Genomic DNA, 114,655 nt, shown 5'->3' on the forward strand with positions numbered 1-114,655 from the left:
GACGTCGGTCGTGGAGCGGTTCATGATCCGCTGGCGGGGTGAGCCGGATCCCCGGCATGTCGCCGCCGTGGACGCCTACTGGACGTCCGCGGCCGAGCACGGGATGAATGCCTCGACCTTCACCGCGCGGGTCATCGCCTCGACCGGGGCCGATGTCGCCGCGGCGCTGTCGGGGGCGGTCGGGGCGATGTCGGGGCCGCTGCACGGGGGTGCGCCCTCGCGTGTGCTCGGGATGATCGAGGAGATCGAGCGGACGGGGGATGCGGAGGCGTACGTCCGGCAGACCCTGGACCGGGGTGAGCGGCTGATGGGGTTCGGGCACCGGGTGTACCGGGCCGAGGATCCGCGGGCGCGGGTGCTGCGGCGTACGGCGCGGGAACTGGGTGCTCCGCGGTTCGAGGTCGCCGAGGCCCTGGAGAAGGCGGCGCTGGAGGAGTTGCACAACCGTCGGCCGGATCGGGTGCTGGCCACCAACGTGGAGTTCTGGGCCGCGATCATGCTGGACTTCGCCGAGGTGCCGGCGCACATGTTCACGTCGATGTTCACGTGCGCCCGCACCGCCGGGTGGTCGGCGCACATCCTGGAGCAGAAGCGGACGGGGAGGCTGGTGCGGCCCTCGGCCCGGTATGTGGGCCCCGGGCCGCGTCGGCCGGAGGACATCGAGGGGTACGGGGAGATCGCCCACTGAGGGGGAGACAGCCCCGCGCCCCTGAAAATCGGGCCCTCCGGGCCCTGGTTTTCATGCGGCCGCAAGCAGACCCGCATGGTGCCGTTCCGCGACCAGCGGATGCGCCCTCAGCTTGCCCTTGAGTTCGTTGTAGCCGTACTCGGCGTACAGGGGGTTGGCCGGGTCGGTGGTGATGCCCGGGGCCTTCGACGCGTGCGGGAACGGCAGGGGTTCGACCCTGGCGTCCAGGCGGGGGTTGTAGAAGAACGGGACGGAGAAGCGTTCCGTGGCTCCGGGCGGGCTGACCACGCGGTGGTTGGTGGCGAGGAGGTAGCCGTTGGTGGCGACTTCCAGGAGTTCGCCGAGGTTGACGACGAAGGCGCCGTCGAGGGGCGGGACTTCGTGGAAGAGGCCGTCCTCGCGCTGGACCTGGAGGCCGCCGACGGTGTCCTGCAGGAGCAGGGTCAGGAAGCCGTAGTCCTTGTGGGCGCCCACGCCCTGGTCGGTGCCGTCGCCCGCGCTGCCGGGGTAGCGGACGAGCTTGAGGTGCGGGTGGGCACGGTCGCCGAAGATCGGGTCGTAGAAACCGGCGGGGGCGCCGATGGCGGCGAGGAGTTCGTGCAGGAGGCGGTCCGCGACCGAGCTGAGCCTGTCGATCCAGGCCAGGACCGCGGTGCGCAGCTCGGGGAGGGCGGTGGGCCACTGGTTGGGGCCCTGGAGCCACCAGTACGGGGGTTCGCCGGGGGCGGGGACGCGGGCGGGGCGTTCGGCGCCTATGTCGAGCTGGTCGCGCCAGTCGCGGGCGCCGGCGGTGCGTTCGTCGCCGGTGCGGGTGTAGCCGCGGAAGTGCGGGGAGTTCACGTTGTCCAGGGCGAGCCGGTCGGCCTCGGGGAGGGCGAAGAAGGCGCGCATGGCGGTGAGCAGCGCGTCGGTCTCGGCCCGGGTCACGCCGTGTCCGACGAGCTGGAAGAAGCCCACGTCGTGGGCGGCGCTGTGCAGCTGGGCGTGGAGCAGGGCGCGGGCCTGGGGGCCGCGGCCGGCGGCCGACAGGTCGATGATGGGGAGCTGGTCGTACGACGGGGTCGTCGTGGAGTACGTCGAAGCGGTGTGCGTCGTCATGGGTGCGTCCACGGGGTGTGTGGGCCATGGGCAGGCCGCCGCGGGTGTGGGCGGCGTCGCCCCGGATGCCGTAAGAAGATGCCGTAAGAAGGCGGGAGAAAAGAGGCTGAATCAGGCCGAAGGCCGACAGCCCATGCTCGTGACGCGCACGTAGTCCACGTGGCGGCGGCGGACGAGCATCGGAAGCATGGGGCAAGGGTACTGCTCCGTGCCGGATGCGGGTGTGGCCCGTTTCACTCTCCGTCGGCTCAGCCGAGGGCCTGTTCGAGCAGGTCGGCCCACTGGGCGACGACGCGGGCGCGGCGGGCGGTGTCGTCGGTGAGGAGGTTGGCGAGGCCGAGGCCGCGGGCCATGTCGAGGAGGCCCTGGACGGTTTCGCGGACTCCGGGGCGGGTCTCGTCGGCGCCGAGGAGGTCGACGGCGATGCGGTGGGTCTCGCGGCCGACGCGGGCCTCCAGTTCGGTCACCCGGGTGCGCAGCTGGTCCTCGTTGGAGGCGGCGACCCACAGGTGCAGGGCGGCGCGGAAGAGGGGGCCGGTGTAGAGGTCGACGAGGGCGGCGACGACGGCGCGGCGGTCGGCGGGGCCGGCCGGGAAGAGCTCCCGGAGGGCGGTGGAGCGCTCTTCGGCGACGTATTCGACGGCGGCCGTGAACAGGTCCTCGCGGGTGGGGAAGTGGTGCTGGGCGGCGCCGCGGGAGACTCCGGCGCGTTCGGCGACGACGGCGACGGTGGAGCCTGCCCAGCCGTGTTCGGCCAGGCAGGCCACGGCGGCCTCGAGGAGCCGCTGCCGGGTGGCCCGGCTGCGGTCCTGCTTGGGGGCGCGGTCGCGCTCCCTGGGCAGGCCGTCGCGTTGCGCCGTCGTGCTCATCCGGTCACACCACCCATGCCGCGTCCCGTCTTTCCAGGAAGGCCGTCATCCCCTCCCGGGCCTGGGCGGAGGAGAACAGCCGGGCCGAGAGCGCGGTCAGATCCGCCGCGTCCCGGTCGAATGTTTCCAGCACCCTAGCCGTGAGCAGCTGTTTCGTCTCGGCCAGGCCCTGGGGTGAGGAGCGGCGCAGGCCGTCGAGGATGGGGGCGAGGGCCTCGTCCACGTCGTCGCCGGTGACGGTGAGGAGTCCGACGTGCACGGCCTCGCGGGCGTCGAAGCGTTCTCCGGTGAGGAAGTATCGGGCGAGGGCGCGGGGGTCGGCGCGCGGGACCACGGGGAGGGAGATCACCGCGGGGGCGACGCCGATGCGGACCTCGGTGAAGGCGAAGGTGGCCTCGGCGGAGGCGGCGGCGATGTCGCAGGCGGCGAGGAGGCCGAGGCCGCCCGCGCGGACGTGGCCGGTGACCCGGGCGACGACGGGTTTGCGCAGTTCGAGGATCTGCCGGAGCAGGCCGGTGAGCGCGTCCGGGTACGGCGGGTCGCGCAGGTCGGCGCCGGCGCAGAAGGTGGAGCCGGTGTGGGTGAGGACGACGGCGCGGACGTCCGGGTCCTTGCCGCAGTCGGTGAGGGCGTCGGCGAGGTCGGAGACGAGGGCCACCGAGAGGGCGTTGCGGGTGTCGGTGGCGTCGAGGCTGAGGGTCTCGACGGCACGCGCGCGTGTGCGGCTGATCATTGTCACGGCAGCTCCCTCAGTTCCCGGCGCAGGATCTTGCCGGAGGCGGCGCGGGGGACGGTGTCGATGAAGGTGATCCGGCGGACCCGTTTGTAGGGTGCCACCCGTTCGGCGACGTACAACATGATCTCGTGTTCCGTCAGCTCCTCGGCGGCGTCGGGCCGGCGGACGACGAAGGCGTGCGGGACTTCGTTGCCGTCGTCGTCGTAGGAGCCGATGACGGCGGCGTCGGTTATGCCGGGGTGGGCGAGCAGCAGGGCCTCCAGTTCGGCGGGGGCCACCTGGAAGCCCTTGTACTTGATGAGTTCCTTCACCCGGTCCACGACGAACAGCCAGCCGTCCTCGTCGACGTGTCCGACGTCCCCGGTGTGCAGCCAGCCGTCGGTGTCGATCAGCGCGGCGGTGGCGTCGGGGCGGCCGAGGTAGCCCTTCATCACCTGGGGGCCGCGGATCAGGATCTCGCCGCGCTCGCCGGTGCCGAGGTCCTTGTCGGGGTCGTCCAGGGAGACGATGCGCATCTCGGTGCCGGCGATGAGCCTGCCGACGGTGCCGGCGGGGGCGTCGTGGAGCCGGTCGAGGGGGACGACGTGGGTGCCGGGGGACAGTTCGGTCATGCCGTAGGCCTGGCCGATCGGGGGCAGGCCGAGCCGCTGTGAGCAGGCGCGGGCGAGTGCGGCGTCCAGCGGGGCGGCGGCGCTGATGACGTACTTCAGGGAGGAGAGGTCGTAGCGGGCGACGGCCGGGTGCTTGGCGAGGGCGAGGACGATGGGCGGGGCGACGTACAGGCCGGTGATGCGGTGGGTCTCGATGGCCGCGAGGAAGGTCTCCAGGTCGAAGCGGGGCAGGACGACGACCGTGGCGCCCTTGCGCAGGGGCGCGTTCATCAGGGCGGTGAGCCCGTAGATGTGGAAGAAGGGCAGGACGGCCAGGATGCGGTCGCCGGGGGCGGTCGGTACGGCGGGCTCCAGCTGGGCGAGGTTGGTGGCGATCTGCCGGTGGGTGAGCATCACGCCTTTCGGCACGCCGGTGGTACCGGAGGAGTACGGCAGCGCGGCGATGTCCTCGGCCGGGTCGAAGGCGAGCTGCGGCTCGGGGGCGGCGGTGGCCTGCATGTCGATCAGGGAGCGGTGCCCGGACGCGCTGTCGCACACGAAGATCTCCCGTACGCCGCCCGCGAGTTCGGCGGCGCGGCGCGCGGTCCCCAGCAGCGGTGAGACGGTGACGATCCAGCGCGCGCCGCTGTCGCCGAGCTGTTTGGCGAACTCCTCGGGCGTGGCGAGCGGGTGCACGGTGGTGACGGAGGCACCCGCGCGCGTGGCGGCGTAGAAGGCGGTCGGGAAGGCGATGGTGTTGGGGCTGTGCAGGGCGAGGACGTCGCCCTTGCGGACGCCCGCGTCGGCGAGACCGGCGGCGACGCGCCGGTGGAACCGGTCCACCTGCTGGTACGTGAGCGTGGTGCCGTCCGTGCCGTCGATCAGGGCGGGGCGCTCGCCGAACTCGGCGGCGCGGCCCAGGACGGCCTCGTGGATGGGGAGTGCTACGGGCGGAACGTCTGCGTACTCGCTGCGGAACACGGTTCCTCCAGGCGGATGCGGCGGCCTAGTACGACTTGGGCAGACCGAGGCTCTGATGGGAGACGTAGTTGAGAATCATCTCCCGGCTCACCGGAGCAATACGAGCCACGCGTGCGGCCGTTATCAGCGAGGCGAGCCCGAACTCGCGGGTGAGCCCGTTGCCGCCGAGGGTGTGCACGGCCTGGTCGACGGCCTTCACGCAGGCCTCACCGGCGGCGTACTTGGCCATGTTGGCGGCCTCGCCCGCGCCGATGTCGTCACCGGCGTCGTAGAGGTGGGCCGCCTTCTGCATCATCAGCCGGGCCAGTTCCAGGTCGATGTGCGCCTGTGCCAGGGGGTGGGCGATGGCCTGGTGGGCGCCGATCGGGGACTTCCAGACGGTACGGTCGCGGGCGTACTCGATGGCCTTGGACAGGGCGTACCGGCCCATCCCGATGGCGAACGCGGCGGTCATGATCCGCTCGGGGTTCAGCCCGGCGAACAGTTGCAGCAGACCGGCGTCCTCGTCGCCGACGAGCGCGTCGGCGGGCAGCCGTACGTCGTCCAGGACCAGCTCGAACTGTTTCTCGGCGGCGGCCAGTTCCATGTCGATCGGCCGCTTCTGGAAGCCCTCTGCGTCCGTCGGGACGATGAACAGGCAGGGCTTGAGGCGTCCGGTGCGGGCGTCCTCGGTACGGCCGACGATCAGGACGGCGTCGGCCATGTCGACACCGGAGATGAAGACCTTGCGGCCGGTGAGGAGCCAGTCGGCGCCGTCGCGGCGGGCGGTGGTGGTGATGCGGTGGCTGTTGGAGCCGGCGTCGGGTTCGGTGATGCCGAAGGCCATGAGGCGGGTGCCGTCGGCGATGCCGGGGAGCCAGGTCTGTTTCTGGGCCTCTGTACCGAAGCGGGAGATGACCGTTCCGCAGATGGCCGGGGACACGACGAGCATGAGCAGGGGTGAGCCTGCGGCACCCAGTTCCTCGAGCACTATGGAGAGTTCGGTGATGCCGCCGCCTCCGCCGCCGTATCCCTCCGGCAGGTTGACGCCGAGGTAGCCGAGTTTTCCGGCCTCGGACCAGAGTTCGGTGGGGGGCTTTCCGGCGGCGACCGTCTGCACGAGGTAGTCGCGTCCGTAGCGTTTGCCGAGGGCGGCCACCGCCGAGCGGAGGGCTTTGTGCTCTTCGGTTTCGATGACGGGAGACATGAGGCTCCTAAGAAGAGGTTTCCTGCACTACGGCGAGCAACATTCCTGGTTCCACCTGCTGGCCGGTCCTGGCATGCAGCGCGGTCAGCGTTCCGGTGACCGGCGCCGAGATCCGGTGCTGCATCTTCATCGCCTCCAGCCATATGAGGCCCTGACCGGCCTGAACCGCTGCCCCCTCCGCCAGGCCCTCGGCGACGCGGACGACCGTGCCCGGCATCGGTGCGAGCAGGGAACCGGGGGCGAGCTGGGCGGCGGGGTCGGGGAAGCGGGGCAGGGCGGTGAGGCGGGTGGAGTCGACGTGCGCCTCGTCGCCGTACGCCGCCACCGTGAACCGGCGCTCCACGCCGTCCACCTCGAGTACGACCAGACGCGCGTCGGCGTGCACGACCCGCACCCCGTCGGCGGCCAGGCCCTGTCGGGTGTGCCGGTAGCGGACCTCGTGCTCCTCCCCCGCCACCGCGTACCGCTTCACCTGCGGCTGCGAGGGCAGGTTGCGCCAGCCGCCGAAGCGGGAGCGGCCGTGGGCGTCGGCGAGGGCGGCGGCGAGCACAACCAGAGGTGGTCGCGTAGCGACTCGCTTGAGGGTGGTGGTGGGAGACGGGCGGGCGTACGGGTCGGGGGCGGGCTCGGTCAGTGCGGGGAGGTGGCGGTCGTAGAAGCCGGTGTCCATGCGCCCGCTGGTGAACTCCTCGTGGCGCAGGGAGCGGACCAGCAGGTCGCGGTTGGTGACCGGGCCGTGGATCTCCGCGCCCTCCAGTGCTCCGGCGAGCCTGCGGATCGCCTCCGCGCGGGTGGGCGCGTGCGCGACGGCCTTGGCGAGCATCGGGTCGTAGTGGACGCCGATGGAGTCGCCGTCGGTGTAGCCGGTGTCCAGGCGGACGCCGGCCGGTACGGCGAGGTGGTGCAGGGTGCCGGTCTGCGGGGCCCAGTCGTGGGCGGGGTCCTCGGCGTACAGGCGGGCCTCGATCGCGTGGCCACGCGCGCGTGGCGGGTCCTTTTGGAGGGCGTGGCCCTCCGCGACGCGGATCTGTTCCGCGACCAGGTCGATGCCGAACACCTCCTCGGTGACGGGGTGTTCGACCTGGAGGCGGGTGTTCATCTCCAGGAAGTGCGCGCGGCCGCCGGCGACCAGGAACTCGACGGTGCCGGCGCCCTCGTAGGCGACAGCGCACACGGCCTGTACGGCCAGCGCGTACAGGTCCTGCGTGAGCTGCTCGGTGAGGCCGGGCGCCGGGGCCTCCTCGATGACCTTCTGGTGGCGGCGCTGGAGGGAGCAGTCGCGGGTGCCGAGGGTCCAGACGGTGCCGTGGCTGTCGGCGAGGATCTGCACCTCGACGTGGCGGCCGTGCTCCAGGTAGGGCTCGATGAAGACCTCGCCGTCGCCGAAGGCGCTCGCCGCCTCGGCGCGTGCGGCCTGCAGTGCGGCGCTCAGCTCCTCCAGGCGGCGCACGATCCGCATTCCCCGCCCCCCGCCGCCGGCGGCCGCTTTCACCAGCACCGGCAGGTCGGCCTCCGTGATCTGCGCCGCGTCGAGGGGCGCGAGACCCATCAGCTCCTTCGCGCGGGTCTTGGACGCCATCGCCTCGATGGCCTCCGGCGGCGGGCCGATCCAGGTCAGGCCGGCATCGAGGACGGCGCGGGCGAAGTCGGGGTTCTCGGAGAGGAAGCCGTAGCCGGGGTGCACCGCGTCCGCGCCGGCGGCCAGGGCCGCCTTCACGATCAGGTCGCCGCGCAGATACGTCTCGGCGGGCGCCGCGCCCGGCAGCCGTACCGCCGTGTCGGCCACGCGCGTGTGGAGCGCGTTGTCGTCGGCGTCCGAGTGCACGGCGACCGTCCGGATTCCCAACTCACGGCAGGTGCGGAAGATCCGGCAGGCGATCTCGCCCCGGTTGGCGACGAGCAGTGTCGTGATCACGTGATGCCTCACATCCGGAAGACGCCGAAGCCGCCGCGCGCGCCCTCGTAGGGCGCGGTGTGGAGGGCGGACAGGCACAGGCCGAGGACGGTACGGGTGTCGCGCGGGTCGATGACGCCGTCGTCGTACAGCCGCCCGGACAGGAACATCGGCAGCGACTCGGACTCGATCTGCTGCTCCACCATGGCGCGCAGCGCGGCGTCCGCGTCCTCGTCGTACGGCTGTCCCTTCGCCGCCGCCGACTGCCGGGCGACGATCGACAGCACGCCGGCGAGCTGCTGCGGACCCATGACGGCGGACTTGGCGCTCGGCCAGGCGAACAGGAACCGGGGGTCGTAGGCGCGCCCGCACATCCCGTAGTGCCCGGCGCCGTACGACGCCCCCATGAGCACGGACAGGTGCGGGACCCTGCTGTTGCTGACCGCGTTGATCATCATCGAGCCGTGCTTGATGATCCCGCCCTGCTCGTACTCCTTGCCGACCATGTAGCCGGTGGTGTTGTGCAGGAAGAGCAGCGGGATGTCGCGCTGGTTGGCGAGCTGGATGAACTGGGCGGCCTTCTGCGACTCCGCGCTGAACAACACCCCCTGCGCGTTGGCCAGGATGCCGACCGGGTAGCCGTGCAGGGCCGCCCAGCCGGTCACCAGACTGGTCCCGTACAGCGGCTTGAACTCGTCGAAGTCGGAGGCGTCGACGATCCGGGCGATGACCTCGCGCGGGTCGAAGGGGATCTTCAGATCGCCGGGGACGATGCCCAGCAGTTCCTCCGGGTCGTACGTGGGCGGCTCGGCGGGGCCGGGATCCGGGTACGCCTTGCGGTGGCCCAGCCGGGCCACCACGCGGCGGGCCTGGCGCAGGGCATCCGGCTCGTCGACGGCGAAGTAGTCGGCGAGGCCCGACACGCGCGCGTGCATCTCGGCGCCGCCCAGGGACTCGTCGTCGCTCTCCTCGCCGGTGGCCATCTTCACCAGCGGGGGTCCGCCGAGGAAGACCTTGGCCCGCTCCTTGACCATGATCACGTGGTCGGACATGCCGGGGATGTAGGCGCCGCCGGCGGTGGAGTTGCCGAAGACGACCGCGATGGTCGGGATCCCGGCGGCGGAGAGGCGGGTGAGGTCGCGGAAGATGGCGCCGCCCGGGATGAAGATCTCCTTCTGGGACGGCAGATCGGCCCCTCCCGACTCCACCAGGCTGATGCAGGGCAGCCGGTTGACGAGCGCGATGTCATTCGCCCGCAGCGCCTTCTTCAGGCTCCACGGGTTGCTCGCGCCGCCGCGCACGGTCGGGTCGTTGGCGGTGATCAGGCACTCCACGCCCTCGACCACGCCGATGCCGGTGACGAGCGAGGCGCCGACCGTGTAGTCACTCCCCCAGGCGGCCAGCGGGGACAGCTCCAGGAAGGGCGTGTCGGGGTCGAGGAGCAGCTCGATCCGCTCCCGCGCCAGCAACTTGCCGCGTTCACGGTGCCTTTGGACGTACTTCTCACCGCCGCCCGCGAGCGCCTTGGCGTGCTCGGCGTCCAGCTCGGCGAGCTTGGCGAGCATGGCCTCGCGGTGCGCGCGGTAGTCGGAACCAGCGGTGTCGAGGCTGGAGTTGATGACCGTCACAGCAGGGCCTCCGGGATGTCCAGGTGGCGGGAGCGCAGCCATTCACCGAGGGCCTTGGCCTGCGGGTCGAACCGGGCCTGCGCGGCGACGCCCGCGCCGAGGATGCCCTCGACGACGAAGTTGACCGCGCGGAGGTTCGGCAGCAGATGCCGGGTGACGGGCAGGTCCCGGCTCTCGGGGATCAGCTGCCGGAACCTTTCGGCGGTCAGCTCGTGCGCGAGCCACCGCCAGGCGTCGTCACTGCGGGCCCACACGCCGACGTTGGCGTTCCCGCCCTTGTCTCCGCTGCGGGCCCCGGCGACCAGGCCGAGGGGTGCGCGGCGGGTCGGCCCGGGCGGAAGGGGGCCGGGGAGCGGCGGGGCCGGTAGGTCGTCCAGGGGCTGAGTGTCCGGGGGGACCGGCACGGGGATACGGCGTCCGTCGTGGAGGACGGCCCTATGGTCGACGGCACCATGGGGGACGTACACATCCTCGAAGACCCCATAAGGCGAGCCCTTCCCCGGTGGGGAGAGCACATGGAAGCCCGGGTAGCTGGCCAGTGCCAGCTCCACGGCGGCCCCGCTCAGCGCCCGTCCGACGACCCGCTCGTCCGGGTCCCGGACGACGAGCCGCAGCAGGGCGCTCGCGGTCTCCTCGGTCTCGGCGTCGGCCCGGTCGGTACGCACGAGTTCCCAGCGGACCTCGGCGGGCGGCGACTTGGCGAGCGCGTCGGAGAGCTGCGCCCGCACCAGCTCGGCCTTGGCCTCGATGTCGAGTCCGGTGAGGACGAAGACGACCTCGTTGCGGAAACCGCCGAGCCGGTTGAGCCCGACTTTCAGGGCCGGCGGTGGTGCCTCGCCGCGCACGCCCTCGATCCGCACCCGGTCCGGCCCGTCCTGGCTCAGCCGTACGGTGTCCAGCCGGGCGGTGACATCGGGCCCGGCGTACCGGCCGCCACCGGTCTCGTACAGCAGCTGCGCGGTGACCGTGCCGACGTCGACCAGGCCGCCGGTGCCGGGGTGCTTGGTGATGACGCTGCTGCCGTCGGCGTGGATCTCGGCGAGCGGGAAGCCGGGCCGGCGTATGTCCCCCTCCCGGAAGAACGCGTAGTTCCCGCCGGTGGCCTGCGTCCCGCACTCCAGCACGTGTCCGGCGACGACGGCGCCCGCGAGCCGGTCGTGGTCCGTGGGGCCCCAGCCGAAGTGGGCGGCGGCGGGCCCGGTGACAAGTGCCGCGTCGGTCACCCGCCCGGTGACGACGACGTCCGCGCCGGCCCGCAGACACTCGGCGATGCCGAAGCCGCCGAGGTAGGCGTGGGCGGCGAGGGCGCCGGGGTGGGAGGCGGTGAGGTCGTCGCCCTCGACGTGGGCGACGCGGACCGGGATGCCGAGGCGGTCGGCCAACTCCCGTACGGCGTCGGCGAGTCCGGCAGGATTGAGCCCGCCCGCGTTGGTGACGATCTTCACCCCGCGCTCGTGGGCGAGGCCGAGGCAGTCCTCCAGCCGGCGCGGGAAGGTGCGGGCGTAACCGGCGCCGGGGTCCTTCAGCCGGTCGCGGGCGAGGATCAGCATGGTGAGCTCGGCGAGGTAGTCGCCGGTGAGGACGTCGACCTCGCCGCCGGTGAGCATCTCGCGCAGGGCGCCCGCGCGGTCGCCGTAGAAGCCGGAGAAGTTGCCGATGCGCAGGCTGGTCACGCCGGGTCCTCCTTCGGCGGGCGGCCGCCGCCGGGCGGGCCCGCGAAGGCCTGGGCGATGTCCAGCCAGCGGTCGGCGTCCGGGCCGACGGCGGTCAGGGCGAGGTCGGCGCGGTGGGCGCGCTGGGTGACGAGGAGGCAGAAGTCGAGGGCGGGGCCGGTGACGCGCTGCGGGGCGGTCTCGGGGCCGTATGCCCACACCTCGCCCGTGGGTGAGGTGAGTTCGACGCGGAACTCCTCGGCGGGAGGGGTGAGCTGGTGGACGGTGTGGGCGAAGTCGCGGGTGCGGACCCCGAGCCGGGCCACATGCCTGAGCCGGTCGGTGGGGGTTCGGACCACACCCAGGGCGTCGGCGATGTCCAGGCTGTGCGCCCAGGTCTCCATGAGTCGGGCGGTGGCCATGGAGGCGGCCGACATGGGCGGGCCGTACCAGGGGAAACGGGCGCCGGGCGGGGAGTCGCGCAGGGCCCGGTCGAGGGCGGTGCGCCCCTCGCGCCAGGTCGACAGCAGCTCGGCGGGCGCGAGCCGGGCGCCCTCCTCAGCGCCCTCGTCCACGAAGGAGCCGGGGGCGGCGAGCGCCTTTTCGACCAGTACGTGGAAGGCGTCCGCGTCGGTGACGGCGAGCAGCGCCGAGCGGTCGGTCCAGGCGAGGTGGGCGATCTGGTGGGCGACGGTCCAGCCGGGCGCGGGGGTGGGCAGCGCCCACTGCTCGGGACTCAACTCGGCCACGAGCAGGTCGAGTTCGTCGCTCTCGGCACGCAGGTCGTCGATGACGGGCGTCGGGTCGGCCATGGGGGGAGCATGGCAGCGGCCACAGAAACAATCAAGCGTGCTTGCATGAATTTGGGCGGATGGTTTCCGGAGGGGTCGGGGGCCGCCCCCTCACACCGCTTCCACCGGCGGATACACCGGCTCCCAGCGCGCCGCGCGCACCGCCGCCTCGATGCCGTCGTCGTCCAGGTCGGCCCGGGCGACGCCGTCCGCCCTCGCCGCGCGGACCACGGCCACGGCGACCGCCTCCGACGTGCCGCGCAGATCGCGGATGGGCGGGAGGACCGGCGCGTTCAGCCGGGCGGCGTCCGGGTCGGCGCCGGTCCGGCGGGCGACCGCGTCCGCCGCCGCGCGGAGCATGCGGTCGGTGACCCGGGAGGCGCGGGCGACGATCACGCCGAGGCCGAGACCGGGGAACACCAGGGCGTTGTTGGCCTGGCCGATCTCGTACGTCGTCCCGTCCCGCTCGACCGGCGCGAACGGGCTGCCCGTGGCCACCAGCGCCTTCCCGTCCGTCCAGTCGAGCAGGTCGGCGGGGGTGGCCTCGGCGAGGTCGGTGGGGTTGGACATGGGCAGGATGATGGGGCGTTCGGTGTGCCGGGCCATCTCGCGGACGAGCGCCTCGGTGAAGGCACCGCTCTGTCCGGAGGTGCCGATGAGGATGGTCGGCCGGACCCGCCGGACCACCTCGTCGAGGGGGATGCCGGGCAGGCTGTCGTCGCGCCGCCAGCCGTCGGCCTCGTCGGCCGGGCGGGCGTAGGGCTGCTGGAAGTCGCGCAGCTTGTCGCCCTGGTCGGCGGTGAGCAGCCCGTACCGGTCGACGCACCAGAAACGGGCGGTGGCCTCGGCCGGGGACAGCCCCTCGGCGATCAGGGCGTCGCGCAGCTGGTCGGCGACCCCGATACCGGCGGTGCCCGCGCCGAAGACGACGATCCGGTGCTGCGGCAGGGGCACACCGACGGCACGTACGCCGGACACGACGGCGGCGAGGTTGACGGCACCCGTGCCCTGGATGTCGTCGTTGAAGGTGCACACCTGATCGCGGTAGCGGTCGAGGATGCGACGGGCGTTGGCGGTGCCGAAGTCCTCCCAGTGCAGCAGGGCGTTCGGGAAGAGCTTGGTGGCGGTGGTGACGTAGGCGTCGATGAAGGCGTCGTACGTCTCACGGTCGGCGCGGGGGTGCCGGTTGCCGAGGTAGAGGGGGTTGTCGAGGAGTTCCTCGCGGTTGGTGCCGACGTCGAGCATGACCGGCAGGGTGCGGCGCGGGTCGATGCCGGCGGCGGCGGTGTAGACGGCGAGTTTGCCCACGGCGATGTCGATGCCGCCGACGCCCCAGTCGCCGATGCCGAGGATGCCCTCGCCGTCGGTGGCCACGATCAGGTCGACGTCGTCGGCGCCGCGGCCGCTCGCGCGCAGGGAGCGCTCGATGTCGCCGGGGGCGTCCACGGAGAGGTAGATGCCGCGCGGGCGGCGGTACTCGTTGCTGTAGCGGCGGATGGCCGTGCCCACGGTCGGCGTGTAGACGATGGGCAGCATCTCTTCGAGGTGGTCGCCGACGAGACGGTAGAACAGCGTCTCGTTACGGTCGTGCAGGGCGGTGAGATTGACGTTCTTCGCCAGGTCGGTGGGCTGTTCCCGGTACTGGGCGTAGGCGCGTTCGACCTGTTCGTCCTGGGTGAGCACATGGGGCGGTACCAGTCCGACGAGATCCAGGGCCCGCCGCTCGGCCTCGGTGAACGCCGTACCGCGGTTGATCCGGGGGTCGGCGAGTACGGCACGGCCACGGGCGGTGATCTTCAGCGGGCGGGGGCTGGTGTCGCTGTTGCCGGTCACACCGTCCACTTTTACACAAACCCCACTCCGGTGCGCGCATGGACGACTACTCCTCGTCACCGGACGACCGGGAGCCGGATGACGCCGGGAAGGCCCGTCAGGCCTCCGGGGCCGGTGCCACCTTGACCTTGCCCTGGCCCACCTGGGTGCGGACCGCGCCGATGCTCGCCGCGATGACCAGGGCGATCGCGGCGGCCTCCGTCAGGGACAGGGACTGGCCGAGGATCAGGAAGCCGGCCGTCGCGGCGATCGCCGGTTCGAGGCTCATCAGGATCGCGAAGGTGGAGGCGGGCAGGCGGCGCAGGGCCAGGAGTTCGAGGGTGTAGGGCAGGACGGAGGAGAGCAGGGCGATCGCCGAGCCGAGGGCCAGGATGGTGGGGTTCAGCAGGCGGGTGCCTGCCGAGGCGATGCCGATCGGGAGGAAGAGGAGGGCCGCCACCGCCATGGCCAGGGCGAGGCCGTCCGCCTGGGGGAAGCGGCGGCCCGTGCGGGCGCTGAAGAGTATGTAGACCGCCCACATGGCGCCGGCGCCCAGGGCGAAGGCGACACCTATGGGGTCGAGGTCGCTGAAGCCTCCGCCGCCCAGCAGGAAGACGCCGAGCAGGGCCAGGCCCGCCCACAGCGCGTTGACCGCGCGGCGGGAGGCCAGGACCGAGAGGGTCAGGGGGCCGAGGACCTCCAGGGTGACCGCCGGGCCCAGCGGGATACGGGCGACCGCCTCGTAGAAGAGGCCGTTCATCGCGCCCATGGCGATGCCGAACGCGATCACCGTGCCCCAGTCGGTGCGGGAGTGACCGCGCAGCCGGGGGCGGCAGACGAGGAGGAGGACCACGGCCGCCGCGAGGAGGCGGAGGGTGACGACGCCCGGCGCGCCGGCCCTCGGGATCAGGGTCACCGCCAGGGCGCCGCCGAACTGGACCGAGATGGCGCCGGCCAGCACCAGGCCCACCGGGCCGAGCGAACCGAGACGGCGCTGCCTTCCGGTGGGAGTGACCGGTGTCGGCGCTGCGGTGCTGGGGGTGACGGTCACGGGCGGTCCTGTGCTTGATCGGGTTCGTTCATCTGGATGCACCAATGAGTCCAGGGTAATGGACTTTGACAGGTGCGTGAACCCTTTAAGGAACTGTCCCGGATGCTGGAAGTCAGATGCCCGGCCACGCCTCCTCGTCACGGAAGAGGGGGCGGCCGTCAGGGAGGGTGGTGGGGAGGGGAGCGGGGAGGGCGGAGGGGGTGGGGGCGGCGGTGTAGGGGGTGTAGCCGTACTGCTGCTGGTACGCCGGCGCGTGCTCGTACGCCGGCGCCGGCGTCCGCTGTTCCTCCCACAGCGGCATGCGCAGCTCGCCGGTGTCCATCACCGCGTTGTTCTGCGAGCGGTGCAGCCGGGCGTACGCCCCGCCCCGGGCGAGGAGTTCGTCATGGCGACCGGTCTCCACGATATGGCCCCGGTCGACCACCAGGATGCGGTCGGCGTCGGGTGCGAGGTTGAGGTCGTGGGTGATCATGATGGTCGTACGGCCGGCCATCAGGCGGCGCAGGGGTTTGACGACGCGGCGGGCGGCCATCGCGTCCAGACCCGTCGTCGGCTCGTCCAGGACCAGGACGGGGGCGTCGCGCAGGATGGCGCGGGCGATGGCCAGGCGCTGGAGCTGGCCGCCGGACAGGCGGGCCGAGTTGGGGTCGACCCGGGTGTCGTACCCGTCGGGCAGCCGCGAGATGAACTCGTGCGCGTCGGCCGTCCTGGCCGCCTCCTCGATGGCCTGGTCGCTGGCGCCGGGCCGGCCGCAGGCTATGTTGGCGCGCACCGTGTCGTGCAGCACCAGGGTCTCCTGGGGCAGCAGTGTGACGTACGCACGCAGATGGGCCAGGGGGAAGTCCCGGAGCGGCGTGCCGTCCAGGAGGACGTCTCCGGAGTCCGGGTCGTAGAAGCGCAGCAGGAGCTTGGAGACCGTGGACTTGCCGGCGCCGCTCGGGCCCGTGACGATCACCAGCTCGCCGGGGCTGACCGTGAAGGAGAGGTCTTCGAGGGCGGGCTTCCCGGCACCGGGGTAGTGGAAGGTCACGTCCCTGACCTCGACCGTGCCGTCCGGGCGGCCGGCGTCCGCGGGGCGCCGCGGGTCGGTGACCGAGGGGCGGACGTCCAGGATCTCGATGAGCCGCTCGGCGCCGGCCGTGGCGGCGGTGACGGTGAGGCCCAGCTGGGCGAGGCCCCGCACCGGTGGATAGAGGTAGCCGAGGAAGGCGGCGAAGGCGAGGAGCCGGCCGAGGGTCATCCGGCCGGTGGAGATCTCCCAGGCGCCGATGCCGATCACCGCGAGCACACACACCGTCTCGATGACCTGGACGAGCTGCTCGTAGGCCTCGTTCAGGCGGGTGGAGCGGACCGAGGCACGGAACCAGGCGTTCGCCTCCTCGCGCAGCCGTCGGCGTTCGGCGTCCCGGCGGTCGTAGGCCTGGGTGAGCACGATGTTGCCGAGGGACTCCTCCACCACGGAGGTGATCGCGCCGTCGGCGACCCGGCCCGCGCGGGAGACGTCCTTGATGGAACCGGAGAAGCGGCGCGCGGCCAGCCAGAACAGGGGCGCGAGGACGAAGGCGGCGGCGGCCAGGTCCCAGCGCAGCCAGAACGCGGCGGCCGCGTAGAAGAGGGCGGAGAAGGCGGACGAGGCGGCGCCGACCAGCCCGGACACGACCAACGTCTCGATCGCCTCGACGTCGGCGGTCAGCCGGGAGAGCAGATCGCCCTGGCGGTGGCGCTGGAAGAAGTGCGGCGGCAGCTGCTGGACATGGTCGAAGACGTGCTCGCGCAGCCGCATCACGAAGCGTTCGGTCACCCAGGCGGCGAGGGAGTTGCCGGTGTAGGCGACGACGGCGCCGGCCACCGCGATGCCCAGCCACTTGCCCGCCGGGCTCCAGAACGCGGCCGGCGAGCCCTTCTGCAGGGCGTGGTCGGTGAGGTCGCTGAACAGCAGGATGGCCTCGGTCTCGGCGAGCGCGGCGAGGACCGTGCACAGCCAGACCAGCAGCAGCCACTTTCGAAGGCCCTTGGTCAACGGCCAGAAACGACGGAATGCGGTACGGGCCGGAATGGACGGGGTGTCGTACTCGAATTCTTCACCCTCTTCATCCACAACTTCTTCCCTTCTGAATCACCGTCCCGAATAAAACAGAAAAGGGGCCGACGGTGCACCATCGACCCCTTTCAATTCACCGCTCGCTCAGCCGGTTCAGCGGTCCTGGCCGGGCAGCGGCTTGGGCAGCGGCTTCGGGCCGTGCTTCTTCCTGTGCTTCGGCGGGGGCGGGGGCGGCAGCTGCTTCTTCGGCTTCGGGGGCAGCGGGGCGAGCTTCTTCAGGCTCATTCCGACTCCTCATGTCGCACTGTACTTGCGGGTGCTGAATTCCGCGTCCGGAACCCGGCACCGAAGAACTTACACGCCTGTCGTCTGCCCGAACGGCAAAAATTGCAAAGGGGCGCTGTGAATCCCCTTGGAAATGCTGGGTGTTGCTTTGCAAAGCTGAGAGCGCCCCCAGCGCCGGGCCGTGCGGAGGTCAACCCTGCGCAGCACTCCGCCCGTCCTTCGGCCCCCATGCCGTCAGCACGTCCGTGTCCGTCGCCCGGGCGTACAGGAAGTAGTCGGCCCACTCGGCGATCTCCGGGTAGGCGCACTCCGCCGTGAGCCGGGCGACGGCCGCCGGTATGTCGTACGGCGTCACGCGCAGGTCGGTGCCGGGGCCCAGCAGACACCAGTGGGCGCCGGAGCGGCCGTAGGGCATGCCGACGCTGCCGGGGTTGACGACCAGACGGCCGTGGGCCAGACGGACGTAGGGCATGTGGGTGTGGCCGCAGACGACGGTGCCGATGCCGGGGTCGAGGCCGGTGAAGACCTCCGCCCAGCGGGCGGGGCGGGAGTCCACCAGCACCAGCTCCTCGTCGTCGCGCGGAGTGGCATGGCAGAACAGGACGGTGCCGAGGCCGCGGACGCGCAGGGTGAGCGTCCGCGGCAGGGCGGCGAGGAAGCCGATCTGGTCCTCGCGCAGGGCCCGGGCCGCGTACGGCCCGATGGGGTCGGGGATGTCCGTGCGCTCGCCGCGCCGGTACTCCACCAGCTCCCGGTCGGCGTTCCCCGCGAGCCACAGCACCCTCTCGCCCTGGTCCCGCAGCAGGTCCAGCACCTCGGCCGGCTGCGGACCCGCCGTTGTGTCGCCGGTCAGGACGATCCGGTCGGCCGCCGCCACCTCCGGTTCCGCCAGGACCGCCTCCAGGGCGGGCAGCACGCCGTGGATGTCGGACAGAACCGCCACCCTGCCGTATTCCTCGGTCACTTCGAGCCCCCGTTTCCTCAGTCACCCCGCGCCCCCGGTCTCCTGTTCCAGCGCCTCCGCCAGCACCTCCGCCAGATGGCGGCCCCGTACCCCGGCCAGCTGGTCCAGCTGGGTGCGGCAGGAGAAGCCGTCGGCCAGGATCACCGTCCGCTCGGGGGCCGCACGGACCGACGGCAGGAGCTGTTCCTCCGCGCAGGCTCTCGACACCTCGAAGTGGCCTTTCTCGAAACCGAAGTTGCCCGCGAGGCCGCAGCAGCCGCCGCTGAGCTCGCCGGTGAGACCCGCGGCCTCGCGCAGCCGGCGGTCGGGGGTGTCGCCGAGCACCGCGTGCTGGTGGCAGTGGGTCTGGCCGGCGACCGGGCGGTCCACCGCGGGCGGGGTCCAGTGCGGGGCGTGCCGCTGAAGGGCCTCGGCGAAGGTGACGACGGCGGAGGCGAGCCGGGCCGCGCGCGGGTCGTCATGGAGCAGCTCGGGCAGGTCGGTGCGCAGGGCCGCGGCACAGCTCGGTTCCAGCACGACGACCGGCGCCCCGGCCCGCAGCACCGGCTCCATCAGGTCCAGCGTGCGCCGCAGGACCGTGCGGGCGCGGTCGAGCTGGCCCGTGGAGAGATAGGTGAGGCCACAGCAGACCCGGGCCCGGCGGGCGGTGAGCAGCGCGGCGGCCGACCTGGTCAGGCCGTCGCCGATCCGGCCCTCACCGATCCTCCCCCGGCGCGGCAGCAGCGTCGGCGGCAGGGCCACCCGCAGTCCGGCGGCCTCCAGCACCCGGACGGCGGCCCGGCCGACGTCCGGTGACAGATGCTCGGTGAAGGTGTCCGGCCAGAGCACGACCAGGTCTCCCGGACCGGAGCTCCCCGGCACCGGCTCCCCGGTGCCGCCGTGGGCGGGCTTCCTGCCGCGCCACCAGCCGCTGAACGTCCGCGTCGCCAGCCGGGGAATCTTCCGCTCGGCCGCGATCCCACCCAGACGCTTGCCCACCCGGGCCAACGGCCGCACCGAGGCGAGGGCGTTGAGCAGCGGGGCCGTGCGAGTGGCGGCGACCCAGCGCAGCCACTGCGGCAGCCGGCCCATGCTGAGGTGCGCGGCGGGGCGGCGGCGGCCGGCGTAGTGGTGGTGCAGGAACTCGGCCTTGTAGGTGGCCATGTCGACGCCGACCGGGCAGTCGGAGCGGCAGCCCTTGCAGGACAGGCACAGGTCGAGGGCGTCACGGACCTCCGTCGAACGCCAGCCGTCGGTGACCAGTTCGCCGGCCAGCATCTCGTGCAGCAGCCGGGCCCGGCCGCGTGTGGAGTGCTCCTCCTCACCGGTCGCCCGGAAGGACGGGCACATCACGGCGGGGCCGGACGCCGTGGTCGTACGGCACTTGGCGACGCCGACGCAGCGGCGGACGGCGGCGCGGAAGTCGCCTTCGTCGGCCGGGTAGCCGAAGGCCACGTCGACGGGCTTCGCCGGCAGGACGGAGAAGCGGAGGTTCTCGTCCAGCCGCGCCGGGCGGACCAGCATGCCGGGGTTGAGCAGGTCGTCGGGGTCCCAGACCGCCTTGGCCCGCTCGAAGAGCCGCACCGTCTCCGCGCCGTACATGCGCGGCAGCAGCTCCGCGCGGGCCTGGCCGTCGCCGTGCTCCCCGGACAGGGAGCCGCCGTGCCGCACCACCAGGTCGGCCAGTTCCTCGGAGAAGCGACGGAAGCGGCCGATGCCGGCCTCGGTGAGCAGGTCGAAGTCGATACGGACGTGGATGCAGCCGTCGCCGAAGTGGCCGTACGGTGTGCCGCGCAGGCCGTGTGCCGACAACAGGGCGCGGAAGTCCCGCAGATAGGCGCCGAGCCTGGCGGGCGGCACCGCGCAGTCCTCCCAGCCGGGCCAGGCCTCACTGCCGTCGGGCATACGGGTGGCCGTGCCGCTCGCGTCCTCGCGGATGCGCCACAGGGTGCGCTGGGCGGCCGGGTCGGTCACCACCAGGGAGTCGGTCACGTCGGCCGCGCGGACCATGTCCTCGGCACGCGCGCGTGCCTCGGCCGCCGACTCCCCGCCGGTCTCCACGAACAGCCAGGCACCTCCCTTGGGCAGCCCGGCCGGCGCGCGCACCAGGTCGGCCGCCATGCCCTCGACCGTCAGCGGGCCGAACGGAAGGAGTCCGGCGGCGGCCTCGGCGGCGGCGCTCTCGTCGCCGTACGCCAGCACCGCCAGGGCACGCGCGCGTGGGGCCTGAACCAGCTGGACGACGGCCTCGGTGAGGATGCCGAGGGTGCCCTCGGAACCGCAGAAGGAGCGGGCGACATCGGCGCCCTTCTCGGGCAGCAGCGCGTCCAGCGCGTACCCGGAGATGCGGCGGGGCAGCTCCGGGAAGCCGGTGCGCAGCCGCGCCGGTTCACCCTCCGCCAGCTCGCGCAGCCCTTCCGGCGCGCCGGCCCAGCCCTGCCCGAGCCGCAGCCGGCGCCCGCGCGCGGTGATGACGGACAGCTCCCGCACGCTGTCCGCGGTCGTGCCCCAGGCGACCGAGTGCGAGCCGCAGGAGTTGTTGCCGATCATCCCGCCGAGCGTGCACCGGCTGTGTGTGGACGGGTCGGGACCGAAGCGCAGGCCGTGCGCGGCGGCGGCCTCCTGGAGGCGGTCGAGGACGAGCCCCGGTTGGACGACGGCCGTACGGGTGCCGGGGTCCAGCTCCAGCAGGCCGTTCATGTGCCGGGTGAAGTCCAGCACCACGCCGGTGCCGGTCGCCTGCCCGGCGATCGACGTGCCCCCGCCGCGCGCCACCACCGGCACCCCGCGCGCCCGGCAGACCTCCAGCGCGGCGGCCACGTCGTCGGCGTCTTGGGGGGCGACGACGCCCGCCGGGACACGCCGGTAGTTGGACGCGTCCATGGTGACCAGCGCCCGGGAGGTGGTGTCGAAACCGACCTCTCCCCGGACGGCGCCGCGCAGCTCCGCTTCGAGACCCGAGTGATCCGTCATGCGTCCAGGATGCATCCGCTCACGGACAGTCACCGAAAGTTTTCCACAGCCCCACGCATATCGTCGTACTGGTTCACAAGTCCACGCTTCGACGATCTTGTCTCATCGGACGGACATGGCTCTGTCCTGGTTCGCCCACCGCGATACGCTCCGGCTCGTGGCCGACATCCAGATTCCCGCTGACATCAAGCCCGCCGACGGACGCTTCGGCGCGGGCCCCTCCAAGGTGCGCACCGAGGCGCTGGACGCCCTCGCCGCCACCGGAAACTCCCTGCTCGGCACCTCCCACCGCCAGGCCCCCGTCAAGAACCTGGTCGGCACGGTCCGCGAAGGCATCTCCGAACTGTTCTCCCTGCCCGAGGGCTACGAGGTCGTCCTCGGCAACGGGGGGTCCACCGCGTTCTGGGACATCGCGACCCACGGCCTAATCCTCACCCGCTCCCAGCACCTCAGCTTTGGCGAGTTCTCCTCCAAGTTCGCCAAGGCCGCCCGCCTCGCCCCCTGGCTGGCCGAGCCCACCGTCATCACCACCGACCCCGGCACCCACCCCCAGGCACAGGCCGAAACGGGCACCGACGTCTACGCCCTCACCCACAACGAGACCTCCACCGGCGTCGCCATGCCCATCACACGGGTCGAAGGCGCCGATGCCGGATCCCTCGTCCTCGTGGACGCCACCTCCGGCGCCGGCGGCCTCCCCGTCGACATCACCCAGACCGACGTCTACTACTTCGCCCCCCAGAAGTCCTTCGCCTCCGACGGCGGCCTGTGGATCGCCATCTTCTCCCCCGCCGCCATCGAACGCGCCGAACGCATCCACGCCAGCGGCCGCCACATCCCCGAGTTCTTCAGCCTGCCCACCGCGATCGACAACTCCCGCAAGAACCAGACCTACAACACCCCCGCCCTCGCCACCCTCTTCCTGCTCAACCAGCAACTGCAATGGCTCAACAGCCAGGGCGGCCTCGCCTTCTCCACCGCCCGCACCAAGGACTCCTCCACCCGCCTCTACACCTGGGCGGAAGAGTCCAAGTACGCCACCCCCTTCGTCACCGACCCCGCCAAGCGCTCCCAGGTCATCGGCACCATCGACTTCTCCGACGAGATCGACGCCGCCGCCGTCGCCAAGACCCTGCGCGCCAACGGCATCGTCGACACCGAGCCCTACCGCAAACTCGGCCGCAACCAGCTCCGCATCGCCATGTTCCCCGCCATCGACCCCGCCGACGTCGAAGCACTGACCCACTGCATCGACTACGTCATCGAGAAGCTCTGATCTCCTTCCCGTCTGCTTCTTTCATACGTCGACAAGGGGCGCCCGGTATCTGCCGGGGCGCCCCTCGGCGTACGAGGAGGCCCGGTCATCGGTTCGGACGCTCGATGGACAGATGGCCGGAGGTGCAGATGGTGAACAGGTGAGCCGCAGCCGTGGGCGTCTGCCGGGCGCCATGGGCGGGTCGGCCGGCGTCCGGCTGCTCGGGAACGCACTCGATGCCGTGCCGTGTCGTGTCGAGGGGCAGCAGGACCAGCGCGGTCGTACCACCGGTGTCGGACGGGCGCAGCTGGATGCGGATGCCGTGCCGCTGCGCCAGACGACCGGCCACGAAGAGGCCCATGCGGCGGGCGACCGACACATCCACGGTGGGCGGCGAGGCGAGCCGCTCGTTGACCGCCGCGAGGTCCTCGGGGGACAGGCCGATACCGGTGTCGTGGATCTCGATCAGCACACACCCGTCGAACAGCGCGTGACCGACCGCCCTGACCCTGGTCTGCGGCGAGGAGAACGAGGTGGCGTTCTCCAGCAGCTCGGCGAGCAGGTGCACGAGGTCGTTGACCACGCGGCCGGCGACCTCGATCTCCGGCACGGAGGCCAGCTCGATGCGCTCGTACTCCTCCACCTCGGACGCGGCGGCGCGGAGCACGTCGACCAGCGGGACCGGGCGGGTCCAGCGGCGGCCGGGCTCCTCACCCGCGAGGACGAGGAGGTTCTCGCCGTTACGGCGCATACGCGTGGCGAGGTGGTCGAGCTTGAACAGTGCCGACAGCTGGTCCGGGTCGGCCTCGCGGGACTCCAGTTCGGAGATGAGCGACAGCTGGCGCTGGATGAGGCCCTGGGAGCGGCGCGAGAGGTTGGTGAACATCGCGTTGACGTTGGCCCGGAGAAGGGCCTGCTCGGCGGCGAGGCGGACCGCCTGGCGGTGCACGTTGTCGAAGGCCGCGGCCACCTGGCCGATCTCGTCCCGGGAGTGCACACCGACCGGCTCCACGGAGATGTCGACGTCCTGCGGGTCGAACTCCGACAGCTGCCTGACCAGCTCGGGCAACCGGACGTCGGCCATGTACTGCGCGGCCTCCTTCAACTGGCGCAGCGCGGCTGATCTCCTGAGCACCGGAGGCCGGACCTTCGTGGCCCTGAGTGCCGCTTCCTGCAGCAGCTCGTCGGCCTTGGTCTGGGCCTCTTCCAACTGGGACGCAACCTCCCGGGCGGCTGCCAGGCGTACCTGTTCGGCTTCCTGATGAACGCGTTCCAGGTCCGCCAGACGGTGCTCGGCCACGCCGGCGGCCTTGGCCAGGCGCAGCCGTTCCTCCCTCGCCTGCCGCTCCAATTCCGCCCGCTCAGCGGCCTCCTGCGCCACGGCCAGTTCGGCTTCCAGCTCCCGGCAACGCGTCCGTGCGGCGTCCCGTTCCCGCTCCGCCTCCGCGAGCGCCTTCTCCAGACGAGCGACCTTGTCCCGCAGACGCGCGCACGCCTCCTCCAGCTCTTCCTTGCGCATCCGGTGCCGTTCCAGGTCCGCCCGTAACGAGCCCCGCTCCTGCTGCTCCGCCGCCTCGAGCTGACGAAGCTGTGACTCCAGTGCCCACAGCTGCCGCTTCTGCCCCTCTGCGGCCTTCCTCAGCTCCCGGATCTCCAGCTGCGCCTCCTCCTCGCGCAGAACGGCGTCCTCCAGCCGGTCGCTGGCCATCTGCTCCCGGTACCGAGCCGGGTCCTGGGCCAGCAACGCGTCTCGGTGCAGCCGGTACATCCGGCCCTGCAGCGCCGCACTGACCTCCCTGTCGTGCGCCTTGCAGGCCGACTTCATCAACCCGTCGAGAAAGTGCTTGTCCGGGATCCGTTCCCCACTCAGATAGCGCGAGACCGTGGAGACGCCGATGTGGTGATAGACCGCGAACTGCCGCTGCGACTTCCCCGAGCCCGTCAGCAGGCGGCGCAACGCCTCGGCCAGATCCCTCACTTCGGGAAGCAGCTCTCTCGACAGCGGCTTGAAGCCTTCCGCGTCACCGAAGGCCGCATCGTCGAAAGCCGCCTCCTCGCGGTCATCGTCCCCCACCACCCTCTCCTCTCCCCGGATACATCCGGGATGTATCTACAGGAAACCGGCAGGCCACATGGCCCTCACCGCCCTGTCAACGACGGCAACCGGTCTTGGTCAGTGCGCCTGGTCGATGATGGAGTCGAAGAACGCCACGGCGGCCGCGAAAGCGGACGCGCCCACCATGACCGGCTGCGCCACGCCGCCACCGCCGGAACAGGCGGTGAGCACTCCTGCTCCCGCGCCGACGAGAACACCCAGCAACAGGACCAGCGCCGAGCGCATGGTCAGCAGTGATCGATTCACTTGAGCCCCTCCTGGATACGGCGGCACTCCGTAGCGCGACGAACGAGAGCACCGGAGCCGGTGTACGGCCCTGTCAGTGTGCCGGGACGGAAGGGCGTTCCCGGCCGGGAACAGGGTGTTCCCGAGCAGGTGGGAACACATATGGAGGGGCGCCCGGTGCCGACACCGGGCGCCCCTCGCTCATGCGGCCGTCAGCCCGCCCCTCACCCCCGCCGCCGCAGCCACCGCAACCCGAACAGGGCCGCCAGCCCGACGGCGACGACGGCCGCACCGATCTTCGGCCCCCTGCCACCGATCCCGTCGCCGGCCGTGGCGGAACCGCCCTTCGCCGAAGGCGACTTGGATACCGGAAGGCCCGGTACGTCCTTCGCCACGACCTCGCTGTCCGCCCCCTCGCTGCTGTACAGCAGCTTGGTGCCGTCGACGGAGTAGGTGACTCCCTCTCCCTGGTCCTGCAGGGGTACGTCCAGTTGGCCCTGGCGTCTGATGCGGCCGCCGTTCCAGTCGTAGGAGATCCCCCCCAAGTACCCGCGTACGGCGAGTTGCCGCCCGTCGGGGGAGAAGGCCGCGTCCGTGGCCCAGAGGTCGACGGGCGCGATCGGCCGGAAGACGTTCGTGCCGGAGGTGGACAGGGTGGCCGGGCCCTCGTACAGGTGGCCGCCGTCCTCCTTCTTGTCGATGATGTAGACCCGCCCGGTCTTCGGGTGGACGATCAGCGACTCGGCGTCACGCGGCCCGTTCGCGTACTTCACGACGTACTGCGTGGCGGTGACCGTCTGGTCCCTCAGCTCCTTCGGCTCGGACAGCCGGTAGATCCACACGTACGGCCAGGTGCCGCCCAGGTTGTCGCCGATGTCACCCAGGTAGATCTCGTTGTGCGGGCCGATGGAGATGGCCTCGTCGTCGCGCGGGGCGCCGATGCCGCGCAGGGTGATCCGGGCGACGGTCTTCCCGGTCGCGCTGTCCACGGCGTAGATGTACGGCCCGTCGCCGCTGTCGTTGTGGGTCCAGTAGATGCCGGGGTGGAGGCGGGATGCGGCGAGCCCGCTGGACTCGGTGATCCGCGGGTCCTTGAGGGTGAAGCCGTGGTCACCGTCCCCGCCCGCGCTCCCGGCGGCGGAGGCGGGCAGTGCGCAGGCGCCGGCGAGCAGCAACCCGGCGAGGACGGCGGACGATCGACGCATGCCCCAAGACTGCCATTCGCCCCGGGGGTTCACCGGGCGGGCGGCCGGCGGGGCTCGCCGGACGTGGTGGGCCTCACATCCCATCGGTGCGCACGATCGTCCATCATGAGCGGATGCTCAGGTTCATGCCCGTAGGTGACTCCATGACGATCGGGAGCGCGGGCGAACACACGTGGCGCTACCGGCTGTGGCGGCATCTGCGCGACACGCACGGCGGCCCGTTCACCTTCGTCGGCCCCCGCGAGGAGCTGTACGACAAGGCGACCGACGCCCCCACCTCCCACGCCTACGCCGACCCCGGCTTCCCCCGCCGCCACCTGGCGGGCTGGGGCGAGGGCTGGCTGCACATGGCTCCGCTGATCGGCGAGGCGGTACGGAAGCACCGGGCCGACGTGCTGCTGGTCTCCCTCGGGCTGATCGACCTGGGCTTCTACACCAACGCCGAGCAGACCGCGGAGAACGTACGGGCCTTCATCGCGGGCGCCCGGGAGGCGAGCCCGCGCGTCCGCATGGTGCTGCTGCCGGTGATCCCGAACATCCGGGCCGAGGTCGACGCGCCCTTCGCCGCACAGGTGGACCTCTTCAACGTCCTGCTGGCGAAGACGGTCGCCGACCTGGACGAGCCCCGCTCGCCGGTCCTGCTGGCCTCGCGGCCGGAGTCGTACGACATCCACGCCGACACCTACGACGGCACGCATCCCAACGCGAGCGGGGAGCACCGGATCGCGGCGGCGTTCGCGGGGGCGATGTGGGAGGCGTGGGGGGTCGGACAGGCGTACGCGGCCTGAACAGGCTGACCGGATTACGGCGTCCCCTGGTCACGGTGCGTATCGTTGGACCGCGCGGCTGCACCGGTGCGTGGGGCAGCCGGGGAGGAGCGCCACGATGACCATCCTGGAAGACAGGATCGAGATCAAGATGGCCGACGAGAACGCCACCTACCTGGACCAGTGGTTCGAGCGGTTCGAGCGCATGCCCGTCCCCGAGGGATACAAGGTCGAGATCGTCGGGGGCAACATCTTCATGACGCCACAGCGGGACATCCACTGGGAGACCATTCGCCATATCATCTGGGCACTTGAGGACCGCTTCGGAAGGCGTGCGCGGATTTTCACGGACGTCCGTATCGACTTCCCCGGCCCCAAGAACGGCTTCTGCCCCGACGTGGCCAAAATGCGCGAGGGCGCCGCGAAGGACGACGAGGGCCGCTGGCGGTACGAAGACATCGAGTTCGTCGCTGAGGTCATCTCGAAGGGCACCGCCCACAACGATTACGGCCCCAAGAAGACCGCCTACGCGGTGGCCGAGATTCCCGTGTACCTCATCGCGGACCCTTACCAGGGCCGGTGCTACGTGTACACCGAACCCAAGAAGGGCGAGTACACCTGTGAACTGCGCGTCAGTTATGGAACGGACGTTGACATGACCACCACCCCCCTCCGTCTCACCTTCAAAACCGCCGAGTTGCCTCGCGACTGACACCCGGTCCTCCCGAAAGCCCTTGCATAGAGCGCACTTCAAGCCGTTGGCTGGGGAACCATGAAGTACACGCAGCTTGGACGCACGGGCCTCAAGGTCAGCCGACTCGTCCTCGGGACGATGAACTTCGGGCCGCAGACCGACGAGGCGGACAGCCACGCCATCATGGACGCGGCACTGGACGCGGGCATCAACTTCTTCGACACCGCCAACGTGTACGGCTGGGGGGACAACAAGGGGCGCACCGAGACCATCATCGGCAACTGGTTCGCCAAGGGCGGCGAGCGCCGCGACAAGGTCGTCCTCGCCACCAAGGTCTACGGCAACATGGACCCCGACGGCGCCACCGTCTGGCCCAACCACGACAAGCTCTCCGCGCTGAACATCCGCCGGGCCGTGGATGCCAGCCTGAAGCGGCTGCAGACCGACTACATCGACCTCTACCAGTTCCACCACATCGACCGCAGCACCCCGTTCGAGGAGATCTGGCAGGCGATCGACACCCTGGTCCAGCAGGGCAAGATCCTCTACGTCGGCTCCTCCAACTTCCCCGGCTACAAGATCGCCCAGGCCAACGAGATCGCCGCCCGCCGCGGCGGCACCATCGGCCTGGTCAGCGAGCAGTGCCTGTACAACCTGGCCGAGCGCCGCGCCGAGATGGAGGTCATCCCGGCCGCGCGGGACTACGGCCTCGGGGTCATCCCGTGGTCGCCGCTGCACGGCGGTCTGCTCGGCGGGGTCATCAGGAAGGAGGTCCAGGGCGGGCGCCGCGCCACCGGCCGGGCCGCCGACACCCTCAAGGACCCGGCCGCCCGCGCCCAGATCCAGGCGTACGAGGACCTGGTCGACAAGCACGGCCTGGAGCCCGGCGAGGTGGCCCTGGCCTGGCTGCTCACCCGGCCGGGTGTGACGGGTCCCATCGTCGGCCCGCGTACGGCGGAACAGCTGGCGTCGGCGATCAGGGCTTGCGAGCTGAAGCTGAGCGAGGAGCTGCTGGCCGGCCTGGACGAGGTCTTCCCGGGGCCGGGCCCGGCCCCGGAGGCCTTCGCCTGGTAGTACCCCGAAGGGGCGGCGGGGCCGCAGGCGACATGCGGTTCCGCCGCGCGGGCGCGACCGGCCACGGACGGCCCGCAGCCGGCCAGTACCTACCTGACGGCCGCCGCCAAGGCCACCACCACGAACATCAGAACGAGCGCACCGGCCATGATCCGGTTCCGGGTCTTCGGGTCCACGCCATCGAGCCTAACCGGACGCGCCCAGTGCCCAGCGGGCGACCGCCTCATAGCGCGGCTGCTCCCCCACCACCCCCGACCGCGGCAGATTGCTCCGCACCAGCACCAGCTCGTCCACCGTCCAGGTCCGGCTGGTGAACTCGCGGAGCAGATCGACGTACGGCCGTACGTCCACCGAGTCCCGGCTCCGCGCCACCGTCAGGTGGGCCTTGTACCGCCGGTGCTCCCCCATCGGCAGGCCCGCCTTCCGCGCCGCCGACTCCGCCCGGTCGGCCAGCAGCCGCATCGCCTCCACCTCGCCGTAGGCGCCGGTCCACAGGGCCTTGCCGTGCCCGAACTGGCCGCCGCCGTAGAGGGCCAGGTCGAAGGGCGCCGTACGGGCGGCCGCGCGGGCCAGGCGGTCCGACAGGTCCGGCACGAGGTCCTCGGCGACCTCGCCGTAGAAGGCGAGGGTGAAGTGCCAGCCCGGCCGGTTGGTCCAGCGCAGCCGCTCCGCGCCGGGCAGCCTCTTCAACTTGGCGACTTCGACGGCGAGTTCGTGGACGACAGGCTCCGGAGGGAGCACCGCGGCGAAGAGTCTCATGCCTTCACCTTCGCAGACGGCGCCGGGCATGATGGGGCAATGACGATCACCATCCGCGAAGGCGGCCGAGACGACATCCCCGTGATACTCGCCATGCTCGACAGCAGCGTGGAGTGGCTGGTCTCACAGGGCCGCACCGGTCAGTGGGGAAGCAAGCCGCTGTCGGAGAACCCGAGGGTGGCGGAATCGGTCGCCGGGTACATGGACAAGGGCAGCACCTACATCGCCGAGGTCGACGGCGTACCGGCCGCCACGCTCACCCTCAGCGACGCGCCCGGTGACTATCTGTCCCATCTTCCGCCGCCCGGCGAGCCCGAGCGGTACATCCACTGGCTCGCCTCCGACCGCCGCTTCAAGGGCCACGGCGCCGGAGCGGCCCTGCTCGCCCACGCGGCCGAGGTGACCCGGCGGGCCGGGGTCTCCCTGCTGCGGGTGGACTGCTACGCGGGTGACGACCGCGGGCTGGTCGCCTTCTACGAGGCCAACGGGTTCATCCCGACGGAGACGTACACCGCGGGCGAGCAGAACGACTGGCCGGGGCAGGTGCTCGCCCGGCGGGTGTGACCGCCCGGCGAGCACCCCGGGTGAGGGCCGGCGGATCAGCGTACGGCGCGCAGGGTGCCGAGCAGCCCGTGCTGCTCGCCACCGATTCCCGCCGCGAACCAGACGCTGTCCGTGCCGCCGGACTGGGCGGTGCCCCGCTGCAGCCCCCACAGGCCCTCGATCTTGATCGGCCGCCTGTGGCGGTCCCTCAGGGTCCCCTCGAACCGGCCGGTTCTGAGGTCGAAGGCGTTGATGCGGCCGTCGCCGAAGTTGCCGACGAGCAGGTCGCCGGCGAACTTCCCGAAGCCCTTGGGAGCCGTTTCCAGGCCCCAGGGCGAGTTGAGCACCCCGCGGCGGGCGAAACGCTTGAGCAGCTTGCCCTCGGTGCTGAACACGTCGATGAAGCCGTTGCCCGGGCCCGCGACGTCGTCGTGCCTGTCCGCGTCCTGCTTGGCGTAGGTGACGAAGATCCTGCCGCCGATGTCCTTCACGTCGAAGGGCGCGAAACCCTTGGGGATCCTCCGGTCCCGGAACGCTCCGGCGGGCTGCTTCACCTGCTTGAAGCGGGTGTCGAAGACGTCGATGCGCGCGTCACGGAAGTTCGCGACGAGGATGCGCGGCCGGTGCCGGCCCCCCTTCGCGGCCTTCCGCTCGCCGTCCACGAGGGTCAGGCCCTTGAAGACGGCGTCGTCCTCCTGGGCGACCTGGACGCCGGTCGTCGGGAGCACATTCGGGTTGAAGGCGAAGAGGCCGCCGTTCTCTCCGGCGAAGATGTACCGCGCCGGACCGGAGCGTCCGGAGGCGGTGAAGCGGAAGTCCCGGGTGTCGTTGCGCACGATCCCGGTCGGGTCGGCGGAACCGGGGAGGTGGATGACGGGGGAGAGGAAGGTGACCGGTCGATCGTCCCGGGCGCCCGAGTACACCGTGGAGGTGCTGGTGCCGTTGTTGGAGACCCTGATCGCCCCGCCCGGCGTGCGCACCAGTCCCCAGGGGTTGACCAGGTTCTGGTCCCGCCGCTCCGCTCTGCCCGCCTGGTCGGAGACGAGGTCGCGCTCCTGGAAGCCGTGGTCGGCCCTGTGCGGTCCGGCGACGGCCCCGGGCGGCGCGGCGGCGGCGAGCGCGCCGACCGTGCCCAGGGTCAGCGCGACCGCCGTCAGCTGTCGCATGCGGGAGCGGGGTCTCGGGGTCGATGCCTGTGATGCCATGCGGATGCTCCTGTACGGGTGCCAAAGGGGCGTGTTGGGACAAGTCATCTCACGTGACGATCCTCGCGCACGCGATCGACACGAGACACGCATCCGTACGGGGACACCCCCGCATTCGCACATCCCCTATGCAGCCGTGGCCAGTTGCTCCCGCTCGCGCGGGACGAAGCGGACCCGCGGGTGGCCGTGGTGCCAGCCCACCGCCAGGCGCAGACCGCCGATGCGGGCCAGGACCAGGCCGATGCCGGCGGCGGCCGCGGCCGAGACGACGCCGCCGAAGGCGAAGCCGACCCGGGCGCCGTAGGTGTCGGTGATCCAGCCGACGACCGGCGCGCCCAGCGGCGTACCGCCCATGAACACCATCATGAACAGGGACATCACCCGCCCCCGCATGGCCGGGTCGGTGGCCATCTGGACCGCCGTGTTGGCGGTGACGTTGACCGTCAGGCCGCAGACGCCGATCGGGACCATGAGCAGCGCGAACAGCCAGTACGACGGGGCCTGCGCGGCCACCACCTCCAGCGTGCCGAAGGCCAGCGCGGCGGCGATCAGGACGCGCAGCCGGGCCGTGCCGCGCCGGGCGGCCAGCAGGGCGCCGCACAGGGAGCCGACGGCCATCAGGGTGTTGAAGAGGCTGTAGGAGCCGGCGCCGGAGTGGAAGACGCCGTCCGCGTAGGCCGACAGCCACACCGGGAAGTTGAAGCCGAAGGTGCCGATGAAGCCGACGAGGACGATCGGCCAGATCAGCTCCGGGCGCCCCGCCACGTACTGCAGGCCCTCGCGCAGCTGGCCCTTGCCGCGCGGTGTGCGCTCGACGGCGTGCAGTTCACGGGCGCGCATCAGCAGCAGGCCGGTGATGGGCGCGACGAAGGACAGGCCGTTGGCGAGGAACGCCCAGCCGGTGCCCACGCCGGTGATCATCAGGCCGGCGACGGCGGGGCCGACGAGGCGGGCGGACTGGAAGTTCGCCGAGTTCAGGCTGACGGCGTTCTGCAGGTGCGCGGGGCCGACCATCTCGGAGACGAAGGACTGGCGGGCCGGGTTGTCGACGACCGTGGCGAGGCCGACGGCGAGCGCGGCGACGTAGACGTGCCAGACCTGGACGTGACCGGTGAGCGTGAGGAAGGCGAGCGCCAGGCCCGTCACGGCCATGGAGGCCTGGGTGACCAGCAGCGTGGGGCGCCTGGGGAGGCGGTCGACCAGGACTCCGCCGTAGAGGCCGAGCAGGAGCATCGGCAGGAACTGCAGGGCCGTCGTGATGCCCACGGCGGCGGAGGAGCCGGTGAGGCTGAGGACGAGCCAGTCCTGGGCGATGCGCTGCATCCAGGTGCCGGTGTTGGAGACGACCTGGCCGATGAAGAAGAGGCGGTAGTTCCTGATCCTCAGCGAGCTGAACATCGAGCCCTTGCGGGCGTTGGGGGTAGTCGTGGCGGTCGGTGCGGGGGCGGAAGGTGCTCCGGATCCCGTACTCAAAAGGGTTCGCCTCCTCGAATGGCTTGCTTACAGGTGTGCGAGCTTCTCCAGCACGGGGGCGGCGGCGCGCAGTCTGGCCCACTCGTCCTCGTCGAGGGCCTCGGCCAGGCCGGCCAGGAACGCGTTGCGCTTGCGGCGGCTCTCCTCGAGCATCGCCTCGGCCTGCTCGGTCTGGGTGACGACCTTCTGGCGCCGGTCCTCGGGGTGCGGCTCCAGCCGGACCAGCCCCTTGGCCTCGAGCAGCGCGACGATGCGGGTCATCGACGGCGGCTGGACGTGCTCCTTGCGTGCGAGCTCGCCCGGGGTGGCCGAGCCGCAGCGGAAGAGGGTGCCGAGCACCGACATCTCGGTGGGGCTCAGCGACTCGTCGACCCGCTGGTGCTTGAGCCGACGGGACAACCGCATCACGGCGGAGCGGAGGGAGTTCACGGCGGCAGCGTCGTCGCCATGGGTGAGGTCCGGCATGTTCTTTAGAGTAACTCATTACCCTCGCTAAGGAACACTGCGACACGCCCGAATGCCCGTGATACCCGCCACTGAACCATTCGATCACTCATATGAGTGAGTCGGTTCCTGAAAGTGACGCAGGGGGTGGCCGGATGTGGCGACCCTCGTACGCATGGGGACCAGTGTGCTCAGCCTGCGCATAGACGGAGAGCTGCTCGAAAGACTCCGGCACCATGCGGCGAAAAGAGGAATGAGCGTGCAGGACTATGTGGTCCGCACGCTCATCCGGGACGACTTCGACGAGCGGTTCCAGGCCGCCGTCGAGGAGACGGAGCGGTTCTACGGCGTCACCTGACGCCGTGGCCGCACCGGGCTCAGGTCAGGCCCAGGGCCGGCATCAGGTAGTAGAAGGCGAAGACCGCCGAGACGACGTACATCGCGGCCGGGATCTCCCGGAACCGGCCGGCGGCCAGGCGCAGCACCGTGAAGGTGATGAAGCCCATGCCGATGCCGTTGGTGATCGAGTAGGTGAACGGCATCATCAGCATCGTCACGAACGCCGGGATCGCGATGGTGTAGTCGGCCCAGTCGATCTCCTTGATGGAGTTCGACAGGATCAGGAAGCCGACCGCGATCAGCGCCGGGGTCGCCGCCTGGGACGGGACCATCGTGGCGACCGGGGTGAGGAACAGGGCGACGGCGAAGAGGCCGCCGGTGACGACGTTCGCGAGGCCCGTGCGGGCGCCCTCGCCGACACCGGCCGTGGACTCCACGAACGCGGTGGTGGCCGAGGAGGAGCTGGCGCCGCCCGCCGCGACCGCGAGGCCGTCGATGAACAGGACCCGGTTGATGCCCGGCATGTAGCCCTCGGCGTCGGTCAGCTTGGCCTCGTCGCTGACGCCCATGATCGTGCCCATCGCGTCGAAGAAGCACGACAGCAGGACCGTGAAGACGAAGAGGACGCCCGTCAGCACGCCGACCTTGGAGAAGCCGCCGAACAGGCTGACGTGGCCGACCAGGCCGAAGTCGGGGCTGGCGACCGGGTTGCCCGGCCACTTCGGCACGGTCAGGCCCCAGGACGGGATGGTGGTGACCGCGTTGAGGATCACGGCGAGGACGGTCATGCCGACGATCGAGATCAGGATCGCGCCCGGCACCTTGCGGACGATCAGCGCGAAGGTCAGCAGCGCGCCCAGGATGAACACCAGCACCGGCCAGCCGTGCAGATGGCCGCCGACGCCGAGCTGGACCGGGACGGTGGTCTGGGCGGCGTCCGGCATCCGGGTGACGAAGCCGGAGTCGACCAGGCCGATCAGCATGATGAACAGGCCGATACCGATCGAGATCGCCTTGCGCAGCCCGAACGGCACGGCGTTCATCACGCGCTCGCGCAGACCCGTCGCGACCAGCAGCATGACCACGAAGCCCGCGAGGACGACCATGCCCATCGCGTCCGGCCAAGACATCCGGGGCGCCAGCTGGAGCGCGACCACCGAGTTCACACCGAGGCCGGCGGCGAGCGCGATCGGGACGTTGCCGATGACACCCATCAGCAGCGTGGTGAACGCGGCCGTCAGCGCGGTCGCCGTCACCAGCTGGCCGCTGTCCAGGTGGTGCCCGTACATGTCCTTCGCGCTGCTCAGGATGATCGGGTTCAGCACGATGATGTACGCCATCGCGAAGAAGGTGGCGAAACCACCGCGGATCTCCCGGGCGACGGAGCTGCCGCGCTCGGAGATCCTGAAGTAGCGGTCGAGGGCGCCCTGAGCGGGCGCACCGCCGGGGATTTCGGGGGTGGGGGCCTTGGCGGGTGCCGAGGTGGACATGCGGGACCTCATCACCGACGGGGTTCCCCCGAGTCCCGTTGGAGTTTCATACGAACAGAAGCGGCCAAAGACAAACGGTTTCAGTATGAACGCATAAGCGATAGATCGCTATCTCCGCGCGTAGAACGATCGGGAAGCGGTAAGGAAGCGGTCGCCTCGTAAGCTGTGCCCCATGGCCAAGTGGACCCCCAAGCACGAGGCGCCGGAGCCCCTGGAGGGCCCCGTGGTCGCCACCATCACCGGCGGCACGATCCTCTGGTTCATCCTCTTCCTCGTCCAGCTCCCCTTCTACGGCTGGTTCGAGGACCACGGGCATCTGTGGTGGCTGTGGACCTGCCTGGCCGGGGGCGGGCTGGGACTGATCGGCATCTGGTACGTACGCAGGCGGGACGCCGCGATCAAGCGGGCGGCGGCGGTGAAGGAGACGTCGGCTCCATAGCCGCGGCCGGAAAGCGGGCGAGCGGACACATCCGCACGTACCGTCGGATGCATGACCCATATAGACGCGGGCGCGGAGCTCGACCCCGTGCATCCGGTGGCCCTACCGATGACCAGGTCGGCAGGGCTGACCGGCGCCGAAGTCGCCGAGCGCGTCACCCGCGGCGAGGTCAACGACGTACCGGTGCGCAGCAGCCGGTCGCTGGGCGAGATCGTCCGGGCGAACGTCTTCACCCGGTTCAACGCGATCATCGGCGTGCTCTGGCTGGTCATGCTGTGCGTCGCGCCGATCCAGGACAGCCTCTTCGGCTTCGTGATCCTCGCCAACACCGGCATCGGCATCGTCCAGGAGTGGCGGGCCAAGCAGACCCTCGACTCGCTCGCCGTGATCGGAGAGGCCCGGCCGACAGTCCGGAGAGACGGGACGGCCGTCGAAGTCGCCGTCCACGAGATCGTCCTCGACGACCTGATGGAGATCGGGCCCGGGGACAAGGCCGTGGTGGACGGCGTCTGCGTCGAGGCCGACGGGCTGGAGATCGACGAGTCGCTGCTCACCGGTGAGGCCGACCCCGTCGTCAAACGCCCCGGCGATCCGGTCATGTCCGGAAGCTTCGTCGTCGCGGGCGGCGGCGCCTTCCAGGCGACCAAGGTCGGCCGGGAGGCCTACGCCGCCCGGCTCTCCGCGGAGGCCTCCCGCTTCACCCTGGTCCACTCCGAGCTGCGCAGCGGCATCTCCACGATCCTCAAGTACGTCACCTGGATGATGGTCCCGGCGGCCGTCGGACTCGTCATCACCCAGCTCGTCGTCAAGAGCGACGACGTCAAGGACTCCATCGCCCGCACGGTCGGCGGCATCGTCCCGATGGTCCCCGAGGGACTGGTCCTGCTCACCTCGGTCGCCTTCGCCATCGGGGTGATCCGGCTCGGCCGGAAACAGTGCCTGGTGCAGGAGCTGCCGGCGATCGAGGGCCTGGCCCGCGTCGACACCGTCTGCCTGGACAAGACCGGCACGCTCACCGAGGGCGGCATGGACGTCACCGAGCTGCGGCCGCTGGACGGGGCCGACGAGGGCTACGTACGCAGGGTGCTCGGCGCCCTCGGCGAGTCCGACCCGCGTCCCAACGCCTCCCTCCAGGCGATCATCGACGCCTACCCGGACAGCGAGGAATGGCGCTGTGTGGAGTCGGTGCCCTTCTCCTCGGCCCGCAAGTACAGCGGGGCCGCGTTCAGCGAGGCCGACGGCGAGATCAGCACCTGGCTGCTGGGCGCCCCGGACGTCCTCCTCGCGGACGGCGACCCGGCCCTGGCCGAGACCGAGCGCCTCAACGAGCAGGGCCTGCGGGTGTTGCTGCTGACCCGGGCGAGCCGCGACCTGGACGACCCCGAGCCGGCCCACGGCGCCCGCCCCACGGCCCTCGTCGTCCTGGAACAGCGGCTGCGGCCGGACGCCGCCGACACCCTGCGCTACTTCGCGGACCAGAACGTCCGCGCCAAGGTCATCTCCGGCGACAACGCGGTGTCGGTCGGCGCGGTCGCCGCCAAGCTGGGCCTGGAGGGTACGACGGTGGACGCGCGGCACCTGCCCGCCGACCGGGCGGGGATGGCGGACGCGCTGGACCGGGGGACGGTCTTCGGGCGGGTCGCCCCGCGGCAGAAGCGGGACATGGTCGGGGCGCTGCAGTCGCACGGGCACACGGTCGCGATGACCGGCGACGGCGTGAACGACGTGCTCGCGCTGAAGGACGCCGACATCGGGGTCGCCATGGGCTCCGGCTCGGAGGCGACGCGGGCGGTCGCGCAGATCGTGCTGCTGAACAACAGCTTCGCGAGCCTGCCGTCGGTGGTGGGCGAGGGCCGCCGGGTGATCGGCAACATCACACGGGTCGCGACGCTGTTCCTGGTGAAGACCGTCTACTCGGTGCTGCTGGCCGTCCTGGTGGTGTGCTGGCAGGTGGAGTATCCGTTCCTGCCCCGGCATCTGACCCTGCTGTCCACGCTCACCATCGGCGTCCCGGCGTTCTTTCTGGCCCTGGCGCCCAACAAGGAGCGGGCGAGACCGCACTTCGTGCGCAGGGTCATGCGGTACTCGGTTCCGGGTGGCGTGGTGGCGGGGGTGGCGACCTTCGTGACGTATCTGATCGGCCGCGAGTACTACACCGGGCCCGGCCGGCTGGACGCCGAGACCAGCGCGGCCACCCTGACGCTCTTCCTGGTCTCCCTGTGGATCCTGGCGATCATCGCCCGTCCCTACACCTGGTGGCGGGTGACCCTGGTGGCCGCGATGGGAGTGGCGTTCCTGCTGGTCCTGGCCGTCCCGGCGCTGCAGGACTTCTTCGCCCTGAAACTGGTCGGGGTCACGATGCCGTGGACCGCCGTCGGCATCGCGGTGGTGGCGGCGGCCGCCCTGGAGTTCCTGTGGAAGTGGGTCGACCGCCGCTTTTCCGACCGGGGGGTGACTACTTCGCGGCCACGTAGACACCCGTGGCGCTGACCGCCGGGGTGGTGGAGATGCCGGCGTAGGAGTAACGCCAGTAGCCGCTGGAGTTCACCGTGGCGGTGGTCTTCGCGTTGCCGGACGAGTCGGTGGTCACCGTCTTGACCGTGGTGTACGTGCTCGTGCCGGACTTGCGGAACTGGAGCTTGACCGACTGGCCGCCGACCGCGTTGTACGTGTGCTTCTCCCAGTCGGCCCGGGTCAGCCTGCCCGACACCGTGACGCTCCTGCCCTTGTAGACGGACGTCGAGCTCACCGTGGTCGTCAGCTTCGAGTAGCGCTGGACGTAGGTGGTGCCCAGGCCGCCCTGCACGGAGCTGTCCCCGGTGCTGTACTGCAGCGCCAGCCCGCCGGCGTGCCAGGTGCCCGCCTGGGAGTTGAGCAGCTCGCCGTCGGCGGGGCGGATGTCGATGGCGCCCTTGCAGGCGGCGGTCGTCGCCGAGGTGGCGGTGCAGGTGGCCGGGTTGTCGCCGAACAGGACGTTGCTCGCGGTGCCGGGCGAGGACCCCTTGTAGAGGAACGGGCCGTTGGCGAAGTCGCTCGACGAGAGGGAGTAGTTGGCTCCGTGGGTCAGCGTGTAGGTGACCGTGGTGGAGACGTGGTTGGTCGTGCCGACCTTGACCGCCGAGGCGATCTTGAGGTTGGAGAAGGTCACGCCGAGATCCGCGCCTTCGGCGGTGCTGAACGCGGTCCTGCCGGAGGCGTGGAGCGCCTGCACGGCGTCCGCCCGGTACGACGGGGCGGAGCCGGCGGCCTGGGCGGCCGGCACGACGAAGGCGGAGAGAGCCAGGGCGCCGGAGACGGCGGCCACGGTGGCGCGTATACGCATGTGTTCCCCTGCGTGCAGAGTGATCGGGAGCCTGTTGGCTCCGGCAGGTCAGACCCGGCACACAGGGGAACGGTTGTACGTAAGTTGAATATTCATAGAGAGTTGTGGAGGCGGCTCTGCGGGTGCCGTCAGTCGAACCAGCGGTCCCTGGCCAGCTCCTCCGTGCGGGACGGGTCCTCCAGCAGGGCGGCCACCTCGAAGCGCCGCGGCCACTGACCGGCCGCCCAGGCCAGCCCCGCCGCGACGCCCTCCAGCGTGGCCGCGTGCAGCACCCCGTCGTCGGTGAGCCGCCAGTCGATCTCCACGCCGTCCACGACGAGTTCCTCGTGCTCGACGTACGTCTCCGGCGTCCGCGGTCCGAGCAGCACCCGTACCGGCTCCGGCACCTCGTGCTCGGTCCCCTCGGAGTGCACCTCGCCCGTGACGGACTCGCTCAGCCGCCGCACCTGGAACAGCTCCGCCAGCTCGGCGGCCCGGGCCGGACGGACGGGCAGCAGCGGCACCCCGGAGGTGAACGGCAGCAGGTCGGGCGAGTCGACCACGACCGCCTCACCCGCGTCCACGACCTCCACCCGGCCGTCGACCACGGCCCGCAGGTCGTCCGGCAGGGTCACCTGCTCCGGGTCGAGCTCGGCCACTGCCCCGTACAGCCCGTGCAGTTGGGCCGCGGCCACCGGCCGCTCGGGGTCGGCGAGCCGGTCCAGCAGCTCGGCGGCGCCGCCGGGCTCGTCCAGCAGGGCCGCGACGGAGGTCCGTACGCCGAGGGCCCGCAGCACCTGCTCGTCCTCGAACCCGGTCGCGTCGGCCTCGTCGTACAGGCCGCGCAGCAGCGGATCGCCGCCCGCCGCGAGGAGGCCGGCGGGCCGGCGCCCGTCGAGCACCGGGTGGCCGCGCAGCCACCACGCCGTGTACGGCCGCACGACGTCGTGCGTACCGTCGTGCAGCAGGACGCGGACCGGCTGGGTGAGGGCGTCCCGCAGCGGGGGCTGCGCGAGCAGCGCGAGGGCCTCCGGCCAGCGGTCGTCGTCCACCAGGTCCAGATCGCGTACGGCGACCAGTTCGGTGGCGACGGGAGGCACCGGGCTGTCCGGGAAGCGGTCGAGGATGTCCTCGCACCACACGTCGACCGCGTCCAGCAGTCCGGCGTCGTCGGGCTCGGCGAAGTCGCTCTCCCGCGGCTCGAGTTCGTCCGGGTCGAGGACGACGTCGGTGGCGCGGACCAGCGCGAAGTTCGCGAGCACTCCGCAGGCGGCCAGCGGCTGCTCGCCCCACTTGTCGGCCAGCTCGTGGTCCACGGCGGCCAGTTCGCCCTCGCGGATCACACGGGCGAACGGGCTGCCGGGAAGGACGAGTTCACCGGCGGGGGCCGGCTCCCCGTCCTCGTCGGTCAGTGCGAGGGCTCCCAGCCAGGGCTCGTCACCGGGCTCCAGCCCCGCGTCCCGGACCAACGACAGGACGGTGTCGGCCAGTTCCTCGGCGTCCGGCGCGTCCTCCTCCCAGCCGATGCCCTCGTCCTCCATCGAGGCGGCGACGGCGGCCCGCACCTGCGGGGTGGTGAGCACCGCGCGCGGGGTGGCGGGCAGCGCGCCCAGCTTCTCCAGCAGCGGGTGCGCGGCGTCCTCGTGGGCCACCTTCAGCCCGAGCCGGCCGAGGACGTCCGCGTCGATGCGGGCGGCGTCCGCGGTGGGGAGGAGGATCTGCCGGGGGCCGATGGTGGTCCGCCCGTCCGCGAGCGGCACCGGCAGCCCCGACAGCCGCTCCGGGTCCACCCCGGCGAGGCTGTCGTAGAGCCGCCACCACCAGTCGGGGTCCTTCTCCAGTCCGGCGAGCCGGTCGATGGCGTCGGTGAGCCGCAGCCGGGCGACGCCGAGGGTGCGCAGCTCCACGCGCCGTTCCAGACCGGCGGGCAGCAGCGTCGGCAGCACCTCGGCGAGCACCCGCACGGTGTCCGCCCCGGCGCCCTCCACGAGCTCGGCGTCCCGGGGCCGCAGGGCTTCGGGGAGGTCGGTGTCGTGACCCTCGGGCCCGCCGGCGGGTGGGAGAGATGCCGGGTGGGCGGGTGGGAGAGACGCAGGGTGGGCGGGTGGGAGGAACTCGGTGCGCGGCAGCCGCTCCAGCACGGCCTGCCGGAGCGCCCCGTCCAGCTCGCCCTTGCCGAGCGGTCCGGGTACGAGGTCGATGATGCCGTCCGTCACCGGCCGCCAGTCGGCGAGCAGTTCGGCGTAGGCGTCGGCGGCGCGCTGCACCAGGAAGTCGGTGAGCGGACCGGGAGCCGTGTGCCGGCGGGTGGTGTCGAGGGGGAAGGAGGCGATGAGCAGCGCGGGGACGCCGAGGGGTTCGTCGCTCGGGGTCGGCGCGTGCACGACGGGCGTGGTCCGGGGCCGCAGCGGGCGCCCGCCCTCGTCCTCGGGTACGGCCCAGGTCACCGACCAGTGGGGCCGCAGCCGCTCCTCCAGCGGCCGGTCGGCGAGCAGGTCGGGGGTGAGCGGCCCGTGGGCGGACGCGGTACGCCATCGCGTGGCGCCCTCCCGCGAGTCCTCCACGACGACGGCGGCGCCCTCGCTGCGGCGCCGCAGCGTGCGGGGCCGGTCGCCGCCCACCTCGATCACCACCTCCTCCAGGCCCGGCAGGGCGAGGAGCAGCGCGTCGTCGACGGCGTTCAGCAGCCGCTCGGCGAGATCGGCGGCGGCCGCGTCCCTGAGGGGCAGGATGACGGCGGTGTCGTACGGGTCCGGGGCGGTGCCCTCGGCGGCGAACGGCAGCCGGAGCAGCGGCACATGCCCGTCCCGGCGCCGGACCTCGTCCCCGAGTCCCGGGCTGTGCCGGGCGACCTCGCCGGCCAGCGCCCGCGCCTCGCCGAGCGACCAGCGCACACCCCCGTGCCGGCCCACGATCGCGGGTTCGTCGGTCACCGCGAGCACGGCGGCGAAGCCGACCCCGAACCGTCCGACGGCACCCTGGGTGACCTCGGTGTCCCGCTTGGCCGAGGCGCGCAGCGTGGACAGCGACTCGACTCCGGCCGCGTCCAGCGGGGCACCGGTGTTGGCGGCGACGAGGACGCCGTCCCGGAGGGTGAGCCTGAGCCGCCCCGGCACCCGCGCCCGGGCGGCGGCATCGGCGGCGTTCTGGGCCAGCTCCACGACGAGCCGGTCCCGGTAGCCGCCGAGGACCAGGTCCTCCTCGGCGTTGGCGTCCTCACGGAACCGGGCGGGGCTGGTGGCCCAGGTGTCGAGGACACCACGGCGCAGCCGGGCCGTTCCGAAGGGATCGGCGCCCTCGGCCGCCGGCCGCACGTACTTGCTGCTCACGTTCCCTCTCCTCGTCGTCGTGAGCACGAAGGTACAGCGCGAACGGGGCGGCCGGGGCGACGGACGGCGTTCAGCCGCCGAGCAGGGGCAGGGCGACGCCGCAGCGGACGGGCTCCGCGTGGGCGGGATCGAGGGCGTTGCGCACGAGTTGGGCGGCGTTGGAGTCGTAGGCGATCGACAGGTGTTCGGAGGCGTCGTCGCGGCAGATGTCCTGGATCGTGATGTTCCTGACGGTCGCGCCCGGTCCCGCGGTCAGGAACTGGTGCGTGTAGGGGGTGACGACCTCGTCGTACCTGGTGGCGATGACGGTGTAGCCGACCCCCGGCTGGGTGTCCCCGCCCCGGTCCAGCGTCGTGTTCACCTCGGAGCCGACGAGCTGGTCCTCGTACGCCTCGCCGAGGACACCCGACACGGGCTTGTCGAGCCCCAGCTTCGTGGTCAGGGTGCCGAGGCCGGAACCGGTCGTGCCGTGGTTGGACGGGGCCAGGCCGATGAGGCCGTGCACCTTGTTGCGTTCCGGATGCGCGGGATCCGTGCCGCCGTCGAACCGCAGATACCAGCGGGGCGTCAGACCGCCGCCCTGGGAGTGCCCGACGAGGTCGACCTGGTGGGCGCCGGTGGCCTGGAGCACACGGTCGACGTACCCGGCGATCTGCCGGGCGGAGTCCGGGACGTGCGCGGTGGCCTTGACCGGGTTGCCGGGCGCCCCGCCGTACTCGGCGGCGAACACGCAGTAGCCCAGCTGCTTCAGGTACGGGGCCATCAGGCCCCAGTCGTCGTACGCGTTCGCCCAGGTCCCGTGCAGCAGGACGACCGGGCGCGGATGCGCGGGCGTGGGCCTGCAGTGCCAGTCGTCGGCACCGGGCGGCGGCGCGTCCGGGTGGACGAGACCTCCGATCGCCGCCAGGGGGAAGTCGAGGATCTTCCCCCTCGGTGGCGGGGGCGCGGGATCGCCCGCCGCGGCCGCCGCGCCCTGCCCCACGCCCAGCGCCAGGGCGAGCCCCACACAGACGGCGGCCCACCTGCCGCGCCGCCGGTCCGACCGTCTTCCGGAGTCACACCGATCCATTCGGCGATGGTCGGGGAACGCGGCCTTTGCGGGGCTCTACGACGGGGCGCGGCACCCCTTATGGCGCAGCCGGTTTCATCCGGTCAGCGGGCGGGGGCGTACGACACGAATTCCGCCGGTCCGCAACTGCCCTGGTTCCCAGGTGTGTTCCGGCTGTCGGCGGCGTCCGACGATCACAGGGTCAGGAATGCCCCAGTTCCGCCGTCTCCTCGTCGCCCGTCTCCGGGACCGAGCCCGAGTCGCGGGCGGGGCGGAGGGGGAAGGGGTCCACGCGGGTCTCGTCGATGACCGGCGGGGCCGGCTGCGGGGGCTTGGGCATGACCGCCGCCTCGGAGTGGCCGCCGCAGCCGTAGGACAGGGAGACCACACGGCCGTCGGCCGGGGAGAACTCGTTGGCGCAGACGCCGAAGGCCTGGCCGAGGGAGCCGCCGATGGGGGTCAGGAAACCGCAGGTCATACACGTGGCGGGGGCCGCCTGGGCCATCGCGGTCTTCGGGCCGTACGACTCCTCCCAGCGGTCCGCCGCGACATGCAGGCCGTAGCGGGACAGGACGCGGGCCCGGCGCATGCCCAGTTCCTCCGCCACGGCCGCGATCGTGCCTCGGGTGGGGGTCGTGGGCTGGGTGGCCGGGGCGCCGGGGGTGACGTCGGCGTCCTCCGCCTCCGCCAGGTCCGCCATCTCCTGGGAGAGGAGCGAGTTCGGCGGCGGCGCCTCCTCGCCCGTGTAGCCGGGCTCCAGGCGCAGGTCGTCCTGGTCGGTGGGCAGTAGGTCGCCGGGGCCGAGGTCGCCCGGGCGCAGCCGCTCGCTCCACGGGACCCACTCGGGGGCGAGCAGCGCGTCGGGGCCGGGGAGGAGGACCACCTCGTCGAGCGTGACGATCCTGGCGCGGGAGGCGCGGGCCACGGTCGCCGCCCAGCGCCAGCCGCGGTAGCCCAGCTCCTTGCACTCGAAGAAGTGCGTGACAACGCGGTCGCCCTCGGAGACGAGCCCGACGTGCTCTCCGACCACACCTGGCGCGGCGGCCTCCTCGGCGGCGGCGCGGGCGAGATCGACCGCCTCGGCGCACAGGCGGTCGGGGGTGCGGCTTCGCGTGGTCGCTGCGCTCACAGGTATCGCTTCTCTCCTACGCCGTCTCGTCGAGTGCGGCTGCCTGGCGGCGGGCCTGCCGACGGAGCGGACCGGAGGACCGCATCGACGTCTGCATCCGCGCGCTGGGCGCACCTCTGCCATCCATTCTGCGTTATGGCTGAGACACGCACGCTACACCGAACGAGATTCTTCGCCGCCACTCGGCATTCTTTCCTGCCCGCCCACCCGCCTCTTCCGCGCCGTACCGCACTATCCGCCCGCTTCTCAGGGCACTATGAAGCACGTGGCGACCGCGGACAGGCGTGGTGTTCGGGGTGGCGGTGCGAGCCGGGTCGGTGGCGCCGTCCGTTCCGTCGGGCGTGCCCTGCACTTCCCGGTCACCGGGACCGCGCGCGGGATCCGGAAGGCCACGCATGCGCACGGGGCGGGCGAGTCGGGGCTCGGCAAGCTGATCGAGCTGCACGCCGTGAACGGCGCCGGTGACGTGATGATCACCGTGGCGCTCGCCTCCACGGTGTTCTTCTCGGTGCCGACCGACGAGGCCCGGGGGCGGGTCGCGCTCTACCTCGCCATCACGATGGCGCCCTTCACCGTCCTCGCCCCCGTCATCGGCCCCCTCCTCGACCGGCTGCCGCACGGCCGGCGCGCCGCGATGGCCGGGGCCATGCTGGCCCGTGCCCTGCTCGCGCTGGTCATCTCGGGCGCCGTGGCGAGCGGCAGCCTGGAGCTGTATCCCGCCGCGCTGGGGGTGCTGGTCGCGTCCAAGGCGTACGGGGTGGTCCGCAGTGCGGTCGTGCCCCGGCTGCTGCCGCCCCGGTTCTCGCTGGTGAAGGCCAACTCGCGGGTCACCCTGGCCGGTCTGCTGGCCACCGGGGTCGCCGCGCCGGTCGCGGCGGGGCTGCACAGGGCCGGCGATCCCTGGCCGCTGTACGGCGCCTTCGTGATCTTCGTCGCGGGCACGGTCCTGTCGTTCTCCCTGCCGCCCAAGGTGGACTCGGCCAAGGGCGAGGACGTGGCGCTGCTCGCGGCCGACGAGCAGCATCTGCACGGGCCGTACCGGAAGAAGGAGCAGGTCAAGCGGCCGGGGCTGCGGACCGTGGGGCCCGCCGTGACGCACGCGCTCGGCGCCAACGCCTCCCTGCGCTGCCTCTCCGGCTTCCTGATCTTCTTCCTCGCCTTCCTGCTGCGCGAGCACCCGCTGACCGGCGAGAGCGCGGCGGTCTCGCTCGGGATCGTCGGTGTCGCCGCCGGCGTGGGCAACGCGCTGGGTACGGCCGTCGGGGCCTGGCTGAGATCACGCGCCCCGGAGATCATCATCGTGACGGCCGTCGCGGTGGTGCTCGGCACGACGATCGTGGCCGCCCTGTTCTTCGGGGCGTTCCTGGTGGCCTGCCTCGCCGCCGTCGCCGGGTTCGGCCAGGCGCTGGCCAAGCTGGCCCTGGACGCGCTGATCCAGCGGGACGTGCCGGAACTGGTGCGCACCTCGGCGTTCGCCCGCTCGGAGACGCTGCTGCAGATGGCCTGGGTGTTCGGCGGCGCCGTCGGCATCGTGCTGCCGCTCAACGGCACCGTCGGCCTGCTGATCGGCGCGGCGTTCGTGGCGGCCGGCTGGCTGAGCACCGTCAAGGGCCTGCTCGCCTCGGCCCGCCACGGCGGCCGCGCCCGGCCCCGGGTGGCCTGACATGCCCGACGCCACCCTGACCTCGGCATAACGAAGCGGACACGGTTTCCCGAACCACAGGCACGGCTGGCGTAACGAACCGGGCACGCCGCACCCCACGTGGGCGGACGGCTCGGGGCGCCCGATAGCCTTCGGCCATGACCACGCTGCCCCGCGGCGAAGCCGCTGATGTACACCGGGCTGTGCGACGCCGCCGCGCCGTCGCCGCCGCCGGCGCCGTTTCCGCCGGACTGCTCCTGCTCACGGCCTGCGAGAAGCCGACGCCCGTCGCGACGGTCACCGTCGGCGACAGCTCGGTCAGCTCCGAGGCCGTCTGCTACAACGACGGCAAGGCGCTGGACGCCCAGTCGCTGACGAAGTGCGTCAAGAACATCGGCAACGCCAAGTCGATCACGGTGGACCAGGACCAGACGGTCCGCGTCGGTGTCGACCCGAAGATCGCAGACGCCGGCTGGGTCCTCCTCGTGAACGGCCAGCAGTTCACTGCCAGCAAGAAGACGTACCTCACCGTCCCGGGCAGCCTCTTCTTCAACCAGCAGTACGGCACCCAGGGCGCCTTCAACACGATCACGGTCCGCATGGGCGAGAAGTCCAACCAGGGCATGTGGTCGTTCAAGCTGAAGCAGGCCTCCTGACCACGGCCCCCGTGCCGGTCGTACGAGTCCTCGTGGCCACCGCGGTCCCGGCGGAGCGGGACGCGGTGGCACGGGCCTTCCCCGCGCCGGTGGAGCGGGTCAGCCTGCCCGGCGCGGGTCTGACGCGTACGGCCGGAGGCTGGGACCTGCTCGACGCGGGTGTCGGCCCGGCCCGCGCCGCGGCCTCCGTCTCGGCCGCGCTCACCGCGGCCCGTCTCACCGGCACCCCGTACGACCTGGTCGTCTCGGCCGGCATCGGCGGCGGCTTCCAGCCCGGGGCGCCCGTCGGCTCGCTGGTCGTCGCCGACCGGATCACCGTGGCCGACCTGGGCGCCGAGACCGCCGACGGCTTCCTCCCGGTCACCGAACTGGGTTTCGGCACCGTCACCCACCACCCGCCGGGATCGCTGGTGCGGGCCGCCTGCCAGGCCACCGGCGCCCCGGCCGGCACCGTCCTGACCGTCTCCACCGTCACCGGCACCGCCGCCCGCGCCGCCGAGCTGCGCGCCCGGCACCCGAGGGCGCTCGCCGAGGGCATGGAGGGGTTCGGGGTCGCGGAGGCGGCCGCCGCGCACGGCACGCCGGTGCTGGAGATCCGCGCGGTCTCCAACCCGGTCGGCCCGCGCGACCGTGCCGCCTGGCGCATCGGCGACGCCCTCACCGCCCTCACCGAGGGTTTCGGGAAGCTCGCGCCCGCACTGGAGAGTTGGAACCGTCATGACGACCAGTGAGCAGCGGTCCCTGCGGATCGCGTACTCCCCCTGCCCCAACGACACCTTCGTCTTCGACGCCCTCGCCCACGGCCGGATCCCCGGCGCCCCGGCGCTGGACGTGACCTTCGCCGACATCGACATCACCAACGGCATGGCCGAGCGCGGCGAGTTCGACGTACTGAAGGTGTCGTACGCCGTCCTGCCGTACGTCCTCGACGAGTACGCGCTGCTGCCCTGCGGCGGGGCGCTGGGGCGGGGCTGCGGGCCGCTGGTGCTCACGCGCGAGCCGGGCCTCGACCTGACGGGCCGTACGGTCGCGGTGCCCAGCGAGAAGTCGACCGCCTATCTCCTCTTCCGCCTGTGGGCGGCGGACACGCTGTCCGGCGGGGTCGGCGAGATCGTCGTCCTGCCGTTCCACGAGATCATGCCGGCCGTACGGGACGGCAAGGTGGACGCCGGACTGGTCATCCACGAGGCCCGGTTCACCTACCGGAACTACGGGCTGCACAAGCTCGCCGACATGGGCGAGCACTGGGAGAAGACCACCGGGCTGCCGATCCCGCTCGGCGCGATCATCGCCAAGCGCTCGCTGGGCGCCGCCGCCCTGACCCGGCTCGCCGACTCCGTCCGCGCCTCCGTACGGGCCGCCTGGGACGACCCCGAGGCCTCCCGGCCGTACGTCATGGCACACGCCCAGGAGATGGACCCGGCCGTGGCGGACCAGCACATCGGGCTGTACGTGAACGAGTTCACCGCAGGTCTCGGCGAGGACGGCTACGCCGCGATCCGCGGCCTGCTCACACGCGCGGCGGCCGAGGGGCTGGTGCCGCCCCTCGGCCCGGATGCGCTCGCGTTTCCCTGACGGGTGCTCAGACGTCCAGCTGGTCGGCGACCGCGCGCAGCAGGCCGGCGATCTTCTTGCCGGAGGCCTTGTCCGGGTAGCGCCCCTTCTCCAGCATCGGGGTGATGTTCTCGAGAAGGGTCGTCAGGTCCTGCACGATCGAGGCCAGCTCGTCCGGCTTCTTGCGCTGCGCGGCGGCCACGGACGGCGTCGGGTCGAGCACGATCACCGACAGCGCCTGGTCGCCGCGCTGACCGGCGACGACACCGAACTCCACGCGCTGTCCCGGCTTGAGCGAATCGACTCCGGCGGGGAGAACCGAGGAATGGACGAAGACGTCACCGCCGTCGTCGCGGGAGAGAAAGCCGAAGCCCTTCTCGCTGTTGAACCACTTGACCTTGCCGGTAGGCACGTCTGTCCTCGTCCTCGTACTCGTTGGGAAAACTACTTCGGAAACGGCTCTTGATAGCACTAGAGCGGGTCGACCGTGACCCGCCGCTACCAAGGCTAATGGTCTTGGGGCGGGTGACAAGACGTCCCCCGGTTGTTCTCTCGCGCAGGGAACTACCCTGGTCCGGTGCGTGACAAAACCCAAACGAATTCCGCCGCGCCCGGTGACCGGCTGATCCGCGCCGGTGCGATCGTCTTCTTCATCGGGGCCGCGGCCACCCTCGTCACCGTGGCCCCGCTGTTCCTCGGCGCCAGGCCTTTTCCGACGTACATGTTCGGATTGAGCATGCTCATGGCCGTCGGTTTCCTCGTGGCCGGCGCGGGCGTCCTGCGGTCGATCGCCGCCGGCCGGCGTCAGGCGCGGGGCGCCTCACGGTAGGCGGCCAGCCACGCCGGGAAGGCGGACAGGTCCGCCAGGACGACGTCCGCACCGGCGGCGCGCAGTTCGTCGGCGGGGCAGGGGCCGGTCGCCACGGCCACCGACAGCGCTCCCGCCGTACGGGCTCCGCGCACGTCCCCGACGTGATCGCCGACGTACACGCCGGCCCGGTACTCGCGCAGCGCCTCCGCCTTCCGCTCGGCCCACAGGTCGCCCACGACCACGTCGGGCTCGATGCCGAGGTGGCTGAGGTGCAGTTTGGCGTTGGGCTCGTACTTCGCCGTGACCACCATCGTCCGTCCGCCGGCCGCCCGTACCGCGGCTATCGCCTCCCGGGCGCCGTCCATGGCGGGGGTCGCGGCGATGGCGATCGCCGGGTACATCTCCCGGTACAGGGCGGCCATCGCGGGCACGTGCTCCTCGGGGAACCAGTTGACCAGTTCCTCGGCGAGCGGCGGTCCGAGCCGCGTCACCGCCAGATCGGCATCGATGTACGTCCCGGTCCGCTCGGACAGCGCCAGGTAGCAGGCGTGGATACCGGGCCGGGAGTCGATGAGGGTCATGTCGAGGTCGAAGCCGACGGTGAGTGTCATATGCGCATTGTGCCGGGTGCCTCCGGCGGTTCGGCCGGGCGGGACAGCGCCGTAGGGGTTGCTGCGCTTGTCCGACTGCGGGTGTGTCCTGGCCGGCCGCGCCCACGCGGCGGAGCCGCATACCGACACAGGCCCCCGCTCCCCCTTCGGGGCGCTCACCTGCGCCTCTGTGACCGCCACACCACATACAGCGCCGACGCCACCGCCGCCCCCCGGACCACCCACGGCCAGGTCCCGGCGATCGCGTCGTTCATGTGCCCCTGGGCGATCGGCCGGCCCCAGCGGCCGTTGAACCTCCCCCACAGCCAGACCAGTCCGGCCGCGGCCGCCGTACCCGGCAGGATCATCACGGCCGTCTTGGTCTCCGCGGGGGTCAGCCGCCGGGAGCCGTAGGCGATCACCCAGCCGAGGAGCAGGGCGAACCAGTTCCCGAGCACCGCGCCGGCGACCAGCGCGGCGGCGGCCAGCAGCAGGAGGGGATTGGTCCAGCCGGCGGCGGGGCGGAACAGGCGCCGGCGGGCGGCGGAGGGCTCGGCCTCGGCCTCGGTCGCCTCCGGCCCGGGCTCGGCCGTCTCCGGGGCCCGGTCCGCCGGCTTCCGCTCCTTCGGTGGCCGCCTGAGCAGCTCCGGGATCTCCACACCGCCCACGAACCCCGGCACCGAGTCCGTCTCGGCCGCGAGACCGAAGGAGTCGCCGCCCACCCGCCACCAGTCGGGCTGTACGGCGCTGTCCCCGAGTTCGTGCGCGGCCGCCAGGTGCGGCGGGGACGGGGCGTCGCGCGGGGCGGACGGCGCGGGGTCGGTCCCGGCGGGGCGGGGACGGGGAACGGCCCGGCGCAGGCCCCTCAAGCCCTTCAGCCCCTTCAGCCCCTCCTGCCGTTCCCCGTCCGCCGGATCCGGCTGAGCCTTCGGCCCTCGTTCGCGCGGCGCGGGCTGTGCGGGCACGGCGGCGGCGGGCGGCTGCGGCACCCGGCCGGGGCCGGAGGCGGCGGACGCGCCGGACGTGCCCGATGTGCCGCCCGCGGCCTCGACGACCTCGTCCGGGGTGCCCAGCCGGTCAAGGATGCGGCGGACCGCGGCGGGACTGTCGACCGTCGCCTTGGCCCGGTGCCGGTCGATCTCGTTGCGCAGCTCCGACACGAGCCGCATCCGCGTGGCCGACGGCAGCTGCCGTTGCTGAGCGATGTCTCCGACACGGCTCAGGTACTCGTAGACGACCTGGTCGCTCTCGATCCCCAACGGAACCCCTCCGGGGCGACGGTGATGAAACCCCGTGAGGACGGTAGCGCAGAGTCGCCTCCCCGAAACCCGTCCCCGGGCGGGGCCTCACGTGGGCGCCCCTCTCGGGGACGGCACCCGCTACCGTGGGTCAGATGAGCCAAGCGGCCCACCCAGCCCCCCGTTCCCTCGCGGAAGCGCTCCGCGCGCGGGACGACGTCTCCCTGGCCGCGCTGCTGCGCAGCCGCCCCGACCTCATCACGCCCGTCCCGACCGACCTCACCCAGCTGGCGACCCGCGCCGGCACCCGTGCCTCGGTGCTGCGGGCACTGGAGCGGCTGGACCGGTTCGCGCTGCAGACGGCGGAGGCGCTGGCCGTGGCCCCGGACCCGGCCTCGTACGACACGCTCCTCGCCCTGATGGCCGGGGACGCCGGGAACGAGACGGTCACCGCCGCGCTGCCGCATGCCCTCGCCGTCCTGCGCGAGCAGGCGCTGGTGTGGGGCGACGACGAGCGGCTGCGGCTGGTGCGCACGGCCCGCGAACTCCTCTCGCCGTCCCCGCAGCACCCCTCCCCGACGGGGCTCGGGCCCAGCGTGCAGGAGGCCACCTCGGGCATGTCGCCGGGCCGGATCCAGGACATCGTCGCGGCGGCCGGACTGCCCTCGACGCACGATTCGGTGTCCGCGGTGGCCGCGCTCACCGCGCTGTTCAACGACCGGAAGAAGATGGGCGACCTGCTGGCCGAGGCCCCGGAGGCCGCCCGCGAGGTGCTGGCGCGGCTGGTGTGGGGGCCGCCGTACGGGCAGGTCACCCCGGACCCGGCGGCGCACCTGCGCTGGCTGCTCGACCGCGGGCTGCTGCTGCCGACCGCGCCCGGCACGGTGGTGCTGCCGCGCGAGGTCGCCCTGCACCTGCGCGAGGGCCGGGCGCACCGCGTGACCGAGCCGCTGCCGCCCGCCGTGGAGCCGGCCGCGACGCACGGTGCGCAGGTGGTGGACGCGACGGCGGCCGGGCAGGCGTACACCGCGCTCGCCACGGTCGAGGAGCTGCTGAAGGACTGGGACGAGGGCGGCCCGGCCGTGCTGCGGGCCGGCGGGCTGAGCGTCCGTGACCTGAAGCGGACCGCCGTCGCCCTGGACGTGTCCGAGCCGGTCGCCGCGTTCTGGGTGGAGCTGGCGTACGCGGCCGGCCTGATCGCTTCCGACGGCGAGGCCGACGAGCGGTACGCGGCCACACCCGCCTACGACGAGTGGCTGGAGCGGCCCCCCGCCGAGCGCTGGTCCCAGCTGGCTCAGGCCTGGCTGGCGGCCACCCGGACGCCGGGGCTGATCGGCGGGCGGGACGCCAAGGACCGTACGCTCGCCGCGCTCGGCCCCGGCCTGGACCGCTCGGCCGCGCCCGAGGTACGGCACCGGGTGCTGACCCTGCTGGCCGGGCTGCCGGCGGGCGCGGCCCCGGACACCGAGTCGGTGCTGGCCCGGCTGCGCTGGGAACGGCCGTTGCGCGGACCCCGGCAGCAGGACGGCGAAGAGGACCTGCGCTCCCGGCTGGCCCGCTGGACCCTGTCCGAGGCGGAGATGCTGGGCCTCACGGGGCGGGGCGCGCTGTCGGCACACGGGCGGGCCCTGCTGGGCGCCCCGGCGGCGGGACCGGGCTCGCGCGCCGCGTCGGTCACCCCGGGCGCCTCCGCCTCGCCGGGCACCGGTCCCGGCGACAAGCTCCCCGTCCACCATCACCACCGTCCCGCCCCCGCCCCGGCCCCGCTCTCCCCCGCCGAGCAGGCCGTGGCGACGGCCGCCGCCGCCCGGCTCCTCGCGCCGCTCCTGCCCGAACCGCTGGACCACGTCCTGCTCCAGGCCGACCTGACGGCGGTGGCCCCCGGACCGCTGCGACGCCCCCTCGCCGATCTGCTGGACGTGCTCGCGGACGTCGAGTCCAAGGGCGGCGCGACCGTGTACCGCTTCACCCCGGCCTCGGTACGGCGTGCCCTGGACGCCGGCCGTGCCGCCGCCGACCTGCACGCCTTCCTCGCCGAGCACTCCCGCACCCCGGTGCCGCAGCCGCTCGCCTATCTGATCGACGACGTGGCCCGCAAGCACGGCCACCTCCGGGTCGGCGCGGCCTCGGCGTACGTACGCTGCGACGACGACACCCTGCTGAACGAGATCCTCGCCGACAAACGCGCCGCCGCCCTGCGGCTGCGCCGCCTCGCCCCGACCGTGCTGGCCGCCCAGTCCGACCCGGCGACACTGCTGGAGGGCCTGCGCGCGATGGGCTACGCGCCGGCCGCCGAGTCCGCCGAGGGGGACGTCCTGATCGCCCGCGCCCACGCCCACCGCACCCCGCCGCGCACGGCTCCCGAGCCGGTCCCGGACGGCCCGCCGTCGCCCGACGCCACGCTGCTCACGGCGGCGATCCGCGCGATCCGGGCCGGCGACCTGGCCGCCACCACCCCGCGCAGAACCGTCGGGGAGGGGGCTCCGCCGGCGGGCGGTGAACTGCCGCGCACCTCCCCCGCCGAGACCCTGGCCACCGTGCAGGCCGCCGTCCTGACCGGCGAGTCCCTGTGGATCGGCTACGTCAACGCCGAGGGCACCGCCAGCCAGCGCGTCATCGCCCCGGTCAAGGTGGAGGGCGGTTTCGTCACGGCGTACGACCACACCGCGGACGAGGTGCGCACGTATCCGCTGCACCGGATCACCGGGGTGGCGGAGCTCGCGGAAGACTGACGGTGATCCTCGGCGTTTAGGGCACACTGGACGTTTGGCCGTTGTGGAAAGGGTGTGTGCCGCACGTGAACGGACCGCTGATCGTCCAGTCCGACAAGACCCTGCTCCTGGAAGTCGACCACGAGCGGGCCGATGACTGCCGGCGTGCCATCGCGCCGTTCGCCGAGCTGGAGCGGGCGCCCGAGCACATCCACACCTACCGGGTCACCCCGCTCGGGCTGTGGAACGCGCGTGCCGCCGGGCACGACGCCGAGCAGGTCGTGGACGCGCTGGTGCAGTACAGCCGGTATCCGGTGCCGCACGCGCTGCTCGTGGACATCGCCGAGACGATGGACCGCTACGGCCGGCTCACGCTCACCAAGCACCCCGCGCACGGGCTGGTGCTGACCACCACCGACCGGCCGGTGCTGGAGGAGGTGCTGAAGTCCAAGCGGATCGCCCCGCTGGTCGGGGCGCGCATCGACAAGGACTCGGTCGTCGTGCACCCGTCGGAGCGCGGGCAGATCAAGCAGACGCTGCTGAAGCTGGGCTGGCCGGCCGAGGACCTCGCCGGGTACGTCGACGGTGAGGCGCACCCGATCGAGCTGCTGGAGGACGGCTGGGCCCTCAGGCCGTACCAGAAGCAGGCCGTGGAGAACTTCTGGCACGGCGGCAGCGGTGTGGTCGTACTCCCCTGCGGCGCCGGAAAGACGCTGGTCGGCGCGGGTTCGATGGCCCAGGCCAAGTCCACGACGCTCATCCTGGTCACCAACACCGTCTCGGCCCGGCAGTGGAAGCACGAGCTGGTGAAGCGGACCTCGCTGACCGAGGACGAGATCGGCGAGTACAGCGGCACGAGGAAGGAGATCCGCCCGGTCACCATCGCCACCTACCAGGTGCTGACCACCAAGCGGAAGGGGATCTACCCCCACCTCGAACTCTTCGACTCCCGGGACTGGGGTCTGATCGTCTACGACGAGGTGCATCTGCTGCCCGCTCCCGTCTTCAAGTTCACGGCGGATCTCCAGGCCCGGCGCCGGCTCGGCCTGACGGCCACCCTCGTCCGCGAGGACGGCCGCGAGTCGGACGTGTTCTCCCTCATCGGGCCGAAGCGGTTCGACGCGCCCTGGAAGGAAATCGAGGCGCAGGGGTACATCGCGCCGGCCGACTGCGTCGAGGTCCGGGTGAATCTGACGGACTCCGAGCGGCTGGCCTACGCCACCGCCGAGACCGAGGAGAAGTACCGCTTCTGTGCGACGACGGACACCAAGCGGAAGGTGACGGAGGCGATCGTCCGCCGTTTCGCCGGGCAGCAGATCCTCGTCATCGGCCAGTACATCGACCAACTCGACGAACTGGGCGAGCACTTGAACGCCCCGGTCATCAAGGGCGAGACCTCCAACGCCCAGCGCGAGAAGCTCTTCGGCGCCTTCCGGGAGGGCGAGATCAGCGTGCTGGTGGTGTCGAAGGTCGCGAACTTCTCCATCGACCTGCCGGAGGCGACGGTCGCCGTCCAGGTGTCCGGCACCTTCGGCTCCCGCCAGGAGGAGGCCCAGCGCCTCGGCCGCGTCCTGCGCCCCAAGGCCGACGGCCACCAGGCCCACTTCTACTCGGTCGTCGCCCGCGACACCATCGACCAGGACTTCGCCGCCCACCGCCAGCGCTTCCTGGCCGAACAGGGCTACTCCTACCGGATCGTGGACGCCGACGAGATCCTGGCGGAGGACAGCACCGGCTGAGCCGCCCGGAGCGCCGCCGCCGCGACCAGCGCCGGCCCCAGCGCGGGTACGGCGATGCCAGGGGCCGTTGCCACCAGGGCAGGTGCAGGTCGCGGTCGCCCTCGTGCGGGACGAGCCAGAGGGTGCGGGCCGTGAAGGCCGTGGCCGTGAAGGCCGTGGCCGTGAAGGCCGCGAGCCGGAGACGGCCCTCGGCCAGCAGCACCGCGAGGAGCGGGACGCACCACACCCAGTGGTGGGACCAGCTGATCGGTGAGACCAGCAGGGCCGTGAACGCGGTGAGCAGGACGCCGTGCCGTTCCTCGCGGACGCGGGCCGCCAGGTACAGGCCCGCCACCGCGGCCACCGCCGCCGGGACCGCCCAGGCCAGGCCCGGCGCCGGAGTGCCGAGCGCTCGCGCGGTCAGGCCCCGCAGGGACTGGTTGTCCACGATCCAGGCCTTGCCGACGCGACCGGTCTCGTACAGCCGCCGGGTCCAGAAGTCGGCGCTCGCGGACGGGAGCAGCAGGGCGCCGAGCAGGGCCGTACCGGCGAGGGCCGCCGTCGCGGTCGCCGCCTGCCGTCCGCGCCCCCGCAGGAACAGGTACGCCACGAACACCGCCGGGGTGAGCTTGATCCCGGCCGCGATGCCCAGGGCCACGTCCCTGCCCCGGGCTCCCGGGGGCCGGGTGAGGTCCCACAGGACCAGGCAGGCGACGGCCAGGTTGATCTGCCCGAACGGGACCGTCTGGAAGACCGGTTCGAGCCAGAGGGACAGGGCGGTGGCCGTGCAGAGCAGGGGCCGGGAGGGCGTGCTTCCCGCGAGGCGGGCGGAGAGGGCGATCAGGGCGGCGAGCAGGAGCGCGTTGCCCGCGAGGAAGGCCGCCTTCAGGGCCGGGACGGGAAGCCGCACAGCCGGGACGAACAGGATCGCGGCGAAGGGCGGGTAGGTCGCGGGGAGGCGTCACCGGGTGACGGTGAAGCCGTACAGATCGGTGCCGTGGGCCACGGCCGCGCCCTCGGCGCGGTAGACGAGCAGGTCGGCCATGGGTGCGTGCCGCAGGACGCACAGCGTGGCGAAGGCGGCGAGGGAGAGGGCGAGGAGGGGGAGGGCGAGGAGGGCTGACGTCCGTTTCCGCGCCGGTTGTTCTGGCACGGACGCGACCCTATGCGGTCACTTACGGCGTATGCCCGCTTCCTCGCCGTACTCGCCGAGGATCACGACGCCGAACGCCGCCTCCGCGAACACCTTGACGGCGCGCAGGGCGTTGCCGAGCCAGTGGTGATGCGGGCCGTCCACGGCAGTTGCGCCGGCCGGCGGTCGGACAGGACCTGGAGAGATGGTTGCTGCGCTCATGCCTTCATAGTCGCTCTCGCGCGGTGTGACCGGCATCGGTCTCCAGAGCCAATCTCTCCCTTCTTCGCCTACCTCTCAGGGCGGAGCACTTCCCCTACGCCGGGCGGCCTCGCCCCCTAGGGGTCCCCATCCGGATTCGCGGCCCGGACCGGAGTGCGCCCTCGCAATCCCTTCCCGCGCCCGTGCCGGCCCGGGCCCTGCCGCCGTGCCACGGTCCACGTGAAAACGTTCCTCCGGCACACGCCACCGGCACCTGCGGAGCACGAGCCTCCGCCGCACGGACGCCCGTTCAGCGCTCGAACACACCACCAACGGGCGGAATCTGAAGACAATCCGACTGTTCTCCCCCATCTTGTCGGGCCGGCCCGCTCCCCGGCTATCTGGTGGCAGGCCGCCCTCGGGGGGGCGGATGGACAACCCGCAAAGGAGAGCACCCATCATGAAGAAGGCCTACGAGGCACCGACCCTCGTCCGACTCGGTTCCTTCCGCAAGGAGACCGGGCTCCTGCAGCGGCACGGCAACGACCGGATCATCCTGAGCAAGAACTGAACGGCGGACGAGCGACGGCCTGTGCCTCGACGTCATGACTGATCTGCACGCAAGTGCGGGGACGGGCCACGGCGACGCGCACTTCGCGGTCTTCGCCGACCGCGCGGACGCAGCCGCCGTGGCCCGCTCCTTCGCCCGCCCCGGCACCCGCAGCCTCGATCACGCCTCGGGCCGGCCCTGGCTCGTGGGCCACTGGCACGACCAGGAGATCGTCAGCGCCCGTGTCGGCCCCGCCGCCCTCGCCCTCGTCGGCTGCGTCCCCGTCGACGCCACGGAGCTGGAACGGGTCGCCCGATCTCTGCGCGACCTCGCCGCACTGGACGCCTGGGCCCGTTCGCTGCCCGGCAGCTGCCACCTCGTCGCCGCCCTCGACGGGCGGATCCGGGTGCAGGGCACGGCCTCCGGTCTCCGGCTGGTCTTCCACGCACCGGTCGACGGCACCCGGGTGGCCGCGACCCGGGCGGACGTCCTGGCCGCCGCACTCGGCGTCGAACCGGTGCCGGAACGCCTGGCCGTACGGCTGCTCTGGCCCGTTCCGCACCCCCTGCTCGACGAACCGCTGTGGCCCGGCATCACCGCCGTCGCCCCGCACGAGGCGCTGATCCTCGCGCCGGACGGCCGAGGCGCACGCCACACCCGCTGGTGGACGCCCCCGGAACCGGTCGTTCCGCTGCGCACCGGCGCTCCCCGGGTCCGCGAGGCCCTCGCCGAGGCCGTCCACGCCCGCACCCGGCACGGCGGCACGGTCAGCTGCGACCTGTCCGGCGGCCTCGACTCCACCTCCGTCTGCTTCCTCGCCGACCGCTCACCGGCCCGCGTCGTCGCCTCCACCTGGCCCGGACGCGACCCCGCCGACACCGACCTGCACTGGGCGAAGCGGGCCGCCGCCGCCCTGCCGGACGTCGAGCACGTCATCTGGGACGCCGAGGCCTCACCCCTCGTCTACACCGGACTGCTCGCCATCGACGACGTACTGGACGAGCCCACCATCGGTGTCATGGACCGCGCGCGTGTCCTGCACCACCTGCCGGCCATGGCCGAACGGGGCAGCCGGGTGCATCTGACGGGCATCGGCGGCGACCACGTGGCCTGGTGCTCCGAGGCGTACTACCACCGGCTGGCGCGGCGCCGTCCGCTGTTCGCGCTGCGGCAGCTGCGCGGCTTCAGGGCGCTGTGGCAGTGGCCGCTCGGCCCCATGCTCGCCACGCTGGCCGACTCCCGCCCCTACGGCACCTGGCTGGCGGACGCGGAACACCGGCTGCGCGACCCGCTGGCCCCGACGGTCGCCACCAGCCTCGGCTGGGGCATGAGCCCCCGCCTGTTCGAGTGGGTGACACCGGAGGCGGAGCACCTGGCCCGTACGGCGCTGCGCACGGCCGCCCGGCGGACCCGGCCGCTGCACCCCGACCGGGGACTCCACGCCGACCTCGAACAGATCCGCAACTGCACCCGCATCATCCGGCAGTGGGACCACATGGCGGCCCGCTGCGGGCTGCCCATGGCCTCGCCGTTCCTCGACGACCGGGTCGTCGAGGCCGCCCTCGCCGTCCGCCCCGACGAACGCGTCTCGCCCTGGCGGTACAAGCCCCTCCTGACCGCGGCCATGCGCGGCATCGTGCCCGAGGAGTGCCTGCGCCGGACCGACAAGGCCACCGCCGCGAGGGACGCGGCCGACGGGCTGCGCGAGCACCGCGGCGACCTGAAGGCGCTGTGGGAGGACTCGCGGCTGGAACGGCTGGGCCTGGTGGACGGCGACGTGCTGCGCCGCCTCGCGGAGCGCCCCGCCACCCGGCACCTGCGGGAGGCCGTCCTGTACTCGACCATCTCGGTCGAGGTCTGGCTGCGCGCCCTCGGCCGTACGCGGCACGACGCACCGATGTGACCCCACTGACGAGACCGACGAAGGAGAGCCGTCATGGCATTGCGGTTCGGTGCCGAGATCTGCACCGCGAAGACCGACTACGGCACCGTCCTCCTCGACCAGCGCTCCGGCGAGTACTGGGAGCTGAACCCCACCGCGACCCTGGTGGTCGACACGCTCATGGCGGGCGGTGACGAGGCGGCCGCGACGGCGGCGGTCGCGGAGGCGTTCGACGTCGACCCCGACCGCGCACGGGCCGACGTCGACGCCCTGGTGGAGCAGCTGCGCGCCGGGGGGCTGGCCGAATGAGCACGCCCAGTGCCCTGGAGCGGCCGCACGGGGTCCCCCTCGGCCGCCGGCTCGCCGCCCGCACGGTCCTCCTGCCGGCCGTCGTCCTCTCCCTGCTGCCACCCCGTCACATCCGCGCGGCCCTCGGCCTGCTGCGCCGCGGCGCCGCCCCCGCCGGCGCGGCACAGGCCCAGCGCGCCCGCGACGCCGTGTGCGCGGTGAGCCTGCGCTGCGCCGGGCCCAAGGGCTGCCTGCCCCGCTCGCTCGGGGCCGCCCTCCTGTGCCGTCTCGGCGGCACCTGGCCGACCTGGTGCACGGGCGTCCGGGTCGTACCGCCGTTCACCGCGCACGCCTGGATCGAGGCGGAGGGCCGGCCGGTCGGCGAGGACGCGCCCGACGGCTACTTCGCCCGTCTGCTGGCCGTCGGGCCGGTACGGCGATGACGGCCGGTGAGCAGGAGACCCACGGCGACGACGACACCGACCGGTCCACGCGGGCCGCGATCCTCGCGGTCTACCGGCTCACCGCCCGCCACCGCGGTGCGATCGCCCTGGCCACCACGCTGACCCTGGTCGCGTCGGCGCTGGGGCTCGCCCAGCCGTTGCTGGCCAAGCGGGTGGTGGACGCCGGCAGCGGGCAGCAACCCCTCTGGCCGCCGCTGCTGCTGCTCACCGCCCTGTTCGCCGCCGAGGCCGGCACCGGCGCCACCGGCCGGTTCCTGCTGGAGCGGACCGGCGAAGGCGTCGTACGGCAGCTGCGCCACACGCTGGTGGGGCGGCTGCTGCGGCTGGAGATGCGGGAGTACGACCGGCAGCGCGGCGGCGACCTGATCGCGCGGGTGACCGCCGACACCACCCTGCTGCGCGAGGTGGTCGCCCAGGCGCTGGTGGACCTGGTCACCGGGTCGGTGGTCGCCGTCGGCGCGCTGGCCCTGATGGCGTGGCTCGACCCGCTGCTGCTGGTGCTCGTCACGGCGACCGTGGCGTCCGCGGCGGCCGTGGTCGCCCTGCTGCTCCGGGGAATCCGCACCGCCTCGGAGCGCCTGCAGTCGTCCGTCGGCGCCGTCGCCGCCGACCTCGAACGCGCCCTGGGCGCGCTCGCCATGGTCCGCGTGTACCGCGCCGAGCAGCGTGAGGCGGAGCGCATCGGCGCCCGCGTCGACGAGGCCTGCGCCGCCGGGGTGCGCACCGCGAAGTACGCCGCGGTCATGAGCTCGGCCGTCGAACTCGCCGTCCAGGGCTCCTTCCTGCTGGTCCTCGTCGTCGGAGGCCTGCGCGCCCACGGCCACGGTCACTCCCTGGGCGACCTGGTGGCGTTCCTGCTGTACGCCTCCTACCTCGTCGTCCCGCTGTCCTCGGTGTTCCGCGCGGCCGGGCTGATCCAGCGCGGCATGGGCGCCCACCTGCGGATCGAGCAGACCCTGAAGCTGCCCGTCGAGCCCACCGGCCCCGCGGAAGGGCCCGCCCGGCAGACACCCGCGCACGGACCGGCCCTCGGACCACCGGCTCTCGAACTGGAGGACGTCCACTTCGCCTACCGGCCGGGGCGGCCGGTGCTGCGGGGGGTCTCCTTCACCGTGCCGCAGCACCGGCAGGTCGCCCTGGTCGGACTGTCCGGGGCGGGCAAGAGCACCGTGTTCGCGCTGGTCGCCCGGTTCTACGAACCCGATGCCGGCCGGCTCCGCCTCCACGGGCGCCCCGCCGCGGCACTCTCCCGCGACGCCGGCCGGGCCGGGCTCGCGATCGTGGACCAGAACAGCCATGTCGTGCGCGGCACGCTCCGCGACAACATCGTCTACGGCCGCCCCGACGCGACCGAGGACGAGGTGCGCCGGGCCCTGAAGCTGGCCCGCCTCGAGGAGGTGGCCGAGCGGCTGCCCGGCGGCCTGCACGGCACCGTCGGGGAACACGGCGCCACCCTGTCGGGCGGCGAGCGCCAGCGCGTCGCCCTGGCCCGCGCCCTGCTCACCCGCCCGGCGCTGCTGCTCCTGGACGAACCCACCTCCCACCTCGACGCCCTCAACGAGGCCGCGCTCACCGCAGCGCTGAAGGACATCACCGAGGAGTGCGCGGTCCTCGTCGTGGCGCACCGGCTCTCCACCGTTCAGCACGCGGACCGGATCGTCGTCCTGGAGGAGGGCCGGGTCACCGCGTGCGGTCGTCATGAGGAACTGCTCACCGCCAGTCCGGTGTACCGGCGGCTGGCGGCGGCGCAGACGGTCCGGCCGGCCGGTGCGCCCGCCGATCACGCCCATAACGATCACATCAATAATTCACTGGCCCGCCCCTGAGTGCCTGCCCTAGAATCTCCGCTCTTGCCCGCCTCCCCCTCGTGGAGAGCCACCGCCCGGACGGAAACCGGGCGGCCCCCTGTCATGCCAAGAGCAGATCCGGAGGCACCCCCTTGTCCGCGCCCGCCCACGAACCGCTCGACGACCGCCTCGACGACCCGCTCGCCCGAGAGCGCTCCCACCTCGCCTCCTCCCGCGCCGCGCTGCGCGCCATGCGTGAGGACGTGGAGTCCCTGGACATCCGGGACGTCACCGCGAACTGGGTCAACGCCGAGGTGCTGTCCCGCCAGATCGACGAGCGGATCAGGGCGCTGGCCGACCTCAGCGACACCCCGCTGTTCTTCGGCCGGCTGGACTATCTGCACGCACCCGGCGCGGACCAGGCCGAGGGAGCCGAGGGCGAGCGCTTCTACATCGGGCGGCGGCACGTCCACGACGCCGACGGCGACCCCATGGTCATCGACTGGCGCGCCCCGGTCTCGCAGCCGTTCTACCGGGCGTCCAAGAAGGACCCGATGGACGTCGGGCTGCGCCGCCGCTTCGGCTACACCGGCGGCGACCTGACCGCGTACGAGGACGAGCACCTCTCCGACCCGGCCGAGGCGGCCGCGACCAGCAAGCTGCTCCAGCAGGAGATCGAGCGGCCGCGCGTCGGCCCCATGCGGGACATCGTCGCCACCATCCAGCCCGAGCAGGACGAGATCGTCCGCTCCGGTCTGTCCGGCACGGTCTGCGTCCAGGGCGGCCCCGGCACCGGAAAGACCGCCGTCGGCCTGCACCGGGTCGCCTACCTCCTCTACGCCCACCGGGAGCGGCTCGCCCGCACCGGCACCCTGGTGATCGGGCCGAACAAGTCCTTCCTGCACTACATCGAGCAGGTCCTGCCCGCGCTGGGTGAGCTGACCGTGCAGCAGGCCACCGTGGACGACCTGGTCGCGCATGTGGAGGTGCGCGGCACGGACGACGCGGCCGCCGCCGTGATCAAGGGCGACGCCCGGATGGCCGAGGTGCTGCGCCGGGCCCTGTACTCCCACGTGACCCTGCCGACGGAGGCGGTCGTGGTGGTGCGCGGCTCCCGGCGCTGGCGCGTGCCGTCGTACGAACTGGAGGACATCGTCCGGGAGTTGCTGGCGCGGGACATCCGTTACGGCGCCGCCCGCGAGGCCCTGCCGCAGCGGATCGCGCACGCGGTGCTGGTGCAGATGGAGCGCTCGGGCGAGGCGCCGGACGACCGGGTGCAGGACGCGGTCGCCCGCAACAGCGCGGTGAAGGCGGCCGTGAAGGAGATCTGGCCGGCCGTAGACCCGGCGAAACTCGTCCTGCGCCTGCTGACGGACGCGGACTTCCTCGCCGAGCACGCCGCCGGTGTCCTGGACGAGGACGAGCAGAAGACGATCCTGTGGGCCAAACCGGTGCGCAGTGTGAAGTCGGCCAAGTGGTCGGCGGCGGACGCGGTGCTGATCGACGAGGCGGCGGATCTGATCCGGCGCACGCACTCGCTGGGCCATGTCGTCCTGGACGAGGCCCAGGACCTGTCCCCCATGCAGTACCGGGCCGTGGGCCGCCGCTGCACCACGGGCAGCGCGACGGTGCTGGGTGACCTGGCGCAGGGCACGACTCCCTGGGCGACCCGCAGCTGGGACGAGGCGCTGGCCCATCTCGGCAAGCGGGAGGGGGTCGTCGAGGAGCTGACGGCCGGTTTCCGCGTCCCCACGGACGTCATCACCTACGCCTCCCGGCTCCTCCCGCACATCGCCCCCGGCCTCACCCCGGTGGCCTCCGTCCGTGAGAACCCCGGCTTCTTCGAGGTCCGTGCGGTCGCCGGGACGTCCGAAGTGATCGCCGCCTGCGAGGAGTTGCTGCGCAACGAGGGCTCGACCGGCCTGATCGCCGCCGACGCCCGCATCCCGGCGCTGGCCGAGGCCCTGACGGCGGCGGGGATCACCTGCCTGGCCCCCGGCGAGGAGACCACCCAGGAGACCCGTCTCACCCTGGTCCCGGCGTCCCTCGCCAAGGGTCTGGAGTACGACTACGTGGTCCTGGACGAGCCGCAGGCGGTGGTGGACGGCGAGCCGGACGAGCGCACGGGGCTGCGGCGGCTGTACGTGGCGCTCACGCGTGCGGTGTCCGGACTGATCGTGACCCACGCGGCACCGGTACCGGCTCAGTTGGCCTGAGGGCGCGCGGCTAGGGTGTCGTGCCGTCCCCGCATGTCCCCATGGAAAGGCCTCCGTTGAGCACACCGCCGTCCCCGTACCCCGGCTACCAGCAGGCTCCCGGGCCGTACCCGCAGCAGCCGGCCCCGTACCAGCAGGCACCCGGGCCGTACGCACAGGTGCCCGGGGCATACCAGCAGCCGGCGCCCGGGGCGTACCAGCAGGCACCCGGGCCGTACGCGCCCCAGCAGGCGCCCGGCGCCTACGGCCAGCCCCAGGCTCCCTACCAGCAGGCCCCCGGCGCCTACCCGTCCGCCGCCGCGCCCGCGCCCGGCGGTCCCGGGTGCGAGGTGTGCGGAGCCGCACCCGCCGCACGGATGACCATCCGCGGCCACCAGGGCATGCTGATCATCATGCGCAACCTGTGGCGCAAGGGCACCTTCTGCCACACCTGCGGGCTCGCCGTCTTCCGAAAGATGCAGTCGGACACCCTGGCGCAGGGCTGGTGGGGTCCGATGTCGATGCTGATCACGCCCATCACGCTGCTGATCAACCTCTTCACCCTGTCCAAGATCCGCAAGCTCCCCGCGCCGGTCGCCCCCCAGGGCCCCGGGCTGGACCCGGGCCGCCCGGTGTTCAGCCGCCCGACCGGAATCGTGGGTCTCTTCCCGCTCACCGCCTTCGCCGTGCTGGTGCTCCTCGTGCTCGTCGGGTTGGCGGCCGGCTGACGCGGCGGCGGTCTGTCGGCGCTACTCCCCGTCCAGCGCCCTCCGCCATCCGGCCACGGCTCCCTCGGAAACCGGCCCCTCCCACCCGGAGGGCCGGGCCGCCCCGCCGATGTGGAAGGCGTCGATGCCGGCGGCCCGCAGCCGTGGGACGTGGTCGAGGCGGAGCCCTCCGCCGACCAGGAGGGTCTGGCCGTACCCGGGCTCTCCCCGCCGGCCCGCCTCGGCCTCCAGCGTCGGCAGTCCCGCGTCGACCCCGTCGGCGGCCCCCGCGGTGAGGTAGGTGTCGAGGCCCGGCAGGTCGGCGAGCTGCTTGCGCACGGCGTCGCGGTCGGCGGCGCGGTCGATCGCCCGGTGGAACGTCCACGCGCAGCCGTCCAGCACGCCGGCCACCCGCTCGACGGCGGCCAGGTCGACCCCGCCGGCCGGGTCGAGGAAGCCGAGGACGAACTGGTCGGCGCCGGCCTCGCGCAGGTCGCCGGCCACCCGGACCAGACGGTCCACGTCTCCGGCCGCGAACCCGTCCGCGAGGCGGAGCATCACGCGCAGGTCGATGTCGACGGCGACCCGGATCCCGGCGACGGTGGCGGGCGCCGGGCTGAGCCCGTCGGCCGCCATGTCGGTGACCAGCTCCAGGCGGTCCGCGCCTCCGGCCTGGGCGGCGACCGCGTCCTGGACGTCGAGCGCGATCACCTCCAGGACTGCACGCTTGCTCATGGCACCCCATTCGTCCGTCGATGGCTACAGGTCTAGTCCAATTCCAAGACTACGCCTGTGCCGGGGGTGCCGACGGCGCGCGCCACGGAAGAATGGGTGCATGGCCGACCTCGACGCCCTGCGCCTCCGTTTCGTCCGCGCGCTGGAAGCAGCCCGTGGCCCGGGCGGCGGCCCCGACCCCGCGCCGTACGCCGACAACCTGCTCGCCCGCTGGCAGGAGCCGCAGCGCCGGTACCACACGGTGGCCCACCTCACCGCCGTCCTCGACCGCATCGACGTCCTGGAGCAGTACGCCGCCGACCCGGACGTCGTGCGCCTGGCCGCCTGGTTCCACGACGCGGTCTACCTCCCGGAGCGGTCCGAGAACGAGGAGCGCTCGGCCCGCCTGGCCGAGCGCGCGCTCCCCGAGGCCGGGGTCTCTCAGGAGACGACCGCCGCGGTCGCCCGGCTGGTCCGGCTCACCGTCACGCACGACCCGGCCGACGACGACCGCGACGGCCAGGTGCTGTGCGACGCGGACCTCGCGATCCTGGCCGCGCCCCCGTCGGCGTACGCCGTCTACACCGCCGAGGTGCGCGAGGAGTACCACTTCGTGCCGAACGACGCCTTCCGGGAGGGCCGTTCGGCGATTCTGCGCCAACTCCTCGCCCTGCCGAGGCTGTTCCACACCCCCTACGGGCAGGAGCACTGGGAGTCCACCGCCCGCTACAACCTCGCCTCCGAGCTGGAAATGCTGTCGACCTGAGGGACGCGGCCCCCTAGGGTTCGCCCCATGCGACCGATAAACGGGGACGATGTGACCGAGGCCGTGGCGGGCTGTACGGCGGCACTGCGCGCGGCGGTGGACCGGGACTGGCAGGCCGTACCGGCCGGGCGGCTGGAGTGGGACTGCCACACCACCGCCGTCCATGTCGCCGACGACCTGATCGCCTACGCCGCCAACCTGGCCGGACGCGCACAGGACGGCTATCTCCCCTTCGAGCTCACCCTCGACGAGGGCACGGACAACGCGGGCCTGCTGCACGTCCTCGAGACGACCGGCGCGCTGCTCGCCGCCGCCGTCCGCACCGCCGAGCCCGGCGTCCGCGGCTTCCACCCCTACCCCTTCCGCAGCGCCGACGCCGAGGGCTTCGCCGCGATGGGCATCGCCGAAGTGCTGCTGCACACCCATGACATGGCCGAGGGGCTCGGGATCGCCTACGAGCCGCCGGCCGAGCTCGTCGAGTCCCTCCTCGCCTGCCTCTTCCCGCACGTCCAGCCCGGCCCCGCCCCCTGGCCGACCCTGCTGTGGGCCACCGGCCGCGGTGAGCTGCCCGGCCGCGCCCCCGTCGGCGAGTGGCGCTGGCGGAACAACCTCGTCATCCCGGCCGAGCGCCTCACCCTGGTCGGCGTCCGCCCGGCCGCCGCCCGCGGTCTGTGCCTGGGCGGCGACGGCGGCTTCACCTGGCTCGACGGCGGTCCGTACGAGGGCACCCGGGAGGCCGCGTCCTTCCTGGTGAAGGCGTACGAAGCCGGTGTGCACCGGCCTGAGTTCGGGGTCTTCGCGCTCGTACGGCACGAGGACGGCCGCGCGATCGGCGGCATCGGCTTCCACGGCATGCCGGACGAGGACGGCCGGGTGGAGATCGGTTACGACCTGGTCGAGGGCGCCCGCGGTCATGGGTACGCCACCGAGGCTCTGCGCGCGCTCGCGGACTGGGCGCTGGCCCGCGACGACGTCAGCTCCCTCTTCGCGACCGTCGACCGGAGCAACTCCGCCTCGCAGGCGGTGGTCACCCGGGCCGGTTTCACGCAGGTCAGCGACGAGGGTGAGGAGTTCGCCTACGAACTGCGCGGCTGAGCAAGCCCCTTGCGCCTGCGCAGCCCCGACTCGCGCAGCAGCCGCACCACTTCGCGGCTGCTGACCTCCACCGCCCCGGCGGCCACAGCGTCCGCGTACCGGTGCGACGGAAGGTCGTAGTGGTCGCGCTCGAAGGCGCGCCTCGGGACGCCCAGCCGCTCGGCGAACGCGTGGAGTTCGTCGTACGACACGTCGCTGACCATGTGCGACCACATGCGGCCGTGTCCGGGCCAGGCGGGCGGGTCGATGTACAGCGTCACGACGAGGTCATTCCGCCCGTGGCCGAGCCCAGCGAGCCCACCGCCGCGACCTTCACGCCCGCCTTGTGGCACACCCAGTGCGGGTCGGGGCCCAGCTCGGGCTCCACGTCCAGCGCGTGCGGGTCGCCGGTGCCGCACACCGGACACAGCGGCCAGCGGCCGTACCGGTCCAGCAGCGCGTCCTGCACGTCCTGTGCGATCAGCCCGGCGACATAGGACGCGCCCTCCGGCCACTGCTCGACCCACCAGCGCCGCTCCACCACGGAGTCCTCGACCAGCGAGACCACGTCCGCCTCCGCGACCTGGCCCGCGACCAGATCGGCGAGCACGAGGGCTCGCGCGGCATGCAGGGCCTGCTCGAGGGGAGTGACGGGTTCCATGGAACCCATTGTGCGCACTCTTGACCCCGGCGCCGAACCGAAAATATCTTTCACTTGTGACCCAGGACGTGAAGGAAATTTTCGGCAGTCCGGGCGGTTCCCTCGCCGCCAAGGTGCGCACCCTCGCCCCGTCCATGACCCGCTCCATGCAGCGCGTCGCGGAGGCCGTGGCGAGCGACCCGGCCGGCTGCGCCGCCCTCACGGTCACCGGCCTCGCCGAGCTCACCGGCACCAGCGAGGCCACGGTCGTCCGCACCGCCCGCCTCCTCGGCTACCCGGGCTACCGGGACCTGCGCCTGGCCCTGGCGGGACTCGCCGCACAGCAGCAGTCGGGCCGGGCGCCCGCGATCACGACCGACATCGCGGTGGACGACCCCATCGCCGACGTCGTCACCAAGCTGGCCTACGAGGAGCAGCAGACCCTCGCCGACACGGCCGCCGGACTCGACACCGTCCAGCTCGGCGCCGCGGTGAACGCCCTGGCCGGCGCCCGCCGCACCGACGTGTACGGCATCGGGGCGTCCGGGCTGGTCGCCCAGGACCTCACCCAGAAGCTCCTGCGCATAGGCCTCATAGCCCACGCCCACAGCGATCCGCACCTCGCCGTGACCAACGCGGTGCAGCTCCGTTCGGGTGACGTGGCGATCGCCATCACCCACTCCGGCTCGACGGGGGACGTCATCGAGCCGCTGCGGGTCGCCTTCGAGCACGGGGCCACGACCGTGGCCATCACCGGCCGGCCGGACTCGCCGGTCACCCAGTACGCCGACCACGTACTGACCACGTCCACCTCACGGGAGAGCGAGCTGCGACCGGCCGCGATGTCCTCGCGGACCAGTCAACTGCTCGTGGTGGACTGCCTGTTCGTGGGAGTGGCCCAGCGTACCTACGAGACGGCGGCGCCCGCGCTGGCCGCGTCGTACGAGGCACTGGCGCACCGGCATCGCACCAGCCCCAGGTGACCGAGCCCAGGTCACCAGTCCCGGGTGGGCAACAGCACGCACAACGGCACCCAGACCTGAGAGAGCCGCCTCCCCATGACCTCCCCCGACCTGCGTCAGCAGTTGGCTTCCCTGACCACCGAGGCCTTCCGCCCCGAGCTCGCCGACATCGACCGTCTGTCCACCCTCGACATCGCCCGCCTGATGAACGGTGAGGACGCGGGCGTGCCCGGGGCCGTGGCGGCGCAGCTGCCCCGGATCGCCACCGCCGTCGACGCCGTCGCCGCACGCATGGCACGCGGCGGGCGGCTGGTCTACGCCGGTGCCGGCACCGCCGGCCGGCTCGGCGTGCTGGACGCCTCCGAGTGCCCGCCCACCTTCAACACCGACCCCGCGCGGGTCGTCGGCCTGATCGCGGGCGGCCCGGAGGCGATGGTGACCTCCGTCGAGGGCGCCGAGGACTCCGGGGAACTGGCCCACCGCGACCTGGACGCCCTGGGGCTCACCCCCGAGGACACGGTCGTCGGCATCTCCGCCTCCGGCCGCACCCCCTACGCGATCGGCGCCGTCGAACACGCCCGCGCCCTGGGCGCGCTGACCATCGGCCTGGCCTGCAACGAGCACAGCGCGCTCGCGGCCGCCGCCGAGCACGGCATCGAGGTGGTCGTGGGACCGGAGCTGATCACCGGCTCCACGCGCCTGAAGGCCGGCACGGCCCAGAAGCTGGTCCTGAACATGCTGTCGACCATCACGATGATCCGGCTCGGCAAGACGTACGGAAACCTGATGGTCGACGTCCGCGCGTCGAACGACAAACTCCGCGCCCGCTCCCGCCGGATCGTCTCCCTGGCCACGGGCGCCTCCGACGAGGAGATCGAGAGGGCCCTCACCGAGTCCGGCGGCGAGGTGAAGAACGCGATCCTCGCCCTCCTCGCCGATGTCGACGGCCCGACGGCCGCCCGCCTTCTGGAGGAGTCCGGGGGCCATCTGCGTGCCGCGCTGGCGCACGCGACCCGCTGACGCGCACGCTCGGGGCGTGCGCAACGACCCCGCCTCCACCGCGACCGCCCTCCTCGACCGGGTCGGCGGCCCGGCCAACGTCACCTCCGCGACCCACTGCATGACCCGCCTCCGGCTGGCCCTCGCCGACCCGGCGGCGGTGGACGAGGAGGGGCTGCGGGCCGTGCCCGGTGTGCTCGGGCTGGTGTCCGACGGGCCGGCCCTGCAGATCGTGCTCGGGCCCGGCGTGGTCGACGAGGTCACGGCGGAGGTGGAGGCGCGGGTCGCGGCCACCGGCCGGCCCGAGCCCGGCGGCACCCGGCCGAGGAGGCAGAGCGGGCCGGGAGAGCCGAGAGAGCCGAAGGAGCCGAAGGAGCGGGCGAAGGAGCCGAAGGAGCGGGCGAAGGAGCAGGCCGCCCCCCTCAAGACCGCCCTGCGCCGGGTAGCGAACGTCTTCGTCCCGCTGATCCCCGCCCTGATCGGCTGCGGCGTCCTGTCCGGCCTCAACGGCCTGCTGCTGAACACCGGTTGGCTGCCGTCCCTGACCCCGGCCCTCTCCTCCGTCGCCTCGGCCTTCCTGGCACTGATCGCGGTGTTCGTCGGCCACAACACGGCGAAGGAGTTCGGCGGCACGCCCGTGCTGGGCGGGGCGGTGGCGGCCGTGGTCGTGTACCCGGGCGTGGCGAGGGTGACGGCCTTCGGCACCCACCTCGCCCCCGGCCAGGGCGGGGTGCTCGGCGCCCTCGCGGCGGCCCTGCTGGCGACCCGCGTGGAGAAGTGGGTCCGGGGCCGGGTGCCGGGCGCGCTGGACGTCCTCCTCACCCCGACGGTCACCGTCCTCGTCCCGGGCCTGGTGACGCTGTACGGGCTGATGTACGCGGCCGGAGTGGTGGCCACGGTGATCGGCACGGCGGCGACCTGGCTGCTGGCCGGCGCCGGAGCGGTGGCCGGACTGCTCCTCGGGGGCCTCTTCCTCCCCCTGGTCATGCTGGGCCTGCACCAGGCCCTCATCCCCATCCACACCACCCTCATCGAGCAGCAGGGCTACACCGTCCTGCTCCCCCTGCTGGCCATGGCGGGAGCGGGCCAGGTCGGCGCGGCGCTGGCCGTGTACGTCCGCCTGCGCCACGACGTCTCCCATCTGCCCCTGCGTACGACGATCCGCTCGGCCCTCCCGGCGGGCCTGCTGGGCGTGGGCGAGCCGTTGATCTACGGGGTGTCCCTGCCGTTGGGCCGCCCCTTCCTGACCGCCTGCGCGGGCGGGGCGGCGGGCGGGGCGTTCGTCGGCTTCTTCGCGATGCTCGGCACCAGGGTGGGCGCGACGGCGATCGGCCCGTCCGGCTGGGCCCTGTTCCCGCTGCTGACGGGCAACCGGGGCATGGGGACGGCGGCGGCGATCTATGCCGGCGGCCTCCTCACCGGCTATCTGGTCGGCTTCCTGGCGACCTATGCCTTCGGCTTCCCCCGCCACCCCCGAGTGGGCGCACCCGCGTGACGTACCGTCCGGCCGGTCGTTCCCCGGGCATGATGAAGAAGCTCCTGGTCACCGCCGTCCTCACGGTCTCCGCCGCCGCCCTGGCGGCCCCCGCCCACGCCGACGTCCGCGGATCCGACGCTGACGCGCGGGCGTGTGTCGAGAACCTCGCCCTGTTCCCCGCGTTCAGTCCCGTCTCGCCGCTGTCGCTGGCGGCCGGGGCCCTCGCCGCCGCCCCCGCCTGCGGAGCACAGAGCGTCCTCGACCACATCGCCGGCTGACGACCGAGCGCCCGGCCCCTCAGCGGCCCGGCGGGCCCTCGGGGGCGCGCCAGACGAGGGTGTACCGCCAGAAGAGCCGCCGCCGGAGCCGGGCGCCGGGCAGCAGTCGGCGCGCCTCCCGGGCGATGCCGGCGAAGGACAGCTCGGGTTCACGGGTCGGCGCGGTCATCGAGACGGGCCGGCGGGTGGTGGGCCGCCCGCGGTTCTTCACCCACCCGGTCAGCAGGTTGAGCGGTATCGCGACCAGCCCGAGCGCATGATCGACGGGACTCGCGGCCCGGGCACAGCCGACGACCACCAGGGTGCCACCGGGCGCGAGCTCCCGGCGGAGCCGGGTGAGGGTCTCGGCGAAGGGGAGGTGGTGGAGCACGGCGACGCAGGTGACGACGTCGTACGGCCCCGGCGGGAGACCGTCCGGGGCGGAGGCGAGGGTGTAGCCGACGGGAGCGGCGGGGTCGGTCAGTTCCCGGGCCCGCCGAAGGATCTCCGGGTCCGCGTCGACCCCCAGCACCCGCTCCCCCCGCCCGGCCAGCAACCGGACCAGGTCCCCACTGCCGCACCCCACGTCCAGGGCGCTGCCGAACCGGCGGGGCAACTGCCGCAGCAGCCACCGGTGATAGTGGGCGTTGTGGTCCCAGGGGTGGGCGGCGTTGAAGCGGTGAAGGGCGTCGATCAGTCGGCTCGGCAGCACGGCTGACACCCTACGGCTCTCCCGGCTCCCCCGGTTCACGGCCGACGCCCCCGTTACCCTTGAGGATCCCCAGTGGAGCCGCCCGACCCCGCCCTGGTCGTCGGCCCCGGACTGGACACCGAGGAACCCAAGGACTGCGCAGGCCGACCATGAACCACGCCCAGCTCGCCGCCCTCGGAAGGGCGCTCCGGCTCCTCGGGGAGCACGGGGAAGCCCTGACCGCCGACACCCCGGACGCCCGGCTGCACGAGATCAAGGCGGATCTGCGCCGGGCACTCGACCTCGTGGACGAGAGCGCCGGGAACGGCGCGCCCAGCACCCGCTGCCCGGAGCATCCCCAGGGCCCCGTGGACGAGAGCGCGCCCGATCTGTGCCTGCTCTGCGAGACCCGGCGCCGGGCGGCCCGCCGCTCGGAGTTCCAGGGCCGGCCGGCCGCCGCCGAGCCCGTGGCCACCGCGCCCTCCCGGTACGGGGTGCGCGGTGACCGGCCCCAGCCCCAGCAGCGCTGGCTGCCGGAGGCCTGGAACGGGCAGGAGTGGCGGCTGTGCGGGACACCGCGGCGGGACCGGCGGGAGGCCGAGGCGTATCTCGCCGCCCAGCGGCGCGGGTCCCGGCCCGCCATGGCCTACCGGCTCGTGCACGAGTTCACCGACTACGAGGTGCTGCGGGTGTGGGGCACCCCCGTGCACGTCGACATCGAGCCGCTGAACGGCCCTCTGCAGGGCGGGTTCAGCTGAGCGTCTTCAGGGACGCGGCGTCGTACGGCTTCAGCTCGTCGAGGCGGTCGGAGAGCACCTTGGCCGCCCACTGAGGGTCCTGGAGCAGCGCGCGGCCGACGGCGACCATGTCGAACTCGTCGGCCTCCAGGCGGTCGAGGAGGTTGTCGATGCCCTTGACCTCGGAGCCCTGGCCCTGGAAGGCGCCCAGGAACTCACCGTCGAGGCCGACCGAGCCGACGGTGATGACCTGCTTGCCGGTGAGCTTCTTCGTCCAGCCGGCCAGGTTCAGGTCCGAGCCGTCGAACTCGGGCAGCCAGTAGCGGCGGGTGGAGGCGTGGAAGACGTCGACGCCGGCCGCGGCGAGCGGGGTGAGGATCGCCTCCAGCTCCTCGGGGGTCTCGGCGAGCCGGGCCGTGTAGTCCTGCTGCTTCCACTGCGAGTAGCGGAAGATGACCGGGAACTCGGCCGAGACCGCCTCACGGACCGCGGCGACGATCTCCGCGGCGAACTGGGTGCGGGCCACCGGGTCGCCGCCGTAGGCGTCGGTACGGCGGTTGGTGCCCTCCCACAGGAACTGGTCGACGAGGTAGCCGTGGGCGCCGTGGATCTCCACGCCGTCGAAGCCGATGCGCTCGGCATCCGCGGCAGCCTTGGCGAACGCGGCGACGACGTCGTCCAGGTCCGCCTGGGTCATCGCCCTGCCGGTGGGCTCGGCGTCCGCCGCGACCAGGCCGGACGGGCCCATCGCGGGGGCCTCCGGGAAGGGGGCCTCCCCGTCCTTGCGGACCATGCCGATGTGCCACAGCTGCGGGACGATGGTGCCGCCCGCCGCGTGCACGTCCTCGGCGACCTTCGCCCAGCCCGCCAGCTGCTCCTCACCGTGGAACCGGGGCACGCGCCCGCTGTTGCCGGCCGACTCGTGCCCCACGTAGGTGCCCTCGGTGACGATCAGACCGACCCCGGCGGCGGCCCGGCGGGAGTAGTACGAGCGCACGTCCTCGCCGGGGATGCCGCCCGGGGAGAACATGCGGGTCATCGGCGCCATCACGATCCGGTTGGGAACGGTGAGACCGTTGAGCGCGATCGGGCGGGACAGGATCTGGGCCGCGCGGGAGGCGGGCGTCGTGGCGGTCACGTGGGGGCTCCTCGTGAGTGCGGGGTTAACCGGTCGGTATGTGAGCACGCATTGTTGCAGCTTCTTAAGTAATCACCTATGCGCTGCCCCACATTCCGCCCCAGGGCAAGCCTTTACGTGACGCCCCTCACACCCTGCTCACCTCAAGCGCCCCCAGAGCTGCGTCGCCGTCTGTTCCGTGAACCCCGTCGGTGAGGGATCCGTCGGCAGCTGCGCCGGCACCGTCGTGTGGTTCCGGCCCGGCTTGTCGGCGAAGAGGGCGACGGTCAGGGTGAGCCGGGCGTCGTAGGCGACGGTCCACACCGTGCGGCGGGTGATGCCGCCGCCCGCTCCCGCCGTGAACAGGCTCGCCGGAGGCCCGGCGGCCGGGGTGGCCCGGAAGCCGCCCTGGACCGGCGCGGCCGCCGCGCGGGCCGCCTGCTCGGGCAGGACCCGGTGGCGGTCGGGGTGCGCGGAGTAGACGGTCCGGCCGTCGCGGGTGATGCGGGCGACGGTGTACGGCGCGGCGTACATGCCGTCGGCCGCGACCGCCGCGTACGCCGACGTGAGCCTCAGCGGTGTGGGCGCGGCCGTCCTCGGCAACCCGGTGAGCGGGGCGCCGAACCGCATCCCCGCCAGCGGCGTCATCGCCGTACCCGCCTCCACCGCCCCGCTCACGGCGTCGTTGAAGGGCTGCCGGGCGTAGTCCGACCCCCCGTACAGCACCCGCACCGCACCGTCGCCGGGCTCGATGCCCACGACGGCGGTGTGCAGCCGTACTCCCTTGCCGGCCTTCTGACCCTTGACCAGTTCCGCCGTCGAGTCCTGCAGGGGGAGGTCGAAGGTGGTGCGCACGGTGTAGCCGCCCTTCGCCAGCTGGTCCTCGGTGATGCCGAGCCGGTCGGCGGCCTCCTTCGCCGCGACGTCGATCAGGTACTGCCGCTGCCCGTCGGTCGCCCCGGGCGGATAGAACCGGAACGCCGGGAAGCGGGCCTCGGCCCGCTGTCTCGCCGTGATGTTCCCGCTCGCCGCCATCGCGTCCAGCACCCACTCCCAGCGGCGTTGGAGCGTCGCCGTGACCTTCGGGTCCGAGCCGGCCTTCTCGTAGTAGGAGGGGAGGTTGATGACGGCGGCCAGGGCCGCGCCCTGCGAGACCGTGAGGTCCTTGGTGTCGACGTCGAAGTAGTTGCGCGCGGCCGACTGGATGCCGGCGGCGCCCCGGCCGAAGTACACCGTGTTGAGATAGCCCTCCAGGATCTCGTCCTTGGAGCGCGTGCGGTCCAGCTTGACCGCGATCAGCGCCTCGCGCGCCTTGCGTGACAGCGTCTGCTCGGGGCTGAGCAGCGCGTTCTTGACGTACTGCTGGGTGATGGTGGAGCCGCCCTGCCGTTCGCCGCCGGTCAGCGCCGCCGCGACGGCACGGACGAGGGCCTTCGGGGAGACACCGGAGTCGGTCCGGAAGGAACGGTTCTCGGCGGCGATCACCGCGTCCTGCACATACCGCGGAACCTGCGACAGCGACACCTCCTGACGGTCCACCGGGCCGCGGCGGCCCAGGTAGGCGCCCTTCTCGTCGAGGAAGACGGTGCTCTGGACGACCGTGTCCGGGTGCGGGTCGGGAATGACGGTGAGCTTGTACGCGACGACGACCGCCCCGACCAGCAGGGTGAGCAGGACCAGGAAGGCGGCCAGCAGCCGGCGCGCGATACGGCCCCGGTTGCGGCGCAGACGGACGCGGAGCGGGATGCGCCGCGAACTCGGGCGCGCGGAGGCCTCCTTGGGCTCTTCCCCGAGCTCCAAGGTCATGCCCACCACCCCCCGCTCCGCAGCCGTGCCACGACGGCGCCCGCGGCGTCGTACACCCGGACGCCCTCACCGCCGTCGGTCTTCTCCATGCCCTGGACGATGAGCGTCTTGGTGTCCTGCGCGGACAGCGACGTGGTCGCGTACCAGACGCCCCAGCCGGGGCTGCCCGCCAGGGTGAGCACCTTGGCGGCGACCTGACCGTGACCGGTGCTCAGCTCGACACGTCCCGGGTCCCCGGAGACGCCGTAGTACAGGCCGGACAGGAAGTACCTGCCCCGCACCGGCTCCGCCTGCAGGGACACCCCCGGCTCGTGGCGCGGGTAGGCGTCCAACCCGCGGAACTGGTCGGCCTGTTCCGGCGTCGACCAGTGGCTGCCGTCCGCGGTCAGCCACATCTCCACGCCGGGCGCGGCCTGCACCCGCTCCCCGGGCGCCACGATCCGTACGGAGCCCACCGCCCGGACGGACGTCGTACCGGACGACTCACCGCGGCCGCTCCCGGCGACCCGGCCGACGGCGAGGGAGCCCCCGGCCACCAGCACCACCGCGGCGGCACCGGCGGCCACCGCGGCCCGGCGCCGCCGCCACGCCCGCCCCCGTACGGTCACCGCGTCCAGCGGAAGCGGGCCGGGAACCACCTCACCGGCCACGGCGGCGTAGGCCTCGCGCAGCCGCTGTTCATCACCCCCGGCCGCTTTCACCCCACGCCTGGCGAAGTGCCGTACCGCGCCCTTGGAGATGCCGAGCAACTGACCGATCTGCGCGTCGGGGAGCCCCTCCCCGTACCGCAGCACCAGCACGGCCCGCTGCCGTGCGGCACGCCCCACGAGCGGCCACGGCCGCCGCAGCCGGCTCCGCACCAGGTGACGCCGTACGTGGAAGTCGACGTCGTTGCGCGGAACGCGGCGCCAGCGCGCGTAGACCCGTATCAGCGTCCTTCTCGCCAGGTCGTCCGCCTCGGCCGGGTCCTCGGTGAGCAACCGCGCCGTGACGAGGAGCCGGGGCCAGCAGGTGCGCGCGCAGGCGGCGAAGTCGTCATGGATCCGGGCACCCGTCCGCATCGTCTTCTCCTTGGGTCACGTGTGTTTCGATGTACGCCGCACACGCGGCTCACGGGACCTGTACGCACGGGCGGGGCGGGCGGGTTGCACAGCGAACGCAAGACGCGGAAAGACTCAGCGAGACTCAGCAGGACTCCGGTGGAGGGCATGACCGAGGACGAGTTCGACGCTTTCTACGCGGCGGCCTTCCCCCGCCTGACCGGGCAGCTCTATGCCTTCACCGGCGATCACGGCGAGGCCCAGGACGTGGTGCAGGAGGCGTTCGTACGCGCCTGGGACCGGCGGAAGTCCTTCCTGGCCGACAGCGCCCCCGAGGCCTGGATCCGCACGGTCGCCGTACGGCTGGCGGTCAGCCGCTGGCGGCGCGCCAGGCGCTGGCTGGAGCTGATGCGACGGCACACACCCCCCGAGTCGACCCCCGGCCCCGGTCCCGAACACGCCGCGCTGGTGGCCGCGTTGCGCCAGTTGCCCCAGGCGCAGCGGCTGGCGATCGTCCTGCACCATCTGTGCGACCTGAGTGTCGAGCAGGTAGCCTCCGAGACCGGCGCCCCCGTGGGCACCGTCAAGGCCCGGCTGTCCCGGGGCCGGGCGGCACTGGCGAAGCAGCTGGGCGCGGACGAGGCCGATGAGCCGGTACGGAAGGAGGGCGGCCGTGTCGGATGACCTCACCACGAATGAACTGACCACCCGGCTCCGCGAGTTGGCGACGGCGAACGAGACCACGCCACCCGTCGCCGCCCCCGGGATCCGCCGCCGCGCCGTCCGCCGGGGCCGCCGTCGCCGCACGGCCCTCACCCTCGGCGCGGGCACCGCGGTCCTCGCCCTGGCGGCATTCGCGCTGACACTGCACTCGGGCGACACCCCCGCCCACCGCCAGTCCCCGGCCGCCACCGCTCCCCGCCTCCCGTCCCCCACCTTCACCGCCTCCCCCGCCGCGACCCCGGTCACCGGCAGGGTGGACTTCGAGAAGCAGACCCTGACCATCGGCGGCCGGGTCATGCACATCACCCCGGACTTCCCGGCCCTCGCCTCCGCCGGTCTGCTGACCGTCTCCGCGAAACTCGACCTCAAACGGGACACGGTCGACGAAATCACCAAGAACTCATGCAAGGTGGCGGAACCGTACGTGGTCGAACTCCGCGGCACCGGCCGGACCAGTGTCTACGCGGGCTCCCTCACCTGCGCCCCCCGGCCCGGCAGCTGGATCGGCCTCGGCATGAAGGACGCCATGTGGCTCTACAACAGGCTGGAACCGGGCGACACGCTGTCGGTGGTCACACCGAGGGGTTAGAACGAGGGTTCGGAGCGTGTCCGGGCGATCTGGAAGACTGGACGCCTGTGACACATGCCGATCTTGCTCATCGCATTCATGCCGCCGCCCACCTGACCGGTCGGTTCACCCTGCGGTCCGGTCGTACTGCCACGGAGTACTTCGACAAGTACCGGTTCGAGGCCGACCCTGTCCTGCTGGACGAGATCGCCCGGCGGATGGCACCGCTGGTGCCGTCCGGCACGGAGGTGCTGGCGGGACTGGAGATGGGCGGTATCCCGGTGGTGACCGCTCTCGGCCGGCACACGGGCCTGCCCTGCGCCTTCGTGCGCAAGCAGGCCAAGGCATACGGCACCTGCCGGCTCGCCGAGGGAGCCGGGGTCGCGGGGCGGCGGGTGCTGGTCGTGGAGGACGTGGTCACCAGCGGCGGACAGATCGTGCTGTCGAGCGCGGACCTGCGTGGCCTGGGTGCTCAGGTGCACGAGGCCCTGTGTGTGATCGACCGTGAGCAAGGCGGTGGTGACGCTCTCGCGGCCGAGGGCATCCGCCTGTTGTCGTTGCTGACAGCCGAGGATCTGCGGAACGCCGCCTGACCGAGGAAAACGCCCGAGGGCGGTACCCCCAGCCAGAAGCTGGGCGTACCGCCCTCGGTCCGAAGGACAGGTGATCAACCGTCAGGTCGATCAGAAGTCCATGTCACCGCCCGGCATGCCGCCGCCGGCCGGCGCGGCGGCCTTCTCCGGCTTGTCGGCGATGACGGCCTCGGTGGTGAGGAACAGCGCGGCGATGGAGGCGGCGTTCTGCAGCGCGGAACGGGTCACCTTCGCCGGGTCGATGATGCCCTCGGCGACCAGGTCGACGTACTCGCCGGTCGCGGCGTTCAGGCCGTGGCCCGGGGTCAGGTTGCGCACCTTCTCCACCACGACACCGCCCTCGAGGCCGGCGTTGACGGCGATCTGCTTCAGCGGGGCCTCGAGCGCGATGCGCACGGCGTTGGCGCCGGTCGCCTCGTCACCCTCGAGCTCCAGCTTCTCGAAGACCTGGGAGGCCTGCAGCAGGGCCACGCCACCACCGGCGACGATGCCCTCCTCGACGGCGGCCTTCGCGTTGCGGACGGCGTCCTCGATGCGGTGCTTGCGCTCCTTGAGCTCCACCTCGGTGGCGGCACCGGCCTTGATGACCGCGACACCGCCGGCGAGCTTCGCCAGGCGCTCCTGCAGCTTCTCGCGGTCGTAGTCCGAGTCGCTGTTCTCGATCTCGGCGCGGATCTGGTTCACGCGGCCGTTGACCTGCTCGGAGGAGCCGGCACCGTCGACGATGGTGGTCTCGTCCTTGGTGATGACGACCTTGCGGGCGCGGCCCAGGAGGTCCAGGGTCGCGTTCTCCAGCTTGAGGCCGACCTCCTCGGAGATGACCTCGCCGCCCGTGAGGATGGCGATGTCGCCGAGCATGGCCTTGCGGCGGTCGCCGAAGCCCGGGGCCTTGACGGCGACGGACTTGAAGGTGCCGCGGATCTTGTTGACGACCAGGGTCGACAGGGCCTCGCCCTCGACGTCCTCGGCGATGATCAGCAGCGGCTTGCCCGACTGCATGACCTTCTCCAGGAGCGGGAGCAGGTCCTTGACGGAGCTGATCTTGGAGTTGGCGATGAGGATGTACGGGTCCTCGAGCGACGCCTCCATGCGCTCCATGTCGGTCGCGAAGTAGGCGGAGATGTAGCCCTTGTCGAAGCGCATGCCCTCGGTGAGCTCGAGCTCCAGGCCGAAGGTGTTGCTCTCCTCGACGGTGATGACGCCTTCCTTGCCGACCTTGTCCATGGCCTCGGCGATCAGCTCGCCGATCTGGGTGTCGGCGGCGGAGATGGACGCGGTGGAGGCGATCTGCTCCTTGGTCTCGACGTCCTTCGCCTGCTCCAGCAGGGCGGCGGAGACGGCCTCGACGGCCTTCTCGATACCGCGCTTCAGGGCCATCGGGTTGGCACCGGCGGCGACGTTGCGCAGGCCTTCCTTGACCAGGGCCTGGGCGAGCACGGTCGCGGTGGTCGTACCGTCACCGGCGACGTCGTCCGTCTTCTTGGCGACTTCCTTGACCAGCTCGGCGCCGATCTTCTCGTACGGGTCCTCGAGCTCGATCTCCTTGGCGATGGAGACACCATCGTTGGTGATCGTGGGGGCACCCCACTTCTTCTCGAGGACGACGTTGCGGCCCTTGGGGCCGAGCGTCACCTTCACGGCGTCCGCGAGCTGGTTCATGCCGCGCTCGAGGCCGCGCCGCGCCTCCTCGTCGAACGCGATGATCTTGGCCATGTGAAGTGGTCCCTCCAGGACTGGGGGTGATTCCTTCGGACCGCGCCCGCGCCCGCGACGGACGGTTCGCCGGCCTGTGGTTCCTTGCCCCACGTGGCCCGCGCACCTCACCGACCCGGTCCTTCTTTGTCACTCTCACCTTCAGAGTGCTAACGCCAATGATTAGCACTCGGCATGCCCGAGTGCAAGCGCCCCGGGCCTGCCGGAGGGGCACTCGGCCGCGGGCGAACAGGCGGCCCCGGGCAGGCCGAAGGGCCCGCACCCCAGGAGGTACGGGCCCTTCGAAAGATGAACAGAAGAACGTCGCTGTCAGTCGACGCGTGCTTCAGCTGGTCGCCAGCCGGACCATGTCCGCCTGCGGGCCCTTCTGGCCCTGCGAGATCTCGAAGTCGACCCGCTGCCCCTCTTCCAGGGTGCGGTAACCGTCCATCTGGATCGCGCTGTAGTGGACGAAAACATCCGCACCACCGTCGACCGCGATGAAGCCGTACCCCTTCTCCGCGTTGAACCACTTGACGGTGCCCTGAGCCATGCCTAACTCCCCTATTACTGGCCCTTGCACAGATCCACACTTCGCGGACCCGGGTCAGACCTCACCCCCCATCGGTCGGGGGCGTGCGCCGGAACGCGTCGACCGCGGCTGAATGTATCTGTCCAACTGCCGTCTGCAACAGGTCAATCGGACGAGAATTCTGGACGGGAACGGTCCGGAATGTGGTGAGAATTCACCCGACTCCAGGGCAAGTCGGGCCCCTCAAATCACCACAAAAGCCGCATAAAACACGTCGACTTTGGCTACTTCTTGTCGGGTGTGCGGCATGAATACAAGGCCCCCGACCGGTTGGTCCCGGAGCGCGTTCCCCAACTCTACCGCGCTCAATCACACAGAATTGCCCCCTCCGCTTCTCTCACGGAGGAGGCAATTCGATGAACAATGCGTAACCGAAGTTACCCAAGGTAACGATCAGCCGCCGGCGACGGCCGGAATGATGGAGACACCCGCGCCGTCCGGGGTGGCGGTCTCCAGTCCCTGCTCGAAGCGGACGTCGTCGTCATTGACGTACACGTTGACGAACCGGCGCAGCTTGCCCTGGTCGTCCAGGACGCGCGCGGCGATCCCGGTGTGGTTCTTCTCCAGGTCGGCGATGACCTCGGCGAGGGTGCCGCCTTCGGCGGCCACTTCGGCCTGCCCGCCCGTGTAGGTGCGCAGGATCGTCGGGATGCGAACGGTCACGCTCATGCGAGGCCAGCCTCTCGGAAGGAGTCCAGGGTCGGTCGGATGGTGGCGGTGAGGCCGGTGCCGGCCACCGCGTCCAGCGTCTTGAGTCCATCACCGGTGTTCAGGACCACCGTGGTCTTCGTCGGGTCCAGGACGCCGTCCTTGACCAGCTTGCGGGTGACGCCGACGGTCACACCGCCCGCGGTCTCGGCGAAGATGCCCTCGGTGCGGGCCAGCAGTTTGATGGCGTCCACGACTTCCCCGTCCGTCACGTCCTCCACGGCACCGCCGGTGCGGCGCGTGATGTCCAGGACGTACGGCCCGTCGGCAGGGTTGCCGATGGCGAGGGACTTGGCGATGGTGTTCGGCTTCTGGGGCCGTACGACGTCGTGGCCCGCCTTGAAGGCGGTCGACACCGGCGAGCAGCCCTCGGCCTGCGCACCGAAGATCTTGTACGGCCTGTCCTCGACGAGGCCGAGCCCGACCAGCTCCTGCAGACCCTTGTCGATCTTCGTCAGCTGGGAGCCGGAGGCGATCGGGACCACGATCTGGTCGGGCAGCCGCCAGCCGAGCTGCTCGCAGATCTCGTACGCGAGCGTCTTGGAGCCCTCCGCGTAGTACGGCCGCAGGTTGACGTTGACGAAGCCCCAGCCCTCGCCGGCCGGGTCGCCGATCAGCTCGGAGCAGAAGCGGTTGACGTCGTCGTAGTTGCCCTCGATGCCGACGAGCTCGCCGCCGTAGACCGCGGCCATGACGACCTTGCCCTGCTCCAGGTCGTGCGGGATGAACACGCAGGACCGGAAACCGGCGCGGGCCGCGGCGGCGCCGACGGCACCGGCGAGGTTGCCGGTGGAGGAGCAGGACAGGGTGGTGAAGCCGAAGGCGCGGGCGGCCTCCAGGGCCTGGGCCACCACGCGGTCCTTGAAGGAGTGGGTCGGGTTGCCGGAGTCGTCCTTGACGAACAGGCCGCCGGTGACGCCGAGTTCGCGGGCGAGGTTGTCGGCCTTGACCAGCTTGGTCCAGCCCGGGTTCAGGTTCGGCTTGTCGGCCACGTCGGCCGGGACCGGCAGCAGCGGCGCGTACCGCCAGATGTTCGCGGGGCCGGACTCGATACGGCGGCGCAGCTCTTCGGTGTCGTAGGCGGAGAAGTCGTAGGCGATCTCCAGCGGACCGAAACACTCCTCGCAGGCGAACACCGGACCGAGGGGGACGCGGTGACCGCACTCGCGACAGCTCAGGGCCGCGGCGGGACCGAGGTCTACGGTGGAATCGGTGGAGCTTGCAACTGTCTGCACAGCCATGGAGGCGAGGCCCTTTCTCCTCATCTTCCTCACGACGCACCTCGCCGTGAGACGGATTTGGCACCTTCCCTAGCCGGGAGCCTCGCGGAGCGATCGAGCCTGATCAGGCCGATCTACGAGTACCGACTGGAGGGTTGCCGGGGCTTCATCGGGCCGTGTCCCTCTGCCCCTCTGGATGAGCGGTATGCGGTTGTGAACGCGCTCCGACCCCCGACATGCGATGGTCATCGGCGTTGTTCAAGACTGTAACCGAAGGCCAGGAGAGTTGAGATAGTCGTCCGAACCGCGAGATGGATCACACGGTGCAGCCCGTGCGATCACGAACAGTGAGGAGCCGCAGACCGTGCTGGAAGAAGTCGAGCGCTGGCTGGCCACCCGCTCCTGGTCCGTGGCCGATCGCCCGCTCCACCGGATCCTGTGCGCCAAGCAGCGCACCGGCCAGACGATCAGTGTCGTACTGCCCGCGCTCAACGAGGAGGAGACGGTCGGCGACATCGTCGCCGTCATCCGGCACGACCTCGTCGAGCAGGTCCCCCTCGTCGACGAGATCGTGGTGGTCGACTCCGGCTCCACCGACCGCACCTCCGAGGTCGCCGCCGCCGCGGGCGCGCGGGTGGTTCACCGGGACGAGATCCTGCCCCGCATTCCCGCCGTCCCCGGAAAGGGTGAGGTGCTGTGGCGCTCGCTCCTGGCCACCAGCGGGGACATCGTCTGTTTCATCGACGCGGACCTGCGGGAGTTCTCCTCCGACTTCGTCTCCGGGATCGTCGGCCCGCTGCTCACCGAGCCCGGGGTGGACCTGGTCAAGGGCATGTACGACCGCCCGCTGGGCGGCGCCACCGGTCAGGGCGGCCGGGTCACCGAGCTGATGGCCCGCCCCCTGCTGAACATGCACTGGCCGCAGCTGGCCGGCTTCGTCCAGCCGCTCGGCGGCGAGTACGCGGCCCGGCGCTCGCTGCTGGAACAGCTGCCGTTCCCGGTCGGGTACGGCGTGGAGCTGGGCATGCTGGTGGACGCCCTGCACCTGGTCGGTCTCGACGCGCTGGCACAGGTGGACGTGGGCGTGCGCAAGCACCGCCACCAGGACGGGCAGGCGCTGGGCCGGATGGCCGCGGCGATCTACCGCACGGCCCAGCTCCGGCTGGCCCGCGGCCATCTGATCCGCCCCTCCCTCACCCAGTTCGAGCGGGGCGAGGAGGGCTTCGAGCCGCGCACCTACTCGGTGGACACCGAGGAACGGCCGCCGATGGTGGAGATCGCGGAGTACGCCGAGCGCAGGGTGGCGTGAACCGGCCGCGGGGTCGTATACGTCGGCGTGCCGGACGTGGCCGTACGTTTGAGCGTTTCCGGGCCGGGCTAGGTTGAGGACCATGGCTTCCACGCACGGTGCTGCCGAGAGAGCTCAGGTGCTGGTCGCGTCCAACCGCGGCCCGGTTTCGTACACGGTGGACGACGAGGAGGGGGCCGGTTCGCTGCGCGCCAAGCGGGGCGGCGGCGGGCTGGTCTCGGGGCTGTCGGCCATCGGGCCGGACACGGACTCGCTGTGGGTGTGCGCGGCGCTCGGCGACGGGGACCGGGAGGCCGTACGGCGTGCGGGCGGCGGGCTGCTGCCGGGCGAGGACACCGCCGGGCAGCGGGTGCGGATGCTGGACATCGACGCGCAGGTGCACTCGGACGCCTACAACGGCATCGCCAACTCGGTGCTGTGGTTCGTGCACCACATGCTGTACCAGACCCCGCTGGAACCGGTCTTCGACGCGGAGTTCCGGCGGCAGTGGGCGTCGTACGAGGCCTACAACCGGGCCTTCGCCGAGGCACTGGCCGAGGCGGCGGGCGAGGGCGCGGCGGTGCTGGTGCAGGACTACCACCTGTGCCTGGTCCCCGGCATGCTCCGCGCACTCCGCCCCGACCTGCGGATCGGCCACTTCTCGCACACGCCGTGGGCGCCCCCGGAGTACTTCCGGCTGCTGCCCGACGACATCGCCGCCGAGTTGCTGAACGGCATCCTGGGCGCGGACCGGGCGGCGTTCCTGACCAGGCGCTGGGCGGACGCGTTCACGGAGTGCTGTCACGCGGTACTGGGACCCGGGGCCCCGGCCGTGCGGGTCGGCGTGCACGGGCTCGGCGCGGACGCCGACTTCCTGCGCAAGCGGGCCCATGAACCCGATGTGGACGAGCGGATGGCGGCCCTGCGCGAGGAGATCGGCGAAGGCCGCGGCACCATCGTGCGCGTCGACCGCACCGAGCTGTCCAAGAACATCGTGCGCGGCCTGCTGGCGTACCGGCAGCTGCTGGACGACCACCCCGAGTGGCGTGAACGGGTGGTGCATCTCGCGTTCGCCTACCCGTCGCGGCAGGACCTCGCCGTGTACCGCGACTACACCGCCGAGGTCCAGCGGGTGGCGGAGCAGATCAACTCGGCCTACGGCACGCCCGGTTGGACGCCGGTCGTCCTGCACGTCAAGGACGACTTCGCCCGCTCCCTGGCCGCCTACCGGCTCGCCGACGTGGCGCTGGTCAACCCCATCCGGGACGGCATGAACCTGGTCGCCAAGGAGGTGCCGGTCGTCTCCGACGAGGGCTGTGCGCTGGTGCTGTCGCGGGAGGCGGGGGCGTACGAGGAGCTGGGCACCGACGCGCTCGTGGTGAACCCGTACGACATCGGGGGCACGGCCGACGCGTTGCACTCCGCGCTGACCATGCCGGCGGGCGAGCGGGCGGAGCGGTCGAAGCGGCTGGCGGCGGCCGCCACCGCGTTGCCGCCCGCTCAGTGGTTCCTTCAGCAGCTTCAGGCGCTGGAGGAGCTTCGGTCCAGCTGAGCTGCCAGGGTCCGCAGCAGGTGTACGACGCCGGCCGGGCCGTCCACCACCACGTCCGCGCGGTCGGCCAGCTCCGTGACCTCCGTGCTGCCGCTGCAGACCAGCAGGCCGGGGAGGCCCTCGGCGCGGAGTTCCTCGACGGCGGCGAAGGCGGGGAGGTCGCCGAGGTCGTCGCCGGCGTAGAGGACGCACTCGGCGCCGGTCCTGCGGACGTGGTCGGCGAGCGCCACGCCCTTGTCCATGCCCGGCGGGCGCAGTTCCAGGACCAGCCGGCCGGGTTCGACCACCAGGCCGTGGCGGGCGGCGAGGTCGGTGAGGGGGCCGCGCAGGGCCTCGAACGCGGCTTGCGGGTCGTCGGCGCGGCGGGTGTGCACCGCGACCGCCCGGCCCTTCTCCTCGACCCAGGTGCCGTGCCAGGCGCCGGCGCGGTCCAGCACGCCCGGCAGCTCGGCGCGGGCCGCGGCGACGCCGGGGTGCGGGGGCGGGGCGGTGACGGTGGCGGTGACCGCGTCCCAGCGTTCGGCGCCGTAGTGGCCGAGGACGGTCAGGTGCTCCAGGCCGGGGACGCCGGCGAAGCCGCCGTAGCGGACCGCGACGCCGGCGGGGCGGCCGGTGATCACGGCGATGGACGCCACCTTGGGGGCCAGTGCGGCGAGGGCCGGTACGGCCTCGGGGTGGGCGCGGGCCCGCTCGGGGTCGGCGACGATGGGTGCCAGCGTGCCGTCGAAGTCCAGACCGACAGTCGCGGCGCTCGGCTTGGCGAGGAACGCGGCGAGTCCGTCCCGGCCGGGCCGAGTGGCTGGGGTCGGCAGAGGATGCATACAGCGACACTATCCAGGCTCGGCCGGACTCACTCCTGGGACTCCGTTCCCCACCCGCCCGTCTCGGCCGGCCGAACGGGCACCCACGCAGCTGGGCGGCCGCCGGTTCAGCGCTCCGTCCGCCGGGAGTCCCGCACCCTCCGCAAGCGGTTCACCGTCACCGGGTCCGCCGCCAGTGCCCGCTCGTCGTCCAGCAACGCGTTCAGGAGCTGGTAGTAGCGGACCGGGGACAGGCCCAGTTCCTCGCGTATCGCTCGTTCCTTGGCGCCGGGGCCGGGGAAGCCGCGGCGCTCCAGCGCGAGGATGGCCTGTTCGCGGGGGGCGAGTTCCATGCCGTCACCGTAGCGGTGGGGACTGACAGCGGCGCTCAGTTCTTCGCGCTGCTGTCGGCCGTCGTAGCCATCGCCTGGAGGCGGGTCAGGACGCCGGCGGGGTCGGCGCCGGGGGCGACGGCCTGGCCGATGTCCTGCTTCACGGCCGCGCTGACCGACGCCCACGAGGTCTTGCCGACGGGGTACAGCTCGGAGGTGGGCAGCTCGTCGAGGAAGGGGTGCAGGGCCTTGTCGGGGGCGGAGTCCGACGCGCTCATGGCGTTGGACGCGGAGCCGGTGACCGGGAGGAGGCCGTACTCGCGGGAGAAGGCCAGGACGTTCTTCCGGGTGTATATGAAGTTGAGGAAGTCGCCGATCCGGTCGCGGTGCCCGTTCTGTCTGAAGGCCATCATCCAGTCGGCGACGCCCATGGAGGCCCTGGCCCTGCCGGTGCGCCCCGGCATCGGCACCATGCCGAACTTCACGCCCTTCTTCCCGGCCTGCTGGATCAGCGTGGGATGCCCGTTGAGCATGCCGACCTGACCGTCGGCGAAGGCGGCGAACGCGGTCGCCCGGTTGAGCTTGCCGGGCGGGACCGGGCCCGTCAGGCCCTTGTCGACCAGGTCGTCCTTGAGCCAGGTGAAGGTCTGGACGTTCTGCGCGGAGTCGATGGTGTAAGTGCCGATGTCGTCGGTGTAGCCGCTGCCGCCGTTGTTGCCGCTGCTGCCGCTGAGCAGCCACTGCATGGTCTCCGCCTGGGCCTCCTCGGGGCCGAGCGGCAGCGCGAAGGGGTACTTCACTCCCTTGTCCTTGAGCGCCTTGGCGTCGGCGGCGAGCTCGTCCCAGGTGGTGGGCGGGGTGATGCCGGCCTTGGCGAACAGGGTCTGGTTGTAGAAGAGCACGCGCGTGGAGGCGGCGAAGGGGATGCCGTACTGCGTGTGGTTCCACTGCCCGGCGTCGGAGAGCTGGGAGAGGAAGTCGGCCTGGGTCCGTATGGAGAGCAGGTCGGAGGCCGGGTAGAGCTTGCCGGCGGCCGCGTAGTCGGCGTAGGCGCCGATCTGGGCCAGGTCGGGGGCGTGGCCGGCGGCGACCATGTCCTTGACCTTGGCGTCGACGTCGTTCCACGAGTACACGCTGACGTCGATCTTCACACCGGGGTGCTGGGACTCGTACTCCCTGACCAGGGTGTCCCAGTACTTCCGGGAGCTGTTGGCGGGAGAGTCGCCGTAGTCGGCGGCGACGAGTCTCAACGTGACGTCGGAGGAGCCCGTACTCCCGCAGCCGCCGAGGACCGCCGTCATGCCCAGTGCGGACACCACCGCGATCGTTCCTGCCGTACGCCGACGCAACCTCAACGCCCCAACCCTGCTGTCTGACCGTTCAACATATGGACACGTAAGGTCTACACCACGTGAGTGGACTAGACCTCTCGCGGGTGGGAGGGTCACACTAGGGCCCGTGGTGAGACATGTCATCGCCCTGGACGTGGGCGGTACCGGGATGAAGGCCGCCCTCGTCGGCGACGACGGCGGACTGCTCCACCGCGCCCGCCGCGCCACCGGACGCGAGCGCGGACCGGACGCGGTGGTCGAGACGATCCTCGGCTTCGCCGCCGAGCTGCGCGCGTACGGCCTGCAGCGCTACGGCGAGGCGGCCGCCGCCGTCGGTGTCGCCGTGCCCGGCATCGTCGACGAGGAGCGGGGCATCGCCTCCTACGCGGCCAACCTCGGCTGGCGGGACGTACCGCTGCGCGCGCTGCTCGGCGAGCGCCTCGGCGTCCCCGTCGCCCTCGGCCACGACGTGCGCACCGGCGGCCTCGCCGAGGGCCGGATCGGCGCGGGCAGGGGCGCCGACCGGTTCCTGTTCGTGCCGCTAGGCACCGGAATCGCGGGCGCCATCGGCATCGACGGCCGGGTGGAGGCGGGCGCGCACGGCTTCGCCGGAGAGATCGGGCACGTGGTCGTACGCCCCGGCGGGACCCCCTGCCCCTGCGGGCAGCACGGCTGCCTGGAGCGGTACGCCTCCGCGTCCGCCGTCAGCGAGGCCTGGGCGGCGGCCTGCGGGGACCCGGACGCGGACGCCGCCGACTGCGCCAAGGCCGTCGCGTCCGGTGACCCGAACGCCGTCCGGGTCTGGCAGGAAGCGGTCGACGCGCTCGCCGACGGCCTGGTCACCGCGCTCACCCTGCTGGACCCGCGCACCCTGATCATCGGTGGCGGTCTCGCCGAGGCGGGGGAAGTGTTGTTCCAGCCCCTGCGGGACGCCGTCCGGCGGCGGGTCACCTTCCAGAAACTGCCGGCCATCGTCCCCGCCGCCCTCGGCGACACCGCCGGCTGCCTGGGCGCGGGCCTGCTGGCCCGCGAGCTCCTCGACACCGCCGACGCCGATTCCGCCCCCACCGACCCCACCGACCCCTCGGAGGTAACCGCCTGATGGCTCCCAGCTTGGTTCTCACCGGTGCTCGGGTGGTGCTGCCCACCGGAGTCGTGGACGACGGGCGCGTGGTCGTCGAGGGTACGAAGATCGCGGCCGCCGCTCCCGGGAACGCCGAGGTGATCGACGTGACCGGCCACTGGCTGGTCCCCGGCTTCGTCGACATCCACAACCACGGCGGCGGCGGAGCCTCCTTCTCCGGCACCCCGGACCAGATCATGACGGCCCTCCGCACCCACCGCGCGCACGGCACCACGACCCTGGTGGCCTCCACCGTCACCGACGAGATGGACCTGCTGGTCCGCCAGGCCGGGCTGCTGAGCGAGCTGGCCGAGCAGGGCGAGATCGCGGGCATCCACTTCGAGGGACCGTTCATCTCGCCGTGCCGCAAGGGCGCGCACTCCGAGGCACTGCTGCGCGACCCGGACCCGGCCGAGGTCCGCAAGCTGGTCGACGCGGCGCGCGGCAGGGCGAAGATGGTCACCCTCGCGACCGAACTGCCGGGCGGCATCGACTCCGTACGGCTGCTCGCCGAGCACGGCGTGATCGCGGCGATCGGGCACACGGACGCGACGTACGAGCAGACGGTGGAGGCCATCGACGCGGGCGCCACGGTCGCCACGCACCTCTTCAACGCCATGCCGGCCCTCGGCCACCGCTCCCCCGGCCCGATCGCGGCCCTGCTGGAGGACGAGCGGGTCACGGTCGAGCTGATCAACGACGGCACCCACCTCCATCCGGCCGCGCTGGAGCTGGCCTTCCGCCACGCGGGGGCGGACCGGGTCGCGTTCATCACCGACGCGATGGACGCGACCGGCATCGGCGACGGCCGTTACATGCTGGGCCCCCTGGAGGTCGAGGTCAGCGAGGGGGTGGCCCGGCTGGTGGAGGGCGGCTCGATCGCGGGCTCGACGCTCACGCTGGACCGGGCGTTCAAGCGGGCGGTGACCGTCGACAGGCTGTCGGTCGAGGACGCGGTGACGGCCCTGTCCGCCAACCCGGCCCGCCTCCTCGGCCTGTCCGACCGCATCGGCTCGCTGGAGCCGGGCAAGGACGCCGACCTGCTGGTGCTGGACGCGGACTTCGGCCTCAAGGGCGTGATGCGGCGGGGCGAGTGGGTGGTGATCCCGCCCCAACTGGCCTGATCTGCCCGTCTTTTCCCTGGACGGCGGCCGACTCGTGACTGGGCGGACCGCCGTCTCTTTGGCATGATCGTGCCCCCGGAAACCGATGTCGGGCGCGATGACGTGCCACAGGACTTCGAGGGAGGTCGGCCCGGGTGATCCTCACGGTCACGCTGAACACCGCTCTCGACCTGACCTACCGGGTACGGTCGCTGCGCCCGCACGCCTCGCACCGGGTCTCGGAGGTCATCGAGCGTCCCGGCGGCAAGGGCGTGAACGTGGCCCGGGTACTGGCCGCGCTCGGGCACGAGGTGACGGTCACGGGGTTCGCGGGCGGCGGGACGGGCCGGGGGGTACGCGAACGGCTCGCCGACGTCCCCGGTCTGACGGACGCGCTGGTGCCCGTCGCGGGGGCGACCCGGCGCACGATCGCGGTCGTGGACGAACTGTCGGGCGACACCACCCAGTTGAACGAACCGGGCCCGCTGATCGCCCCGGCGGAGTGGGGCGCGTTCCTGGACCGCTACGAGGAACTGCTCGCGGGCGCCTCGGCAGTGGCCCTGTGCGGCAGCCTGCCCCCGGGCGTGCCGGTGGGGGCGTACGCGAACCTCGTCCGGGCCGCCCGCGCCGCCGGGGTCCCCGTCCTGCTGGACACGAGCGGCGAACCCCTGCGCCGCGCGGTCGCCGCCCGCCCCGACCTCATCAAGCCCAACGCCGACGAACTGGCCGAACTGACGGGCTCCCACGAACCGTTGCGCGCCACCCAGGACGCCCGCCGCCGCGGCGCCCACGCGGTGGTCGCCTCCCTCGGCCCGGAGGGCCTGCTGGCCGTCACCCCCGAGGGCCGCTGGCGCGCCGCCCCACCGGCCCGCGTACTCGGCAACCCGACCGGCGCGGGCGACTCGGCGGTGGCGGGCCTGCTGTCGGGGCTCGTGGAGGGCCTGACGTGGCCGGACCGGCTGACCCGGGCGGTCGCCTTGTCGGCGGCGACCGTACGGGCCCCGGCCGCCGGCGAGTTCGACCCCGCCGTGTACGAGGAGCTGCGGGGGCGGGTGGCGGTGACCGGGGTGGTCAGCGCGGCCTAGCTGTCCTTCTTGACCTGACCCTGCTTCAGCTTGACGTTGCTGATCAGGGCGTTGCACTGGTCTCCGGAACCGCAGGAGATGGAGATGGTGTTGGAGCCCTGCTTCAGGGTCGGCCACACATAGGTCCTGGTCCAGCCGTTGGCGAAGTCGCCGTCCTTGGCGTGCCGGTAGTTCTGCAGGTTCAGCTTGCTGCCGAACGGGGTGCCGTTGACGCTGACCGTCATCGACTGGTCGGGGCCGGCCACGCTGTAGTACACGAACACGGTGTACGTGCCGTCCGCCGGGGCGTTGACGTTCCAGGTGAGCGAGGCGCCGGGCGTGTTCAGTCCCGTCATGTAGCTGCCGTCGGAGGAGCTCGCGCCCTTGACGTCAGTAGCCTTCGCCGCACCGCCGGCCGGCGTGAGCGCCGAGGCGTCGGACTGCATCGAGGCACTGGCCGCCGAGTTGCTCGCAGACGGGCTCGGTCCCTGGCTCTGGGACTGGGTCGGCGTCGTGCCCGCCTGGTTGCCCGTGTTCTTGTCGTCGTTGCCGCCGAGCATCGAGACGCCGATGCCTATGACGACCGCGGCGACCACCGCGATCGCGCCGATCAGCAGGCCCTTGGTGTTCGGGCCGCGGCGGCCGGGGGCGGGCACGGGCGACTGCCGGCTGGTCGGGGCGCCGCCGGGGAGGGTCTCCGGGGCCTGGTAGTGGGCGTTCGGCTGACCGTAGGCGCCCTGCTGCTGCGGGCCGCCGTACTGCGGCTGCTGCTGGCCGTACTGCGGCTGCTGCTGGCCGTACTGGCGCTCGCCGACCGTACGCACCCTGCTGACCGAACCCGGGTAGCCGTAACCGCCGGACGGCGGCTGGGCGCCTCTGGCCTGGCCGTCGGCGTACAGATAGCCGAACGGGTCGTCGTCCTCGGGCGTGCTCGGGCCGTTTTCGCCGGGCGTCATCCCTAGGTCTCCTCAGCGGGTGCGGTGGATGCGGTACAGGTCTGGAAAGGCGAGCCTACCCGCTCTGGCTGGCCCAAACGGGTGACTCGGACCGCACCAACTCGCTGACCTGGGGTTCACCCGGCGCGCCGGTGCTGTTTGGGACGAGATCGTTTCTCTACGTACATACGCTCGTCGGCTGACTTCAACACTTCGTCCGCGGTCATGCCGCAGTGTGCCCATCCGATACCGAAGCTCGCGCCCACCCGGACGGCCCGGCCCTCGGCCCGGATCGGCTGGATGATCTCGTTGCGCAGCCGTACGGCGAGGTCCTGGGCGTCGGCCCGGCCGAGGCCGTCGGCGAGGATCACGAACTCGTCGCCGCCGAGCCGGGCGACCGTGTCGCCGTCCCGTACGCCCCTGGTGAGCCTGCGTGCGACCTCGATCAGTACCGCGTCGCCCGCGTTGTGCCCGAAGCGGTCGTTGATCGACTTGAAGCCGTCCAGGTCGCAGAAGAGCACCGCGAGCCCCTTGGTGCCGTCGTCGCGGCCGTCCTCGGGGGCGACCGTGTGGACGTGGTGGTCGAAGGCGTCGTACGCCTCCGTCCCCGGCCGGTAGTCGAAGCCGTGGGCCGCGGGGCCGTCGAAGGCGGGGTGGCCGTAGGCCGCGTCCAGGGACTCCAGCTCGCCGCTGTGGGCCGGGCGCCGGCACAGCCGGGCGGACAGGCGGGAGCGCAGCTCGGCGGAGTTGGGCAGGCCGGTGAGCGAGTCGTGGGAGGCGCGGTGGGCGAGCTGCAGCTCGCGGCGCTTGCGTTCCTCTATGTCCTCGACGTGGGTGAGGAGGAAGCGGGGGCCGTCGGCGGCGTCCGCGACGACGCTGTTGCGCAGGCTCACCCAGACGTACGTGCCGTCGCGGCGGCCCAGGCGGAGCTCGGCGCGGCCGCCCTCCGCCGAGGTCCGCAGCAGGGTGCCGATGTCCTCGGGGTGGACGAGGTCGGAGAAGGAGTAGCGGCGCATCGCCGAGGCCGGGCGGCCGAGGAGACGGCACAGGGCGTCGTTGGTGCGCAGGATGCGGCCGTGCTGGTCGCCGCCCATCTCGGCGATGGCCATGCCGGAGGGGGCGTACTCGAAGGCCTGCCTGAAGCTTTCCTCACTCGCCCGCAGCGCCTGCTGCTCGCGCTCCAGGCGGACCAGGGCGCGCTGCATGTTGGCGCGCAGCCGGGCGTTGCTGATCGCGATGGCGGCCTGGAAGGCGTACATCTGCAGGGCCTCGCGGCCCCAGGCGCCGGGGTGGCGGCCGTTGCGCGGCCGGTCGACGGAGATGACCCCGAGCAGCTCACCGCAGGAGCCGCCCGAGACGCCCGGCGTGTACATGGGGGCGAAGAGGCGGTCGGAGGGGTGCCACTCGTCCTCGAAGCGCGGCGCGGGCCCGTCCGTGAACCACTGGGGTACGTCGTCGTCGTCGAGCACCCAGCCCTCGGTGTGCGGTATGAAGATCAGGTCGCCCCAGCGCTCACCCATGTTCAGCCGCCGGTCCCAGGACTCGCGGGAGCCGACCCGGCCGGTGATCAGGGCCTCGGCGGCGGAGTTCCCGGCGAACGCGGCGACGACGAGATCGCCGTCGGGGCGTACGAGGTTCACGCACGCCATCTCGTATCCGAGGGCTTGTACGGCGCCGTCGGCGACGGTCTGCAGTGTGTCCGCCAGGCTGCGTGCCGTGTTCATGTCGGCCATGACCTGGTGCAGCTGCCGCAGGGACGCAAGGCGGACATACGGCTCCGACTCGGTCTCCATGCTCGCCCTCCCCCCGAGACCTCGCAGCGAATCAAGGGTTGTCTTCGGCGCTTCCTAAGGGTGCCTCTTACGGTGCGTTCCAGCTTCCCCGCCACTGAATCACAGCGCGCTGCCCACTCGGTACACAGGGTCAACAATTCCCGCCCCTTGTGACTCAAGTCACAGGCGAACGTGAACAATTGAGAGGAGTTTCCGCGATTTCCGCGTGCGTTTACTGAACGCAAACTTCTGGGGTCTGTTCACATTGATGCACACATCGGTCCTCCGTTGGTCCTAGGACCAGGCTCGGGCGAAGGCCCGATGCGGCCCGCGCGGGGCGGAGACTAGCGTTTCCGGCGTGCTGAAGACCGCCTCACCCATCGCCACCGCCGCTTCCGGGCATGCTGAGGGGGTGAGCAACGACGAGTTCCGGGCCGCGATGTCCCGGCTGGCCGCGGGAGTGGTCCTGGTGACCGCGCAGGAGCCGCCGCTGGACCCGGACGACCCGGACGCGCCGGGCATGGAGGACGTCGGCATGACCGCCACCGCCTTCATGTCCGTCTCCCTCGACCCGCCGCTGGTCCTGGTGAGCCTGCGCACGGGCGCCCGCATGGACGACCTGCTCGACGAACAACCCCTGTGGGCGGTGTCGGTCCTCACCGAGAGCCAGCGGCACATCGCGGGTCGCTTCGCCATGAAGGGCCGCATCAGCGACCGTCTGCTCTTCGAGGACATCCCCTACGCCCGCGGCGAGGCCACCGGCGCCCCGCTGGTGGGGGGCGCGCTGGCCACGCTGGAGTGCCGCACCGAGCAGCGGGTGACGGCCGGCGACCACACCCTCGTCATCGGCCGCGTGCTGACCGCGAGCGTCCCGAGCGCGGAGGGCGGGCCGCTGATGTACTTCCGGGGCCGGTACCGGCAGTTGGGGTGACCCCGATATTCCGTGGCCCCGGCAAGATCCGCCTTCCTACGCTGCGCGGATGACCTCTCGTCTGGAAGAAGTCACCCCCGCGAACCTCGACGCCGCGATCGGCCTCCGGATCCGCCCCGACCAGGAGCACGCGGTCGCGCCCGTCGTGAAGTCCCTCGCCGAGGCGTACGTCCACCCCACCGGTGTCGCCTGGCCCCGGCTGATCGTGGACGACGACCGCCCGGTCGGCTTTCTGATGGCCTTCCTCGGCATCGACTGGCACGGCGACGGCAGCGTGCACCGCTCCGGGCTGTGGCGGCTGAACATCGCCGCCGAGGAACAGGGCCGCGGCTACGGCCGCTTCGCCGTCGACTCCGTCGCCGCCGAGATCCGCCGCCGCGGCGGCAAGGAGCTGTACGTCACCTGGCACCCGGGCCCGGACGGCCCCGAGGACTTCTACCTCCGCCTGGGCTTCCGCAAGAACGGCGAGACGAGCGGGGGCCAGACGGTGGGGGTGCTGGACCTCCGGTGACGGCCGCCGGCCCGGCTACGCCGGCTCGATGGTCAGCTCGGCCAGGTCCTCCGGGTTCGTCACGACGTCGATGGCCGTGATGCGGTCGGCCACGAAGGTGAACGCCAGGACCCGCTCGAGGCGATCCCCGGCGTACACGACCAGCCCCGTCGCCCCGTCCACCAGCGCGGGACGCGCCACGCGGGCCAGATGGGCGAAGCTCTTCGCGCCGGAGGCGACCCGCACCGCGCCGGCGGTCACACCCGACTCGCCGCGCGCCACCACGTCCGGGTCGAGCACCTCCAGCAAGCCGTCGAAGTCCCCCTCCCGGGCGGCCGCCAGGAACGCGTCGACCACCTCCCGCTGCCGCACCAGGTCGGCCTCCGGCGCGTCCGCGCCCCGCACCCGGCGCCGCGCCCGGCTGGCCAGCTGCCGTGCCGCGGCCGGGCTGCGCCCGAGGATCCCGCCGACCTCCTCGAACGGCACCCCGAACAGATCGTGCAGCACGAACGCCAGCCGTTCGGCCGGCGAGAGCGTGTCGAGGACGACGAGCAGGGCCACCCCGACCGAGTCCGCGAGCACCGCGTCCTGTGCCGGGTCCGGCTCGGCGGAGGCCCCGGGCAGCCAGGTGTCCAGGGGCTCCTCGCCCCGGGAGCGGCGGGAGCGGAGCATGTCGAGGCAGACCCGGCCGACGACGGTCGTCAGCCAGCCCCCGAGGTTGCCCACCTCACGCGTGTCGGACCGGCTCAGCCGGAACCACGCCTCCTGCACCGCGTCCTCGGCCTCCGCGACCGAGCCCAGCATCCGGTAGGCCACGGCCCGCAGATGCCCCCGGTACGCCTCGAACCGCTCGGCGAGAAACTCGTCGTCGCGGTGCTGCCGCTCGTCGTCGCTCATCGGGATGCCCGGCCTCTCCGTCGCCCTGGTGGTCCCCCACCTCACTGACTCACTGACTCACTGACGAACGGCGGGCGGCGAATGTGACGGCTCACCGGCGCGACGGCGGGCCGTGCGGGTGACGGACCGTGCGGGTGGCGGGCGCCGCCCCGTGCCCGCCGGGCTCAGGCCCAGTCCCGGCCCGTGCGGCCCCGCTTCGTCTCCGAGCGCTGCTTCTTCTCCCGCAGCCGGCGTTCGTTGATGCCGCGCGGGATCCGGGTCGGTCTGCGCGGCTTGGGCGGGGGCGCGCTGGCCTCCGCGAGCAGGGCGGCGAGCCGTACGGCGGCGGTCTCGCGGTTGCGCCACTGGGAGCGGTGCTCGGAGGCCCGTACGGTCACCACGCCGTCGACGAGCCGGCCCGCGAGCCGCTGCAGCGCCCGCTCCTTCCAGACCGCGGGCAGCGCCTCGGTGCGGGCCAGGTCGAAGCGCAGCTCCACCTGTGAGTCGCTGGTGTTGACATGCTGCCCGCCGGGCCCGGACGACCTGGAGAAACGCCACATCAGCTCGGCCTCGGGAAGGGAGACGGAGCCACGGATGACGTAGGGACCGGACATGGGGTCCATGTTCCCGGTCCCGCCCGGTCCACGTCACCTGGATTTCCGGGCCCGGACCTCACGCCCGGTGAAAAAGGTGCTCGGTAAAAAAGGTAAAGGGATCCGGAACCACCGGGACCCCCCTCGACGTTCTTCCCGGTGACGGTAGCTTCAACGGCACTGCACCACACATATCCAGAGGAAAGGACTCCCAACATGGCTGTAAGCCTGTCCAAGGGTGGCAACGTCTCGCTCACCAAGGAGGCTCCGGGCCTGACCGCCGTCACCGTGGGCCTCGGCTGGGACGTCCGCACCACCACCGGCACGGACTTCGACCTGGACGCCTCCGCCATCGCGGTCAACACCCAGGGCAAGGTCTTCTCGGACGCGCACTTCGTCTTCTTCAACAACAAGCAGACCCCGGACAACACCATCGTCCACACCGGTGACAACCGCACCGGCGAGGGCGAGGGCGACGACGAGGCGATCAACGTCAACCTGGCCGCGCTCCCGGCCGACATCGACAAGGTCGTCTTCCCGGTCTCCATCTACGACGCCGAGAACCGCGGCCAGAACTTCGGCCAGGTCCGCAACGCCTACATCCGCATCGTCAACCAGGCCGGCGGCGCCGAGATCGCCCGCTACGACCTCTCCGAGGACGCCGCCACCGAGACGGCCATGGTCTTCGGCGAGCTGTACCGCAACGGCGCGGAGTGGAAGTTCCGCGCGGTGGGCCAGGGTTACGCCTCGGGCCTGGTCGGCATCGCCCAGGACTTCGGCGTGAACGTCTGACGGAGGCGAACGTCCGGCGGACGCGCGTCCCCCGCGGGAAGCCCCGTGCCCGGCCGTACGCGGCCCGGGGCTTCCACGCTCCCCGGCGACACAAATCCGGAGGTGTGCAACGGCTCCTCGGGGATAGCTTGCCTGCGTGATTCTCGAAGCCCTCTCCCCCGGCCCGGACATCCCGGCCCCGTTGCTGAGCGAACTCACCGCGCTCTACGCGTCCAACCGCGAGTTCCACCGGCTCAGCGGTGACTTCCCCGATCCGGACGACATACGTCCCGAGCAGGTCGCGGCCGCGCTGGCCGAGGACCTGGCCGTGCCGGGCGCCGACGTGCTGCTCGCCCGCACGGAGGAGGGGCGCCTCGTCGGACTCGCGGGCACGCTCGCCCACCATCCGCAACCCGTCGACCCGGACCCGTGGATCGGGCTGCTGATGGTGCACGCGGACGAGCACGGCAAGGGCTACGGCCGCGCCCTCGCGGAACTCGTCGAGGCCCGTTTCCGCGCCCAGGGCCGCCGCAGCGCCGTACGGCTCGCCGTCCTCGCCAACAACCCCAAGGCGCTGGCCTTCTGGACCGCCCTCGGCTATGAGGTGATCGACCACCGCCCCGACCGGGCGCTCGGCCGCCCCTGCGCCGTGCTGCGCAAGGTGCTGGGCGAGCAGTCGCGCACACCGAGGAAGGCGGCCCGGATCGCCGTGGTGGCGCCGGACGGCGCGGTGCTTCTGTTCCGGTACGACAACGTCGAGGTCGGCGTCCACTGGGCGCTGCCCGGCGGCGGCCTGGAGCCCGGCGAGTCCCCGCGCGAGGGGGCCCTGCGGGAGCTGGCCGAGGAGACCGGCTGGACCGACCTGGAGCCGGGCCCGCTGATGTGCACGTGGGAACACGACTTCACCCACACGGGAACCCCCGTCCGCCAGCACGAGCACGTCTACGTCACCCGCGGCCCGCGCCGGGACCCGGTCGGCGGCCCCCGGCTCGCCGCCGCGCACACCGCCGACGGCATCCTCACCTGGCGCTGGTGGACCCGCCGGGAACTGGCCGAGGCACCCGAGCCGGTGTGGCCGCCGGGGCTCGCGGGACTGCTGGACGCGTGGGAGGACTGAGCCGGCGGAGAAGTGGACGACACCGGCCGGCACGGGACTCGGCGCGCCGTCTCCCGACCGCGGGTTCGCCGGTCAGGGATGGGCCGGTTTGCCGTCCCCGTACAGCCAGTCCCTCCAGATCTCGGTGAAGTCCTTGTGCGGGGCCTTCTTCTCCACGTACGCGGTGAAGTCGGCGGTGCTCACGTTGCCGCCGCGGTGAGCGGCGGCCCAGCCCTGGATGATGTCGTAGAACGCGTCGTCGCCGACCTTCTGCCGGATCTTCTGCAGGACCATCGCGCCGCGCTCGTAGACGGGGCTGTCGGATATGTGGGCGGCGCTCGACGGTTTCGCGGGCGGGTAGGCCCAGATGGACTTGTCGTCGCTGTTGTACTGGTCCATGAACGTCTGCTGGACGCTCTCGCCGCCGTGGTCCTCCCGCCACAGCCACTCCGCGTAGGTGGCGAAGCCCTCGTTGAGCCACATGTCCTGCCAGGACTTCGGGGTGACCGAGTCGCCGTACCACTGGTGGGCGAGTTCGTGCACGAGGGTGCCGGTGTCCGGGGCGCCGGGGACGACGGGCCGGTTCTGGGTCTCCAGGGCATAGCCGGCGTCATCGGGGCGGTCGACGATCGCGCCGGTGGAGGAGAAGGGGTACGGCCCGAAGTTGATCTCCTCCCATCTGATGATGTCGGGGAGCTGCGCGAGCACCTTCTCGCTCGCCTTCGCCTGGGTGGGGTCGACGGCGGTGAGGATCGGCAGCCCGTGCGGCCCGGTGGTGCGGGTGAGGTCGAAGTGCCCGACGGCGACCGTGGCGAGGTAGGTCGCCATGGGCTGCGCGGTGTGCCAGTGCCAGGTCGTACGGCCGCCCTTGGTGGACTGGTCCGCCAACTCGCCGTTGGAGACGGCCTGCAGGCCCTCGGGGACGGTGACGGTGATGTCGTAGGTCGCCTTGTCCGAGGGGTGGTTGTTGCCCGGGAACCAGGCCATGGAGCCGACGGGTTCGCCGAGGCCGAGGGCGCCGTCGGCGGTGGGCAGCCAGCCCTCCTTCGAGCCGTCGGGGTCGGTGAGGGTCTGCGGGGTGCCCGCGTAGCGGACGGTGGTGCGGAAGGTCTCGCCCCTGCTCAGATCGTCGTGCGGGCGGACGGTGAGTTCCTGGCCGGCCCGGTTGAAGCGGGCCTGTGTGCCCTCGACGGTGACCGAGTCGACCTGCAGCCCGGCGAGGTCGAGGTCGAAGGCGGACAGGTCCTGGGTGGCGCGGGCGGTGATGACCGCCGTGCCGGTGAGACGGCGGGTGGCGGGGGTGTAGTCCAGGGTGAGGTCGTAGTGCCCGACGTCGTAGCCGCCGTTGCCGGCCTTCGGGAAGTAGGGGTCGCGTACGCCGGAGCCGCCGGGGGTGCCGCGCACACCGCCGTCGCATGCGGTGCCGGTCAGAGCAAGGGTGAGCAGGACCGCGACGGCCGGCACAAGGCGTACGGATCTGGACATGTCAGTGATCTTAAGTGCCGGGGTCCGAGTGGTCCGAGTGTCCGGTGGTCCTGCCGGGGCGTGACACCATCTCTCCCGTGCTCGACATCGGCTACGCCCTCTCCAACCGGTTCCCGGACCCCCCGCAGACCGACTACCGCCGCGCGGACGTCCACGCGCTGCGGCACGACCTGTTCTGCGGTGACGTGTATCTCGCGGACACCAAGACGGACCGGGAGCTGTCCACAGCCTGGGGATGGGTGCCGGTGCTGGACTTCGCGTGGGCGCTGTGTGACATCGTGGAGCGGCTGGACCGGGACCCGATGGGCTCCCGCGCCGCCCGGCCGCAGCGCGCGGAGCTGGACTTCACCGAGTCCACCGACCGGATGCTGTTCGAGCGCCGCTTCGGCTGGGTCGACATCACCGCCGACTGGGTGCCGGCCGAGGAGTCCCCGCTGTCCTTCTCCCACGCCGAACTGCGCCGCGAGGCCCGCGACTTCCTGCACGACCTGATCGCCGACCTGACCGACCTCCACGAGGACCTGTCGGAGAACCCGGCCGTCTGGACTCTGCAGGCCCGCTTTCCACGCGTGCCGTAGGGCCTACTCCACCCGGATGCCCATTTCCGCCGCCAACACCGGCGCCAGATCCAGCAGTTGCCCGGTGCTGATCACCGCCCCCGACAGCCGGTCCAGCCCCCGCACGATCTCCAGTGGCGCGGCCCCGCGCAGGTCCACGTCCTTCAGTGTCGCGCCGCCGAAGTCGGCCTCTCGCAGCGCGCAGTCGACGAACTCCACCCGCTCCAGGGTCGCGCCCGCGAAGTCCGGCTCGACCAGGACGCAGGACTCGAAGACGACGTCCTTCAGGCCGGCCTCCCGCATGTTGAGGTAGTCGATCTTGCCGCCGCGGATGACGACCCGCTCCAGGACGGCGCCGTGCAGCTGGGTGCCGCCCAGCCGGGCGTCGATCAGCTCGACGTCCCGGAACGTGGACTCGGCGAGATGCGTGCCCACCCCGCGCAGCCCGGTCAGGACCGAGTCCAGCACTCTGGCCCGGCCCAGCGCCGTACCGTCCATCACGCAGCCGGTCAGTGCGCAGTCCATGAACCGGGCGCCCACGCCGTCCTGCCCGGTCAGGTCGGCGTCCCGGAAGTCCAGCCCGTCGTAGTCCCCGTCCGGCTCCAACTCGCCGTCCGGCCACGGCCGGAGGGGCGGCAGCCGCAGCTCCGGCCGTCGCGCGCCCTTCACCCCTGCCCGGCCCGCCGCACGGCCGCCCGTCGCTCTCCTCGCCATGCCCCCATGCTGCACCCCACCACTGACAATCGCCCTGACCTGCGAAAACCCGGACGATGTCACATTCCGGCCCGCCCATCAGTCCTAGTTACGGACCGACAGCCGTACGCACGGACCAGGTGTACCGATCGAGGGAGGGCCCCACCCATGAACCACCCCGTGCAGCGCCCCCTGCACCGCGGCACCACGCACCGCACCGCGCACCGCATCACCGTCGTCGGCGGCGGCTTCGCCGGGCTCACCGCCGCGATCACCGCGGCCGAGGCAGGCGCCGAGGTCACCGTGTACGAGGCCCATCACACCCTGGGCGGCCGGGCCCGCACCGCCGCGGGGCCGTACCGCATCAACGAGGGCCCGCACGCCCTCTACAACGGCGGCCCGCACTGGGCCTGGCTCAGGCAGCGGAAGCTGATCGGACCGCTCGCCCCGATACCGGCCCTGGAGGCCGCCCGGCTGCGGCTGCGGCACCACGGCGCGCTGCGCCGCACCCCGCCCTTCGGGATGCTGAAGCTGCTGCGCCCGGGCGTCCGGCAGGCGCCCGTCGACGCCGACTTCCTGTCCTGGGCGACCGGTGTCGCAGGGGAGGAGGGAGCCCGCGCCGCGGCGCACTACGCGGCCGTCGCGCTCTTCCACCACGACCCCGGCGCCCTGTCCGCCGCGTTCGTGCAGGAACGGCTGCGCCGGGCCACCAAGCTGCCGCCGGAGGCGCACTACCCGGTCGGCGGCTGGGGCTCCCTGATCGACCGGATGGCCGCACGCGCCTGGAACCTGGGCGTGCGGGTCGAGACACTGTCCCGCGTCGACGCACTGCCCACCGGCACCCCCGTGGTCGTCGCCACCTCGCTCGCCGCCGCCCGGCGGCTGCTCGGCGACGACTCGCTGACCTGGCCGAGCGGCCGTACCGTCCTGCTCGACCTCGCCGTACGCGCCCGGCGCGGTGACCCCTTCGTCCTCTCCGACCTCGACGCGACCGGCTGGCTGGAGCGGTGCACGGCGCCGGATGCGTCCCTCGCCCCGGCCGGGGAGCAGCTGGTCCAGGGGCAGTTCCCGATCGGGCCGGGCGAGTCCCGCGCCGACGGTCTGGCCCGCGCCGAGGAACTTCTCGACCTGGGCTTCCCGGGCTGGCGGGAGCGGCTGACCTGGCGGCGGGAGGCGGTGGCGGACGGCCGTACCGGGGCCCTGGACCTGCCGGGAAGCAGCTGGCGGGACCGGCCCGCCGTGGACCGCGGCGACGGGGTCTATCTCGCCGGCGACCAGGTGGCGGCGCCGGGCGTGCTGTCGGAGGTGTCCTTCAACAGCGCGGTCACCGCGGTGTCCCTGATCCTCGGCCGGCCCGCCCTTGACCTCAAGCGCGCTTGAGGCCGGAGCGTGGATGCGATGACACAGCCGTCCTCCAGGGGGGTCACCATGCACGCCGTACGCCTCTACGCCTTCGGTCCCGCCGAGAACCTCACCTACGAACAGGCCCCGGACCCGGTCCCCGGACCGGGTCAGGTGCGGATCGCGGTCGCCGCGGCCGGGGTGCACCTGCTCGACGCCGCCCTGCGCGCCGGGCACCGCGGCCCGCTGCCCGAGCGGCCCGCCCTGCCGACCGTGCCGGGCCGCGAGGTCGCGGGGGTCGTGGACGCGCTCGGCGACGGCGTCGACGGGCTGTGGCTGGGCAGGCGGGTCGTGGCCCACCTCGGTTTCGCGCCCGGAGGGTACGCCGAACTCGCCGTCACCGACGTCGACCGCGTGCACGACATCCCGCTGAACCTGGACTTCGCCGCCGCCGTCGCCATGATCGGCACCGGGCGTACAGCGCTCGGGATCGCGGGGTTCGCCGAGCCGGGCCCGGACGACGTGGTCGTCGTACCGGCCGCCGCCGGAGGCATCGGCACCCTGCTCGTGCAGTACGCCAGGAACGCCGGCGCCACCGTGATCGGACTCGCGGGCGGCCCGGAGAAGACGGCCCGGGTCTTGGCGAACGGCGCCGGCCTGGCCGTCGACTACACCGACACCGCCTGGCCCGCGAAGGTCCGGGCCGAACTCGGGGCCCGGCAGGCCTCGATCGTCTACGACGGCGTCGGCGGCGAGGCCGCCCGGCACGCCGTCGCCCTCCTCGGGCCCGGCGGGCGGCACCTGGTCTTCGGCTGGTCGGCGGAAGGCATCGGGGAGGGCGGGGGGCACTTCGTCGAGGGCGTCTCCCGGTCCGTGCTCGGCCCCGAGATGCTCCGCAGGGCGGGCGGCCTGCGCGCACTCGAACAGCGCGCGCTCGCCGAGGCCGCCCACGGCCGGCTGCGCCCCGCCGTCACCCGTTTCCCCCTCGCGGACGCGGCCGCCGCGCACCGCGCACTCGAGAACCGCCGCACGATCGGAAAGGTGGTACTGGAACCATGAAGCACCCGCCGAAACCCACGGACGAGGCCCCGGACGGCCGGAACGCACAGACGGATGCAATACGCCCCGATCCGTGGTCTTCTGGCCAGATGAGTACCGGCCGGACAGGTGAAGCCGACCCCTTCCGGAAGACCCCCGAGGGGACCGATCCGCACCGCTGGTGGGGCCTTGTCGTCATCGCCCTCGCCCAGCTGATGGTCGTCCTGGACGCGACGATCGTGAACATCGCGCTCCCCTCCGCCCAGCACGCCCTGCACATGTCCGACGGCAACCGGCAGTGGGTGATCACCGCCTACACCCTCGCCTTCGGCGGCCTCCTCCTGCTCGGCGGCCGCATCGCCGACCTCGTCGGACGCAAACGCACCTTCGTCATCGGACTCATCGGCTTCGCCGTCGCCTCGGCCATCGGCGGCGCCGCCACCAGCTCCGGCATGCTCTTCGGCGCCCGCGCGCTCCAGGGTGCCTTCGCCGCCGTCCTCGCGCCCTCCGCGCTCTCCCTGCTGACCACGACCTTCACCGACCCCCGCGAACGCGGAAAGGCCTTCGGCGTCTACGGCGCCCTCGCCGGCAGTGGCTCGGCGATCGGGTTCATCGTCGGCGGCCTGCTCACCGAGTACCTCAACTGGCGCTGGTGTCTGTACGTCAACGTGCCCATCGCCGTCCTCGCCGTGGTCGGTGCCTTCGCCCTCCTGCACGACCGCCCCGGCCACCGCGAGGCCGGCCTCGACGTCCCCGGCGCCCTGCTCGGCTGCGGCGGCCTCGTCGCGATCGTCTCCGGCTTCAGCGAGGCGGAGCCGCGCGGCTGGAGCGACCCGCTGGTCCTCGCCCTCTTCGCGAGCGGCGTGGCCCTGCTCACCGCGTTCGTCTGGTGGCAGAACCGGGCCCCGAGCCCCCTGCTCCCGCTGCACATCATCAAGGACCGCAACCGCGCCGGCTGCTTCCTGACCATGATGCTGGCGACGATCGGCATGTTCGGCCTGTTCCTGTTCATGACCTACTACCTGCAGATCATCCTCGGCTACTCACCGGTCAGGACGGGCCTCGCCTACCTGCCCCTCACCGCCGCGATCATCACCGGCTCCACGCAGATCTCCGCACGGCTGCTGCAGCACGTGGCTCCGCGCATGCTCATGGCCCCCGGCATGGTCCTCGCCGCGGGCGGCATGACGCTCCTCACCCGCATGACGGTCCACTCCTCCTACACCACCGAGATCCTGCCCGCCCTCGTCCTCATGGGCCTCGGCATGGGTCTGACCTTCATGCCCGTGTTCGCCACCGCGACCGCCGGTGTCGCACCACGCGACTCCGGCGTCACCTCCGCGACCGTCAACACCTCGCAGCAGGTGGGCGGTTCGATCGGTACGGCGCTGCTCAACACCATCGCCACGACCAGCAGCACGGCCTACATCACCGCCCACCTGCGCACCGGCGCGCCCAAGGCCCTCGTGGTCCCGGCCGGCGTCGTCCACGGCTACACCATCGCCATCTGGTGGGCGGCCGGCGTGATGCTCCTGGCGGGCCTTACGGCCGGCCTGATGGTCACGGCCAAGGCCCCAAAACACGGGGCGCCGGCCGACGCCCCGCTGCCCGAATCAGTCACCTGACGTCGGGCGATCTCCAGCTGCCGCTCCTCGACCGGCCGGCCGTCCTCCACGTCCCAGTGCGGAGCCCGGTGCAGCAGCCGGTCACCGGGCTCCGCGACGGCCTCACGCGTGTCGGCCACGGCGGACCGCATCCGCGACTCGTCCAGCCGCTCCAGGAGCATGGTGCCCGTCGCCGGATCGTGGTCCAGCGGCCGTACGGCCCCGTCGCCGTCCCGCACCCGCAGCGCGGCGGTGAACGCCCGCCCCGCCGCACCGTTGTACGTCTCCTGGGCCTCCGTGAGATCACCGGGGATGTCAATCACGAACCGGACGACACTGGCGTGCGTGAATCGGCTCATGCGAATCAACCGGGGCCTGAGCGGCGTGTGGGCGTACATCCGCAGTGCTCCCGGCGCATACGTGTGGCTGGCGGTCCTGTTCCTCACGACCGTCGCGCTGCACCAGATGTCGCCGGAGTTCGAGCAGCACTTCCTGCGGCAGCGGTCGACCAACATCCACGAACTGTCACACAACCCCGTACGGGTCCTCGTGGCCAGCGCGATGTGGATCGACAGCGGCCGCTGGCTCCCCTACGTCCTGCTGTACACCGTCTTCCACGCACCCGCCGAACGCTGGCTCGGCACCGCCCGCTGGTTCGCGGTGTGCGCGCTGGCCCACGTCCTGGCCACGCTCATCAGCGAGGGCGCCCTGCTGAAGGCCGTCCGCGACGGCATCGCCCCGTACTCCGCCCTCAACACCCTCGACATCGGCGTCAGTTACGCACTCGCCGGCGTCATCGGCGTCCTCACCTACCGCATCGCACCCCCCTGGCGCTACGCGTATCTGCCGGCCATCCTCATCGTCTTCACCCTGCCCCTGGTGCAGGGACGCACCTTCACCGAACTCGGCCACCTGGTCTCCGTACTGATCGGACTGGCCTGCTACCCCCTGACCAGAGGCCGCGGAAAAGCATGGAATCCGAAGGAGACACCGGCCGCTCCCAGGGGTTAACGTCCCGGCCATGAGCAGCTCGGCACGCAGTGTGGTCAACGGCGGAATCTCCTTCTGGTACGCGGACGACGGTCTCCCCGCGGTACGCGAGCCACTGCCCGGGGACGCGACCGCCGACGTCGCCATCATCGGCGGCGGCTACACCGGCCTGTGGACCGCCTACTACCTGAAGAAGGCCGCCCCCTTCCTCCGCATCACCGTCCTGGAACAGAAGTTCTGCGGCTACGGCGCCTCCGGCCGCAACGGCGGCTGGCTCTACAACGGCATCGCCGGCCGCGACCGGTACGCCCGGCTGCACGGCCACGAAGCCGCCGTACGCCTGCAGCAGGCGATGAACGACACCGTCGCCGAGGTGATCGCGGTGGCCGAGGCCGAGGGCATCGACGCCGACATCCACAAAGGCGGCGTCCTCGAAGTGGCCACCACCCCCGCCCAACTGGCCCGTCTGAAGGCCTTCCACGAACACGAGCTGTCCTACGGCGAGAAGGACCGCGAACTGTACGGCGCCCGTCAGACCGCCGAACGCATCCGCATCGCCGACGCGGTCGGCTCCACCTGGACCCCGCACGGCGCCCGGCTGCACCCCGTGAAGCTGGTCAAGGGCCTCGCGGCGGCGGTGGAGGCCCTCGGGGTCACGATCCACGAGTCGACCCCGGTCACCGAGATCCGCCCCAGGCACGCCGTCACCCCCTACGGCACCGTCCGCGCCCCCTACATCCTGCGCTGCACCGAGGGCTTCACCGCCTCCCTGAAGGGCCAGAAGCGCACCTGGCTCCCCATGAACTCCTCCATGATCGCCACCGAGCCGCTGACCGGGGACCAGTGGGCGGCCATCGGCTGGGACGGCCGCGAAACCCTCGGTGACATGGCCCACGCCTACATGTACGCCCAGCGCACCGCCGACGGCCGCATCGCACTCGGCGGCCGGGGCATGCCGTACCGCTTCGGCTCGAGGACGGACAACGACGGCCGCACGCAGGATGCGACCGTCGAAGCCCTCCGGGAGATCCTGACCCGCTTCTTCCCGGCCCTGGCCGGGGTCCGGGTGACACACGCCTGGTCGGGCGTCCTCGGCGTACCCCGCGACTGGTGCGCCACGGTGACCCTCGACCGCTCGACGGGCCTCGGCTGGGCCGGCGGCTACGTCGGCTCCGGCGTAGCCACCACCAACCTGGCCGCCCGCACCCTGCGCGACCTGGTCCAGCAGGACTCCGGCCAGGGCGGCCGCACCGAGCTGACCGACCTGCCCTGGGTCGACCACAAGGTCCGCAAGTGGGAACCCGAACCCTTCCGCTGGCTCGGCGTCCACGGCATGTACGCCACCTACCGCACCGCCGACCAGCGCGAACGCCTGCGGCCGGGCACGGAGTCCTCACGTCTGGCGAAGCTGGCGGACCGGGTGGCGGGGCGGCACTGAAGGGTGCCGACGTGAGCGGGCCGACCTGAGGACCGAGTGAAGGGGCCCTGCCGACGCCTTCCGCCTCGGCCAGAACGTCCGCAGCGGTCCCTGGTCGTCAGGCGCGCTCGGTGGTGGCACTGTGGAAGACGTGAACGCCGGGCACGGCTTCGCCGGGGTGCGGCAGCCACGGGCGTCGAGCCACGCGCTGCTGCTGATCCCGATCGTGCTCATCCTGGTGATCACGATGGTGGACCAGATGGTCCCGGAGGACGTCCATCTCGGCCCGCTCCTGGTCATCGCACCCGCGATCACCGCCTCGTTCGCCGGGCCCTGGCTGACCGGGCTGATCGGCTTCCTGACCGTGGCGGCACAGGCGTACATCGGCTGGCACTTCGGCGTGCTGTTCTCGCGCAACGTGCTGGTGCAGATCCTCGCCCTGGCGGTGCTGTCGGCCCTGATCGTGTTCTTCTGCCTGGTCCGCGAGCGGCACCAGCGCCAGCTGGCCCAGGTGCGGTCCGTCGCGGAAGCCGCGCAGCACAGCCTGCTGTGGCCGCTGCCCGAGCGGATGGGCCCCTTGCGGATCGCCTGCCTGTATCTGGCCGCCGAGGACGAGGCACAGATCGGCGGTGACCTGTACGCGGCCACCCGCATCATCGGCGGGGTGCGCATCATGATCGGAGATGTGCGCGGCAAGGGCCTGTCCGCCATCGGCGAATCCGCGCTCCTGCTCGGAGCTTTCCGCGAAGCCGCCCACCGGCACGCCACCCTCCCCGATCTGGCCGCCACCCTCGAGCAGAGCGTGACCCGCTACCTGGCCGACTTCGAGCCGACCGCCGAGGCCGGCGAACGCTTCGCCACCACCCTGCTCCTGGAAATACCCGACGACGACCCCGTCATCCGCATGATCAGCTGCGGGCACCCCCCTCCCCTGTTGCTCAGCCCCGGTAACGCCCTGACCGTCCCCACCCTGCACCCCGCGCCGCCCCTGGGGATCGCGGAGACGGGGCCGGACGACTACGCCATCGACATGGCCTCCTTCGAGCCGGGCGACACACTCCTGCTCTACACGGACGGCGTCATCGAAGCCCGTGACGCCGCCGGTCGCTTCTACCCCTTCGAGGCACGGGCCGCCCAGTGGCACAAGGCCGGTCCCGAATCACTGCTCCACCACATCCAACGCGACCTGTACGCCCATACCCGCGGGCGCCTCAACGACGACGCGGCTCTCGTCGCCCTCCACCGCGAGCCCGACAGCCACCGACGCCACCACCACGGCCGGGTCATCCACGCGAGCGGCTTCGGCCACACCTCCTGAACCGGATTTTCCGACTCTTTACCAGGTCAGGGCCGGAGGCGCTGACCTGCGGCGCGGTGCCGGAGCGCGAGCGGCCATGCTGCGAAACGGGGCAAAAGCGCTGGTCGGACGGGCTGGGGAGGGAGCCCGCGAAGACGGCCTCGTCACGGTCGGGCGTTATCGTCCGACCTGCTTTGTTCACCTTCTCCCCAGGAGCCCCATGCGCCTCAAGCAGGCCTCGCTCACGGCGGCGATATCGGTCGTCGCCGGGCTGACCACTGCCACGGTCGGCCTCACCGGCTCCGCCGCCTGGGCCGACGGTACGGCGGCGCTGCCGCTGTCCCACTACGCGCACATGCTGGTCGACGCCGCGCACCAGCACATCTTCTTCAGCCAGGGTGCCGGCTCGACCGGCATCGTGGTGACCGACCTGTCCGGCACCCCCGTCACCACCATCCAGGACGAGCCGGGCGCCACCGGTTTGGCCCTGTCCGCCGACGGCGGGACGCTCTACGCGGCCCTGGCAGACGGAGACGCGGTCGCCGCGATCGACACGGCAACGCTGACCGAGTCCACCCGCTATTCGACCGGGTCCGGCAGTGCCCCGGTCTCCGTCGCCGTGGCGGGCGGCAAGGTCTGGTACGGATACACCGCCGACAGCAAGGGCGCCGTAGGGTCGGTGGATCCGTCCGCCGCCGCCCCGGCGGCAGCGCCCCAGCCCTCGATGTCGCACTGGTCGGTCGCACCGCTGCTCGCGACGGGCGGTGGCGTGCTCGCGGCCGAGGAGCCCCAGCAGAACCTCAGCCACGTGGCCACGTTCGACGTCTCCTCGGGGACGCCGTCGGCCAAGGCCGACACCCTGGTCCACGGCGGCACGGCGACCGGGCTCCACGTCACCGGGGACGGCGCCGAGGTCGTACTCGCCGCTCCCCAAGGGTCCGCCGTGTATGTCTACAGCACCGCGGACCTCGCCTCCGCCAGTCCCTACGCGTACTACGTCGGCGGCGTGAACTCCGGCCCGAACTCGGTCGCGGTCGACACCGACGGGACGATCGCCGTCGGCGGCACTTCGGGTGCGGAAGCCAACCTGTACCTCTACGCCGGGCCGAACAACCTTGCCGAGAACCACGTCACTCTCGCCTCCGGCACCCTGGCTCCGGACGGCCTGGAGTGGGGAGCCGACGGGGCGCTCTACGCCGTCACGCGGGACTCCTCGGGGGCCTACACCCTCGGCACGCTGAGCGCTCCCAAGCTCACCGACACCCAACTGTCCCTGAATCCCCCGCAGTACGCGGTCCCCACCCAGCAGTTCACGTTCACCGGATCGCTGAGCACCAGAGGCTTCGTACCGGCCGGCGCGTCGCTCCAGGTGACCCGTGACGGCACGCCGCTACCCGATGCCACGGTCGGCAAGGACGGATCCTTCACCGTAAGTGACACCAGGCAGGACGAGGGCGCGTACACGTACCAGGTTGTGTACGCCGGTGACGCGACGCACCGGCCCGTGACGGCCTCGCTGGCGGTGCACGTGGCGAAGTCGACGACCACCATCCCCTTCCCGGACGTCAGTTCGGCGACCCCGCACTCGGTGGCCTTCATGGGCTCGCTCATGACCGGGCTGAACCTCGGCAGCCTCCCTCAGGGCACCACCGTCCAGGTGTCCAGGACGAACGAGGACACCCAGGAGACGACGCAGCTCCCGTCGGTCACGGTCGACCCGGCCACCACCGAGTTCACCGTCACCGACGCCCCGGACCGCGCGGGACGGTTCACCTACCACCTGTCGTACGCGGGTGACGCCACGCGCCGGCCGACGTCCTCCGACGTGACCGTCCAGGTCTCCCCGTACGCCCCGGCCCTGACGCTGAACGCGCCCGCGACCGCCACCCGCGGCACCGCGCTGACGTTCGGCGGCACGCTGGGCGACGCGCCGTACGACAGCGGCGAGACGGTCACCGTGTCCCGTACGGACGCCGCCCACACGACGACACCCGTGCAGTGGACCGTACCCGTGGGCGCCGACGGCACGATCGCCGTCAAGGACACGCCGTCCGTCGGTGGCGCCGACACCTACACGGTCAGCTACCCGGGCGACGCCTCCCACCAGGCGGCCACCGCCTCCGCGATCGTCCAGGTGTCCCGCGCCGCGACGGCCCTGTCCGTCACCACCAACGCCTCCTCGTACGCGTACGGCGCGACCGCCACCGTCACCGCCCACCTGGGCACGACGTACAACGGCCGTACGGTGGCGATCTACGCCCAGCCCTACGGCGGCGGGAAGACGCTGGTCAAGGCCGGCACCGTGGACAGCAGTGGCAACCTCTCGGCCACGTACAGGCTCACCCGCAACACGACGTTCACGGCGTCCTTCGCGGGCGACTACCGATACGCTCCTGCCACGGCCACCCGCACCGCCTACGACCAGGTGAAGATCGCGGAGACGCTGAGCGGCTATTACACGAGCACCACGTACAGCGGCACCACCTACCGCGTCTACCACCACACCGTGAAGCCGCGGGTGACCGCCGTCGTGTCGCCGAACAAGTCCGGCCAGTGCGAGAAGTTCCAGGCCCAGGAGTACTACAGCGGCGCCTGGCACACGCTCACCACCTCGGGCTGCTACTACCTCGACCCGAACAGCACCTGGGCGACGCAGTTGAGCCTCACCAACGCGGTCGACCAGAAGTTCCGGGTGCGCTCGGAGTACGTGCCCAGCACAAAGGACAACACCAACCTGAGCACGTGGGGCGGCTGGCTCTACTTCACGGTCAGGACCTGAGCCGCCTCGGCAACCGACGGCCCGGACACCCGCGGTGGCGGTGTCCGGGCCGGCAGGCCGGGCGCCCGGTGCCGGCGCGGGGTGCGGGCCCCTGCCGTGGTCCGGGGGGAGGGTGCGTACACTGACGCGACTTGAGCGGACCGGGTACCGGCCGCCGGCGTGCTCTCCCCCACCATGACCGGCGTTGAGCGCCCGGTGCGCTCCCTTCATGGGGAGGAACGGGTGACTCGACACCCTCACAGACGCGGCCGTCTGCTGGCCGCGGCCACCGCGACCGTGCTCGCGACGACCTTGGCCGTTCCCGTCGCCTGGGCGGACACCGCCGCACCAGGACCGGTCACCGCGCCGATCACCCTGCCGGCCGAGACCGTTCCGGCCTCCGTCGACCCGGGCCAGGTGGTCGACGTCTCCTCGACCGGTGTCCTGCACGGCAGTTCTGGGAACAGCTACGCCTGGACCGACTTCGCCTCCGGGACCACCACGCAACTGGCGCTCCCCTCAGGCACCTTGAACGCCCGGTACGCCGGCAACGGGCTGGTGGCGTTCTACGCCGACGGGGCCGGCCGCAGTCTGCTGGTGTTCCACAGCCTTTCCGACGGCAGCCGCCGAACGGCCTGCGACTGCTACGTGTACGGCGCCTTCGCCGGAAAGGCCCTGGTGTCCGACCAAGGCAGGGGGCTGGCACTCGCCTCGCCGGACGGCACCCTCACCCCGGTCGCCGCGCCGGCCGGCGCCGTGTTCAGCAGCTCGGTCTGGGGCGGCGGGGACAACGATCACATGATGATCGGCTATGTGCAGAACGGCGTCCAACACTACTTGTGGATCAACGCTGACGGCAGCACCTCCGTGATCGACGCGTCCCAGCTGCCGGGGTCGGGACAGTTCGTCGCTGTCGGCGGCGGCAAGCTCGTCTTTCTGAACGCCGCCGGTGACGTCCGGGTCTTCGACGCAGGCGACGTCACGGCGCCCCCGGTGTCCGTGACCCTGAGTCTGCGCGGTTGGTTCCGCCCGGTCGGCGTGGTGGGGGACAACCTCATCGTGGTCACGTCCGCAGGGGCCTCCGGCTTCACGGTGTCGGCGCTCCCGCTGAACGGGGGGCCCGGCCAGTCGCTGGGCGCCGGTTACCCGGTCACCGCCGCACCGCTCACCGACCCGGAGTCCCCGGACGGCAAGGTCGTGGTCGCGCAGCCATCGGCGTCCGGCACCACCCTGCGTGTGCTGACCGCCGCCTCCGACGGCTCCGTGGACTCGACCCCGCTCGCGGACTTCCCGACGGCCACCTGGCGGCCGGACGCCCTCGCGCTGGCGAACGGGGAACTGACCGTCGCCTACACCAGCCCGTACACCCCGGACAGTTCCCGGATGCAGCACACCGAACTGCCCGTCGACGCCGCGGGGACCACGGGCTCGACCACCTCGTCGGCCCCCTCTCTGCCGCGGGGTGACGCGCTGTTCTCGACCGCCGGCGGCTCGCCGGTCGTGGTGGACGCGGCGAACGGCGACATCGGTGCGGGCGCCGGGTCCATGTCCCCCACCGGCCTGTCCCACCTGAGCGACGTCCAGGTGGCCGGTTCGACGGAGGCGTTCAGCGGCCTGACACCGGCGGGGACCCGGATCATCCAGGTCGGTACGGGCGTCAACACGCACCAGTTGCCCTTCAAGACGTTCGCGCTGTCCGCGACCACCCTGTGGACCCAGACCGCGCCGGGCACGGTCACCGGCGCCGACCTGATCAACCTGCCCACCACCGCCCCCGCGCCCGGCACGTTCACCGTCGCGGACTGTCCGCTGTCGGTACTGCGGGCGAACGGCCAGTGGCTCTACTGGGCCTGTGCCACCGCCGACGGCGGCGCCGGGGTCTACAACACGGTGACCCGCACCTCGGTGCCCGTGCCGTGGACCGCCGACGGGGACACCGCGCTCGGCGACGGGTTCGTGGCGACCGTCTCCGGCAACACCCTGAGCGTCACCGACGTCACGAGCGGTACGGCGCAGACCCGCAAGGTCGCCGACCTGGCCGACCCCGTGCTGGGACAGGGCTGGACCGTCGACCCGTACGGCGGCGGGATTGTGTACGCGGGCAGCGACGGCACGGTGCACGTGGTACCCAGCGGGGTGTCGCCGTCCGACGTGGTCCTGTACGGCCAGACGACCGGCACCAGGGACGACGGCACGGGGTGGCGGGGCACGTGGCAGATCTCCCGGCCGATCGCCTCCTGGACGCTGACCGTCACGAGCATGGCCACCGGCAGGGTCGTCAGCACCGTCACCGGCGGTCCGGCTCGTGCGCAGTTCACCGCCCAGTGGGACGGCACCGAGCCGGGCATCACCCGGCCCTCGATCGGGCCCTACACGTGGAAGATCACCGCTCGGCCGGCCGACGGCCGGGGCCCGGACGCCACCACCACGGGTACGACCCTGCTGCCCGGCGGCGCACCGGCCTTCCACGACTTCCAGTCGGCGAACGGCCTGCCGGACACCTTCGGCGACATCCTGGTCCGCACCTCGGCGACCACGTTCTCCTACAAGGACAGCACCGGAAACGGCTCCTTCATCCCGCTCCAGGACAAGACGACCTGGCCCGCCGGCACCACGATGGTGCCGTTCGGTCCGCTGCGCGACCGGAAGACCAACGACGTGCTCGTGCGCATGCCGTCCGGTGATCTGCGCGCGTACTCGAGCCCGTACAACGGCAACGCCTACACCGACCTGGGCACCGGCTGGAACCAGTTCAAGTGGCTCGGCCACACCGGGGACGTCAACGGGGACGGGTACCCGGACCTGCTGGCGTGGAGCGCGTCGAACGGCAACCTGTATCTGTACCCGGGCAACGCCCAGGGCC

The 114,655-nt window shown here is 72.2% G+C and carries 102 protein-coding genes, 3 pseudogenes and 1 riboswitch (2 of these 106 cut by a window edge); of the genes and pseudogenes, 51 read left to right on the forward strand and 54 right to left on the reverse strand.

Going from position 1 to position 114,655, the window contains the following annotated elements; translation table 11 throughout:
- A protein-coding gene (locus tag ABT288_RS01540; RefSeq protein ID WP_351601370.1) for a citrate synthase 2 crosses the window boundary here: on the forward strand, positions 1-688 show its 3' portion. Its footprint begins 413 nt before the window's first position; only the last 688 of its 1,101 coding nucleotides appear in the window; the start codon falls outside the window, past its left edge; the stop codon is at positions 686-688.
- Positions 689-739: 51 nt separating this feature from the next.
- Here ABT288_RS01540 and ABT288_RS01545 read toward each other — a convergent pair whose 3' ends face one another.
- From ABT288_RS01545 to ABT288_RS01615, 15 genes are all read right to left on the reverse strand, one after another.
- Positions 740-1,786: an isopenicillin N synthase family dioxygenase gene (locus ABT288_RS01545; RefSeq protein WP_351601372.1), complete on the reverse strand. Its 1,047-nt coding sequence runs from the start codon at positions 1,784-1,786 to the stop codon at positions 740-742.
- A gap of 248 nt (positions 1,787-2,034) precedes the next feature.
- The gene (locus ABT288_RS01550; protein ID WP_351601375.1) at positions 2,035-2,655 is read right to left on the reverse strand and encodes a TetR/AcrR family transcriptional regulator; all 621 of its coding nucleotides are present in this window, start codon (positions 2,653-2,655) and stop codon (positions 2,035-2,037) included.
- Between the two features lie 4 nt (positions 2,656-2,659).
- Positions 2,660-3,394, reverse strand: a complete 735-nt coding sequence (locus ABT288_RS01555) for an enoyl-CoA hydratase family protein (protein ID WP_351601377.1) — start codon at positions 3,392-3,394, stop codon at positions 2,660-2,662.
- Positions 3,391-4,962, reverse strand: a complete 1,572-nt coding sequence (locus ABT288_RS01560) for a 4-coumarate--CoA ligase family protein (protein WP_351601380.1) — start codon at positions 4,960-4,962, stop codon at positions 3,391-3,393. Before ABT288_RS01560 ends, ABT288_RS01555 begins: the two co-directional genes overlap by 4 nt.
- A gap of 25 nt (positions 4,963-4,987) precedes the next feature.
- Positions 4,988-6,148: an acyl-CoA dehydrogenase family protein gene (locus ABT288_RS01565; protein ID WP_351601383.1), complete on the reverse strand. Its 1,161-nt coding sequence runs from the start codon at positions 6,146-6,148 to the stop codon at positions 4,988-4,990.
- Between the two features lie 7 nt (positions 6,149-6,155).
- The gene (locus ABT288_RS01570) at positions 6,156-8,063 is read right to left on the reverse strand and encodes an acetyl/propionyl/methylcrotonyl-CoA carboxylase subunit alpha (protein WP_351601386.1); all 1,908 of its coding nucleotides are present in this window, start codon (positions 8,061-8,063) and stop codon (positions 6,156-6,158) included.
- An 8-nt stretch (positions 8,064-8,071) separates the two neighbouring features.
- Positions 8,072-9,712: an acyl-CoA carboxylase subunit beta gene (locus ABT288_RS01575; protein ID WP_450856910.1), complete on the reverse strand. Its 1,641-nt coding sequence runs from the start codon at positions 9,710-9,712 to the stop codon at positions 8,072-8,074.
- Positions 9,667-11,343, reverse strand: coding sequence for an acyclic terpene utilization AtuA family protein (locus tag ABT288_RS01580; RefSeq protein ID WP_351601391.1), 1,677 nt, complete (start codon positions 11,341-11,343; stop codon positions 9,667-9,669). The genes ABT288_RS01575 and ABT288_RS01580 overlap by 46 nt, the downstream gene beginning before the upstream one ends.
- Positions 11,340-12,134: a TIGR03084 family metal-binding protein gene (locus ABT288_RS01585; RefSeq protein ID WP_351601394.1), complete on the reverse strand. Its 795-nt coding sequence runs from the start codon at positions 12,132-12,134 to the stop codon at positions 11,340-11,342. The genes ABT288_RS01580 and ABT288_RS01585 overlap by 4 nt, the downstream gene beginning before the upstream one ends.
- 90 nt (positions 12,135-12,224) lie before the next feature.
- On the reverse strand, positions 12,225-13,946 hold the full coding sequence (locus tag ABT288_RS01590; RefSeq protein ID WP_351601397.1) for an NAD-dependent malic enzyme: 1,722 nt from the start codon (positions 13,944-13,946) through the stop codon (positions 12,225-12,227).
- Between the two features lie 97 nt (positions 13,947-14,043).
- Complete coding sequence (locus tag ABT288_RS01595) at positions 14,044-14,976, reverse strand: EamA family transporter (protein ID WP_351601400.1); 933 nt, start codon at positions 14,974-14,976, stop codon at positions 14,044-14,046.
- Between the two features lie 112 nt (positions 14,977-15,088).
- Positions 15,089-17,074: an ABC transporter ATP-binding protein gene (locus ABT288_RS01600; protein ID WP_351601403.1), complete on the reverse strand. Its 1,986-nt coding sequence runs from the start codon at positions 17,072-17,074 to the stop codon at positions 15,089-15,091.
- Between the two features lie 96 nt (positions 17,075-17,170).
- Positions 17,171-17,302, reverse strand: coding sequence for a hypothetical protein (locus tag ABT288_RS01605; RefSeq protein ID WP_351601406.1), 132 nt, complete (start codon positions 17,300-17,302; stop codon positions 17,171-17,173).
- Positions 17,303-17,492: 190 nt separating this feature from the next.
- The gene (locus ABT288_RS01610) at positions 17,493-18,266 is read right to left on the reverse strand and encodes a metallophosphoesterase family protein (RefSeq protein ID WP_502972713.1); all 774 of its coding nucleotides are present in this window, start codon (positions 18,264-18,266) and stop codon (positions 17,493-17,495) included.
- Between the two features lie 21 nt (positions 18,267-18,287).
- Entirely contained in the window at positions 18,288-21,218 is a 2,931-nt protein-coding gene (locus ABT288_RS01615; protein ID WP_351601412.1) for an FAD-binding and (Fe-S)-binding domain-containing protein, read from the reverse strand.
- A gap of 157 nt (positions 21,219-21,375) precedes the next feature.
- On the opposite strand from ABT288_RS01615, the gene serC reads away from it, so the two are divergent.
- Positions 21,376-22,494: a phosphoserine transaminase gene (gene serC / locus ABT288_RS01620; protein ID WP_351601415.1), complete on the forward strand. Its 1,119-nt coding sequence runs from the start codon at positions 21,376-21,378 to the stop codon at positions 22,492-22,494.
- A 145-nt stretch (positions 22,495-22,639) separates the two neighbouring features.
- Here the strand turns inward: serC and ABT288_RS01625 are convergent.
- The 3 genes and pseudogenes from ABT288_RS01625 to ABT288_RS01635 all read right to left on the reverse strand — a co-directional run.
- Positions 22,640-23,554 (reverse strand): annotated as a pseudogene (locus ABT288_RS01625) (sensor histidine kinase); the annotation flags it as partial.
- A 1,092-nt stretch (positions 23,555-24,646) separates the two neighbouring features.
- A complete protein-coding gene (locus tag ABT288_RS01630; RefSeq protein ID WP_351601418.1) occupies positions 24,647-24,835 on the reverse strand; it encodes a hypothetical protein in 189 nt (62 codons plus the stop codon).
- A gap of 203 nt (positions 24,836-25,038) precedes the next feature.
- A complete protein-coding gene (locus ABT288_RS01635; RefSeq protein WP_351601421.1) occupies positions 25,039-26,019 on the reverse strand; it encodes a TolB-like translocation protein in 981 nt (326 codons plus the stop codon).
- A gap of 113 nt (positions 26,020-26,132) precedes the next feature.
- On the opposite strand from ABT288_RS01635, the gene ABT288_RS01640 reads away from it, so the two are divergent.
- The 3 genes from ABT288_RS01640 to ABT288_RS01650 all read left to right on the forward strand — a co-directional run bounded on the left by ABT288_RS01640 (position 26,133) and on the right by ABT288_RS01650 (position 28,554).
- A complete protein-coding gene (locus ABT288_RS01640) occupies positions 26,133-26,807 on the forward strand; it encodes an SGNH/GDSL hydrolase family protein (protein WP_351601424.1) in 675 nt (224 codons plus the stop codon).
- Positions 26,808-26,904: 97 nt separating this feature from the next.
- A complete protein-coding gene (locus ABT288_RS01645) occupies positions 26,905-27,498 on the forward strand; it encodes a Uma2 family endonuclease (protein ID WP_351601427.1) in 594 nt (197 codons plus the stop codon).
- A 60-nt stretch (positions 27,499-27,558) separates the two neighbouring features.
- On the forward strand, positions 27,559-28,554 hold the full coding sequence (locus ABT288_RS01650) for an aldo/keto reductase (RefSeq protein WP_351601430.1): 996 nt from the start codon (positions 27,559-27,561) through the stop codon (positions 28,552-28,554).
- A gap of 186 nt (positions 28,555-28,740) precedes the next feature.
- Here ABT288_RS01650 and thpR read toward each other — a convergent pair whose 3' ends face one another.
- Positions 28,741-29,313: an RNA 2',3'-cyclic phosphodiesterase gene (gene thpR / locus ABT288_RS01655; protein WP_351601433.1), complete on the reverse strand. Its 573-nt coding sequence runs from the start codon at positions 29,311-29,313 to the stop codon at positions 28,741-28,743.
- 39 nt (positions 29,314-29,352) lie between these two features.
- On the opposite strand from thpR, the gene ABT288_RS01660 reads away from it, so the two are divergent.
- Positions 29,353-29,877 (forward strand): GNAT family N-acetyltransferase, encoded by a 525-nt coding sequence (locus tag ABT288_RS01660; protein ID WP_351601436.1) that lies wholly within the window; start codon positions 29,353-29,355, stop codon positions 29,875-29,877.
- 35 nt (positions 29,878-29,912) lie between these two features.
- Here the strand turns inward: ABT288_RS01660 and ABT288_RS01665 are convergent, their stop codons facing one another.
- From ABT288_RS01665 to ABT288_RS01675, 3 genes are all read right to left on the reverse strand, one after another.
- Positions 29,913-31,022: a TIGR03118 family protein gene (locus ABT288_RS01665; RefSeq protein WP_351601439.1), complete on the reverse strand. Its 1,110-nt coding sequence runs from the start codon at positions 31,020-31,022 to the stop codon at positions 29,913-29,915.
- 165 nt (positions 31,023-31,187) lie between these two features.
- Positions 31,188-32,534, reverse strand: coding sequence for an MFS transporter (locus ABT288_RS01670; RefSeq protein WP_502972714.1), 1,347 nt, complete (start codon positions 32,532-32,534; stop codon positions 31,188-31,190).
- A 27-nt stretch (positions 32,535-32,561) separates the two neighbouring features.
- On the reverse strand, positions 32,562-32,999 hold the full coding sequence (locus ABT288_RS01675; RefSeq protein WP_351601441.1) for a MarR family winged helix-turn-helix transcriptional regulator: 438 nt from the start codon (positions 32,997-32,999) through the stop codon (positions 32,562-32,564).
- 154 nt (positions 33,000-33,153) lie between these two features.
- Here ABT288_RS01675 and ABT288_RS01680 point away from each other — a divergent pair, with 154 nt between their 5' ends.
- The gene (locus tag ABT288_RS01680; protein ID WP_228624546.1) at positions 33,154-33,336 is read left to right on the forward strand and encodes a BrnA antitoxin family protein; all 183 of its coding nucleotides are present in this window, start codon (positions 33,154-33,156) and stop codon (positions 33,334-33,336) included.
- 19 nt (positions 33,337-33,355) lie between these two features.
- Here ABT288_RS01680 and ABT288_RS01685 read toward each other — a convergent pair whose 3' ends face one another.
- Positions 33,356-34,807: an NCS2 family permease gene (locus ABT288_RS01685; protein ID WP_351601444.1), complete on the reverse strand. Its 1,452-nt coding sequence runs from the start codon at positions 34,805-34,807 to the stop codon at positions 33,356-33,358.
- 172 nt (positions 34,808-34,979) lie between these two features.
- On the opposite strand from ABT288_RS01685, the gene ABT288_RS01690 reads away from it, so the two are divergent.
- Entirely contained in the window at positions 34,980-35,246 is a 267-nt protein-coding gene (locus ABT288_RS01690) for a DUF2530 domain-containing protein (RefSeq protein WP_351601447.1), read from the forward strand.
- 51 nt (positions 35,247-35,297) lie between these two features.
- The gene (locus ABT288_RS01695) at positions 35,298-37,736 is read left to right on the forward strand and encodes an HAD-IC family P-type ATPase (protein ID WP_351601450.1); all 2,439 of its coding nucleotides are present in this window, start codon (positions 35,298-35,300) and stop codon (positions 37,734-37,736) included.
- Here the strand turns inward: ABT288_RS01695 and ABT288_RS01700 are convergent.
- From ABT288_RS01700 to ABT288_RS01715, 4 genes are all read right to left on the reverse strand, one after another.
- Complete coding sequence (locus ABT288_RS01700) at positions 37,702-38,568, reverse strand: hypothetical protein (RefSeq protein ID WP_351601453.1); 867 nt, start codon at positions 38,566-38,568, stop codon at positions 37,702-37,704. The two genes, ABT288_RS01695 and ABT288_RS01700, sit on opposite strands and share 35 nt — an antisense overlap.
- A gap of 128 nt (positions 38,569-38,696) precedes the next feature.
- On the reverse strand, positions 38,697-41,876 hold the full coding sequence (locus tag ABT288_RS01705; RefSeq protein ID WP_351601456.1) for a sacsin N-terminal ATP-binding-like domain-containing protein: 3,180 nt from the start codon (positions 41,874-41,876) through the stop codon (positions 38,697-38,699).
- 70 nt (positions 41,877-41,946) lie between these two features.
- Entirely contained in the window at positions 41,947-42,882 is a 936-nt protein-coding gene (locus ABT288_RS01710) for an esterase/lipase family protein (protein ID WP_351601459.1), read from the reverse strand.
- Between the two features lie 244 nt (positions 42,883-43,126).
- Positions 43,127-44,053, reverse strand: a complete 927-nt coding sequence (locus ABT288_RS01715) for a DUF3027 domain-containing protein (RefSeq protein ID WP_351601462.1) — start codon at positions 44,051-44,053, stop codon at positions 43,127-43,129.
- A 256-nt stretch (positions 44,054-44,309) separates the two neighbouring features.
- Here ABT288_RS01715 and ABT288_RS01720 point away from each other — a divergent pair, with 256 nt between their 5' ends.
- The 4 genes from ABT288_RS01720 to ABT288_RS01735 all read left to right on the forward strand — a co-directional run bounded on the left by ABT288_RS01720 (position 44,310) and on the right by ABT288_RS01735 (position 47,926).
- On the forward strand, positions 44,310-45,716 hold the full coding sequence (locus ABT288_RS01720) for an MFS transporter (RefSeq protein ID WP_450856871.1): 1,407 nt from the start codon (positions 44,310-44,312) through the stop codon (positions 45,714-45,716).
- Between the two features lie 137 nt (positions 45,717-45,853).
- The gene (locus ABT288_RS01725) at positions 45,854-46,351 is read left to right on the forward strand and encodes a DUF2771 domain-containing protein (protein WP_351601467.1); all 498 of its coding nucleotides are present in this window, start codon (positions 45,854-45,856) and stop codon (positions 46,349-46,351) included.
- A gap of 11 nt (positions 46,352-46,362) precedes the next feature.
- Positions 46,363-47,082 carry a futalosine hydrolase gene (locus ABT288_RS01730; RefSeq protein WP_351601470.1) on the forward strand — a complete coding sequence of 240 codons (720 nt, stop codon included), beginning with the start codon at positions 46,363-46,365 and terminating at the stop codon, positions 47,080-47,082.
- Positions 47,069-47,926 carry a 1,4-dihydroxy-6-naphtoate synthase gene (locus ABT288_RS01735; protein ID WP_351601473.1) on the forward strand — a complete coding sequence of 286 codons (858 nt, stop codon included), beginning with the start codon at positions 47,069-47,071 and terminating at the stop codon, positions 47,924-47,926. Before ABT288_RS01730 ends, ABT288_RS01735 begins: the two co-directional genes overlap by 14 nt.
- A gap of 7 nt (positions 47,927-47,933) precedes the next feature.
- Here ABT288_RS01735 and ABT288_RS01740 read toward each other — a convergent pair whose 3' ends face one another.
- Positions 47,934-48,317, reverse strand: coding sequence for a cold-shock protein (locus ABT288_RS01740; protein ID WP_030643007.1), 384 nt, complete (start codon positions 48,315-48,317; stop codon positions 47,934-47,936).
- A 165-nt stretch (positions 48,318-48,482) separates the two neighbouring features.
- Between ABT288_RS01740 and ABT288_RS01745 the strand changes: the two genes are divergently transcribed.
- On the forward strand, positions 48,483-48,734 hold the full coding sequence (locus ABT288_RS01745) for a hypothetical protein (protein WP_351601476.1): 252 nt from the start codon (positions 48,483-48,485) through the stop codon (positions 48,732-48,734).
- Here the strand turns inward: ABT288_RS01745 and ABT288_RS01750 are convergent.
- On the reverse strand, positions 48,710-49,327 hold the full coding sequence (locus ABT288_RS01750; protein WP_351601479.1) for an HAD family hydrolase: 618 nt from the start codon (positions 49,325-49,327) through the stop codon (positions 48,710-48,712). The genes ABT288_RS01745 and ABT288_RS01750 overlap by 25 nt on opposite strands.
- Before the next feature lie 155 nt (positions 49,328-49,482).
- A complete protein-coding gene (locus ABT288_RS01755; RefSeq protein WP_351601482.1) occupies positions 49,483-50,565 on the reverse strand; it encodes a hypothetical protein in 1,083 nt (360 codons plus the stop codon).
- 134 nt (positions 50,566-50,699) lie between these two features.
- On the opposite strand from ABT288_RS01755, the gene ABT288_RS01760 reads away from it, so the two are divergent.
- Together ABT288_RS01760 and ABT288_RS01765 are read left to right on the forward strand one after the other, a co-directional pair.
- Complete coding sequence (locus tag ABT288_RS01760) at positions 50,700-53,276, forward strand: helicase-associated domain-containing protein (protein WP_351601485.1); 2,577 nt, start codon at positions 50,700-50,702, stop codon at positions 53,274-53,276.
- 65 nt (positions 53,277-53,341) lie between these two features.
- Entirely contained in the window at positions 53,342-54,994 is a 1,653-nt protein-coding gene (locus ABT288_RS01765; protein WP_351601488.1) for a DNA repair helicase XPB, read from the forward strand.
- Between the two features lie 307 nt (positions 54,995-55,301).
- Here the strand turns inward: ABT288_RS01765 and ABT288_RS50060 are convergent.
- The 3 genes and pseudogenes from ABT288_RS50060 to ABT288_RS01775 all read right to left on the reverse strand — a co-directional run.
- Positions 55,302-55,883: pseudogene (locus ABT288_RS50060) on the reverse strand (glycosyltransferase 87 family protein); the annotation flags it as partial.
- A 51-nt stretch (positions 55,884-55,934) separates the two neighbouring features.
- The gene (locus tag ABT288_RS50065) at positions 55,935-56,126 is read right to left on the reverse strand and encodes a hypothetical protein (protein WP_450856866.1); all 192 of its coding nucleotides are present in this window, start codon (positions 56,124-56,126) and stop codon (positions 55,935-55,937) included.
- 18 nt (positions 56,127-56,144) lie between these two features.
- A complete protein-coding gene (locus ABT288_RS01775; RefSeq protein ID WP_228624526.1) occupies positions 56,145-56,327 on the reverse strand; it encodes a hypothetical protein in 183 nt (60 codons plus the stop codon).
- 439 nt (positions 56,328-56,766) lie between these two features.
- Between ABT288_RS01775 and ABT288_RS01780 the strand changes: the two genes are divergently transcribed.
- From ABT288_RS01780 to ABT288_RS01810, 7 genes are all read left to right on the forward strand, one after another.
- Positions 56,767-56,877, forward strand: a complete 111-nt coding sequence (locus ABT288_RS01780; protein ID WP_351601492.1) for a keywimysin-related RiPP — start codon at positions 56,767-56,769, stop codon at positions 56,875-56,877.
- Between the two features lie 34 nt (positions 56,878-56,911).
- A complete protein-coding gene (locus tag ABT288_RS01785) occupies positions 56,912-58,759 on the forward strand; it encodes a lasso peptide isopeptide bond-forming cyclase (RefSeq protein WP_351601495.1) in 1,848 nt (615 codons plus the stop codon).
- A gap of 33 nt (positions 58,760-58,792) precedes the next feature.
- Positions 58,793-59,047 (forward strand): lasso peptide biosynthesis PqqD family chaperone, encoded by a 255-nt coding sequence (locus ABT288_RS01790; protein ID WP_351601498.1) that lies wholly within the window; start codon positions 58,793-58,795, stop codon positions 59,045-59,047.
- The gene (locus tag ABT288_RS01795) at positions 59,044-59,469 is read left to right on the forward strand and encodes a lasso peptide biosynthesis B2 protein (RefSeq protein WP_351601501.1); all 426 of its coding nucleotides are present in this window, start codon (positions 59,044-59,046) and stop codon (positions 59,467-59,469) included. The genes ABT288_RS01790 and ABT288_RS01795 overlap by 4 nt, the downstream gene beginning before the upstream one ends.
- On the forward strand, positions 59,466-61,316 hold the full coding sequence (locus ABT288_RS01800) for an ABC transporter ATP-binding protein (RefSeq protein WP_351601504.1): 1,851 nt from the start codon (positions 59,466-59,468) through the stop codon (positions 61,314-61,316). Before ABT288_RS01795 ends, ABT288_RS01800 begins: the two co-directional genes overlap by 4 nt.
- 113 nt (positions 61,317-61,429) lie before the next feature.
- Positions 61,430-63,493 (forward strand): HelD family protein, encoded by a 2,064-nt coding sequence (locus ABT288_RS01805; protein WP_450856862.1) that lies wholly within the window; start codon positions 61,430-61,432, stop codon positions 63,491-63,493.
- A 56-nt stretch (positions 63,494-63,549) separates the two neighbouring features.
- Positions 63,550-64,200, forward strand: a complete 651-nt coding sequence (locus ABT288_RS01810; protein ID WP_351601506.1) for a hypothetical protein — start codon at positions 63,550-63,552, stop codon at positions 64,198-64,200.
- A 21-nt stretch (positions 64,201-64,221) separates the two neighbouring features.
- On the opposite strand, the gene ABT288_RS01815 is transcribed toward ABT288_RS01810, so the two are convergent.
- Positions 64,222-64,914, reverse strand: a complete 693-nt coding sequence (locus ABT288_RS01815) for a copper homeostasis protein CutC (protein WP_351601508.1) — start codon at positions 64,912-64,914, stop codon at positions 64,222-64,224.
- A gap of 100 nt (positions 64,915-65,014) precedes the next feature.
- Between ABT288_RS01815 and ABT288_RS01820 the strand changes: the two genes are divergently transcribed.
- Both ABT288_RS01820 and ABT288_RS01825 read left to right on the forward strand, forming a co-directional pair.
- Positions 65,015-65,659, forward strand: coding sequence for an HD domain-containing protein (locus ABT288_RS01820; RefSeq protein ID WP_351601510.1), 645 nt, complete (start codon positions 65,015-65,017; stop codon positions 65,657-65,659).
- A 27-nt stretch (positions 65,660-65,686) separates the two neighbouring features.
- A complete protein-coding gene (locus ABT288_RS01825; RefSeq protein ID WP_351601513.1) occupies positions 65,687-66,754 on the forward strand; it encodes a GNAT family N-acetyltransferase in 1,068 nt (355 codons plus the stop codon).
- Here the strand turns inward: ABT288_RS01825 and ABT288_RS01830 are convergent.
- Both ABT288_RS01830 and ABT288_RS01835 read right to left on the reverse strand, forming a co-directional pair.
- Positions 66,736-67,014, reverse strand: coding sequence for a DUF4031 domain-containing protein (locus tag ABT288_RS01830; RefSeq protein ID WP_351601516.1), 279 nt, complete (start codon positions 67,012-67,014; stop codon positions 66,736-66,738). The two genes, ABT288_RS01825 and ABT288_RS01830, sit on opposite strands and share 19 nt — an antisense overlap.
- Positions 67,011-67,394, reverse strand: a complete 384-nt coding sequence (locus tag ABT288_RS01835) for a DUF8819 family protein (protein WP_351601519.1) — start codon at positions 67,392-67,394, stop codon at positions 67,011-67,013. The genes ABT288_RS01830 and ABT288_RS01835 overlap by 4 nt, the downstream gene beginning before the upstream one ends.
- Before the next feature lie 56 nt (positions 67,395-67,450).
- Between ABT288_RS01835 and ABT288_RS01840 the strand changes: the two genes are divergently transcribed.
- From ABT288_RS01840 to ABT288_RS01855, 4 genes are all read left to right on the forward strand, one after another.
- Positions 67,451-68,356 (forward strand): MurR/RpiR family transcriptional regulator, encoded by a 906-nt coding sequence (locus ABT288_RS01840; RefSeq protein ID WP_351601522.1) that lies wholly within the window; start codon positions 67,451-67,453, stop codon positions 68,354-68,356.
- 75 nt (positions 68,357-68,431) lie between these two features.
- The gene (murQ, locus tag ABT288_RS01845; protein WP_351601524.1) at positions 68,432-69,355 is read left to right on the forward strand and encodes an N-acetylmuramic acid 6-phosphate etherase; all 924 of its coding nucleotides are present in this window, start codon (positions 68,432-68,434) and stop codon (positions 69,353-69,355) included.
- Between the two features lie 16 nt (positions 69,356-69,371).
- On the forward strand, positions 69,372-70,829 hold the full coding sequence (locus ABT288_RS01850; protein ID WP_351601527.1) for a PTS transporter subunit EIIC: 1,458 nt from the start codon (positions 69,372-69,374) through the stop codon (positions 70,827-70,829).
- Positions 70,826-71,089: a hypothetical protein gene (locus tag ABT288_RS01855; protein ID WP_351601530.1), complete on the forward strand. Its 264-nt coding sequence runs from the start codon at positions 70,826-70,828 to the stop codon at positions 71,087-71,089. Before ABT288_RS01850 ends, ABT288_RS01855 begins: the two co-directional genes overlap by 4 nt.
- A gap of 19 nt (positions 71,090-71,108) precedes the next feature.
- Here the strand turns inward: ABT288_RS01855 and ABT288_RS01860 are convergent, their stop codons facing one another.
- Entirely contained in the window at positions 71,109-71,777 is a 669-nt protein-coding gene (locus ABT288_RS01860) for a class I SAM-dependent methyltransferase (RefSeq protein WP_351601830.1), read from the reverse strand.
- A gap of 152 nt (positions 71,778-71,929) precedes the next feature.
- Here ABT288_RS01860 and ABT288_RS01865 point away from each other — a divergent pair, with 152 nt between their 5' ends.
- Positions 71,930-72,517, forward strand: a complete 588-nt coding sequence (locus ABT288_RS01865; protein WP_351601533.1) for a hypothetical protein — start codon at positions 71,930-71,932, stop codon at positions 72,515-72,517.
- On the opposite strand, the gene ABT288_RS01870 is transcribed toward ABT288_RS01865, so the two are convergent.
- From ABT288_RS01870 to ABT288_RS01880, 3 genes are all read right to left on the reverse strand, one after another.
- On the reverse strand, positions 72,510-73,634 hold the full coding sequence (locus tag ABT288_RS01870; protein WP_351601536.1) for an NADH:flavin oxidoreductase: 1,125 nt from the start codon (positions 73,632-73,634) through the stop codon (positions 72,510-72,512). The two genes, ABT288_RS01865 and ABT288_RS01870, sit on opposite strands and share 8 nt — an antisense overlap.
- Positions 73,635-73,772: 138 nt before the next feature.
- Positions 73,773-75,419: a transglycosylase domain-containing protein gene (locus tag ABT288_RS01875; protein WP_351601539.1), complete on the reverse strand. Its 1,647-nt coding sequence runs from the start codon at positions 75,417-75,419 to the stop codon at positions 73,773-73,775.
- Entirely contained in the window at positions 75,416-76,480 is a 1,065-nt protein-coding gene (locus tag ABT288_RS01880) for a sigma factor-like helix-turn-helix DNA-binding protein (RefSeq protein ID WP_351601542.1), read from the reverse strand. Before ABT288_RS01880 ends, ABT288_RS01875 begins: the two co-directional genes overlap by 4 nt.
- Before the next feature lie 147 nt (positions 76,481-76,627).
- On the opposite strand from ABT288_RS01880, the gene ABT288_RS01885 reads away from it, so the two are divergent.
- From ABT288_RS01885 to pyrE, 3 genes are read left to right on the forward strand one after another with little or no spacing between them, the layout of a single operon-like run.
- Positions 76,628-77,143 (forward strand): SigE family RNA polymerase sigma factor, encoded by a 516-nt coding sequence (locus tag ABT288_RS01885; RefSeq protein ID WP_351601545.1) that lies wholly within the window; start codon positions 76,628-76,630, stop codon positions 77,141-77,143.
- Positions 77,133-77,771 carry a hypothetical protein gene (locus ABT288_RS01890; protein WP_351601547.1) on the forward strand — a complete coding sequence of 213 codons (639 nt, stop codon included), beginning with the start codon at positions 77,133-77,135 and terminating at the stop codon, positions 77,769-77,771. Before ABT288_RS01885 ends, ABT288_RS01890 begins: the two co-directional genes overlap by 11 nt.
- Positions 77,772-77,818: 47 nt before the next feature.
- On the forward strand, positions 77,819-78,343 hold the full coding sequence (pyrE, locus tag ABT288_RS01895) for an orotate phosphoribosyltransferase (RefSeq protein WP_351601549.1): 525 nt from the start codon (positions 77,819-77,821) through the stop codon (positions 78,341-78,343).
- A gap of 90 nt (positions 78,344-78,433) precedes the next feature.
- Here the strand turns inward: pyrE and groL are convergent, their stop codons facing one another.
- The 4 genes from groL to thrC all read right to left on the reverse strand — a co-directional run bounded on the left by groL (position 78,434) and on the right by thrC (position 82,576).
- Positions 78,434-80,056 (reverse strand): chaperonin GroEL, encoded by a 1,623-nt coding sequence (gene groL / locus ABT288_RS01900; protein WP_228624502.1) that lies wholly within the window; start codon positions 80,054-80,056, stop codon positions 78,434-78,436.
- Between the two features lie 325 nt (positions 80,057-80,381).
- Positions 80,382-80,588 carry a cold-shock protein gene (locus ABT288_RS01905; RefSeq protein WP_019057200.1) on the reverse strand — a complete coding sequence of 69 codons (207 nt, stop codon included), beginning with the start codon at positions 80,586-80,588 and terminating at the stop codon, positions 80,382-80,384.
- A 432-nt stretch (positions 80,589-81,020) separates the two neighbouring features.
- Entirely contained in the window at positions 81,021-81,296 is a 276-nt protein-coding gene (locus tag ABT288_RS01910) for a MoaD/ThiS family protein (RefSeq protein ID WP_069780187.1), read from the reverse strand.
- On the reverse strand, positions 81,293-82,576 hold the full coding sequence (gene thrC, locus ABT288_RS01915) for a threonine synthase (protein WP_351601552.1): 1,284 nt from the start codon (positions 82,574-82,576) through the stop codon (positions 81,293-81,295). Before thrC ends, ABT288_RS01910 begins: the two co-directional genes overlap by 4 nt.
- A 17-nt stretch (positions 82,577-82,593) precedes the next feature.
- Positions 82,594-82,758, reverse strand: a riboswitch (SAM riboswitch).
- A gap of 161 nt (positions 82,759-82,919) precedes the next feature.
- Here thrC and ABT288_RS01920 point away from each other — a divergent pair.
- The gene (locus tag ABT288_RS01920) at positions 82,920-83,864 is read left to right on the forward strand and encodes a glucosyl-3-phosphoglycerate synthase (RefSeq protein ID WP_351601555.1); all 945 of its coding nucleotides are present in this window, start codon (positions 82,920-82,922) and stop codon (positions 83,862-83,864) included.
- 82 nt (positions 83,865-83,946) lie between these two features.
- Entirely contained in the window at positions 83,947-85,395 is a 1,449-nt protein-coding gene (locus ABT288_RS01925) for an alpha,alpha-trehalose-phosphate synthase (UDP-forming) (protein WP_351601558.1), read from the forward strand.
- Here ABT288_RS01925 and otsB read toward each other — a convergent pair.
- The 3 genes from otsB to ABT288_RS01940 form a co-directional block, all read right to left on the reverse strand.
- On the reverse strand, positions 85,365-86,216 hold the full coding sequence (gene otsB / locus ABT288_RS01930; protein WP_351601561.1) for a trehalose-phosphatase: 852 nt from the start codon (positions 86,214-86,216) through the stop codon (positions 85,365-85,367). The two genes, ABT288_RS01925 and otsB, sit on opposite strands and share 31 nt — an antisense overlap.
- 107 nt (positions 86,217-86,323) lie before the next feature.
- On the reverse strand, positions 86,324-86,548 hold the full coding sequence (locus ABT288_RS01935; RefSeq protein ID WP_351601564.1) for a DUF3263 domain-containing protein: 225 nt from the start codon (positions 86,546-86,548) through the stop codon (positions 86,324-86,326).
- A gap of 35 nt (positions 86,549-86,583) precedes the next feature.
- Positions 86,584-87,876 (reverse strand): extracellular solute-binding protein, encoded by a 1,293-nt coding sequence (locus ABT288_RS01940; RefSeq protein ID WP_450857017.1) that lies wholly within the window; start codon positions 87,874-87,876, stop codon positions 86,584-86,586.
- A gap of 112 nt (positions 87,877-87,988) precedes the next feature.
- Here ABT288_RS01940 and ABT288_RS01945 point away from each other — a divergent pair, with 112 nt between their 5' ends.
- The 3 genes from ABT288_RS01945 to ABT288_RS01955 all read left to right on the forward strand — a co-directional run bounded on the left by ABT288_RS01945 (position 87,989) and on the right by ABT288_RS01955 (position 91,169).
- On the forward strand, positions 87,989-88,960 hold the full coding sequence (locus tag ABT288_RS01945; protein ID WP_351601833.1) for an ROK family protein: 972 nt from the start codon (positions 87,989-87,991) through the stop codon (positions 88,958-88,960).
- Positions 88,960-90,105: an N-acetylglucosamine-6-phosphate deacetylase gene (gene nagA / locus ABT288_RS01950; protein WP_351601570.1), complete on the forward strand. Its 1,146-nt coding sequence runs from the start codon at positions 88,960-88,962 to the stop codon at positions 90,103-90,105. The genes ABT288_RS01945 and nagA overlap by 1 nt, the downstream gene beginning before the upstream one ends.
- A 134-nt stretch (positions 90,106-90,239) precedes the next feature.
- The gene (locus tag ABT288_RS01955; protein ID WP_351601573.1) at positions 90,240-91,169 is read left to right on the forward strand and encodes a 1-phosphofructokinase family hexose kinase; all 930 of its coding nucleotides are present in this window, start codon (positions 90,240-90,242) and stop codon (positions 91,167-91,169) included.
- Here the strand turns inward: ABT288_RS01955 and ABT288_RS01960 are convergent.
- Together ABT288_RS01960 and cdgB are read right to left on the reverse strand one after the other, a co-directional pair.
- Positions 91,166-92,104, reverse strand: coding sequence for a carbohydrate-binding protein (locus ABT288_RS01960; protein ID WP_351601576.1), 939 nt, complete (start codon positions 92,102-92,104; stop codon positions 91,166-91,168). The two genes, ABT288_RS01955 and ABT288_RS01960, sit on opposite strands and share 4 nt — an antisense overlap.
- Positions 92,105-92,220: 116 nt before the next feature.
- A complete protein-coding gene (gene cdgB / locus ABT288_RS01965) occupies positions 92,221-93,876 on the reverse strand; it encodes a diguanylate cyclase CdgB (protein ID WP_351601579.1) in 1,656 nt (551 codons plus the stop codon).
- 337 nt (positions 93,877-94,213) lie between these two features.
- Here cdgB and ABT288_RS01970 point away from each other — a divergent pair, with 337 nt between their 5' ends.
- Both ABT288_RS01970 and ABT288_RS01975 read left to right on the forward strand, forming a co-directional pair.
- On the forward strand, positions 94,214-94,786 hold the full coding sequence (locus tag ABT288_RS01970; RefSeq protein ID WP_351601582.1) for a flavin reductase family protein: 573 nt from the start codon (positions 94,214-94,216) through the stop codon (positions 94,784-94,786).
- 49 nt (positions 94,787-94,835) lie between these two features.
- Positions 94,836-95,297 (forward strand): GNAT family N-acetyltransferase, encoded by a 462-nt coding sequence (locus ABT288_RS01975; RefSeq protein ID WP_351601585.1) that lies wholly within the window; start codon positions 94,836-94,838, stop codon positions 95,295-95,297.
- A gap of 15 nt (positions 95,298-95,312) precedes the next feature.
- Here ABT288_RS01975 and ABT288_RS01980 read toward each other — a convergent pair whose 3' ends face one another.
- Positions 95,313-96,173 carry a sigma-70 family RNA polymerase sigma factor gene (locus ABT288_RS01980; protein ID WP_351601587.1) on the reverse strand — a complete coding sequence of 287 codons (861 nt, stop codon included), beginning with the start codon at positions 96,171-96,173 and terminating at the stop codon, positions 95,313-95,315.
- 164 nt (positions 96,174-96,337) lie between these two features.
- A complete protein-coding gene (gene arfB, locus ABT288_RS01985; protein ID WP_351601590.1) occupies positions 96,338-96,775 on the reverse strand; it encodes an alternative ribosome rescue aminoacyl-tRNA hydrolase ArfB in 438 nt (145 codons plus the stop codon).
- 186 nt (positions 96,776-96,961) lie between these two features.
- Between arfB and ABT288_RS01990 the strand changes: the two genes are divergently transcribed.
- Together ABT288_RS01990 and ABT288_RS01995 are read left to right on the forward strand one after the other, a co-directional pair.
- Complete coding sequence (locus tag ABT288_RS01990) at positions 96,962-97,537, forward strand: TerD family protein (protein ID WP_351601593.1); 576 nt, start codon at positions 96,962-96,964, stop codon at positions 97,535-97,537.
- Between the two features lie 136 nt (positions 97,538-97,673).
- Positions 97,674-98,633, forward strand: coding sequence for a bifunctional GNAT family N-acetyltransferase/NUDIX hydrolase (locus ABT288_RS01995; protein WP_351601596.1), 960 nt, complete (start codon positions 97,674-97,676; stop codon positions 98,631-98,633).
- A 72-nt stretch (positions 98,634-98,705) separates the two neighbouring features.
- Here ABT288_RS01995 and ABT288_RS02000 read toward each other — a convergent pair whose 3' ends face one another.
- A complete protein-coding gene (locus ABT288_RS02000; protein WP_351601599.1) occupies positions 98,706-100,097 on the reverse strand; it encodes a M1 family metallopeptidase in 1,392 nt (463 codons plus the stop codon).
- 77 nt (positions 100,098-100,174) lie between these two features.
- Here ABT288_RS02000 and ABT288_RS02005 point away from each other — a divergent pair, with 77 nt between their 5' ends.
- Positions 100,175-100,675 carry a hypothetical protein gene (locus ABT288_RS02005; protein WP_351601602.1) on the forward strand — a complete coding sequence of 167 codons (501 nt, stop codon included), beginning with the start codon at positions 100,175-100,177 and terminating at the stop codon, positions 100,673-100,675.
- A gap of 3 nt (positions 100,676-100,678) precedes the next feature.
- Here the strand turns inward: ABT288_RS02005 and ABT288_RS02010 are convergent, their stop codons facing one another.
- Positions 100,679-101,368: a pentapeptide repeat-containing protein gene (locus tag ABT288_RS02010; RefSeq protein WP_351601605.1), complete on the reverse strand. Its 690-nt coding sequence runs from the start codon at positions 101,366-101,368 to the stop codon at positions 100,679-100,681.
- A 147-nt stretch (positions 101,369-101,515) separates the two neighbouring features.
- Here ABT288_RS02010 and ABT288_RS02015 point away from each other — a divergent pair, with 147 nt between their 5' ends.
- From ABT288_RS02015 to ABT288_RS02025, 3 genes are all read left to right on the forward strand, one after another.
- Entirely contained in the window at positions 101,516-102,727 is a 1,212-nt protein-coding gene (locus ABT288_RS02015; protein ID WP_351601608.1) for an NAD(P)-binding protein, read from the forward strand.
- 48 nt (positions 102,728-102,775) lie between these two features.
- Positions 102,776-103,747 carry a zinc-binding dehydrogenase gene (locus tag ABT288_RS02020; RefSeq protein WP_351601836.1) on the forward strand — a complete coding sequence of 324 codons (972 nt, stop codon included), beginning with the start codon at positions 102,776-102,778 and terminating at the stop codon, positions 103,745-103,747.
- Between the two features lie 89 nt (positions 103,748-103,836).
- A complete protein-coding gene (locus ABT288_RS02025) occupies positions 103,837-105,351 on the forward strand; it encodes an MFS transporter (RefSeq protein ID WP_351601611.1) in 1,515 nt (504 codons plus the stop codon).
- A gap of 68 nt (positions 105,352-105,419) precedes the next feature.
- Here the strand turns inward: ABT288_RS02025 and ABT288_RS02030 are convergent.
- Positions 105,420-105,689: pseudogene (locus ABT288_RS02030) on the reverse strand (hydroxyurea phosphotransferase); the annotation flags it as partial.
- Between ABT288_RS02030 and ABT288_RS02035 the strand changes: the two are divergent.
- The 5 genes from ABT288_RS02035 to ABT288_RS02055 all read left to right on the forward strand — a co-directional run.
- Entirely contained in the window at positions 105,688-106,341 is a 654-nt protein-coding gene (locus ABT288_RS02035; RefSeq protein WP_351601614.1) for a rhomboid-like protein, read from the forward strand. The pseudogene ABT288_RS02030 and the gene ABT288_RS02035 overlap by 2 nt on opposite strands.
- Positions 106,342-106,351: 10 nt before the next feature.
- Positions 106,352-107,758 (forward strand): NAD(P)/FAD-dependent oxidoreductase, encoded by a 1,407-nt coding sequence (locus ABT288_RS02040; protein WP_351601617.1) that lies wholly within the window; start codon positions 106,352-106,354, stop codon positions 107,756-107,758.
- 121 nt (positions 107,759-107,879) lie between these two features.
- A complete protein-coding gene (locus ABT288_RS02045) occupies positions 107,880-109,055 on the forward strand; it encodes a PP2C family protein-serine/threonine phosphatase (protein ID WP_351601620.1) in 1,176 nt (391 codons plus the stop codon).
- A 199-nt stretch (positions 109,056-109,254) separates the two neighbouring features.
- Positions 109,255-111,813 (forward strand): hypothetical protein, encoded by a 2,559-nt coding sequence (locus ABT288_RS02050; RefSeq protein ID WP_351601623.1) that lies wholly within the window; start codon positions 109,255-109,257, stop codon positions 111,811-111,813.
- 222 nt (positions 111,814-112,035) lie between these two features.
- A protein-coding gene (locus ABT288_RS02055; protein ID WP_351601626.1) for an FG-GAP-like repeat-containing protein crosses the window boundary here: on the forward strand, positions 112,036-114,655 show its 5' portion. 359 nt of this gene lie beyond the right edge of the window; only the first 2,620 of its 2,979 coding nucleotides appear in the window; it begins with the start codon at positions 112,036-112,038; its stop codon lies off the right edge, out of view.

It is taken from the genome of Streptomyces sp. NPDC001093, from assembly GCF_040298985.1.
Taxonomy (GTDB): Bacteria; Actinomycetota; Actinomycetes; order Streptomycetales; family Streptomycetaceae; genus Streptomyces.

Coding starts and splice junctions, on each gene's coding strand:
- ABT288_RS01545 (WP_351601372.1), bottom strand. CDS start 1,786: ATGACGACGCACACCGCTTCGACGTACTCCACGACGACCCCGTCGTAC.
- ABT288_RS01550 (WP_351601375.1), bottom strand. CDS start 2,655: ATGAGCACGACGGCGCAACGCGACGGCCTGCCCAGGGAGCGCGACCGC.
- ABT288_RS01565 (WP_351601383.1), bottom strand. CDS start 6,148: ATGTCTCCCGTCATCGAAACCGAAGAGCACAAAGCCCTCCGCTCGGCG.
- ABT288_RS01575 (WP_450856910.1), bottom strand. CDS start 9,712: ATGGCTGCGCTCCCGCCACCTGGACATCCCGGAGGCCCTGCTGTGACG.
- ABT288_RS01585 (WP_351601394.1), bottom strand. CDS start 12,134: ATGGCCGACCCGACGCCCGTCATCGACGACCTGCGTGCCGAGAGCGAC.
- ABT288_RS01605 (WP_351601406.1), bottom strand. CDS start 17,302: ATGAGCCTGAAGAAGCTCGCCCCGCTGCCCCCGAAGCCGAAGAAGCAG.
- ABT288_RS01615 (WP_351601412.1), bottom strand. CDS start 21,218: ATGACGGATCACTCGGGTCTCGAAGCGGAGCTGCGCGGCGCCGTCCGG.
- ABT288_RS01635 (WP_351601421.1), bottom strand. CDS start 26,019: ATGCGTCGATCGTCCGCCGTCCTCGCCGGGTTGCTGCTCGCCGGCGCC.
- ABT288_RS01640 (WP_351601424.1), top strand. CDS start 26,133: ATGCTCAGGTTCATGCCCGTAGGTGACTCCATGACGATCGGGAGCGCG.
- ABT288_RS01645 (WP_351601427.1), top strand. CDS start 26,905: ATGACCATCCTGGAAGACAGGATCGAGATCAAGATGGCCGACGAGAAC.
- ABT288_RS01650 (WP_351601430.1), top strand. CDS start 27,559: ATGAAGTACACGCAGCTTGGACGCACGGGCCTCAAGGTCAGCCGACTC.
- thpR (WP_351601433.1), bottom strand. CDS start 29,313: ATGAGACTCTTCGCCGCGGTGCTCCCTCCGGAGCCTGTCGTCCACGAA.
- ABT288_RS01660 (WP_351601436.1), top strand. CDS start 29,353: ATGACGATCACCATCCGCGAAGGCGGCCGAGACGACATCCCCGTGATA.
- ABT288_RS01665 (WP_351601439.1), bottom strand. CDS start 31,022: ATGCGACAGCTGACGGCGGTCGCGCTGACCCTGGGCACGGTCGGCGCG.
- ABT288_RS01675 (WP_351601441.1), bottom strand. CDS start 32,999: ATGCCGGACCTCACCCATGGCGACGACGCTGCCGCCGTGAACTCCCTC.
- ABT288_RS01680 (WP_228624546.1), top strand. CDS start 33,154: ATGGGGACCAGTGTGCTCAGCCTGCGCATAGACGGAGAGCTGCTCGAA.
- ABT288_RS01685 (WP_351601444.1), bottom strand. CDS start 34,807: ATGTCCACCTCGGCACCCGCCAAGGCCCCCACCCCCGAAATCCCCGGC.
- ABT288_RS01690 (WP_351601447.1), top strand. CDS start 34,980: ATGGCCAAGTGGACCCCCAAGCACGAGGCGCCGGAGCCCCTGGAGGGC.
- ABT288_RS01695 (WP_351601450.1), top strand. CDS start 35,298: ATGACCCATATAGACGCGGGCGCGGAGCTCGACCCCGTGCATCCGGTG.
- ABT288_RS01700 (WP_351601453.1), bottom strand. CDS start 38,568: ATGCGTATACGCGCCACCGTGGCCGCCGTCTCCGGCGCCCTGGCTCTC.
- ABT288_RS01720 (WP_450856871.1), top strand. CDS start 44,310: ATGAAGCACGTGGCGACCGCGGACAGGCGTGGTGTTCGGGGTGGCGGT.
- ABT288_RS01725 (WP_351601467.1), top strand. CDS start 45,854: ATGACCACGCTGCCCCGCGGCGAAGCCGCTGATGTACACCGGGCTGTG.
- ABT288_RS01735 (WP_351601473.1), top strand. CDS start 47,069: ATGACGACCAGTGAGCAGCGGTCCCTGCGGATCGCGTACTCCCCCTGC.
- ABT288_RS01750 (WP_351601479.1), bottom strand. CDS start 49,327: ATGACACTCACCGTCGGCTTCGACCTCGACATGACCCTCATCGACTCC.
- ABT288_RS01760 (WP_351601485.1), top strand. CDS start 50,700: ATGAGCCAAGCGGCCCACCCAGCCCCCCGTTCCCTCGCGGAAGCGCTC.
- ABT288_RS01775 (WP_228624526.1), bottom strand. CDS start 56,327: ATGAGCGCAGCAACCATCTCTCCAGGTCCTGTCCGACCGCCGGCCGGC.
- ABT288_RS01780 (WP_351601492.1), top strand. CDS start 56,767: ATGAAGAAGGCCTACGAGGCACCGACCCTCGTCCGACTCGGTTCCTTC.
- ABT288_RS01785 (WP_351601495.1), top strand. CDS start 56,912: ATGACTGATCTGCACGCAAGTGCGGGGACGGGCCACGGCGACGCGCAC.
- ABT288_RS01790 (WP_351601498.1), top strand. CDS start 58,793: ATGGCATTGCGGTTCGGTGCCGAGATCTGCACCGCGAAGACCGACTAC.
- ABT288_RS01795 (WP_351601501.1), top strand. CDS start 59,044: ATGAGCACGCCCAGTGCCCTGGAGCGGCCGCACGGGGTCCCCCTCGGC.
- ABT288_RS01800 (WP_351601504.1), top strand. CDS start 59,466: ATGACGGCCGGTGAGCAGGAGACCCACGGCGACGACGACACCGACCGG.
- ABT288_RS01815 (WP_351601508.1), bottom strand. CDS start 64,914: ATGAGCAAGCGTGCAGTCCTGGAGGTGATCGCGCTCGACGTCCAGGAC.
- ABT288_RS01820 (WP_351601510.1), top strand. CDS start 65,015: ATGGCCGACCTCGACGCCCTGCGCCTCCGTTTCGTCCGCGCGCTGGAA.
- ABT288_RS01825 (WP_351601513.1), top strand. CDS start 65,687: ATGCGACCGATAAACGGGGACGATGTGACCGAGGCCGTGGCGGGCTGT.
- ABT288_RS01835 (WP_351601519.1), bottom strand. CDS start 67,394: ATGGAACCCGTCACTCCCCTCGAGCAGGCCCTGCATGCCGCGCGAGCC.
- murQ (WP_351601524.1), top strand. CDS start 68,432: ATGACCTCCCCCGACCTGCGTCAGCAGTTGGCTTCCCTGACCACCGAG.
- ABT288_RS01865 (WP_351601533.1), top strand. CDS start 71,930: ATGAACCACGCCCAGCTCGCCGCCCTCGGAAGGGCGCTCCGGCTCCTC.
- ABT288_RS01875 (WP_351601539.1), bottom strand. CDS start 75,419: ATGACCTTGGAGCTCGGGGAAGAGCCCAAGGAGGCCTCCGCGCGCCCG.
- ABT288_RS01880 (WP_351601542.1), bottom strand. CDS start 76,480: ATGCGGACGGGTGCCCGGATCCATGACGACTTCGCCGCCTGCGCGCGC.
- ABT288_RS01885 (WP_351601545.1), top strand. CDS start 76,628: ATGACCGAGGACGAGTTCGACGCTTTCTACGCGGCGGCCTTCCCCCGC.
- groL (WP_228624502.1), bottom strand. CDS start 80,056: ATGGCCAAGATCATCGCGTTCGACGAGGAGGCGCGGCGCGGCCTCGAG.
- ABT288_RS01905 (WP_019057200.1), bottom strand. CDS start 80,588: ATGGCTCAGGGCACCGTCAAGTGGTTCAACGCGGAGAAGGGGTACGGC.
- ABT288_RS01910 (WP_069780187.1), bottom strand. CDS start 81,296: ATGAGCGTGACCGTTCGCATCCCGACGATCCTGCGCACCTACACGGGC.
- thrC (WP_351601552.1), bottom strand. CDS start 82,576: ATGGCTGTGCAGACAGTTGCAAGCTCCACCGATTCCACCGTAGACCTC.
- ABT288_RS01925 (WP_351601558.1), top strand. CDS start 83,947: ATGGCTTCCACGCACGGTGCTGCCGAGAGAGCTCAGGTGCTGGTCGCG.
- otsB (WP_351601561.1), bottom strand. CDS start 86,216: ATGCATCCTCTGCCGACCCCAGCCACTCGGCCCGGCCGGGACGGACTC.
- ABT288_RS01935 (WP_351601564.1), bottom strand. CDS start 86,548: ATGGAACTCGCCCCCCGCGAACAGGCCATCCTCGCGCTGGAGCGCCGC.
- nagA (WP_351601570.1), top strand. CDS start 88,960: ATGGCTCCCAGCTTGGTTCTCACCGGTGCTCGGGTGGTGCTGCCCACC.
- ABT288_RS01960 (WP_351601576.1), bottom strand. CDS start 92,104: ATGACGCCCGGCGAAAACGGCCCGAGCACGCCCGAGGACGACGACCCG.
- cdgB (WP_351601579.1), bottom strand. CDS start 93,876: ATGGAGACCGAGTCGGAGCCGTATGTCCGCCTTGCGTCCCTGCGGCAG.
- ABT288_RS01975 (WP_351601585.1), top strand. CDS start 94,836: ATGACCTCTCGTCTGGAAGAAGTCACCCCCGCGAACCTCGACGCCGCG.
- ABT288_RS01980 (WP_351601587.1), bottom strand. CDS start 96,173: ATGAGCGACGACGAGCGGCAGCACCGCGACGACGAGTTTCTCGCCGAG.
- arfB (WP_351601590.1), bottom strand. CDS start 96,775: ATGGACCCCATGTCCGGTCCCTACGTCATCCGTGGCTCCGTCTCCCTT.
- ABT288_RS01990 (WP_351601593.1), top strand. CDS start 96,962: ATGGCTGTAAGCCTGTCCAAGGGTGGCAACGTCTCGCTCACCAAGGAG.
- ABT288_RS02000 (WP_351601599.1), bottom strand. CDS start 100,097: ATGTCCAGATCCGTACGCCTTGTGCCGGCCGTCGCGGTCCTGCTCACC.
- ABT288_RS02010 (WP_351601605.1), bottom strand. CDS start 101,368: ATGGCGAGGAGAGCGACGGGCGGCCGTGCGGCGGGCCGGGCAGGGGTG.
- ABT288_RS02015 (WP_351601608.1), top strand. CDS start 101,516: ATGAACCACCCCGTGCAGCGCCCCCTGCACCGCGGCACCACGCACCGC.
- ABT288_RS02020 (WP_351601836.1), top strand. CDS start 102,776: ATGCACGCCGTACGCCTCTACGCCTTCGGTCCCGCCGAGAACCTCACC.
- ABT288_RS02025 (WP_351601611.1), top strand. CDS start 103,837: ATGAGTACCGGCCGGACAGGTGAAGCCGACCCCTTCCGGAAGACCCCC.
- ABT288_RS02035 (WP_351601614.1), top strand. CDS start 105,688: ATGCGAATCAACCGGGGCCTGAGCGGCGTGTGGGCGTACATCCGCAGT.
- ABT288_RS02040 (WP_351601617.1), top strand. CDS start 106,352: ATGAGCAGCTCGGCACGCAGTGTGGTCAACGGCGGAATCTCCTTCTGG.
- ABT288_RS02050 (WP_351601623.1), top strand. CDS start 109,255: ATGCGCCTCAAGCAGGCCTCGCTCACGGCGGCGATATCGGTCGTCGCC.